This is a genomic window from Vibrio sp. Vb0888, from assembly GCF_033338835.1.
In the GTDB taxonomy this organism is placed as follows: Bacteria; Pseudomonadota; Gammaproteobacteria; order Enterobacterales; family Vibrionaceae; genus Vibrio; species Vibrio alginolyticus.
Genome location: NZ_JAWOTL010000003.1, coordinates 287,481 through 371,286 on the forward strand (window position 1 = coordinate 287,481; position 83,806 = coordinate 371,286).

53 protein-coding genes (1 of these 53 running past the window's edge) are annotated in these 83,806 nt (G+C 43.2%); 24 read left to right on the forward strand and 29 right to left on the reverse strand.

All coding sequences use genetic code 11. The features are described from left to right. On the forward strand, nucleotides 1-1,740 hold the 3' portion of the coding sequence (locus tag R7P72_RS07330; protein WP_318110398.1) for a hypothetical protein. 306 nt of this gene lie to the left of the window's left edge; the window shows 1,740 of its 2,046 coding nt (coding positions 307-2,046); its start codon lies beyond the left edge, outside the window; the stop codon is at nucleotides 1,738-1,740. Nucleotides 1,741-1,837: 97 nt separating this feature from the next. Continuing rightward, nucleotides 1,838-2,995, forward strand: a complete 1,158-nt coding sequence (locus R7P72_RS07335) for a PIN domain-containing protein (RefSeq protein ID WP_318110399.1) — start codon at nucleotides 1,838-1,840, stop codon at nucleotides 2,993-2,995. 538 nt (nucleotides 2,996-3,533) lie between these two features. On the opposite strand, the gene R7P72_RS07340 is transcribed toward R7P72_RS07335, so the two are convergent. Further along, nucleotides 3,534-4,730, reverse strand: coding sequence for a hypothetical protein (locus R7P72_RS07340; protein WP_318110400.1), 1,197 nt, complete (start codon nucleotides 4,728-4,730; stop codon nucleotides 3,534-3,536). Between the two features lie 150 nt (nucleotides 4,731-4,880). Between R7P72_RS07340 and R7P72_RS07345 the strand changes: the two genes are divergently transcribed. Then, complete coding sequence (locus R7P72_RS07345; protein ID WP_318110401.1) at nucleotides 4,881-6,113, forward strand: chromosome partitioning protein ParB; 1,233 nt, start codon at nucleotides 4,881-4,883, stop codon at nucleotides 6,111-6,113. 155 nt (nucleotides 6,114-6,268) lie between these two features. On the opposite strand, the gene R7P72_RS07350 is transcribed toward R7P72_RS07345, so the two are convergent. Genes R7P72_RS07350 through R7P72_RS07365 form a run of 4 tightly spaced genes read right to left on the reverse strand, consistent with a single transcriptional unit; the run spans nucleotide 6,269 to nucleotide 12,057 of the window. Continuing rightward, nucleotides 6,269-6,766 (reverse strand): hypothetical protein, encoded by a 498-nt coding sequence (locus R7P72_RS07350; protein ID WP_078607035.1) that lies wholly within the window; start codon nucleotides 6,764-6,766, stop codon nucleotides 6,269-6,271. Next, on the reverse strand, nucleotides 6,759-9,335 hold the full coding sequence (locus tag R7P72_RS07355; protein ID WP_318110402.1) for a hypothetical protein: 2,577 nt from the start codon (nucleotides 9,333-9,335) through the stop codon (nucleotides 6,759-6,761). Before R7P72_RS07355 ends, R7P72_RS07350 begins: the two co-directional genes overlap by 8 nt. Next, nucleotides 9,336-10,988 (reverse strand): site-specific integrase, encoded by a 1,653-nt coding sequence (locus R7P72_RS07360; protein WP_318110403.1) that lies wholly within the window; start codon nucleotides 10,986-10,988, stop codon nucleotides 9,336-9,338. It lies immediately after the preceding gene. Continuing rightward, on the reverse strand, nucleotides 10,972-12,057 hold the full coding sequence (locus tag R7P72_RS07365) for a site-specific integrase (RefSeq protein ID WP_318110404.1): 1,086 nt from the start codon (nucleotides 12,055-12,057) through the stop codon (nucleotides 10,972-10,974). Before R7P72_RS07365 ends, R7P72_RS07360 begins: the two co-directional genes overlap by 17 nt. A gap of 917 nt (nucleotides 12,058-12,974) precedes the next feature. Between R7P72_RS07365 and R7P72_RS07370 the strand changes: the two genes are divergently transcribed. After that, complete coding sequence (locus tag R7P72_RS07370; protein WP_140115240.1) at nucleotides 12,975-13,229, forward strand: hypothetical protein; 255 nt, start codon at nucleotides 12,975-12,977, stop codon at nucleotides 13,227-13,229. A gap of 581 nt (nucleotides 13,230-13,810) precedes the next feature. Here R7P72_RS07370 and R7P72_RS07375 read toward each other — a convergent pair. From R7P72_RS07375 to matP, 3 genes are all read right to left on the reverse strand, one after another. After that, nucleotides 13,811-14,134, reverse strand: a complete 324-nt coding sequence (locus R7P72_RS07375; RefSeq protein WP_031778962.1) for a hypothetical protein — start codon at nucleotides 14,132-14,134, stop codon at nucleotides 13,811-13,813. A 114-nt stretch (nucleotides 14,135-14,248) separates the two neighbouring features. Next, nucleotides 14,249-14,560, reverse strand: coding sequence for a DUF3634 family protein (locus R7P72_RS07380; protein WP_005377468.1), 312 nt, complete (start codon nucleotides 14,558-14,560; stop codon nucleotides 14,249-14,251). 15 nt (nucleotides 14,561-14,575) lie between these two features. Next, nucleotides 14,576-15,025: a macrodomain Ter protein MatP gene (gene matP / locus R7P72_RS07385; RefSeq protein WP_005396497.1), complete on the reverse strand. Its 450-nt coding sequence runs from the start codon at nucleotides 15,023-15,025 to the stop codon at nucleotides 14,576-14,578. A 210-nt stretch (nucleotides 15,026-15,235) separates the two neighbouring features. Between matP and R7P72_RS07390 the strand changes: the two genes are divergently transcribed. After that, complete coding sequence (locus R7P72_RS07390) at nucleotides 15,236-16,876, forward strand: Lon protease family protein (RefSeq protein ID WP_213907254.1); 1,641 nt, start codon at nucleotides 15,236-15,238, stop codon at nucleotides 16,874-16,876. A 70-nt stretch (nucleotides 16,877-16,946) separates the two neighbouring features. Next, the gene (fabA, locus tag R7P72_RS07395; RefSeq protein ID WP_005390081.1) at nucleotides 16,947-17,465 is read left to right on the forward strand and encodes a bifunctional 3-hydroxydecanoyl-ACP dehydratase/trans-2-decenoyl-ACP isomerase; all 519 of its coding nucleotides are present in this window, start codon (nucleotides 16,947-16,949) and stop codon (nucleotides 17,463-17,465) included. Between the two features lie 140 nt (nucleotides 17,466-17,605). Here the strand turns inward: fabA and rmf are convergent, their stop codons facing one another. The 14 genes from rmf to R7P72_RS07465 form a co-directional block, all read right to left on the reverse strand. Further along, complete coding sequence (gene rmf / locus R7P72_RS07400) at nucleotides 17,606-17,779, reverse strand: ribosome modulation factor (protein WP_005377453.1); 174 nt, start codon at nucleotides 17,777-17,779, stop codon at nucleotides 17,606-17,608. Nucleotides 17,780-17,960: 181 nt separating this feature from the next. Next, nucleotides 17,961-19,694: a DUF3466 family protein gene (locus tag R7P72_RS07405; RefSeq protein ID WP_005377451.1), complete on the reverse strand. Its 1,734-nt coding sequence runs from the start codon at nucleotides 19,692-19,694 to the stop codon at nucleotides 17,961-17,963. 7 nt (nucleotides 19,695-19,701) lie between these two features. Then, a complete protein-coding gene (locus tag R7P72_RS07410; RefSeq protein ID WP_005377449.1) occupies nucleotides 19,702-21,621 on the reverse strand; it encodes an ABC transporter ATP-binding protein in 1,920 nt (639 codons plus the stop codon). Continuing rightward, nucleotides 21,599-21,841: a glutaredoxin family protein gene (locus R7P72_RS07415; RefSeq protein WP_017821808.1), complete on the reverse strand. Its 243-nt coding sequence runs from the start codon at nucleotides 21,839-21,841 to the stop codon at nucleotides 21,599-21,601. Before R7P72_RS07415 ends, R7P72_RS07410 begins: the two co-directional genes overlap by 23 nt. Before the next feature lie 21 nt (nucleotides 21,842-21,862). Next, a complete protein-coding gene (rlmKL, locus tag R7P72_RS07420; RefSeq protein ID WP_005377445.1) occupies nucleotides 21,863-23,983 on the reverse strand; it encodes a bifunctional 23S rRNA (guanine(2069)-N(7))-methyltransferase RlmK/23S rRNA (guanine(2445)-N(2))-methyltransferase RlmL in 2,121 nt (706 codons plus the stop codon). 487 nt (nucleotides 23,984-24,470) lie between these two features. Further along, nucleotides 24,471-25,013, reverse strand: coding sequence for a cell division protein ZapC (locus R7P72_RS07425; protein WP_005377444.1), 543 nt, complete (start codon nucleotides 25,011-25,013; stop codon nucleotides 24,471-24,473). A gap of 168 nt (nucleotides 25,014-25,181) precedes the next feature. Continuing rightward, the gene (gene pyrD / locus R7P72_RS07430) at nucleotides 25,182-26,192 is read right to left on the reverse strand and encodes a quinone-dependent dihydroorotate dehydrogenase (protein WP_213907255.1); all 1,011 of its coding nucleotides are present in this window, start codon (nucleotides 26,190-26,192) and stop codon (nucleotides 25,182-25,184) included. 311 nt (nucleotides 26,193-26,503) lie between these two features. Next, nucleotides 26,504-31,345 (reverse strand): NAD-glutamate dehydrogenase, encoded by a 4,842-nt coding sequence (locus R7P72_RS07435; protein WP_005377441.1) that lies wholly within the window; start codon nucleotides 31,343-31,345, stop codon nucleotides 26,504-26,506. A 201-nt stretch (nucleotides 31,346-31,546) separates the two neighbouring features. Continuing rightward, nucleotides 31,547-31,765, reverse strand: coding sequence for a DUF2835 domain-containing protein (locus tag R7P72_RS07440; protein ID WP_005377440.1), 219 nt, complete (start codon nucleotides 31,763-31,765; stop codon nucleotides 31,547-31,549). Nucleotides 31,766-31,830: 65 nt separating this feature from the next. Further along, nucleotides 31,831-34,437: an aminopeptidase N gene (gene pepN, locus R7P72_RS07445; protein WP_005377439.1), complete on the reverse strand. Its 2,607-nt coding sequence runs from the start codon at nucleotides 34,435-34,437 to the stop codon at nucleotides 31,831-31,833. 226 nt (nucleotides 34,438-34,663) lie between these two features. Continuing rightward, entirely contained in the window at nucleotides 34,664-35,329 is a 666-nt protein-coding gene (locus R7P72_RS07450) for a hypothetical protein (protein ID WP_005377438.1), read from the reverse strand. A gap of 194 nt (nucleotides 35,330-35,523) precedes the next feature. After that, nucleotides 35,524-37,530 (reverse strand): carboxy terminal-processing peptidase, encoded by a 2,007-nt coding sequence (prc, locus tag R7P72_RS07455; RefSeq protein WP_005377437.1) that lies wholly within the window; start codon nucleotides 37,528-37,530, stop codon nucleotides 35,524-35,526. A gap of 17 nt (nucleotides 37,531-37,547) precedes the next feature. Further along, complete coding sequence (proQ, locus tag R7P72_RS07460) at nucleotides 37,548-38,174, reverse strand: RNA chaperone ProQ (RefSeq protein WP_005377435.1); 627 nt, start codon at nucleotides 38,172-38,174, stop codon at nucleotides 37,548-37,550. A 97-nt stretch (nucleotides 38,175-38,271) separates the two neighbouring features. Continuing rightward, nucleotides 38,272-38,745, reverse strand: a complete 474-nt coding sequence (locus tag R7P72_RS07465; RefSeq protein ID WP_005377433.1) for a GAF domain-containing protein — start codon at nucleotides 38,743-38,745, stop codon at nucleotides 38,272-38,274. A 92-nt stretch (nucleotides 38,746-38,837) separates the two neighbouring features. Here R7P72_RS07465 and R7P72_RS07470 point away from each other — a divergent pair, with 92 nt between their 5' ends. The 4 genes from R7P72_RS07470 (at nucleotide 38,838) to rsmF (ending at nucleotide 46,137) form a co-directional block, all read left to right on the forward strand. Continuing rightward, a complete protein-coding gene (locus tag R7P72_RS07470) occupies nucleotides 38,838-40,634 on the forward strand; it encodes an ABC transporter ATP-binding protein (RefSeq protein WP_021033889.1) in 1,797 nt (598 codons plus the stop codon). Nucleotides 40,635-40,658: 24 nt separating this feature from the next. Next, on the forward strand, nucleotides 40,659-41,909 hold the full coding sequence (locus R7P72_RS07475) for a paraquat-inducible protein A (protein WP_017821871.1): 1,251 nt from the start codon (nucleotides 40,659-40,661) through the stop codon (nucleotides 41,907-41,909). Beyond that, on the forward strand, nucleotides 41,902-44,550 hold the full coding sequence (locus tag R7P72_RS07480) for an MlaD family protein (protein WP_017821870.1): 2,649 nt from the start codon (nucleotides 41,902-41,904) through the stop codon (nucleotides 44,548-44,550). Before R7P72_RS07475 ends, R7P72_RS07480 begins: the two co-directional genes overlap by 8 nt. 150 nt (nucleotides 44,551-44,700) lie before the next feature. Next, nucleotides 44,701-46,137, forward strand: a complete 1,437-nt coding sequence (rsmF, locus tag R7P72_RS07485; protein WP_017821869.1) for a 16S rRNA (cytosine(1407)-C(5))-methyltransferase RsmF — start codon at nucleotides 44,701-44,703, stop codon at nucleotides 46,135-46,137. A gap of 283 nt (nucleotides 46,138-46,420) precedes the next feature. On the opposite strand, the gene R7P72_RS07490 is transcribed toward rsmF, so the two are convergent. Beyond that, complete coding sequence (locus R7P72_RS07490) at nucleotides 46,421-47,254, reverse strand: S1 RNA-binding domain-containing protein (protein ID WP_318110405.1); 834 nt, start codon at nucleotides 47,252-47,254, stop codon at nucleotides 46,421-46,423. Nucleotides 47,255-47,446: 192 nt separating this feature from the next. Between R7P72_RS07490 and R7P72_RS07495 the strand changes: the two genes are divergently transcribed. Further along, a complete protein-coding gene (locus tag R7P72_RS07495) occupies nucleotides 47,447-48,799 on the forward strand; it encodes a hypothetical protein (protein ID WP_005377421.1) in 1,353 nt (450 codons plus the stop codon). A gap of 33 nt (nucleotides 48,800-48,832) precedes the next feature. Here R7P72_RS07495 and R7P72_RS07500 read toward each other — a convergent pair whose 3' ends face one another. Further along, nucleotides 48,833-49,330: a DUF4442 domain-containing protein gene (locus R7P72_RS07500; protein WP_005377418.1), complete on the reverse strand. Its 498-nt coding sequence runs from the start codon at nucleotides 49,328-49,330 to the stop codon at nucleotides 48,833-48,835. 372 nt (nucleotides 49,331-49,702) lie between these two features. Between R7P72_RS07500 and R7P72_RS07505 the strand changes: the two genes are divergently transcribed. Further along, complete coding sequence (locus R7P72_RS07505) at nucleotides 49,703-50,761, forward strand: 3-deoxy-7-phosphoheptulonate synthase (protein ID WP_005390197.1); 1,059 nt, start codon at nucleotides 49,703-49,705, stop codon at nucleotides 50,759-50,761. A gap of 21 nt (nucleotides 50,762-50,782) precedes the next feature. Then, nucleotides 50,783-51,265 carry a YajQ family cyclic di-GMP-binding protein gene (locus tag R7P72_RS07510; protein WP_005377415.1) on the forward strand — a complete coding sequence of 161 codons (483 nt, stop codon included), beginning with the start codon at nucleotides 50,783-50,785 and terminating at the stop codon, nucleotides 51,263-51,265. 101 nt (nucleotides 51,266-51,366) lie between these two features. Here the strand turns inward: R7P72_RS07510 and R7P72_RS07515 are convergent, their stop codons facing one another. Next, nucleotides 51,367-52,287, reverse strand: a complete 921-nt coding sequence (locus R7P72_RS07515) for a bifunctional precorrin-2 dehydrogenase/sirohydrochlorin ferrochelatase (RefSeq protein WP_005377406.1) — start codon at nucleotides 52,285-52,287, stop codon at nucleotides 51,367-51,369. A 460-nt stretch (nucleotides 52,288-52,747) separates the two neighbouring features. On the opposite strand from R7P72_RS07515, the gene R7P72_RS07520 reads away from it, so the two are divergent. The 6 genes from R7P72_RS07520 (at nucleotide 52,748) to R7P72_RS07545 (ending at nucleotide 57,984) form a co-directional block, all read left to right on the forward strand. Beyond that, on the forward strand, nucleotides 52,748-53,776 hold the full coding sequence (locus tag R7P72_RS07520) for an amino acid ABC transporter substrate-binding protein (protein WP_005377403.1): 1,029 nt from the start codon (nucleotides 52,748-52,750) through the stop codon (nucleotides 53,774-53,776). A 73-nt stretch (nucleotides 53,777-53,849) separates the two neighbouring features. Then, nucleotides 53,850-53,975: a hypothetical protein gene (locus tag R7P72_RS07525; RefSeq protein WP_021033890.1), complete on the forward strand. Its 126-nt coding sequence runs from the start codon at nucleotides 53,850-53,852 to the stop codon at nucleotides 53,973-53,975. A 19-nt stretch (nucleotides 53,976-53,994) separates the two neighbouring features. Beyond that, nucleotides 53,995-55,200: an amino acid ABC transporter permease gene (locus R7P72_RS07530; protein WP_005377402.1), complete on the forward strand. Its 1,206-nt coding sequence runs from the start codon at nucleotides 53,995-53,997 to the stop codon at nucleotides 55,198-55,200. A gap of 1 nt (nucleotide 55,201) precedes the next feature. Further along, entirely contained in the window at nucleotides 55,202-56,299 is a 1,098-nt protein-coding gene (locus tag R7P72_RS07535) for an amino acid ABC transporter permease (RefSeq protein ID WP_005389988.1), read from the forward strand. A gap of 23 nt (nucleotides 56,300-56,322) precedes the next feature. Next, a complete protein-coding gene (locus R7P72_RS07540) occupies nucleotides 56,323-57,072 on the forward strand; it encodes an amino acid ABC transporter ATP-binding protein (RefSeq protein ID WP_005377400.1) in 750 nt (249 codons plus the stop codon). 249 nt (nucleotides 57,073-57,321) lie between these two features. Then, the gene (locus R7P72_RS07545) at nucleotides 57,322-57,984 is read left to right on the forward strand and encodes a Bax inhibitor-1/YccA family protein (protein ID WP_025766607.1); all 663 of its coding nucleotides are present in this window, start codon (nucleotides 57,322-57,324) and stop codon (nucleotides 57,982-57,984) included. A 76-nt stretch (nucleotides 57,985-58,060) separates the two neighbouring features. Here R7P72_RS07545 and R7P72_RS07550 read toward each other — a convergent pair whose 3' ends face one another. Next, a complete protein-coding gene (locus tag R7P72_RS07550; protein WP_025766606.1) occupies nucleotides 58,061-58,435 on the reverse strand; it encodes a chromosome partitioning protein ParB in 375 nt (124 codons plus the stop codon). A gap of 408 nt (nucleotides 58,436-58,843) precedes the next feature. On the opposite strand from R7P72_RS07550, the gene R7P72_RS07555 reads away from it, so the two are divergent. Continuing rightward, the gene (locus tag R7P72_RS07555) at nucleotides 58,844-59,173 is read left to right on the forward strand and encodes a TusE/DsrC/DsvC family sulfur relay protein (protein WP_005377396.1); all 330 of its coding nucleotides are present in this window, start codon (nucleotides 58,844-58,846) and stop codon (nucleotides 59,171-59,173) included. A 2-nt stretch (nucleotides 59,174-59,175) separates the two neighbouring features. Here R7P72_RS07555 and yccX read toward each other — a convergent pair whose 3' ends face one another. Further along, a complete protein-coding gene (gene yccX, locus R7P72_RS07560) occupies nucleotides 59,176-59,448 on the reverse strand; it encodes an acylphosphatase (protein ID WP_017634611.1) in 273 nt (90 codons plus the stop codon). Between the two features lie 90 nt (nucleotides 59,449-59,538). Between yccX and R7P72_RS07565 the strand changes: the two genes are divergently transcribed. Further along, on the forward strand, nucleotides 59,539-60,942 hold the full coding sequence (locus R7P72_RS07565; protein ID WP_054730265.1) for a methyl-accepting chemotaxis protein: 1,404 nt from the start codon (nucleotides 59,539-59,541) through the stop codon (nucleotides 60,940-60,942). Nucleotides 60,943-61,103: 161 nt separating this feature from the next. Next, on the forward strand, nucleotides 61,104-62,297 hold the full coding sequence (locus tag R7P72_RS07570; RefSeq protein ID WP_054574168.1) for a class I SAM-dependent methyltransferase: 1,194 nt from the start codon (nucleotides 61,104-61,106) through the stop codon (nucleotides 62,295-62,297). Between the two features lie 53 nt (nucleotides 62,298-62,350). Here the strand turns inward: R7P72_RS07570 and R7P72_RS07575 are convergent, their stop codons facing one another. Continuing rightward, nucleotides 62,351-67,948: a Calx-beta domain-containing protein gene (locus R7P72_RS07575; protein WP_318110406.1), complete on the reverse strand. Its 5,598-nt coding sequence runs from the start codon at nucleotides 67,946-67,948 to the stop codon at nucleotides 62,351-62,353. A 389-nt stretch (nucleotides 67,949-68,337) separates the two neighbouring features. Here R7P72_RS07575 and R7P72_RS07580 point away from each other — a divergent pair, with 389 nt between their 5' ends. Further along, on the forward strand, nucleotides 68,338-69,651 hold the full coding sequence (locus R7P72_RS07580) for a TolC family outer membrane protein (protein WP_021707835.1): 1,314 nt from the start codon (nucleotides 68,338-68,340) through the stop codon (nucleotides 69,649-69,651). A gap of 2 nt (nucleotides 69,652-69,653) precedes the next feature. Further along, the gene (locus tag R7P72_RS07585) at nucleotides 69,654-70,268 is read left to right on the forward strand and encodes an OmpA family protein (RefSeq protein ID WP_005377363.1); all 615 of its coding nucleotides are present in this window, start codon (nucleotides 69,654-69,656) and stop codon (nucleotides 70,266-70,268) included. Nucleotides 70,269-70,354: 86 nt separating this feature from the next. Here the strand turns inward: R7P72_RS07585 and R7P72_RS07590 are convergent. After that, a partial coding sequence (locus R7P72_RS07590) for a tandem-95 repeat protein (protein ID WP_411912897.1) occupies nucleotides 70,355-83,806 on the reverse strand: 13,452 nt, incomplete at its 5' end.

An 83,806-nucleotide genomic window follows, 5' to 3' on the forward strand; every position in this document is an offset into this window, starting at 1 on the left:
CGACGTAGAATTAGCCGAACTCCGGGGCAAAAGAATAATACATTGCTAGTCGATACTGGTGAAAGAAAATCCACTCTGTTTATCCACTCTACTGGAGATCATGAGAGTCATGATGGCTTCTATAACTGGTTAAAACAGTTTATGGATATTAATTTACCTTATCTCGAAGACGATGAGGGAAATACAGTTAAGTCTATCTACTTACAGAATGTTATGTCTACATGCCTTATAGAACAAACTAGAGGGTGGTCAGATTTCCTTGCACAATCACCATTTTTTGGCATTAGAGACGTAAAGACTAAAGTAGTTGAACATTCTTTGGGTCTGGAAAGTCTAACAAGTGATATACAAAAGAGCTTGCTTGAAGCACAACAATCAGAACTGAAACTTTCGTGGAAAAACGAATATAACCAATGTTCCAAACGACTATTTGAACATAACATATTAATTGATGGGTTAACTGACAAACATAAGCCTATACTCAGCAAAAATATTGCTGCTAAGTTATTCGTTAAGATTGAAGAGGGGATTCTACCTTTTCTTGATTACAAAACCCACTTAGAATCCGAGTATGAACTGGCTAGGAAGCTTGCATTAGAAACTAATGACATAAAGACAGACGAACAAAGTAAGTTTTTAACAGTTGTTAGAAATCTTAACAAGCAAATTAGAACAATTGAGCACAAAATTATCTCTGAGAAATATAATAGAGATAGCTATAAGAAAATCATAAATAAATTGGATAAGGATTTAGAAAATGTTTCGGGCATTAAAAAGGTTGGCCGTTTCAATGATTTTCAACGTATCAATAGTTGCCCAGTTTGTGACTCAAATCTAGATAATCCAGAAGATATATGTAAGGAAAGGGTAGATATAGATAAATCCCTCTCGTTTATGAAAACTGAGAAGAGCTTATATTCTACACAACTAAAAAATGTTGATGAATTAATCGAAAAGCTAGAAGCATCTCTTGGTTACTACCAGCAAAACTTAGAAGAGCAAAAAGAGCAACTACGGTTAATCACGGACGACATAAACACTACTAGCGAAATAAAGCGCTCACAAATTTATAAGGAAATTCATCTAAAACAGAAGGTTACTGAGTTTAAAAAGATTCAATCTGAATTTGATGCTTTCATTCGTAAGATGATGGATATCAATACTAATCTTTTAGCAAACAAAAAACTCTTAGATGATTTGAAGAGTGTTGAACATAGAGACGAAGTCAAGATTAGAGAGTTTGAATCTCGTTTCAAATCCCTTCTTAGTATATTTGAGTATAAAAGCAATAAAATAAATTACGTTAAAATAAGAGATAACTATCCAGCAAAGCTATTTCCATTTATAGCAATGTTTGACAATGAAACCACGACTTATAACACTCAGCCGATACGCTTAAGTTCTTCAGCGAGCGACTTTATAAGGTCAGAATGGGCCTACTACTTATCGTTATCTACTTGTTCTGTTAATCATCCCGGATTTGTATTATTTGACGAACCGGGTCAACATGCAATGAAAATGACTAGTATGAAGAAACTGTTGAATACGGCTGCTCATCATGGAAAACAAACAATCTTTGCTATTTCTAAAAATTTATCAAATGATAACGGTGAACTCGTTGATGAAGGTGTGGATGTACGTGTACTGGGTGATTTGTTCGGTCATATTGAATCTCAGAAGATAAAGATCATTGATATCGACGAGAAGAACGAAAGCAAATGTATTCGTAAGCTAGATTAATCTTAATTATACAATTTATCTATTTTGTTCATAGGCATCTTTACAATCATGACAGATGCCTAGTATTTGAAAATGACAATATTGAGAGGAACTCAAGATGCCAAAGGTCGTGTTAGATACCAATATTCTTCGCGAAAATAGTATCGACAAAAGTGATATGGTGATACTCGCTCGCTTATCCAGAGAAAGTGTTGTAGATGTATACATACCTAATATTGTAAAAAGAGAATACCTTAGCCAACAATTTATTGATCTCTCAGATCATTGTCAAAAGATCTCTAGCTCATTGCAGGCTATTCGGAAAAAGACGAATAGTTCGCATCCAAATCATCAATACGTCGAAGAAATGAATATTCAGTTACAACAATTTAAAGATGGGCTAGAGGCACCGATTAAATCCAATTTTGATGATTGGATGAAGGTAAACTGTATTAAAGAAGTGCCTTTTAACCCAGAAGATATAGTTTCGATTATCGATGATTACTTTTCAGGTGGTGGTGTTTTTAAGAAAGCGAAACACCGTGATGATTTTCCTGACGCTATGATATCAAAGGGGATTCTTTCACTAGCCGAAAATGAGCCCGTAACAGTTCTTTGTAAAGATGGAAACTTTCACGACAAACTCACTAAATACGACAATATCAGTGTGTTCAGAACATTACGCGAGTTTCTAGATAGTCCGCAAGTATCAGAGATTCTGAGTGAGCTGAATCAAAAATCAGAAAAAATTGAATTGGTTAAGGGAGTCCTCGCGTCAGCCGAGTCACAAAAAGTATTGATAAAGTATATTAGTTCTGAAGGGGTAGGTATTGAAGATGTCTATCTTACTGGCGATGACCTTTCCGGTACAGATAATCTCCTTCTAGAAAGCTCTTATAATTCAGATATACAACATATAGACGTTTCTTCAATCAATAATGTGAATCTTGGTGAGATTAGATATATTAACGATGATATGTATAGTATTGATATTCAATTTGGAGCCAATGCCCTTGTTAATTATGCAGCATATTACGGAGACTATGTCGCTCTAGATGAGATGAGTCAGGAACATGTTGATATAGATAGCATGAATGGTGATGGTTATTGTGAATGCTCGGAACTAAGAGCAGTCAACTTCTCTGGTGCTATTGAGATTTACTTAAACACTCATTTAACCCCAGATGATCTAGCTGTTCACATGCAATACTTTAGCGCTAACAACACTAATGTGTCTGGGGTCATTGAAGTGATCAGTGGAGCCATATTGGAATAAAGCACAGCGTGGATTTAATCTGACATGCGAATTCAAGATATATAACGTTTATAACTTTTTCTTCAATTTACTTTGTAACATATAAAATCGCCTAGAATCGATTAATCTAGACAAAGTGAATAGTAGATATCGCTTAAGCTAACTTCAGCACACGTACTTTTGATACTAGACCAAAAGTGGAAGTTAGGTGTTTATCAGAAAACGCTGCTGGCATCTCAGGCCCAATATCGCCGCAAACATACCAGTTTGCACCAGACTTATGTGAGTGCGCTATCATCCATCTAATGGGCCTTTATTTGTTAGACGTATATTCACGGGTAAGTCTTGAGCCAACAATCTTGAGAGTTATTGCGCCAATATTTCTAAGCAAGTGCAACCTTCGTATCGTTATTTATATACTGGTGCGAATAGAAGAGACAAAGGTGTCAAAGTACAAAATTTTCATCATTATTTTGTCGCACATAAAAGGACTTAATACTTTTGAGATCTAACTCGCATTCTAAATGAAAGTTTGAGGAACGAACAGAAGCAACATTAGCTAGGGTATTGCTGCCACAACTTCTGAAAAATACTCAGATAAGCCAATTCTAAACTGACGTGTTGAGTTGGCCGCATTTTTGTAAACTCGACCTTTTGAATCTAATTCCATCACACTGCAGTTAGCCCAGTGCCTAGAGCTTTTATTGAAGTTTAGTTGGCCTAATAAGTTTCCAGCAACTTTTAGGTCCTCTATGGAAGAACGATTAGACACTAGGTAGTGTATAGTTAACCCCAAAGCTTGCCAAACCTGCGGAGACAACTGATAACCAGAGCGATGATTAGTAAAAGCCTCCCTCTGTGGTTTGAGCCACTCCCTCATAAAGGCGATAATTAGTTCGATATAACCCTCAGAAAGTACGGAAGAAATACTTTTACCTGAAGGAAGAGTTACGTCCTTTGACATCTTTCCATATTCTTGTGTCCCAACACCAGCCACAGCACCGACTATCAACTTAAATAGAATATACGGTGTTGTGATGTAACGCTCTGATACTTTTACATGCTTTGCGTCAAATTTAACACCACCATACGACTCGAGTTCTGTTTCTACAATAAACTTCTCAATAAATGGTTTTAGTGGGTAATTTTTATCAGATATAAAGCCTTTGCCATCAACTAGGTGAGGCAGGCTAATCGAAGTATCGAAAGTATGGAGCTGTTTAAATAGTTCAATAATATCGTCACTGCTCAAGCCTCGCTGTTCATCGAAAATCACTCGAACTTCAACATTCTCAACAGCTAGGCGCTGTCTAAGCTCGCTCTTTGAGTTAGCCTCTTTGACACTAAGCCTTGAACTAAATAGAAACGTTTTTAGTCCCAGAGCCTTACATATAGCAACTAGCCCCAAGATGTTACCCACAATAAAAGTATCCGTAGGGTCGTATTTTAGTAGTGAGGTGCGGCTCAAAGATTCGGTAAAGCTAGGTTTGCCCAAAACTGCAAATGTTAGCGTCAACGGGGCGCTAATCGAATGATTGAATATTGAATTCTCTAAGCTTGTTTGGATTGCTTGAACCTTATCAACATTTTTTGCATTAACCGCAGCATCAGCAACCCAACTGAGTTCAGGCAGAAGCTTACCGATCGAGAAATAGGCACCAATTTCCACCATTGGCATTGATGTAATCAGAGTTTTTAAAGTTCGCTTTTCCGATGAAAGTAATACACCACTGATTTTGTTTTCTAAAAGTTTCAAGTCTTTTCATCCATTTACCTAACTCTAGCAGTCTAGAACAAATTTTAAAGTTGATCAGACGTGCATGTCGGATCAATAATGAGGGAAGGGTTGTAAAAAATTCAGTTTTAAAATGCCCGTTTTTTTAGCCGCACTATAGAGAATTGCCACATGACAAATAAAGATACTGACAGCTTAAGAGAAATTTCGGATGAAGATTTAGAAACATCCATTGTCGATAGCTTGGTTGAAAGATATGAAGACAAAGAAAGTAATAGTTATCTAGCAAGCTCTCAACAATTGGTAAAAACGGCAACCACAGTACTCTCACAAAAACAAGTTGATGATGTTTTTAAATCCAAGGCACGGTACTACTCGGGAGTTAGAGCAGTCCAAACAACTTTGAAGCACCTAGTTATATACGTTTCTCCTCAGCTCGCTCGCGATATGCTGAAGTTCTCTCAAAGAGGTGCGATAAATACGAAAAACAAAAACCGTAAGCTGAGTAAAGCTAAGGTTAAGAAGTACGCTGAGGATATGAAGAATGGTCAATGGTGCTTAACTGGGGAGCCCATCATCATTTCAAGTGACGGAGAAATACTAAATGGCCACCACCGCCTGGAAGCATCACACGAAGCTGGAGTAGGGTTTATTGCGCCTATAACCTATGGTGTAACAGACGAATTATCCTTTGCCCATATTGACGTTGGTAACATGCGCTCAAGATCGCAGGTTCTCGAAATGGCAGGGGTGAAGGTGAACGCCAACGTGTTGTCTCGTGTAGCTATGTTGTCGAAAGCATTCGAAATAACTAGTAACCCTTATGCATTCAGAGGGACTCAGGGAACCTCTTTTCAGCCAGCGGAAATATTGGCTTACGTTGAAGAAAATGAAGAACTTGCCTTGTCTGTGGACTTCGTAGCGAAAGTCGTTAAACGGCATAGACTAGAAAGCCAAGCATCGGAAGCAATATACGCGTTTGCTCATTGTTTGATAAAGCAAAAGCTTAAAGATGTATCTAATATAAATACGTTACCTCTGTCCCCGGAAGAATATCTAACCCGAATCATTTCATCGCTAGGTCTAGAATCAGAAGACGATATAGAATTCCAAGTCAGAAATTATCTTCAGTCTCTGGTCACCGAGTCCAGTTCATACTCATTACTCTGCAAGTTGTCTGCGATATTTAAAGGGTGGAACATGCATCTGGGAATTCCAGTGGTAGGAAATAAAATAAGTGTCCGCCGAGTAGCTCGCTTTAAAAAAGACGAAGATGGGAACAAAATTCCATTGCCATCCGCGGGTAATATTAATGAGGCATTTACAGTCCCTTGTTTAAAAAAAGGAGTGACTCCAAAGAGAATTTTACAGCAAGCTAATATGAAGAATTCGAGTAAATCATAGCGATAGACAATCGGTATGTGTTCTTTCTCAACCACTTTATCTTGCCGCAAGAACTTCACTGGAGGCACATCCTAACTATATATCTAAGTGCTTGGTAATAGTGCACAAGCGTTGATTGAAGGCGAATATGAGCATTACTAGCTTTGTCATTCGCCTCATCTGAAGTTCCTCTTCCTTTGAGCCAATTCGCGAATTAGCTCATCTGCAAGCAAGTCTTCAACTTTTATGGCAGTCGAATTGTCAACATATTGAATGATATCCATGACAGCCAAAATATTGCGTTCATACAGTTTTTGGTAGCTTTTTAGTTCGCTCGCAAGACGATCTGCTTTACTTCTATAAGCTGCGCCAGTTCTCCCCTTAACCAACATTGCTTTCTCTTCAACAGTCAATTCTCGCTTACCATCTTGATGGTTATTATGCTGGCGAAGTTTATACTCATTGATGATGTCCCTACGGGAAGTCAGTGTGCTGATTCCACCCTTGATGATGCCTTTAGCCTTAAGACGTGCGTGGAGTGTAGATGGCTGAATAGGTGACTTCTCCAGCCCCTCACTAACCATGGCTTGCAGTTCTGCCTTGATATAGGCAGTAAGCTCTACCCCTTGAATTACTTTGTCATCTGCATTGCGACTGCGTGGTGTCTTAGCCATCAGTAATTTCCTTTTGTTCAGAATCTCTCTCTATGCGTTTCTGTTCAATAAAAAAGAGATCAGCAAGGGTATGCGGAGTCTTACCAACTAACATTTGTTCGTTAATTCTCGTCATAATTGAGCCTATCGGGTTGTCAGGGTTGTCCGAAAGGAGATCTACCAGTTTCTTGGCTCTTTGGGCCATAATGGCATCAACTTCGAGCAGCTCTAGTACAAGAAGTGCTTCTTCTTGCTCATCTAGGGCCAAATTATAGTTAGAATCATATTCAACTAGTCTTCTAAGCATAATAATTTCATCTTGCTTGATCGCTAGGCGTCGTGACACTTCCTTAGCTTCGCCTAAGCGACCTGTAAGAGTGAAGTAGCCACATGGAAGGCCCGACTGACATTTCATTGCATGAGGGCAACCCCAGCGTGCTACATCACGTGTACAACCACCAAACGGAAGAGGGTGAAGCTTGGCATGTCGCTGCAACAATTCTTCTGCTTTTTCCATCAAGCCTTTCTGAACGAGTTTTTCGTACGCGACTTTAAGCTCAGGGAGGAACGCATCAGACATTGCACCTGCCATGTAATCAGCTACTTCAGCGCTTGTTTCACCAAAGGTTTGCATATTCTGCTTAAGGTTGTGCTCCAAGCTTAGCTTAGGGTTTAGTGCAATTGAAGTCGACGCTTTAACGTTGGCGACACCTGTGTTTTTGGTTGGTCGAACTGATTTGGCAAGAGCTGCCATTCGGCGACTAACCTCTGACTTCGGCGTTTCCTTGACTGCCGGAATAGTAAGCTTTGGTTGAAGTGGGGGGGGACCTTCAGGATCAATGAGGGATAGCTGATCATCACCTGAAAAAAACTTATTATTCTGATTGTAAGTCTTCTCAAGCATTGTTACTGCCAAAGAAGCTGTTTTATAGGACTGTGATTCAGCTTGATGCTGGTAATGCTTGTTCTGAGTAATGTCTACACGCCCCATCAAAACTGCTTGAATGTGGTCAGTCACTCCAGCGATCGCCAAAAACGTGTTTATATTATGCCTTGGTACGTGCTTTTTCAGCCTGATACGAGACCCGTCATCTTCGAATAGTTCGAAGTAATCGAAGATAGATTTACGCTTATTCGAGCCGCCTAACCAAGCATCAATGGAGCTCTCATCTAGAGGCACTATATTTTGTAATGACACAAAATCCGAGACAATGCTAAACGCTCCCTCCGGTATGATGAACATCAACTTTTCATACTCAAAATGCTCCCAGTCGCCACTGTCTTTTAATGACAATATACACTGATGTCCCTTATTGAAGTTTTTAGATTTGGCATAGCGTTGATAAACATAATCATTCAGCTGTTGTTTTGAAAAATAATATTTTTTTAACTGCTTATGGACAGGTACAACGATAGGTTTGTGACCTGAGAATTTAAGCATTGATGTACATATGGACCTATGTAGAACATTTCGGCTACCTCCAGTGCCTGTAAACATGATGCCATCAAGCTCCCGACATTCTACTAACTCATTAGGAAGTTCATAAATCTTACTAGGTAAGAAGTTGGTGAAATTAACATCTCTAAAGTTTGTGATCGTCTCACGGAATCCAGCTGTCAGTTCTTCCACCTGTTTGTATATCTTCTCAACAACAGAGTAGGAGGAGGGAGCTAGCCAATGAACTCGCCAACCAGCTTTTTTTGCACCAAGATACTCGATACCAAGCTTGTAAGTAGGCCAACCTTGGTCAATGGCGTGCTGGCGTTTTACATCATCTGTAATCTCTCTTTTTATCAACGAATCCATGTTCAGCGACATGATTTCTTGAAATCGAAAACCACAGACGATACAAAGAAGTAACATGTTATAAAAGATACGTTGATAGTCGTTCTCAGCCAAAACCATTAATTCAATAACAGCCATGAATGCACGAATAGAGATCAAACTACTATCGTTAGTCTCGTCCGGACTTAATTGATTGGCCTTCCTTTTCGCTTTTGTTTCAACAGATGTGTTGCGGTATTCGTACTTATTTTCAACTTCGATATTAACGGTGAACAAGTCGTATTGACGAAGTCGCTTAATGATATTAACGGCAACATCACAATAGTCACTTACATTGGAAGGACTGCTCGAATTCACTTTGTGACGGTCCATAGCAGCATGGATAATATCAGCGGTAAGATGCATGGGGTGGGTCAGGTGTGTTGTTGTAACCATTTCCCAATACCAACGTTTCATTACTTGCAATGGTTTATCAAGTGTTGAGCCTGATGGTAATCCGCTAGATGTACAGACCAAATGCATGTGATAAGCACGCATAAAGTCTTGAAAATCCTTTGAGATTTCCATTTTATTTAAACCTTTAACGCGACTTGATACTTCATCCCACTTAAATCCGTGATCTTTAGTTTCTTTTAGCCACGCAACTCCTTTCTCTCCGAAATGCCAAGACCCAGCGTTCCAATCCAATTGTCCAACTGCATTGTATACTGCAAGGCGCTCCTCGAATTTGGCCTTAAATTTCTCCACATATGCATCAAGGTTCATTGCTTGCTTACTTTTAAGGATAGTTACCTCAGAGTCCATTTATACAACCTCATCCTTTGCATTTATCAGTTGAATTCGAGTCAACACTTGAAGGACATGGTCTTTCCTACGAACTATTTCAGTCATTAACGGGTGGTGCACTAGACCCGCATCATCAGCAACGTCCCGAATTTCATCTATCTCATCAAAGAATGAATCGAGTACTTTCCGATGGAAACCATCGGTAAAAGGCATAAAGTACGGACACCCGTAACAACCACGACCTTGAGAGAAAGGGCAGATATTTTCTTCGTAATTGCAACCACCAATATGATGGTGTAGCTTTCCACCAATCGAGGCAGCAACGCGTCTACCTTTCCAATCTCTACTGTGGATTAAGTTTCCAGTAAACATCAAAGCCATCATGTTTTTAAAAATGGGATTGCGGCCTAGAGCCTGTTCTCGAATATCGGACGTTTCTGGAGTAGCCGCAATGTATTTGTCGGCAACGTTATAGTTTGAGTGACCTAAGATGTAAGCAATCTCTGGGGCACTCGCCCCATTCATTGCCAAAGAGTGACCTACGTTGTGGCGGAACAGACTCGCGGGGTATATCGGTAGGAGGTAACCGCCATTTTTTACTGCATCTTGAATATCCTTGGTAGAGAACTTGAGAAGCATGTTCTTAATCGATTTATCTACCATCCTGATTGATGATGCTTGAGGTTGGAACAAAGCATCATTATCTCCAACACCACATAGAAACTTATACAGAGTGACTAGTTTCCCAAGCTCTTCTGGAATGGCAACACGAACACGGTCAATAGTTAGTTTTGTTTTCTTGGCATAAGGTACTAGTAGCGAATAGCGCATCCCATGGGCATTTTCGGTATCCACAACATAATCACCGCCAGCCATTTTACCGATTTGTACAGGACGTGCCCCAGTGTAGTAGACTATGCCAGTAATAATGCAGTCCTTTAAAACATCTAGGTTGACGACTTTCTTTACCTTCTCTAAGTGCGTAGCCTTAGCTTCTTTACCATTTATCTTCGGGCATAGATTTGATGACCATAGCTGTAGCCCATTCTCAATCATTAGGCATACTTCATCAGGGATAACAAGGTCGAGATTCTGATAACGTCCCCAGTGATTATTGCGAGGGCGGGGCACTTCCAGCAGCAAATCTTCAAGGTCAACTTTGTCTCCAGTTCTTTTAAAGAAGTTACCTCGCTCCAGTTTGCGTAAGGCATAGAGCGTGTAATAGAACTGATGATTGTCAGTGTCCTTTCGGTCAATCTTCGCGACTAGTTGATGTAGTATCGCGATTAGACTCTCTCTACTGACGTTTTCAATTTGGGAGAAGGTCAAAGCAACAAACGATGCGAATCTATCTGCAACGCTTGCCGAGTTCTCTTTGATATACTCAATAGTTAGATACTTTATGAGCGTGATTGTTTCTGGCAACAAATTGCGAAAATGCCTTCCGCTACTGAAGAGAATAGCTTTATTCTGACCAGAGAATCGGTACCTCCAATCACTAGAAGTTAGACTCAGAAACTGGTCATCAAACTCAGTGGCATTCAAGAGGAGCAGCCTTAGCGGAAGCTTCTTGATATCGGCAATCCATTGAAGCTGCTGAGAAGTGAAGAGGGAGGATGTCTGTTTCGATGTAAGTCGCTCTTGCACGGATTCATTAGTTAAATAAGTCATAAAGAAATTCTTCATCATATTTATTGTTTTCTGAATGGTTGTTAATCGATTTCACTTCGTTTTTCACAACAGAGCTTTCTGGTATGACAGTCTGCCAATCAGAGCGCCTTATTCGCCTCTTATTACTCTCATTACTTACCAGCTCAATGAAGCGTGAGGCATATTTAAGAGGAACCTTACTCTTCACTGACCAACCACCCAAAGAACGAAGCTTTTCTACTGCAGCATCCAGCTCACCATTCATCCTAGCTCGAATACCATAATCACGAGCGCTCGTTAAACTCTCTTCAAGAACTTCGTTGTAGATAAACTTCAGAGTGATATATGCCCATGTGTGTCGACCGACGTGAGGAGTTAACTTCACCATGCAATCGATATTCTCTTTACCTCCCTTACGATAGTCGGGGTAAAGGGCAATAAAAGCAGGGTCTATAATGTCGCGGTAGATAGATCGTATTCCATCGTAAGATATAGGGTCTAAGTTGCCTCTATCTTTGATGAACATAATTCTATGATCATCAATATTTTTCTTTTCAAACAAAGGAGCACGGTATTGCTTCATATAAATCGTCAATATGATGAAGTCGTCATCAGTTAACTCAATCTGTCGATAAGAGTGTACTGTCTTGATAGAAGGCGGGATTCTCCTTGGATCTACAATATCATCTGGTAGGTTCTGTATAATTAGGATGAATCGAGTATTACCACGAGCATCTGGTAAGGTCTCTCCAACGGAGTCTAGTGAAATCAATAGTAATTCACCGACACGAATACCGTAGTTGTACATTAGTCTGTGCATAAGGTAATTCCGAAATTGAAGAAATGCCCGCGTAAACGGGTTCTGTGGGTTAAGCACTTTTTGGATATACTCTCCAGTTTCCTCATCAAAAAAAGCCGGGATGGATGGAATTAACATATTGTTCAGATCGATATTCTGTTGCTCCGTAACACTCTTGTATCTATTTGCAGGTTCGCTTTTTGATATCTCTATACTATTGAATCTCTTCACTATTTGAGCAAGATCTTCTCGATTTGCTGTATTGATCTCGTGTGCTTCTACTGGAGACATATTTTGGTATCTCAAGTTCATATATCGAAAGTTAAGATATCGAAAAAAATTGCCTACATGCCTTATGTGACTGCTGTAGGTGACCTTATTTGCTTTAGTAAGGTGTGGGACCTCAAACGTAATCGTGTCTTGATTATCATTAAGCTGTTGCTCAGCAAGTAAGTAATTGAAAAAACCATCAAAGTCATGGATAAAAGTCGAGATGTTGTAATTGCTCTGATAGAAGTCGTAATCGAAGGTGCGCTTGTATTTTTTGAAGTAATAAACGTAGAAAAACCGCAACGAAACAAGGGTATTTTTCTGAGTACCAAAACTTTTCTTGCTAAGCTCGTTTCTTGCGTAGATAGACACGAACATTGATGGCAGAGTCGTCACCTTATCGACCATTACATACGATAGCTGTCTGTTTCGTGAGATATGTAAATTTGAGTAGGTCATAAAAATTGCGGATACCCTAAAAATGTAGTTTTAGATATTGTTTATGTGAACACTAGCTCAACCTCGTTACTCATGAAAAATATAGAAAGATAACTTTAGCCAGAGATTCTATGGTTATATAAACCGCAAATAGCCAATTTGGCAAATATGACACTACGAAAGCGCCGATATCTAGATGTATATGTGGCATTATAGCAATGGTATGTGACAGCGTAATAAATTAATGTACTCAGTTACGTTGATTTTTTTAACTCAAATAACGTATATGTCTAAATAAAATATGATTAATAGTTTTTGATCGTTATTTTGGATATTTTTGCTGTTCAATCAGGCAAGCGTCAAAAAGTAGATCGTATGAATCATAGTGGTGGGATAGCTCTGCTAGATACAGCAAGTTTTAAACGCTACCAAATTCGTTCGCTGTATGTTGGCTTTTATCATCTTCCAATAAGCTACAGATAAGGCAATAGATATCTCGGATGGCTCAGTATTTACAGGTTATTTGTTTACAAAAAGTAACGCTAAAAAGCTGGGGTGATATGAACGCGCAGAAAAAGAGAGGTAACGGAGGAGCGCTTAGAGAGGATGTTTGCCGCATCATGATAATGCCAAAATATTGTTGTAAAAGAATGCTCAGCATTCGCAATACAACAATATTTATGGATATTAGCTATTTTATGGTAAATCAGAATACTGTTAAATTCTCGAACTATGAACTTAAGAAAAAGACATAACGATTACTTATGAAGTTATCGTAAACTCATCACTATAAATTGGCAGGCGCTTAATGTGGTAGGTAAGTCCTTGATTTTGCGTAACTCATGAACCTAATAAGAACCCCAACATATTTAACATAACACATATAATGCGCACTGAGGAGAGTGTAAACTCAAGGCAATAATGTCCGGTTTTAGACACTTTAAAATGTCATCCTAAGATTAACAACATTGTTGGCTTTTGAGGCTTTAACCGAGGTTCCTGTGGACTTGCAATCGCTAGTTTGGTTTGTGGTTATGCTTACGAAGCAAATCAAATCTCTTATTGAAAATTGATGCGCGCGTAGTCCTCGACTTACTGGCGTGTTCTTCCGTAAGTACCTGAATCAATCTATGTATGGTGATGATGGCCAACTCACTGAATTTGCCATTCAATGGCATCACGATTACTAACTTAAGCGCTACCAAACAAAAAAGCCTTTCATACTCGCCTCGTACAACAGCAAAAATCAGCTAAACGCTCTAATCGCTCCGCAACGAAATCTGCCAAAAATCACGAGCTCAGTTCACTCGCTCTTAATCAAGGCGTTCTGAAACATTTATAAGCCTGTGGTTATATGGAGGCGAATGTACTTTTCGGGGAATTTGTAACGATAGCGTTTTCCTTTCTTCAAGTTGGACTTAACGTACCTACACACTTTTTGGTCACCACTACTGGTTACTCTTTTTATTACTGCGTTTTTACTTTTGTGCTCCATTTCTATCATGACGTCACAATAACCTTGATAGCTATCAAACTTATTGTCTACTTTCTTTTGAAGCTTAGTCTTAATCTTTTTAGCCAACAGGTTCGTTTCTGAATCGTCAGCAAAAACTGAATTACTTGCAAAGATCAATATCATTAAAGTTACAACGTATCTCATCGTTTTGGTCCGTTTATGTTGTTGATTGTTCGATGATAAGTAATTTTTCTGTAGATACGAAAATGGGACGCCACATTGCGTCCCATTTAACATGATGAAGTAACTGATATGTAATTAAGCGCGCTTCTTGCCTTTGTTTGCTTTGAAGCCCTGGTGCGGAAAAACGTTACGAATCCTCTGTTGAACTTTTTTGGGAATGCCTTTGGAAAAGCTTAAGCGCATTCCTGTTCGTTGGCTATACACCTTCATTTCACCAGTAAACGGGTTATGCTCACTAATATCCTGTAAGTTGTGTTTGAAAGAAGGAGGTAGATGCCCTTTTACGTTACTAATATGGCCATTATCGAACTTTACTTTTAACACCGGCCTATCGACTGCGATCAACCAAAAGATCACGATGGCTGCAATTAAGATTACATATAACATTTGGCACTCCCTATCCTAGCTAGATAGCAATTTACTCAAATCCTCTTTAATTGAGGTAACTTTTTGACTCGCTTTTTCACTTCTCGACGCTTCGGAAAGCAAATATTCAATTGCGTCAGATAACGTACAACCAAGTTCATTCGCTCTACTAGAAAGCTTTTCCCAAACTCGGTAATCTAAATCAATGGATTTCTTCTTTGTATGGACTTGCTCTGCATTGAAGTGACGTTTCCGTTTCGCTCGGATAGCCTGCTTGAGTTTATTATCTAACTCTTCTGACATGTGGTTTTCTATCCAAGCCAAGACAAGTGTAGGCTCGTGTTCAAGGCGTTTTAGTTCTGCGACCGCTGCATCTGCTTCGCTTGTATCAATATGTCGGGTAATCGCTTCACCATCTTTCCATTTTTTGATGAGATACTTCCATTTCCACCCACATTCTAGATTCTCAAGCTGCTGATATTTCATTTGTTCCGACCCATAAACATAACCTAGTGACAGCGTAACCCAGATGGTTTACTTGGGCAAATAAAACTCTTAGAAGTATCGATGTTGATCACTCATTTGTCTAAGTATTGTTCATTGAGAGATGAATGCCGAGAGCAAACCAAATTGGTGCTAGGGTGTTATAGTCCGTTTCGTTATAATGTCGGCAAGATTGAATTACGATGAATTTTAATGAACCAACTTAATTGGCAAGACGTAACACCTTCACTTGAGCAGTACGAAGCACTTTTAAAGTCTGCACCTTCGTTACCAAAGAAGTCTTTTACTGATCTCCAACCGAGAATGTCGGCAACGATATCTCGTTTTTCAAAAATTTCCGGATTGACGCGAGCACTACTCATTAACTGCGTAGATAATTCTGTATATAGAGAGTTCATCAGTAAAGCTCTTCAGAGCCAGTCTAACGCTGCGATAGTTTTTTCGGAATCACTTGATGCCAAACGTTTATTTGACCGTTACAGTGTTGATGTAAGTGGTGATATTGCCTTCCAACCTGGTTTAATTTCACAGGCAGATAACGGTTACTTAATTGTACCGGCTAATCTAATTTTGGCTAACCCAGGGCTTTGGCCAAATATAAAGTCTGCAATTCAACAAAACCTTATCGAGCCACTGAACCTAAGCCCTACTCGTTTACCTACTTCAGTACCGCAAGCTAAAGCTTATGATGTAAAACTGATTGTAACAGGAGAAAGAAGTCAGTTAGCAGAGCTAGAATACATCGATGAAGACTTCTGTTCTGGCTTTGCCATGTATACGGAAGTTGAAGAAGATATTCATCTGTCAGAGCAGAATTTGACAGATTACTTTGGTTTAGTGAACTGGATATGTTCTCAATATCAGCTGCCTCACTTAACTGAATGTGGTTTTAGAAGATTGTTGCTGGCCGGTATGAGATTTACTGAAGATCAACATTATCTGCCTTTAGGAGTAATGTGGCACTCTCAACTTCTAACGCTTGCTAGCCAGTTCAGTGATGGCCACGCATTAGATTACAAGTCGTTAGATAAAGCGATTGACGATAAGTATTACCGAGAATCTTACCTTCCTCAGCGTGCCGTGTACGATATTTTAGATGGACAAGTCATCATTGAGACAACTGGGGAACAAGTTGGTCAAATCAATGGCCTAACCGTTATTGATATGGCTGGGCACCCTGTCAGCTATGGTGAGCCTGCGCGAATATCTTGTGTAATTCATTTTGGTGATGGCGATGTTTCCGATGTTGAGCGCAAAGCTGAGCTTGGAGGCAATCTACATGCAAAAGGCATGATGATTATGCAAGCTTTCTTGAGCTCTGCTCTGAAACTGGATGAACCACTGCCTTACTCAGCCTCCATCGTATTTGAACAGTCTTATAGTGAAGTTGATGGTGACAGCGCATCTCTTGCAGAACTTTGTTGCTTGGTAAGTGCTTTATCTGAATCTCCAATTAATCAACAAGTTGCGGTTACAGGGGCTGTTGATCAGTTTGGTCGAGTGCAAGCCGTTGGTGGCTTGAACGAAAAAATTGAAGGTTTTTATCAGGTTTGTAAACATCAAGGTTTTACAGGAAATCAAGGTGTTGTGATGCCAAAATCAAACCTTAAACACCTTGCATTACATAAAGATGTAATAGAAAGCATTAAAAATGGTGAGTTCCATATTTGGTCCGTTTCTACCGTAGATGAAGCTATTCCGATTGTAATGAATAAACCTTTTAGAGGTGAAGACGATAGCATTATTGGCAAAATAGCGGAACGTATTGAAAACTTTGAAAGACATGAGCATCCAGAAGGAATTGTGCAGCGCATCAAAAACTGGTTTGTCTAGTACTGATCGGAGTTGTTTAGCGTACACGTGTTCACTAAGATGCAGCTATCAAAAATTGGAGTAATTGATAATGCAAAACAAACGTGATTCTTATAACCGTGACGATCTACTTGCTTCTAGCCAAGGCGAACTGTTTGGGCCTGGTTACCCTCAGCTTCCTGCGCCAAACATGCTAATGATGGATCGTGTTACTAAAATGTCTGAGACTGAAGGCGATTTTGGTAAAGGTTTGATCTTGGCGGAATTGGATATTACTCCAGATTTGTGGTTCTTTGACTGCCACTTCCCTGGCGACCCTGTAATGCCGGGTTGTCTTGGCCTTGATGCGATGTGGCAACTTGTTGGTTTCTTCCTTGGCTGGGTTGGTGGCAAAGGAAAAGGTCGTGCTCTGGGTGTTGGCGAAGTGAAGTTTACAGGTCAGATCCTGCCAACAGCGAAAAAAGTGACGTACGAAATCCACATGAAACGCGTTGTAAACCGTAAGCTTGTGATGGGTTTGGCTGACGGTCGTGTATGTGTGGACGGCAAAGAAATCTACGTAGCAAAAGATTTGAAAGTTGGCTTGTTCCAAGACACTTCAAGCTTCTAATCACGATTTTAATCGATTTATTAAGGCTCCTATTTAGGAGCCTTTTTGTTATCGAGTGTTAACCTACTTCCCTATGTCCCTATAATGTAGAAAAGGCTCCGTAGAGCCCTTTCGAATCCTTCTTTTTGTATGTGGAGAGTTTATTTGTAGAGACCAGATTGTCTTTCATCTCTGGCATCACGCCAACCACCTAACCAATACGACCGAGCATCAACTTGTTGATATGGGCAAGCCTCTTGAGACCTTCCATTCAATCCAGCTTTGTAGCCTTGAGATTGAGCTCGTTCTAGGCGATCACGCTTTTGTCTCTTCATAGTTAATTCCTCATACAGGTCCATTTACTAACGTACAGCTGTTATTGTGAAACTTTGATGGAGTTTTTATGACTCCACTTATAAGAATCGATCAAAGTAGGCAATTTCTCAAGGCATAAAAAAAGCAGAGACTCAAATGTGTGAGCCTCTGCTTGATTTAAAAATTACTGACGATTTTTAACTATTTTCTACGGAACCCAAACAATCCAAGCATGGTCAAAGCTAACCAACCAAGGCCTGCACCTTGACGCTCTGTCGTCGTTGAGTCAATGCTTCGAGATACGATGTCGTCCTTAGTTGCGGCAGCAATAGGTACTAGTTTGACTGCTACAATTTGCTCTTCAGAGCTACATGTCGCATTGTTTGCTGTTGTGCTATAACCACCTGCACATTTCATAGCAGTACCAGAGATCACACCTGCATCATTGATATCAGTTGCGTCGATAATACGGAACTGATTGTTTTGTTCAGAGTAATCACCGCCATTAGTCAAACTGTCTAGGAACCAAGCTTTTCCATTAAACAATGTTGCAGCACGTTCACTAGTCTCGCCACCTAGGCTATATGGATAGATAAAACCGCGCTTACGACGTGGCTTGCCATCGTCTTCACGAGTCGTTTCCGCATCAAGTTGCCCGACGATTTCATTGTAAGAGTTGATACCGCCCATCTTACCGCCCGCACCGCTAAAGAAAATGCCAGTAGTTGGGTAAAAAGCGCTAATAGAATCCTTACGAACATCATCTACGATAAAGAGACGATTCGGAGCAGAGCCCGTTGGCATTAAGTATCCGCCCGAACGTTTCGCTTCACCAATAGCAACAAAATTAGAGTTAACGTCGGTTAAGCGTGAGTTTGTATGAACCGTATCATCACCTTCGCGCTGTCTAGCTCCTACAACAACTTTATTTTTCCAAGTTGCGTTTTCAACGCTACCTTCGGCTTCTAGAGTTCCGACAAAAACAGTCGCATTCAGGTAGTTATCATCACTGTAAGTGTTGTAACCTACGCCATAGACCGTTGTTCCATCAGTGACAAGGTCACGCATGCTCCCTTGAGCTAACCTTTCTCCATCTTTAGATGTGCCACTAGGCCAAGCCAATTCACTGACGGTTCCGCTTTGATCCCAAATCGCTGCTTTTGATGTATGGTGAGATCCATTGGTATTGCTTGCTGTTCGAGAAACACTGCCAACAGTAAAAATGCCGTCTGTGCTCCAAGCATGGCTTTGCACAACACTTGCGTCACTATCGCCAGTAAGAATATTTGGCTCTACTGGTGCAACTACGGTATTTCTTGTTTCTAATGTAGAAGCATTTTCTGTGCTAACTTTACTCTGATTACCGACAGCTGCACCATCCTCGGTAAGCTGGTTGATAACATTGTTATATTCATTTTTATAAGCAGCAGAATCTTCTTCTATGAACGCTAACGCATTAGAAGTAAAGTCTTTACTACGTTCTTTATTCCACGGCGTCCAGTTTACTGAGGCCCAAGAGTCACAGGTGGAATAGCGAAGCTGGTTGTAACAGTAACGCTCAAAGTCTTTGAGTTCTTGGATGTAATAAAAGCCAGCGTCTAATCCGAATGGGATTTCTTCACGATAGCTGTTCCCATCCACGGCTTGTGTCGCTGAAATCGGTGTAGTGCGAGTTTCCATTGCAAGTTTAAACTGCTCTGGCGTGCAGTTTGCTGCTGCATCAAAGCAGCCTAAAGCGAAAGGTGAACCTGTTGAAGGATCTGTACCTGCATCGCCCTGTTGAATTGCAACCCCGTAAGCCGTTTGGTAGTCACCGTTTGAACCATGATCCTGAGGTGAAACCTCAACAACTTGATACAATGCCGCCTGTGCGTTCATTGTGGTACCAACCATCATTGCAATGGCGGTCAATTTGAATTTATTACTACAATTCATTGAATTCTTAACTATCCTGTTGCATTGCTTCGAGTTCTTCCCATCTCTCGAATGCGATTTCCAACTCCTGCTCTAGTGCAGCAAGCTGTTCCAATACCGGCTGAGTTTGCTCTACAGGTTTAGCAAAGAACTCTGGATCGTTCACTTGCTCCTGAAGGCTCTCGATATCCGACTCTAATTGTTCAAGTTTAGCTGGTAGAGCCTCTAATTCTCTTTGCAGCTTATACGATAACTTCTTCGAATTGTTCTTAGGTTGCGTAGTTTTGGGAGTTTCCTCAACCACTTTCTCTTTCTTCGTTGGTTTTTCAACCTGACTGCGCGAAGCAAGAACTTGGTCACGCTGTTGTTTAGCATCATGATAACCACCAACGAACTCTTCGATTATACCGTTACCCTCAAAAATCCAGCTTGTTGTTACTGTGTTGTCTACGAACTCACGGTCGTGACTCACTAACAATAATGTACCCTGATAATTGGCAAGCATTTCTTCTAAAAGTTCCAACGTTTCGATATCCAAATCGTTAGTTGGTTCATCAAGAATAAGTAAGTTGTTTGGTTTCAACAAGATACGGGCTAGCAATAATCGGTTTTTCTCACCACCAGAAAGTGCCTTAACCGGGGTTCTGGCGCGCTTAGGTGCAAATAAGAAGTCTTGAAGATAACTCAGCGCATGACGCTGACGTCCCCCAACCATTACTTCTTGTTTCCCATCCGCTAAGTTATCGATCACTGTCTTTTCTGGATCCAAAATCTCTCGGTACTGATCAAAGTACGCGACTTCTAATTTTGTTCCGCAGTGTAAACGACCAGACTGCGCTTCCAATTGCCCCAATAGCAATTTAAGTACCGTACTCTTACCGCAGCCATTTGGTCCGATAAGTGCAATACGGTCACCACGCATGATGTTAAAGCTAAAGTCGTCGACAATTGTCTTGCCTTCGTAAGCAAAAGATACATTTTCTGCTTCAAATACAATCTTACCAGAACGAGAAGCATCATCGATGTTTAGGTTAACTTTACCTTGAACTTCACGACGGTCACGACGCTCTTCACGAAGTTTTTTAAGGGCTCGAACACGGCCTTCATTACGAGTACGACGTGCTTTAATGCCTTGACGAATCCACACTTCTTCCTGAGCTAGTTTCTTATCGAACTCAGCATTCTGCATTTCTTCGACGCGAAGCATTTCTTCTTTGTCATTCAAATACTGTTCGTAATTACCAGGGAAAGAAGCTAATTGACCGCGATCTAAGTCGACGATGCGTGTCGCCATCGACTTGATGAATGCACGGTCGTGAGAAATAAAGATGATCGAGCCTTTGAAGTCTTTTAAGAAGTTCTCTAACCATTCGATCGTTGTCACATCGAGATGGTTTGTTGGTTCATCAAGAAGCAATACATCAGGATCACAAACCAGCGCACGAGCTAAAGCAGCTTTACGTTGCCAGCCACCGGATAGATCGGTCAGTTTGGTTTCAGGGCTTAGTTTTAAAGCGCCAAGTACGTTCTTAACACGGTCATCAAAGCGCCAAGCATTAGAATGATCAAGCTGCTCTTGAACTTTCGCCAAACGGTTAATGTTCTTCTCACTTGGGTCTTGAGCAACAAGATCGAGAAGATCGTGATAAATCTTCAATTGTTCGCCGATTTCAGCCAAACCGCCAGATACGTATTCGTAAACCGTACCCTCTTGATTGCGCGGTGGATCTTGTTCAAGCCGAGAAACTACTACGTCTTGAGTTATTTGAATCTTGCCATCATCCAACAAAATGTCGCCGGCAAGCACTTTCATTAACGTGGACTTACCTGCTCCGTTACGACCAACTAAACAAACGCGTTCGTTTTCTTGAAGAGCGAACTCCGCTTTGTCTAGCAATGGGTGGTCACCAAATGCAAGTTGTGCGTTATGAATGGTAAGTAATGCCATTATTATCCAACCAATGTGTGAGTTGTTCTAAGTCAAACGGCCAGTTCAACTCAGAATCTTGATATTTTAATACGGGTATTGTGACGCCGTAACGAGAAAATAGTACATCATCAAACGCAATATCAATGATATCTGTTTGCTCGGCCAAACCGACTTGGTCTACTAGAGCAAATGCCATCTCACAAAGATGGCATCCCTCCGTGCTATACAATATCAGCACGTATTAATCCTTTTGTTTATACTACGCGTGCGTTACTAGCCAACAGTTATGAATCTGTTTATTACGCGCAAAATCTAATGGTAACGTTTGAGAAGAAATATTCTGAACCTTCAAACCCAATTCAGCGAGTGATTCTTCATCCATCTTGAAATGACGTTTGTTATTTGAAAATACGATTGTGCCTTCACTTCTCAGTAAGCGTTTGAGGTTCTTCATTAGCTTAATGTGGTCACGTTGTACATCGAATGATGTTTCCATACGCTTAGAGTTAGAGAACGTAGGTGGGTCAATAAAGATCAAGTCGTATTCACCTTTTGCGTTTTCTAGCCATTGCAAACAGTCCGCTTGTTCATATTTATGTTGGCGCCCTACACAGCCATTAAGCTGCATATTGTCTTTCGCCCAATTCAAGTAGGTGTTTGACATATCGACAGTTGTAGTGGACCGAGCACCACCAACTGCAGCGTGCACTGTTGCACTACCAGTGTAAGCAAACAAGTTAAGGAAATCTTTACCCTGTGCCATTTCGCCAAGACGACGACGAGTGATCTTATGATCCAAGAACAGGCCTGTGTCTAGGTAGTCATGAAGGTTCACGATCAGCTTCACACCGTACTCGTTTACTTCGAGCGTCTCTGATACCTGACCTAATTTTTGGTACTGGCTTCGACCTTTCTGCTTCTCACGAACTTTCAGTACAACTTTGTTCGCTTCAACACCGGTCACCTGAATCGTCGCACGGATAATGTCCGTTAGACGACGCTTGGCTTTTTCTTCAGGGATGTTCTTAGGTGCTGCGTACTCTTGAATCACAATTTGATCGCCGTACACGTCGATCGCTACGTTGTATTCTGGAAGGTCTGCATCGTAGATACGATAGCAGTCTAGTTTCTCTTTACGAGCCCACTTGCCAATCTTGCCAATGTTTTTCTTCAAACGGTTTGAGAAGTCTGGTGCGATTTGAACGTTAGTATCTGCACCTTTAACTTCATCAGCGCTGCGCTCGGCAATGCTGTAGTTCTTTTGGTGACACGGTAACGCACCGTTGTTCAATTTAAACTGTTTATCAGCGCGCATACGAAGGCAACTCAAGAGCTCGTCCGAGCTAGAGAAGATAGATGCTTTACATCCGCCAAACTCAGATTTTAGCTGTCCACCGAATGCGGTATAGAGCGCAATCAGCCCCGGCTCAGTTCCTAGACGCTCACCGTAAGGTGGGTTTGAAACGATAACACCGTGTTCAAATCCTGCGGGACGAGTAATAGTTGCAGCATCACCTTGCGCAAACTCAATCAACTCTTCAACACCTGCTCTGCGGGCGTTTTCTTGAGCGACTTTTAATACTTTGGGGTCGTTATCGAATCCAAAAAACTTAGCGTCAACTTTCTTGACACCCCGTCTAGCTTGAACATTAGCCTCTGATTTAATCTCAGCCCAGGTCTCCGGTTCAAAGTCTTCCAAAACTTCGAAGCCCCATTGTTTGCGCTTAACGCCAGGTGCCATGTTGGCTGCCATCATTGCCGCTTCAATAAGCAAAGTACCAGAACCACACATTGGATCGAGTAATGGTTGATGCCCATCCCAGCCACAACGCATGATAATCGCAGAAGCAAGCGTTTCACGTAATGGCGCACGACCCGATTCTGGTCGATAACCACGCTGATGAAGACCACTACCTACCATGTCTATCCCAAGCAACGCTTTATCTTTATGCAAACGAACGTGAATACGAATATCTGGGCGTTCTTTGCTGATATTAGGACGTGGCAAGCCTTTATTCTCAAAGCAATCTACGATGCCATCTTTGACCTTCATAGCTCCGTATTGGCTATTTCTAATCTCACGGTTTGTGCCGTTAAAGTCCACAACAAAGCGTTTAGAGCTATGAAATTGGTTAACCCAGTTAATAGTGGAAGTGGATAGATACAAGTCCATGTCGTTGTTACACGTGAACTCAGATAAAACACGTACAAATCGAGACGCTAAACGGCTCCACAAACAACAGCGATAAACCTGTTCGTTTGTCGCTTTAAATTTTACGCCTGCCTGTACTGGTTTCGCATTTTCAATGCCTAGTTTAGTCAGTTCTTCAACAAGCAAATTTTCCATGCCATTTGAAGTTACCGCGAGATATTGATTCATAGTGTTCTTTCGCTGATAAAAAATGGCTTCAATTATACCTGACTTTACGATCAATGCCTCGTTTTTAAAGGTATTTTCCCACCCGTTAGTTCAAATCATCACCACTCAAATGATCTAAAACTTTCAACATCTTTAGTTTGAATGTTTTTCATTCATGAACGTATTTTGTTTCCTTTAGAAGAAGTGAATACTTATTTACATGCATTTTGGTATATACCAGTCGTGATTGGTTGATGTAAATTACTTACAAATGCCCTTTATAGGGGAATAAATAGGGTTGTTTTAGGCGCTAGGTTGCCTAATTAAAGGAGTAATCAAATTGAAATAAGTAAAATAAAAGTGACCAGCTTCATGTTTGCATGCATAGAAAACAAACAGTTTCATGGTCTTTCGGATTGGAGTGTCAGAGGAAAGGACAAAAAAAAATCGACCCAACAAGGTCGATTAAGGCAAACAAAGGAACGAAATAAAGAAAAATTAAACAGCTTTAACCCACCATTGCCATAGGGGTCATTGCAAAGAGGTGATTTGCACAAGCCATGCGATCATGCATTACTTTAATCGGCTGCCCAAATTGAAGCGCCTTATTGCCATCAAGAACAAAGGCTTCTTGGTTAACATAAGCACATAAGCTCGATGTTTCGCCTGGTTCTAGAACGATGAACATACCATCAGAATATTGATTTGTGAGAAAGACCATGTCCCCTTCTTGAGGTTCATAATCAGAGGACTGTGCATCGAAGAACCAGCTCTTAGGCTGTACAGGTTTATGAAAACGCTTTGCAGCAACACAATACAGTGTTAATTCAGCTTGGCGATATTCACTGATATCGAGACAGCGAATGCGCTCATTAAACGTTTGAAATGCGCTGGCGTCATCAACGGTAAATTCACTGTTTGAGAAGGCACAGTTAACCAACAATTTTCGGGATAGATTGGTTTGGAAAATCATTTCCTCCCCCAGATCCAGCATTAAGCAAGCTTTTTGCTCGTCAAAATACCAATTCCATTTGTCGCTGGGTTTAAGCATTATTCCGTTCTCTCTTGACTAGTTAAATCAGTGGTAAAGAGGTAAGACGCTTAATTACCTACTCGTGATTTTTAAATTCTACAAACGAACGGATAAAAAAAAAGAGGAAACAAAGTCCTCTTTTTTATGTAACAGGTACTGATTTTTCAGTAGTTTTTGATGTATATGTTAAAGATTCTTAACAATATCACTTACGAGACCTGGGCCGTGGTAAATAAAGCCAGTGTAGACTTGAACAAGTTTAGCGCCTGCCATGATCTTTTCTTTGGCTGCAACATAGGAATCTACACCACCAACACCGATAATTGGAAGTTTGTCTCCAAGCTCTTCATGAAGCTTACGTACGACCTCCGTAGAGCGTGATTGCACAGGGCGACCACTCAAGCCACCTGCCTCATTGGCGTGTCTCATCCCTTCTACGATCGTGCGATCCAAAGTTGTGTTAGTCGCGATCACACCATCTATATTGTTTTTCAATAAAGAATCGCAGATTTGGCAGATTTCATCGTCACTTAAATCTGGCGCAATCTTTAATGCTAACGGGACATACTTGTTGTACTTCTCTGATAACTCCGCTTGTTTCGCTTTTAATTCGGAAAGCAGTTCATCAAGCGCTTCACCATATTGAAGTGAACGAAGACCTGGAGTGTTTGGCGATGAGATGTTTACTGCAATATAGCCAGCATACTCATACACTTTTTCCATACAAATCAGGTAGTCCTCTGCCCCTTTCTCAATTGGCGTATCTTTATTTTTACCGATATTAATTCCGAGAACACAATTGAATTTTGCTCGTTTAACATTCTCGATCAAATTATCAACGCCTAGGTTATTAAAGCCCATGCGGTTGATGATCCCTTCTGCTTCCACTAAACGGAATAAGCGTGGTTTATCATTACCTGGTTGTGGTCGTGGCGTTACAGTGCCGACTTCGACAAAGCCAAAGCCCATGGCATCAAATGCTTCAATACATTCGCCGTTTTTATCTAAACCAGCCGCAAGACCAACAGGGTTACGGAATGTTAGACCCATACACTCAACTGGACGAGTTGGTAACTGTTGGCGGTAAAAGAGATCAAGTGGTGTGCCGTTAAAGCGTTGGAAGTTCTTGATTGCAAGATCATGTGCCTTCTCGGCATCGAGTTGGAAAAAGCCAGTTCTGGCTAGACGGTAAAGCATTGTGCCTCCGAAAGAAAAAAGCCCCGTATAAACGGGACAATATTATTTACCGTTTTTCATCGTAATTCAATGAAAATGAACGTAATAAGTAAAAACCTATATCTTTATAAGATTTTTAAATATAAAACAAACAATTACAATCAAGTTTCTGCGATAAAAATCGTAACTAACCGCTTAAAAGCAATCGATTTCACTCTGTTTTAATTTCAATTCAATGTGACAATGTAACTATTTTCGTTCCAAATGTGAATAATAGATAATAAAAAGCCCCGTTAAATAACGAGGCTTTTACTTATGACTTGATTATTCCACTACTCTTTCGATGAGCAGTTGAGGTTTAAAAGTACTAGCTCTCGAAGTGCTACAGAGAACTTAGCAAATTCGTGTACTGAGCCAACTTTGAACTCGTTTAAGATACTCTCCCAGCGGTGCAACGATTGTTCGTTAGTTTCAATCCAATCTTCTAACGCAGCCATCACGTCAAGCTCTTCGGTTGAGCAGCCACAAGTCAGTACCTGAGCGGTAAGTTGACGTTGTTGCCAGTCCAGATCTTCACGGAATGCCGCTCTTGCAAGTGCTTGCCAGTTGTTATCAACGGCTTGGCTATTAATTTGCTTCAAGAACCAATGCAACGATAAACGGTCACCCAAGTTAAAGTAGAGTTTCGATGCTTGCTCAACCGTTTTACCTGTTTCACTTGCTACTGATGAAATATCCAGTGCAGATTGTAAGCTTGATAAGCGGGCAACTTGGTGAGCGAGTTTCTCTTCAACCCCTTTCTCTATCCAACCTTGAGCCAACTCATTGTGTTCTTCAACTTCAGACTCAACTAACATAGTGTCTAGGGTTTCAGTGATAACATTGACATCTTGCTTGTAGATAGCAATCAACTCACCGACCGTGCATTTGCCGCTACGGTTACGAAGCAACCAGCGTGCAATTCGACGCAGTGCTCGGCGCACGTAAAACATAATTTCGTATTGAGCTTGCGCTGTCGCAACGTTATCAAGTTTGCGAGTTTGCTTGAGGATTTCTTCTAAATCAAAGATTTCTCTAGCCGCACTGTAAGCGTTGGCAATATCGACAACACTTGCACCAGTTTCTTCTTGCAAACGAGTAACGAAGTTACAGCCCATTTCGTTAACCATCTGGTTAGCCAATGCTGTAGCGATAATTTCAGCTCGCAGTGGGTGATTAACCATTTGATCTTTATAGTTACGTCGTAACGCACTTGGGAAATATTCAACAAGTTGTTTTGCATGGAATTCATCATTTGCGATTTCATCCGTAACAAGTTGCTGTTTAAGTACCATTTTACCGTAGGCAACTAACACTGATAGCTCAGGGCGAGTCAGACCTAGTCCCTGTTTTTCACGCTCGATTAGCGTTTCATCATCAGGAATGTATTCGAGAGCACGGTCCAAGTACCCTGCTTTCTCCATAGTGTGGATGAATCGAATTTGCTCCTTAACAATGCCAACACCTTGCTGTTCAGTAACAGAGATCGACTCCGACTGACGGTAAGCATCATCCAAGACAATTTCACCCACTTCGTCTTCCATAGACTCTAGAATTTGGTTACGTTGCTTAACCGTAAGATCGCCATTTGAAACCAGTCCATTGAGGAAGATCTTGATGTTGACTTCATTATCCGAACAGTCAACGCCACCTACGTTATCAACGAAGTCCGTGTTCACTCGACCGCCAGTTAGTGCGTATTCGATACGACCAAGCTGAGTCATACCCAAGTTACCACCTTCGCCAACCACTTTGGCTCTTAAGTCACGGCCGTCAATGCGCAGCATGTCGTTAGCACGGTCGCCAACATCTGTATGAGTTTCTGTCGATGATTTAACGTAAGTGCCGATACCACCATTCCAAAGCAGATCGACTTTCATTTTCAAGATCATCTTTATCAGATCGTTAGGCGCTAAAGATGCTTTCTTAGTACCTAACATTTTCTGAATTTCTGGCGTCAACTGGATCGATTTTGATCGACGAGAGAAGATGCCACCACCTTGAGAGATCAAGTCTTTGTTGTAATCTTCCCAGCTTGATCTTGGCAAATTAAACAAGCGGTTACGCTCTTCCCAGCTGCTGGCTGAATCTGGATTTGGATCAATAAAGATGTGCATGTGGTTAAACGCAGCTTGCAATCGAATATGCTTCGATAACAGCATACCGTTACCGAACACGTCACCTGCCATATCACCTACACCGATTGCAGTAAAATCAGTGGTCTGACAGTTGATGCCCATTTCACGGAAGTGACGTTTAACAGATTCCCAACCACCTTTTGCGGTGATTCCCATTGCTTTGTGATCGTAACCGTTTGAACCACCTGAAGCGAATGCGTCACCTAGCCAGAAGTTGTATTCTGCAGAAACAGAGTTTGCCAAATCTGAGAAGGTTGCTGTGCCTTTATCGGCAGCCACTACTAGATATGGGTCATCTTCATCGTGACGAACAACGTTTTGTGGTGGTACCACCTCTCCTTCAATGATGTTATCTGACACATCTAGCAGTGCACGGATAAAGCGTTTGTAACAACGCTGACCTTCCGCAAAAATTTCATCACGAGTGGTGAGAGATGGCTGGCGTTTACAAACGAAGCCGCCTTTTGCACCCACTGGTACAATTACAGTGTTCTTAACCTGTTGCGCTTTTACTAAGCCAAGAATCTCCGTACGGAAGTCTTCTTGACGATCTGACCAACGCAAACCACCACGAGCCACTTTTCCACCACGAAGGTGAACACCTTCAATATCTGGTGCGTAAACAAAGATCTCGAATGCAGGTACAGGCTGCGGAATCTCAGGAATATCGCTTGGCTTCATTTTCAAAGATAACCAAGGCTTAGGCTGCTTATTCTCGTCTACTTGGTAGTAGTTGGTACGAAGCGTCGCCATGATCATTTCAATATAACGACGAATAATACGATCATCATCCAAGCTCTCTACACGATCCAACTGCTCTGTTAGCTTTTTAATTAGATCGTTTTGGCCTTTCTCGCTGCCTTTGTGTTTCGGATCAAATCGCTTGGTGAACAGCTTGACTAGACCTGTCGCTAAGTCTGGGTAGTGGCTTAGCGTGTCTTCGATGTACTGCTGACTGAATGGGAAGCCGACTTGGCGCATGTATCGTGCGTAAGCACGAAGAATGGAAATCTCACGGCCAGATAACGACGCACCTAATAACAATCGGTTGAAACCATCACTTTCAAGATTACCCGCCCAAATGGCAGCAAATGCTTGTTGGAAACGATCACGAGCTTCACGAAGGTCAACGGTTTTCTCGCTCTTATGCAGCATAGAGAAGTCAAGGATCCAGAAAGTCTGCCCGTTGTTTTTCTCGATCTCATATGGCGATTCGCCAATCACACGCAAACCAAGGTTTTCCAACATCGGCATTACGTCAGAAAGGTGAATTGGTTCATCGCGATGGTATAACTTTAAGCGGACAGCTTTGGAATCTGCACCCTCTTCTTGAGGTCGGTAGAACAACATGCCAAGTTTATTATCATCACTTAACGCTTCTAAGCGCTCGATATCTGCAACCGCAGAACCTGGCATCATGTCCTCTTTGTATGAGCGAGGGAACGCACTCATATATTCTTTTGAAAGAGGAAGGCCTTTGCTTTCACCAAAGTTAGCAATGATGGATTCTTTTAGTCTGTCATCCCAAGAGGTAGAAACTTCCATTAGATTTTGCTCGATCTTTTTCACGTCTACGTCAATGTTGTTATTGTCTACACGAACAATGTAATGTGTTCTCGCTAGTGGGCTTTCTGAGAAGTACGTTGTAAATTCAACCTCTTGCTCGCAACCAAAGTACTGCTTAAGAATGCGTTGAGTTTGACGACGCAATTCTGTGTTGTAACGATCTTTAGTGACATAAACCATGCAACTGAAGAAACGACCAAATGGGTCTTTACGAACAAACAAACGCAGCAAGTCACGATCTTGCATTTGTACAACACCCATTCCCACCTCAAGCAGCTCTTCTTCATTAGCTTGAAGCAACTCGTCGCGTGGGTAGTTTTCTAAGATATTGTGCAATGCTTTGTATGAGTATGATCCGTGACGGTATCCACTTGCTTCAAGGATACGGTCAACTTTTTCACGGATCAGAGGAATACTTTGTACCGCTTGGTTGTAAACGGCGGAGGTATATAAACCAGTAAAGCGATGCTCACCTATTACTTTACCGTTTTCATCAAACTTCTTAATACCGATGTAATCAGTATAAGCTGGACGGTGGATACGAGATGCTTTGTTACCTTTGGTGATGATCAGAGCGTATGGTTTTTTCGCTTCTAATCGCGCTGAATCTGATAATTCAGAGAGCTTGACGCTACGCACGCGCTTGTCATCAGCAAACAGACCTAGTCCTTTTTCTTTAGCAGGAACAAGTTCGGTATCACCATTGACCTCTTTTAAGTCATAATCTTTATAACCCATAAAGGTAAAGTTATGATCTTCTAGCCAACGAAGAAATGCGATCGTTTCATCCATACGATCAGTTTGGATAGAAACACGATCTTTATTTTTCTCAAGTTCATCAGTAACAAACTTAAGCTTATCAACCATCTGCTTCCAGTCATCAACGACTAAGCGAGTATCAGATAGAATTCTTAACAGCTCTTCTTTAAGCGCTTGCATCTCGTCTTTACTAGTAAGGCGGTCTACCTCTATGTGGAAAAGTGATTGAAGAACACCACCCTCACCGTTTACGTCTGTAACTTGGCCTTTTTTATCACGCTGAATCTGTGTTGGGTTATTCAACATTAGGTGACAAACAAGATCCAAACGTGCTAAAGCCATTTTGACTGAGTCCACTAAGAATGGACTATCTGGAACAACAATTTCTACGATTGTGTGTGTGGATTGCCAGCCTTGACGACTTACGGTCGGGTTAAATACTCGAACCGAAATCTCTTCTGGTTTTTTTTCATTGATATGGTGCCAAAGGCTAACGACAGCACCATAAAGGTCGGATTCGTTTCGCTGAATTAGATCATCATCAGCAATGTTACTGAATAAGTGTTGAGCAAGTTTAGTTACAAGCGTTTGGTGAGAAAGCTCGAGTTTGTCTTGAATCAGTTGGTAAACCTTTTCAAGCAGAACCGGCACTACATTTTCACGCGCGGTCATATTCACACTCCACATTAGAATTGTTGTTTTGTAGGGGGACTTAGTAGCTAGGTTGTTACCTTAGAAACTAAGCATAGGTAATGCATGTGCCCATTGTAAAAGCATAATTACAAATGTTTAACAACTAATCGTAGTGGTAAGAGGTGAAATGTCCGATTCTGTGACTAAGATTCCTATTTAACTCTCTGCAAATACAATACATCACAGAGTTTCTAACTTAAGAAACTTATTATTTTGGTCAGTTGTTAGTCTAAACTGGCCTCTAACGCCCAATTGACTAAGAAATGGTCTAAATCTCGCGGCGGGTAACTGCAAACGCAAACCGTTGTGTGTGACAACTTGAACAACACTTGCCGCACCAGAGTAATGAGATAAAAACGTTTGATATGAAATGTTGAGATTGAAGTAGTAATAGTTCATGAAGTGAAAACTAAGTGACATAAACAAATAAGGTGGTCTTAATGACCACCCTATTGTGTTGTTTACTATTCGTCTAGTGCTTTAGTCACTTTTTCGAATAGATCTTTAGCAAGATTATCCATTGCTTTGAGCTTTTCAAGTTCTGCACGAATCATTGCTTGGCGAGCTTCATCGTATTTACGGAACTTAAGCAAAGGATCAATCATTCGAGAAGCTACTTGTGGGTTCGAATCATTTAGTTGGCGAAGAATTTCACCGGCAAATTGGTAACCTACGCCGGATGTATCATGGAAACGTACAGGGTTCGCACTTAAGAACGAGCCAATTAAGCTGCGCGTACGGTTCGGATTTTTCAAACTAAATGCTTCGTGGTTCATGGTTGCTTTTACTTTTTCAAGAGCATCCTCTGCAGGATTGCTACCTTGAAGTGCAAACCACTTATCCATAACCAAACCATCGTGCTTCCATTTATCGCTATAATCAGCCATAAGTGCTTCACGACACTCAAGCTGAGCGTTATTTGCAGCACTCATCGCAGCAATCGTATCTGTCATGTTATTTGCAGATGCGTACTGCGCATTGACTAAATCATTACCTTTTGCCGTATGTGCTAGGTACTGTAGGCAACGGTTACGTAAAGCACGCTTGCCAATAGCAGCATGGTCGATCGTATACTCTGCTTGCTTAAGCGTGTGATAAGTCGCACTTAGCTCATCTTCTAATTCCTTAGAAAGTGACACTGTAATGCTGTTTAGCACTTTGTCTACGGCATCGATATCAATTTGCTGGTACCAACCAGTAATCTCATTGATTGAAGGCATAGAGAAAACTTGAGCAATGAAAGCTGGCTCAAGCGTTTCATCCAACAGCACACCGCGGAAAGCATCTATCACACCTTCAGAAAGCGATACTTCTTGTCCCGCTTGAACGTTTTTCACATTCTGACGAATGTATTTAGCCAATAGCATTTGGCTAGCGTCCCATCGAGCAAAATCGTTCGTTGCGTGCTTCATCAAGAAGACTAACTCGTCATCGCTGTAATCGTATTCTAATTTGACTGGTGCCGAGAATTCACGCAACAAAGATGGCACTGGCTGTTCTTCGACATTTTCAAATACGAACGTTTGCTTATCTTGTTTAATATCCAGCACGTTATGAACAGATTCACCGTTACTCATCAATGGGATAACTCGACCTTTCGAATCATACAACTCGATATCGAACGGAATATGCAGCGCTTGTTTTTCTGCTTGGTCTTGCGTCGGCTCCGTAAATTGCTCTACCGTTAGTGCGTAAGTTTTTGCATCAGCGTTGTATTCGCTATTTACGCGCAGCGTTGGTGTACCCGATTGGCCGTACCACAGACGGAACTGTTTTAAATCAACACCGCTGGCATCTTCCATTGCAGAAACAAAGTCTTCACACGTCGCGGCGGTACCATCGTGACGTTCAAAATAAAGTTTCATTCCTTTTTGGAAGCCCTCTTCGCCAAGGAGTGTATGGTACATACGAATAACTTCGCTGCCCTTTTCATAGACCGTTAGCGTGTAGAAGTTATTCATCTCAATGACTTTGTCAGGACGAATCGGGTGAGACATTGGGCTTGCATCTTCCGCAAATTGAGGACCACGAATAATACGTACGTTATCAATACGGTTATCAGCACGAGAGCCTAAGTCAGAGGAGAATTCTTGGTCACGGAATACGGTTAAGCCTTCTTTTAGACTTAGTTGGAACCAGTCACGACAAGTGACACGGTTGCCAGTCCAGTTGTGGAAGTACTCATGACCGATCACAGCTTCGATACCTAAATAGTCACGATCTGTCGCAGTTTGATCGTTCGCCAGAACATATTTTGAGTTAAAAATGTTCAAGCCTTTGTTTTCCATTGCACCCATGTTGAAGAAATCAACAGCAACGATCATATAAATATCCAGATCGTATTCCAGGCCAAAGCGTTCCTCATCCCACTTCATCGAGTTGATCAAAGATGTCATCGCATGACCTGCACGATCTAAGTTACCTTTATCAACAAAGATTTCTAAATCAACACTGCGACCTGACATCGTTGTATATTTGTCACGCAATACATCAAAGTCGCCTGCAACAAGGGCGAACAAGTAAGCTGGTTTTGGATGCGGATCCTGCCATTGAACCCAATGACGACCGTTCTCTGCATCACCTTCTGCAATTCGGTTACCATTGCTCAGCAAATATGGGTAAGCCGCTTTATCTGCGATCACTTTTGTTGTGTATTTTGCTAGAACATCCGGACGGTCTAGATAGTACGTGATACGGCGGAAGCCCTCAGCCTCACACTGAGTACAAAATGCGCCGCCTGATTTGTACAAACCTTCGAGTGCTGTATTCGCTTCAGGATCAATTTTGGTGACGATTTCAAGTTCAAACTCGGATGGAAGATCGGTCAGTACCAGCGATGACTCCTTCACCTCGTGATGAGCCCAATCCTCACCATTTACTTTTACAGCGTGTAGCTCAAGTCCTTCGCCATCGAGTTCTAGCGTTGTTGTATCGCCTTTTTGAGCAACTTTTGATACCGCCGTAACGATTGTGTCATTGTCATATAGATCAAAAGTAAGATCGATATCAGTAATCGCATGAGATGGCTCTTTATAATCTTTACGATATTTGGCCTGGGGAGCTTGAGACATGAGCATAAATCCTTGTATGTCGAACAACAAAAATACCAGACTGCATGATCAAAAATGCAGTTCTGGTATCACTATATAAGCTATTTGTAGGGGTTGTGGTATCAGAATACAAGTCTTTCCATCAAAAAACGGAGCTTTTAGTGCTCTAGCTCCGTTTTTTGATTAACATTTAAACAACATTAATGACTTACCGTACGCACGCGTAATTTGGCGCATGTTAAAGGCATCATGGCGTAACTCTATTGAGTACGGCGTACATATCACCATTGGAATCTTCGATCGTTAGCTCATTCTTGTTGAGCTTATACGTGGTTCCATGCTCGCCATTTTCATACAACAGAACCAAAAACTCATCTTCTGTGTAAAACACACCTTGTTTGATGGACTCATCCCCTTCTTCGTTCGAAACCCTAAACATGAACACGAAATCAGGTTGAAGTATCAAATCCATCTGATTAATGTTGTTTGCCACAAGACCGTCGCCAGATACGTGAGAGCTAGACCAAATACCTGCAAGTGAATTGGATAATCCCTTAGTGAATGTTACACCATTAAGATCAAGCGTGTTATGGTTGTTGCGATAGGCATAAATTTGAGGCTCGTCGGTGTTTAAACCAAGAACGATGGTGTCTTCATTTGCGTTATACAGCCCTTCCCAATGGTCAACGGAATAGTCTTTCTTTTGAATATCAATAGAAAAGCTGTAGTCAGAACCTAATGAGAGTTTGATCGCACGAAAGTTTTCAGCCGACTCTTCGGGGTTTGGGTTCATCAAATACCAGTCTCCGATGAGAAACGGCGTGTCAAAGTGACTTAATTCATCTTCTCTGGTGTTTTCTCCACCAAACACACTAAAGCAGCAAAAGCTAAGTAAAATAAAGAACCACTTCATATCGGCATCCTTATCGTTTTCTTTTAGCTTAGCCAGTAGTCCTCACTTTCGCGAAATTTTAGATGTAGATCACGTAAATTATTGGGGGAAAATAAGCGAATATCTTGCTCGATATCGAGACAGCGGGAGACAAAAAGGCATAAAAAAAGAGTGAATCTGAAAGACTCACTCTTTTTATTCTAAATTGCCAGTTATTATGACTGATTTTCCTGCTTAAGTAGATCGACCATAATCGCGACAGACTCATCTAAATAAACATCAGGAGCCTCGTAATCTTTTGGTATGTCATCCAATGTTTTGAATGCTTTTTTACCCAAAGCAACTTGACGTTCATTTATGCGTTGTAATCGAAGGGCTTCCGCTTTATCCGATTCAGCTTTACGAACTTTTTCGTTCAAAGACAAAGTATTATCGTCTTTTTCTTTACGATATTTCTCGATGTCTTCATTGATAAAGCGGAACTCCATTTCATCAGAAATACGCTTGTTATGAAGAGCAGTAAGTTTTTCAACTAAGGCGTCGTTACTTGGAAACGTTTGATATTGTGCTTTATCAATCTGATCCCAAGGTAAAGCATTGTCTTCAACACTTTCACCTGTTTCAGAAGCCTCAATTGGCGTTGGGTACGAAATATCTGGTGCAACACCACGATTTTGCGTACTTCCACCGTCAATACGATAAAACTTCTGAATCGTGTACTGAACATAACCTAGCTCTTTATCGAAAAGATCGTAAATATGATTCAGTGAACGATGTTGCTGAACTGTACCTTTACCGAAAGAGTTTTCACCTAAGATGATTGCACGATTATAATCTTGCATTGCCGCTGCAAAAATTTCAGATGCTGAAGCACTGTAGCGGTTAATCAATACCGTCAATGGGCCATCATAACTCACTTTTCCATCGGTATCGGCATTCACCTTGATGCGGCCATAGCTGTCACGAACTTGAACTACAGGACCTTCTTTAATGAATAAACCTGTCAATGCCGTCGCTTCTGTTAGCGCACCACCACCATTGTTACGTAGATCAACGATTACGCCGTCAACGTTTTTGGTTTTCAACTCAGCTAGTAATTTATCGGTGTCTTTCGATAAGCCGACGTAGAAACTTGGTACTTCTAAAATACCAATCTTCTTACCGTCTTTTTTGATGATTTCTGACTTAACCGCACGATCTTCTAAGCGAACTTTGTCACGAACAATTGTGACAATGTAACTCTTCGCATCGTTACCTTCTGGCAAGATCTGTAGATTAACCTTTGTGCCTTTAGGGCCTTTGATTAACTGAACAACATCATCCAGACGCCAACCGATCACGTCGACAATTTCTTCACCGTCTTGTCCAACACCAGTGATTCGGTCCCCTTCACCAAGTTGCTTACTCTTCGACGCCGGACCGCCAACAACAAGTGAACGAATTACTGTGTAATCGTCTGTCATTTGCAAAACGGCGCCGATGCCTTCTAGAGAAAGGTTCATTTCCGATTGGAATTGCTCGGCATTACGTGGAGAAAGGTAGCTTGTATGAGGGTCAACCTGTCGCGCGAAGGCATTCATATACAACTGAAATGCGTCTTCATTGTTGGTCTGTGTGATGCGCTTCATCGCGTTGTTATAACGCTTCTCTAAAACTTCTTTAATCTCTGGCCACTCTTTGCCAGTCAGTTTCAGATTTAACGCGTCATATTTCACACGCTTGCGCCACAACTCGTTGAGCTCTGCTTCGTCTTTTGGCCATGCGGCGTCAGAGCGGTCTAACTCTATCTCGTCATCGGTATCAAACTTGATCTCTTCATCGAGTAGAGTTAACGCATAAGCAAAACGATCGAAACGCTTCTGCATTGAGAGGTTGTAAACATCAAAAGCAATTTGGTTGTTGCCCGATTTAAGCTGATCATCAAGCTCGACTGACCAATTTTTAAATGAGTCGATGTCTGCTTGAGTGAAAATATTTCTATTGTAATCAAGCAACTCTACATAGCGTTCAAAGATCGCTTTAGAGAAATCATCATTGAGGCTGAAGTGCTTATAATGAGAGCGGGTAAATCGCGAGGTGACTCGTTTGCTAGCTGTTTCATGCTGAACTTCAGGAGAAAGAACCGGCAGGTCATCTTTATGTAGTTTGGCTTCAAGAGCCTGAGCTGATGCTGCTAGCCATAAGCTAGCAGCAATCAGGGTCACTTTTGAACGGCAATTCATGCGTAGGAGTATCTCCTTTATGCGCGCAAGTGCTCCGCTTTCACAACCATTTGTAGGCCGTTAGCAAGTTGAACACGTACATCATCCTTATTGATTTCAACAATGGTCGCTGCCATGTTTCCTTTGCCCATGTTCACGTTAACTGCGTTACCTACTGTGATTTCATCAGCATTTAGAGCGCGCGTTTCTACAGGCTTAGTTGGTTTTTGTACTTTTGGTTTATTAGTACGACGAGGCTGTTGAGGCTTTTTAGCCGCAGGTTTCGCTTTCGCCTTACCCTCTTCACGAGCTTTTTGTGCTTGTTCTTTACGACGAGCCTGAACTTTCGCCTTGCTTTCTGCAAGTGTCGCTTTCGCGTGTTCAACGTGCTCTTCTTCTAGCTCACCACAAGGGTTGCCATCTAGGTCTACACGTACTGCACCTGGTTTTACACCATGTAGGTAACGCCATGATGAAGTGTACTGTCTTAACGCTGCACGAAGCTGTGTTTTGCTTACTTTTTCGTCTTCATTTAGACGTTCCGCAAGATCTTGAAAAATACCAATTTTCAGAGGTTTTGCTTCACCTTCTAAAGTAAAGCACTTAGGGAAACATTCAGCAATATATGCAATAACTTCTTTGCTGTTTTTTAACTTTTCAGTCATGAGGGGTCCTGATTTGAGCGGATTTCCGCGAGCATTAAGAAAAAATATTCTCGTATTATAGTGACATGCCAAGGAAAAACCACACTCGAAGGCTAATTTATGCGTCGTTCGCGTGTGAATTAAGCAGCTTTTCTACTTCAACCATGAAATGAGTGAGACCTTCTTCGTCTGTTTCATTAAATCGGCCAATACTTGGACTATCAATATCAAGTACACCAACCACCTTTCCATTAATAGAAAATGGAATCACAATTTCTGAATTGCTCGCTGCATCGCACGCAATATGCCCCTCAAATTCGTGAACGTCGTATACTCTTTGTATAGTATTAGTTTGTGCAGCAGTACCGCAGACGCCTCGACCCATTGGGATACGAACACAAGCTGGTTTTCCTTGGAACGGACCAAGAACAAGCTCTTCACCTTTTGTTAGGTAAAAGCCTGCCCAGTTAAGATCGTCAAGTTCCATGAAAAGCAATGAGCTCAAGTTTGCTAGGTTCGCAATAAAGTCTGGTTCAGACTCAATTAGAGCAACAGCTTGTTTGGTTAGTCTTTGGTATTGTTCTAAGTTCATATTAACTTCCTACTTACTATAAAAGCTTCCATTCTCAATGTATGGCGCTAAAATGCAGCCCTACTTTATAATAGGACTTATTCTCAATTACAATGCTTCTGAAAAATGACACTATTAGCCGTTCTTGGTTGATAACACAAGTAAAAAAGCACAAGTCCAAGCTGATCATAGCGAACTTGATAGCGGTGCTTGCAACCTTGATTAGTGTTCCAATTCCCCTCCTCATGCCTTTGATGGTTGATGAGGTCTTATTGGACCAACCTGCAAAAGGCTTAGACGCCATGAATGCCATTCTCCCTGAAGCGTGGCACACTCCGACAGGCTATATTTTCTTCACCCTGTTCTTGGTTGTTCTTATGCGAGCTGCGAGCCAAGGATTAAATATCCTTCAAAGCCGACAATTTACGCTTGTTTCAAAAACCATCACGTTTGAGATGCGCAGTAAAATGATCGACAAACTCGGCCGTATCAGCATCCGACAATACGAAACCAAAGGTAGCGGAGGAATCAACGCACACCTTATCACTGACATTGAGACCATTGATAAATTTATTGGTTCTACGTTAGCAAAATTCGTTATCAGTTTTCTGACTGTTATTGGTACTGCTATCGTTCTACTTTGGCTCGATTGGCGACTTGGTCTGTTTATCCTGTTAGTTAACCCTATTGTCATTTACTTCTCACGTAAACTAGGCAGTATGGTTAAACATCTGAAACGGAAGGAAAATCATTCTTTTGAAATTTTCCAAAACCGTTTGGTTGAAACATTAGATGGAATCTACCAACTACGCGCAGCCAATAAAGAGCGAGAATTCCTCCAACAACTCAAAGACAGTGCGAACCAAGTTCGCGTTGATGCAGACAAGTATGCTTGGCAATCTGAAGCGGCTGGTCGCGTTTCTTTTCTTCTCTTTTTGATCGGCTTTGAATTATTCAGAGCTGTCGCAATGTTAATGGTCATGTTCAGTGACCTTACTATTGGCCAAATATTTGCCGTTTTTGGTTACCTATGGTTCATGCTTTCTCCTGTTCAAGAGTTGCTTGGGATTCAGTTTTCTTGGTACAGCGCTAAAGCCGCATTAAAACGCATCAACGACTTATTAGAGTTAGAAGAAGAGCAGAGACCGGTTCCTAAGGTAAATCCTTTCAAAGAAGGTAGAGAAGTTGACGTTAAAGTAGAAAACATTAATTTCTCTTACAATAATGAAAACAAAGTCCTAGATAATCTTTCTTTACATATGCCGGCAGGAAAGAAAGTGGCGTTAGTTGGCGCAAGCGGCGGTGGTAAGTCAACCTTGATACAATTACTCATTGGGGTTTACCGTCAAAACTCCGGTAGCATTCGCTTTAATGATGAATTAACAGAAGATATTGGTTTTGAAGTAATTCGCGACAAAATTGCCGTGGTATTACAGCAACCTATACTATTTAACGACACCTTGAGGCATAATCTAACGCTTGGTGGGGATTTTGACGAAATGTCACTTTGGCGTGCGCTTGAAGTGGCTCAGCTGCAAGATGTTATTTCTCAACTGAACCACGGCTTGGATACTCAAGTTGGTCGTAATGGCATTCGTTTGTCAGGAGGTCAACGACAACGGCTTGCCATTGCTAGAATGGTGCTGAGTAATCCTCAATTTGTTATTTTAGACGAAGCCACGTCTGCGCTAGATACCGCTACTGAAGCGGCTTTACACAAAGCACTGACCGAGTTCTTACGTGGTAGAACAACATTAATCGTTGCGCACCGACTATCCGCTGTTAAACAAGCCGATTTGATCTACGTGCTTGAAGATGGGAAAGTGACGCAAACAGGTACTCATGGTGAGTTAGTTGAGCAAGAAGGCTTATATCAAACCTTATATGGGGGCATACAGTCCCACGCTTAAATCGTTCAAGCTAGAGAGGTCGTTATGACCTCTCTGTCTAAGCACGCCATGCAACCCAATAACGTACGTCTGTGCCAAGGTTGTGAATTGCCTGTCGACATCGTCGACTTACCCCATGGCAAAAATGCACACTGCCCTCGTTGTGGTACACAATTATATCGCGGAGGTAGCCCTAGCCTCTCTGGTAATCTAGCCGTCGCGATAACCTGTATCCTACTATTTATTCCATCGCACTTTTTTAACTTTATTAGCATCCGACTCTTTGGTGTGATGATTCCGGCAACCCTGCCTTCAGGGATGATCACATTGATGGAAGAAGGATTTGTTCTTCTTTCATTGCTCATTCTATTTTGTAGCTCTCTAGCGCCACTGACGGTTTGTGTTTCAGTGGTAACGGCGCATATTTCTTTACATCAACGATGGTTCCGTGGGCTTCGTATCTCACTGTGGCTAATTCAACATTTGAAGCATTGGGTTATGTTGGATGTGTTCTTAGTTAGCATCGCCATTTCCTGTTTTAAACTCCAAGATTATTCCGACATTTTCGTCGGTCCAGGGTTAATTGGTCTGGTTCTTTTGCAGATATTTACCGTTTTGTTAGTTTCAAGAATCAGCGTGCGTCGTTATTGGGAAGCTTGGAAACCAGAAAGTTTATATGCTTTTGAGCATAAAGATGTGCATTGCCATGAATGCCACTTGTCCCAGCCTGAAGGTGACCATTGCCAGCGTTGTCATCACGAGTTATATCATCGCAAGCCAAACTCCATTCAGAAAACATGGGCTTACCTCATCGCAGCAACGGTCGCCATCTTCCCTGCTAACCTGATCCCTATTTCCATCTTGCTTACCAATGGTAAGCGTTTGGAGGACACTATTTTTTCAGGCGTGGCTGGTTTGGTAAAAAGCGGCATGTATGGAATCGCTGCGATCATTTTTGTTGCGAGTATCGTTGTCCCGGTGATTAAAATACTTGGGCTCGCCTACATCATGCTTTGCATCCAATTCAAACGTTCGGTGTTTAAGAGACAACGAATGATGGTTTACTTTGTTGTTAAATGGATCGGTAAATGGTCTGTGATGGATTTGTTTGTTATTTCTATCATGATGACGTTAGTCGATCGTGGTCAGATACTGGATTTCACACCAGGATATGGCGCCGTAGCATTTGGTGTTGTCGTAGTGTTGACCATGCTTGCAGCAGAAAGTATTGATCCAAGGCTAATCTGGGACCAAACAAACCCAAAACAATCAGAAAAAGAGTCAATGAATGAGTGATCAGAACAGTTCTCAAACGTCATACGTACCAGATGTAAAGCGGAGTAAAGGCATATCTCCTCTTTGGCTGTTGCCAATTTTGACCATGGTCTTAGCTGGCTGGCTTGTTGTGAAGTCGATACACGATGCAGGACAACGAGTGCAAATCTATTTTTCTGATGCCGCTGGTCTTGTCGCCGGCCGAACCACTATCCGTTACCAAGGATTAGAAGTCGGCATGGTAAGAGACATTAACCTCACCGAAGATCTCGGCAGTATTTATGTCGATGCTGATATCTATCCTGAAGCTGCAAAGTTACTGAACGATAAAACACGCTTTTGGTTAGTAAAACCAACAGCTAGCCTAACGGGAGTTTCCGGACTGGATGCGCTCGTCTCAGGTAACTACATCTCGATTCAACCCGGAGATGGTCAAGAGTTTGAGACAACATTCCATGCGTTAGACTCTGCTCCAACAGATTTACGCGTTTCTCAAGGTTTGAATATTAAGCTCAAAAGCCGTGATTTAGGTGGTGTATCGGTTGGCTCTCAAATTGTTTATAAGAAAATCCCAATCGGTGAAGTGTACAGTTACCAGCTAGATGAAGATGCAAAATCTATCACTATTCAGGCCAACATTCAGGATCAATACCGACATATCATTAACAACCGCAGTCGATTCTGGAACGTCAGTGGAATTGGTGCCAGCATCGGTTTTGAAGGTGTCGATGTAAGACTAGAAAGCATGAGTGCCTTACTAGGTGGCGCCATCGCCGTCGACTCTCCGGATGATGGTGAGCCTGTAGAAGAGAACACCGAGTTCCGTTTGTATAAAGATTTGAAAACTGCTGGTCGAGGCATCGCGGTTAAAATCGTCCTACCTGATGACAGCAAGATCAGCGGAGAAGGCGCTCCAATTATGTATCGCGGAATCGAAATTGGCCAAGTTACGGACTTGAGCCTTTCCGAAGGCCGAGAAGTGATATTGGCGTCAGCGGCAATTCAACCCGCTTTTAGTGACATGCTGACGACAGGTACTCGATTTGTCTTAGAAGAAGCAAAAGTGTCCCTCTCTGGTGTAGAAAACATTGCTAATTTAGTGCGAGGGAACTTCTTAACGATCGTGCCGGGCGCGGGTGAACGCTCTCGCCGCTTTACTGCCATTCGTAAAAACGTGTTTAACCAACAGCAAGAAAAGTCCATCGCGATTCGGTTGGTGTCCGACAATTCGTTTGGCCTAGATAGCGGTGCCAATGTACTTTATAAAGGCATCGTTGTTGGTTCAATCATCAAAGTGGGCCTAGTTAAGGAAGATAAAAAATCACAACACGAAGTATTTATGGATGTATTGATTGACCATGAATACAAACATCTGATCAAATCAAACAATCGTTTTTATGTAACCGGCAGTGCATCAGCAGAGTTAACTGAATCCGGGCTCAGCGTTACCGTTCCTCCAGCAAAGCAGTTGTTAACCGGGTCAATTAGTTTTGTGAGCGAAGGCAAGCAGGATATTCAAAAAGAGTATCAACTGTTCCAAAATGAATCATTGGCTGAATTGGCGCAGTACAATCAAAGTGGCTCTAGGGCTCTAACACTATTTGCTTCTGAATTGCCGCCGATTTCCAAAGGCAGCCCTCTACTCTATCGTAATCTTCCAGTTGGTAACGTCTCCGATTTCCAGCTAGTTGATGGCGGAGTACTAATTAAGGCTACTATCGAAAACCGCTTCGCTTATCTTGTAACGCCACAAACCGTTTTTTGGAATCGTTCAGGGATTGAGATAGATGCATCATTAGCCGGAGTCAGTGTGAAAGCGCACCCTTTAAAATCGTTAATCGAAGGTGGCATCGCTTTTGACTCCGTACCAGGCGTTGAAAACAAAATCGGAGAAAACTGGAAGCTGTATTCTGATCAAAAAACCGCTCGCAAGTTTGGGCGCGTCATTGCTTTAGAAACCGACGGTTCGCAAGAGATTGCTAAAGGAATGCCGATTGAATATCAAGGTGTTAAAGTTGGTGAAATCACTCTGGTTGTACCGAATTTTCGTCGTAACATGGTTGAAGTCACTGCAAGGATCCTACCTGAATACGTAGAAAACATTGCAGTTGAAGGCTCACATTTTTGGCTAACTGAACCAGAAATTGGTTTAGGTGGCGTTAAAAACCTCGGGGCGTTGGTTTCGAAATCCATCAGTGTTGAGCCAGGTAAAGGTAAAGCTAAATTTGATTTTCAATTAGAAAATAGTTCAGAACGCGTGCATGGAATCATGTTTACGTTACAAAGTGAACAGAGAGGCTCAGTACAAGTCGGTACCCCTATTCTTTACCGCCAGATGGAAGTTGGCCAAGTGACCGACGTAAGCCTAGGAGAATTTGCTGATCGCATCCTCACGACTATCAAAATACAGCCTGAATATGCTTACCTCGTTCGTCAAAACAGTGTGTTCTGGAATGTTTCAGGAGTAGATGTTTCCATCGGGCTTACCGGCGCTAACATCAAAGCGGGAACCTTTGATAGTTTAGTTCGCGGAGGAATTGCGTTTTCAACGCCAGAGCAATCGACTATTCCACCAGCGGCAAAGAGTGGGCAATCTTTCTTTTTGTATCCACAAGCTGAAGAAGGTTGGACTCAATGGCGTACAGCAATTCCGAAGCCGTAGAATAAAGCTCAATTCACGTAAAATTGAAGTTTGATCACTTTAAAAGAGCAGCAATCGCTGCTCTTTTTTATCGCTCGGCCCTTGTCACTATTCGTTTCTGCTTCGCTTTCGTATATTATTTGCCACAAATTCTGCAAACGAGATCCCACATTGCATCCTAATGTTTACATCCCAGACGCGTTTCTGGAAAAAATCCAAACTATCCTTCCTGCTCACCTCAACATGGAAGACTTTATCGCGTCGTGCCAAAAGCCACTGCGCAAAAGTATTCGAGTTAATACGTTGAAGATCAGTGTTGAAGCGTTTCTAGAACGAGCAGAAGCAAAAGGCTGGAAGCTTTCTCCTGTGCCTTGGTGTGACACGGGGTTTTGGATTGAAGCGGATGAGTCAGTTGTACCATTAGGCAACACAGCAGAACACATGTCTGGCTTATTCTACATTCAAGAAGCCAGTTCGATGATGCCGGTATCTGCTCTGTTTATGAATGATGAATCTTACGATGCCGTGTTAGATACCGCAGCCGCTCCAGGCTCAAAAACCACTCAAATTGCAGCTTTAATGAACAACGAAGGTGTACTTGTGGCCAATGAATACGCCGCAAGTCGTGTAAAAGTACTGCACGCTAATGTGGAACGTTGTGGGGTACGTAACGCCGCACTAAGTAACTTCGATGGACGCGTTTTTGGCGGTTGGCTACCAGAACAATTTGATGCGGTTTTGCTCGACGCGCCTTGCTCTGGAGAAGGCACCGTTCGCAAAGACGAAGATGCGATGAAAAACTGGACGCAAGCTTCCGTACTCGACATCGCTGACACACAGAAAGATCTTATTGAAAGCGCCTTCCATGCATTAAAGCCCGGTGGTGTGATGGTTTACTCAACATGTACGCTCAGTACAGAAGAAAACCAACAAGTTTGTCAACACTTGAAAGAAACCTTTGGGGATGCTGTAGAGTTTGAAAGCCTTGAGAACTTGTTTGAAAACGCAGAGGCAGCTCTAACTGAAGAAGGCTTTTTGCATATTTTCCCACAGGTCTACGACTGTGAAGGGTTCTTTGTTGCAAGAATTCGCAAACTGGCTGCTGTTGAGGCGCCAGAAGTCAAAAAGCGCATGGGGAAATTCCCCTTTGCTAAAACTTCAAAAAAAGAATCGACAGAAATTGCTCAACAACTCCAAAGCGCGTTAGGTATTAAACTTCCAAATGACAGTTCTGTATGGCTTCGCGATAAAGATGTCTGGTTATTCCCTAATGCTTTAGAAGCGATGATCGGCGAATTACGCTTCTCCCGTATGGGTATAAAGATCGCGGAAGCCCATAAAAATGGCTACCGTTGGCAACACCAAGTCGCGACTGCCCTGGCGACAGGTTCTGAAAGCAACGCCATTGAACTCAGTATTGAAGAAGCGCGCGAATGGTACATGGGGCGTGATGTTCGCCCACAAACCATTCCTGAGGGAATGAAAACAGGTAAAGGCGAAGTGCTTGTCACCTATCAAGGCGCAGTTATTGGCCTTGGCAAGTGGGTAAGCAACCGAATAAAGAATGGTCTCCCTCGCGAATTAGTACGAGATAAGAACTTATTTTAAAAGACGTAACGAACCATAAATAAATGAAAAGCCATCGTATTTGCGATGGCTTTTTAATTCGTAAGTATGAAAGCAAGTGGGCTCGCTAGCGATCCGGACACGCTGTACTAAACTAGTTGTATCAAAGTAATGCTTTGATGTGGCATTTCTCTCTATGTTCACCAACAAAATTATTGTTGGACAAGTTTAGCGCAGGCTCTGCGGAGCCGTTTCCCCTAGGCCCAAAAAAAGGAAAAGTTTGGGCCGTTTTTTTGGCTGTAGTTCCACTATACGTGAGTTTGGACTACGCTAGACGAATACCGTCTTTCTCAATGACAATTTTACCCTGCTTGTATAAGCCACCGATGGTCTTTTTATAAGTCCCTTTACTTGTGCGGAAAGCATCAAAAATCGCTTCAGGAGAAGACTTGTCATTCAAAGGCAAAAATCCGCCTTTCTTCTCTAGCAAGTCAAGGATCTTACTAGAAAGATCGTCCATTTTCGCCACACCGACTTTTTGTAGAGCAAGGTCGATTTTGCCATCTTCACGAATGTGCTTAATAAAGCCTTTCAGCTTTTTACCGATGTAAAGCTTACCAAAAACATCCGATGGGAAAATCATGCCCCAATGCTTACCATTAACGATAGCTTTATAACCAAGTTGACTACGCTCTGCGATGATCAAATCAACTTGCTCGTTAACTTCATAATTCGCTGGAGTTTTATCTAACCATTTATTGAACTTAGTCGTACCAACAATGCGACCTGACGCTTTGTCGGTATAAACATACACTAAAATGGTTTGTCCGGCAGAGAAGCGAGTGCGTTGCTCACTAAAAGGAATCAGTAAGTCCTTTTCTTTGATGCCCCAATTTACAAAAGCACCTGTCGCATTCACACCCTCAATCTTCATTAAACCCCATTCACCCACTTGGGCAATTGGTCTTTCAATGGTCGCAGCAAGTTGGCTTTCTGAATCGAAGTACAGAAATACGTCTACATGCTCACCAATGACAGTACCCTCTGGTACATACTTACTAGGTAGTAGAACAGAACCGTAATCATCGCCATCCAGAAATACGCCAAAATCAGCCTTTTTAATGACTTCTAAGCTGTTAATTTGACCAATTTTAATCATTGATTTTGTCTCTTTTTAAATTTACGTGGAATTATACCTAAACTAACAAGAAAATCAGAGAGAAAAGCATAGTGCTCTGTTATGCTGTTGTCGTTCAGCTATATGCCCCAGTCACTCTTTTAGCACTCTTATACTTACCTGCTCAACGGAACGCATAAGTTAAGAATGCTTTAGCAAAGTCAGGAGCTTTCTTTGGTCACCGTCGATAAACAAGACTCAATAACATTAAAAATCAGTCATGCACTCGCAAAGAGCAAAAGTGTCGACCTAGATATTTACTTTTTTATACCTGGTGAGCTTGGTTTAAACGCCGATATCATCAGTGAATCCGAATTTTATTACACCTCAATCACACAGCAACGATCTTATTACAGTACTGAAATCCTTCTTCCGCTAGTACACAGTCGACTTGCCAAACGTGGACGCCTGTCGAATCAGCAATACCGAGTAAGTTTGAGTTTGTTCGCTTACCAATACGTTATCGCGCTAGACAAAGCGGTAGCAAGTTTAAACAAGCATGAGAACAACTCCGTAACGGAAGATGAAGTGGACGAAGTTATCGAGCTCACGCTTGAGATCTTAAAGCGCTTGCGGCGTTCTATTCCTTATGAAGAGAACTTAAAACGCTACTACGTTAACATCGATAACTATCTGTCTTGGTATACCGAGCAAAAGTTCCTGTCACTGGTGGCCCATCTACCACGTGAAGGCGACTATGGCACGATCAAAAAGCGTCTGATCACGCTATGTGAGAAAGAGCAAGCCCATCGTAAACTCAACAAATACAACTCATCAAGAGTCGTTGAAGACGTTACTCGCCTATCTAACAAAATGCGCTTGCTAAGGCGATTGATTGAACACCCTATCGTGCTTCGTGAAGAAACCATATCGATGGGTAACAACATTAAGCGCGCTATCAAAGGTATTGCAACCGGTTTAGTGATGGTTGTCGTGACCTCGACCGTGATTCTCGCTCGCGATTATCTGGGGGAAATTTCTGCCTCATTCATTATCGCGATGTCTTTTATTTACGCTTTACGAGAAATCTTTAAAGATGATTTACGCGATGCCATGTGGCGATGGATCCGTAAAGGCAAACCAAAATGGCGTAAGAAGTACGTTGATCCAACGACGAAAAAAGTGGTTGGCAAAAAATTGGAGTGGCTCGATTATCGTACCTTAAGTAGCTTGCCGGATAAGATTCAAAGAATACGTAAAAAACGCGTCGTTCAACGTGAAGAGCAGATTCTTCATTATCACGAGAAAACCGAAATGGCGACCTCTCTTTTCTTGAGTGGTTACGAACAAACGAGAGAAACATTGAACATCAGTTTGCGCCCTATCATCCGCTTGATGGATAAAAGCTCAAACCGAGTTTACCGTTTAAATGAAGGTCAAGTAACCAAAGAGTCAGTAGAGAAACGTCATTTGCTCAATGTGATTGTCAAAGAGGACAACCACACCGATGAGCCTGTTTATTACCGCTGGAAAGTGGTCTTAAATCGCTCCAAAATCGTCTCTATCGAGAAGATTGAACTCAATTAAGCCAACGCCTTTAAACAAACGAGCCACAAACCACTAGGCAGCCTCTTTTCTTTGTTGGGCTGCTTTTTTTATCGAAAGAGTAAGCGAAAATTCAGCCATTGGCTCGTCACCATGTAAGTTAGGACACAGCGCGACAATTTTTACGTCACGATTTACTCGTTCACCCGTTGCCAAGGTGTGCTCGAGCATCTCATCAATGACATGACCATCGTTACAAACAAAGTGCACATCGGCTTCCGGGCGCTTTAAAAACTCGGCTTTCACACCTTTAAATGCTAGCGAGATCGCTTCTCCCTTTTCTTGCGCTTTACTCATAGCAAGAAAACCACCAGCAACATCAGCGCCAACGGCTAAAGCGCCGAAATACATGCTATTCAGGTGGTTCTTCGTTCTTCTGCGCAATGGGATACGAACCTCAACATGCTTGCTATCTATCGCAATGATTTTAGGGTGGCAAAGCCAAATCAGCGGCACTTTCGAAAAGCCAAACAGATTTAGATACAAATTCGCACGACGTAGAGCTGATAACATTTTGGTCTCCTTACCAATCTAGTCAGACCAGTTAATCAACGAAAGAAATAGATGTCAAAGAAATGTTAACAAAAGCTCGATCTCACGAGTTATTTAACCCTCATGAAGTGACGGCGTCACCCGTGAGGTATGAAGTTTATCGCAGTTACTTAGATTACCTTACAGCGAGATAGATAAAATGGTTATAAATTCAAATGTATATATATTGATTTAATGATCAAGTTTTGTCATTTATACATAAGTCATTTAAATGAATACCTACACCTTTGTATACAATTCGGTATTTCCTGGCGAAGATTCCCGTGAAACGGTTTATTCCTGCCTGTAATTCCGTTATCTTTACCCCTTCGCAATAGAGAATAAAGCTATAACATGCCTATAAAAACAGATGAATTGAGAACCCAGCCTTTGGGTCCAATGCCTACCCCAGCAGAGCTAGGTAGTGTACATCCTATTACGGATGACGTTGCAGACCGTATCGCTCAATCTCGTCGTCAGATTGAAAACATTTTATCGGGTGAAGACGATCGCCTTCTTGCGATTGTAGGTCCGTGTTCTGTTCACGACACTGAAGCTGCCATTGATTACGCCACTCGCCTGAGTGAAATCCAAGACAAGTACAAAGACGAACTGTTTATCGTGATGCGTACTTACTTTGAAAAGCCTCGTACAGTAGTTGGTTGGAAAGGTTTGATTACGGACCCTAACCTAGATGGTTCTTACGCACTTGAAGCTGGTCTTCATAAAGCTCGTAAACTACTACTGGATATCAACAAGCTTGGTCTTGCGACTGCTACTGAGTTTCTTGATATGATCACTGGCCAATACATCGCGGATTTGATCACTTGGGGCGCGATTGGTGCTCGCACAACGGAATCACAAATTCACCGTGAAATGGCGTCGGCACTATCTTGCCCAGTTGGTTTCAAAAATGGCACAAATGGCAACGTAAAAATTGCAATTGATGCAATTCGCGCATCGAAAGCATCGCATTACTTCTACTCGCCAGATAAGAACGGTCGAATGACGGTTTACCGCACAAGTGGCAACCCTTACGGTCATATTATTCTGCGCGGTGGAGAAAAAGGCCCTAACTTTGATGAAGCATCAGTCAAACAAGCATGTGATGCTTTAGCTGAGTTTGGATTGCCACAACGTTTGGTTGTGGATTTCAGCCATGCAAACTGTCAGAAGCAACACAGAAAACAAATCGACGTAGCTCAAGACATTTGTAACCAAATTAAGTCAGGCAGCACTCGTATTGCGGGTATCATGGCAGAAAGCTTTATTCTTGAAGGCAATCAGCCAATGACTGACATCAATAACCTAACGTATGGTCAGTCTATTACAGATCCATGCCTAGGTTGGGAAGACACTGCTACAATGCTAGATATGCTGGCAAGCGCTGTTAAGTCCCGAAAGTCCCTATAACAAAATAATCAAGGAATCTTCATGCCATCGTTTGATATTGTTTCTGAAATCGATACGGTTGAACTACGTAACGCCGTTGATAATGCTAACCGTGAATTGTCTACTCGTTTCGATTTCCGCAACGTAAATGCGAGCTTTGAGCTAGTAGAAGAAAACGTAAAAATGTCTGCGGAAGGTGACTTCCAACTTAAGCAAATGCGCGACATTTTACGCGGCCACTTAGCGAAGCGTAACATTGACGCGAACGCAATGGATGCACAAGACCCAGACGTTACTGGTAAAAACTGGCACCAAACTCTGCTTTTCCGCCAAGGTATTGATACTCCAACGGCGAAAAAAGTAGTGAAACTTATCAAAGACGCAAAGTTAAAAGTACAAGCTTCTATTCAAGGCGACAAAGTACGTGTTACCGGTAAAAAACGCGACGACCTGCAAGCGACAATGGCAGCGATTCGTGAAGCAGAGATGGGTATCCCATTCCAGTTTAACAACTTCCGTGATTAATCAATCTGAGAAGTAAATAAAAACGCCAGCGCATAATCCGCTGGCGTTTTTTATTGGCTTTAGTGTAACGAACTACGTATCCACTTTAGCATTTGGCATTGCTAGATAACTAAGTCCTGTCCTTGCAGCAATACGAATTCGCTCGTTCCTTGTGGTATGAACACGCAAATTCGAAGCTTTTCAGCTTTAGCCTTGGCCAGCATATCCGAAAGCTCAGCAGCGCTCGAGAAAGCTTCTCTTTCTGCATCTCTTCGTATTAGTTCTAACACATTCGCTTCACATCGAGTTGAGTACAGAGCCAGCTCTGCTTGTTGCATATAGCGTACGGCTTTTATTGGCAACATCTCAACATCTTTCCCAACATGAACCCAAGTACAACTTCCCTTTTCATCTAAAGGCGTTGCCATGGTCGCTTGGTAAATTGCTTCTAACTCACGATTATCTCGCGCGTTTTCCACCTCGGGGTTCGAGAAGAATTGCTCCCAAAACTTGCGGCGTAAATCGACACTAGGCAGCGCCTCTTTAATTGAGTTTCGCTTTGAGTTAGCAAAGTCCGCCATCAACCCCATGTTTTGTGGCAGTATCGATTCAAGTTTTTCACGGATGTTTCGAATTAAAACTGGCGAAGCTCCACCACTAGAGATTGCGATTTGGATGCGGCCACGATTAATCATAGACGGCGTGATGAAATCACAATAAGGCTTATCATCCACAACGTTAACCAAGATGCCTAGCTCTTTGGCATCTTTGTACACTTGGTGATTTAGCTCAGGATTGTCTGTCGTCGCCCACACTTGAACAAAGTTTTTAGTGACAATGTCACTCGAATAGAAACGTTGTACCCAGCGCAGTTGATGCTCAGAAGCAAGCTTAGACAGAAAATCAACCAACGTCGGAGAAACGATAGTCACATCCGCCCCAGCCTTTAGCAACGCTTCCACCTTTCGGCTTGCCACCTCACCGCCACCCACGACGAGAACGGGTTTATTAATTAAATCTAAGAACAGAGGAAAATATCGCATTTCAATCCATGATTACTCTAATTAGCTGTTGTAGACCATGCTACCAAAAATGGGGCAAGCTCATCACCCTGTTTCGGTATCACAAATAATTTTTGTTTGAATTTTTACTGAACTTCACCTTGCTCAGCTAATGACAGTTTTAATAACAACTTTTTATTCTTTTGTATTGTTCACTCTTCTATTGATTGTTCTGATGCACCAAATTGTCCATGAATTGCACTATTTACAAACAATTAACATTTCGTCATTCTAAATCTCAAGGCACTTTGTAAGTTCTCTCAAAACTTCATTTAAATTATATATTTGAGAATTAACAGATCCTTTCCTACGCTTATAACTGGTTGATCTATCGAATGCCGTTTCTTCGAAAATCAATCACGTAGGACGATAACTCTAACGAATTGGACACGTTATTTCAGGTCACTCCTGATTAAACATGGATCATACAGGAAGGATACAAATGGCAAATAAACTCACAGTTCTTGCTTCCGTCGTAGCGGCTTCTACTGCGATGATGGCAACATCAGCTCAAGCAGCAGACACTACTCTGGACAAAGTCACAAAACAAGGCTTTCTTACTTGTGGCGTAAGTACCGGTCTACCTGGTTTCTCTAACCCTAACTCAAAAGGCGAATGGGAAGGTATCGACGTAGAATATTGCCAAGCACTGGCTGCAGCCGTTCTTGGGGATAAAACGAAAGTTAAATATGTACCCCTAACCGCAAAAGAACGTTTCACTGCGCTTCAATCTGGTGAGATTGATGTGCTTTCCCGTAACACGACCTGGACTCTCCACCGTGACACTGCACTGGGCCTAAACTTCGTAGGTGTGAACTACTACGATGGTCAAGGTTTTATGGTGAAGAAGGAACTTGGTATCTCAAGTGCTAAAGAGCTTGATGGTGCGTCGGTATGTGTTCAATCAGGTACAACAACCGAGCTAAACCTTGCAGATTATTTCCGCAACCAAGGCATGGCGTACAAACCAGTGGTATTCGACACAGCGGCGCAAACTTCGAAAGGTTTTGATGCGGGACGCTGTGACGTATTAACAACTGACCAATCTGGCCTTTATGCACTACGTTTGAATTTGAAAGATCCGTCCTCTGCGGCCGTTCTTCCAGAAATCATCTCTAAAGAGCCACTAGGTCCAGTCGTTCGTCAAGGCGATGATCAATGGTTTAACATCGCTAAGTGGACATTGTCTGCGATGATTAACGCTGAAGAATACGGTATTAGTTCGAAGAATGCGGATGAAATGCTGAAGTCAACAGATCCAAACATCAAACGTATCCTCGGTGTTGATGGCCCTAAAGGCAAAGGTTTGGGTATTCGTGATGATTGGGGCTACCAAGTTATCAAACAAGTTGGTAATTATGGTGAAAGCTTCGAGCGTACAGTCGGTACTGGTTCGCCGTTAGAAATCTCTCGTGGCGTTAATGCGCTATGGAATGCGGGCGGCTTTATGTACGCGCCACCAATCCGATAGAAAGAGTTAATCAGGGCGGTTCATGCCGCCCTTTTTCTTGATTATATCTCACTGTATGAGTAAGGATCGCTCATTGGATGGCGAAAAGCGCTCGCTTGGTGGAACGGCTTTAAAGGTTCGTAAGTCACCAGACATGAGAGCGTTATTCTTTAGCCAGCAAGGACGAAACTTCTTTATACAGGCCGATATCTATAACTAAGGTTTGAGGTTATCGCTGTATGAAACCGACACAAGATGCATCGCCAAGTACGATGTCCAAACCAAGCGGAAGCAAGAGCCTGATTTATAATCCTGCCTTTCGTTCTGCTATTTTCCAGATCATTGCCATTGCTGCACTGGTATTTTTCTTTTACACGATTGTAAACAACGCTCTCAATAACTTAGATGCTCGTGGTATTGCAACGGGCTTCGGTTTTCTGAATCAAGAAGCCGGGTTTGGTATTGGGTTAACACTAATTGAATACGATGAAACGTACTCTTACGGTAGAACATTTATCATCGGCCTTCTTAATACGGCGTTAGTCTCCGTATTAGGTATTATTCTGGCTACTGTGATTGGCTTTACCATGGGGGTTGCCCGCCTTTCTTCTAACTGGTTAGTTAGTCGTTTAGCGGCAGTTTATATCGAAACTTTCCGAAATATCCCCCTTCTTCTGCAAATATTCTTCTGGTATTTCGCTGTTCTTCAAGCATTACCCTCACCACGCCAAAGCTTAAGTCTTGGTGAAGCTATTTTCCTGAACGTTCGTGGCTTATATTTCCCTGCACCGACTATGGAACCCGGCAGTAGCTACGTTATTGCCGCGTTAATCTTCGGGGTAATCGCAAGCTTATTAATTAATGTATGGGCGAATAATAAGCAACGTCTCACTGGGCAACAAACCCCAATGGGAAGAATAGTTTTGGGTTTAGTTGTTGGCCTTCCATTGGTTGTGTACTTCCTTGCTGGTATGCCAATTTCACTGAATTATCCTGAACTAAAAGGGTTTAACTTCCGAGGTGGTATTAGCATTATTCCTGAATTGGCTGCGCTACTTTTGGCATTGAGTGTTTATACAGCTTCTTTCATTGCTGAGATTGTTCGCTCTGGTATTAATGCGGTTAGTCATGGTCAAACCGAAGCAGCGATGTCGCTAGGCTTACCACGCTCGAAAACTTTAAAGCTTGTTGTCATTCCTCAAGCGTTACGAATTATTATTCCACCTTTAACCAGTCAATATCTCAACCTCACCAAAAACTCATCGTTAGCGATGGCGATTGGTTACCCAGATCTTGTCTCTGTGTTTGCTGGTACTACCCTGAACCAAACGGGACAAGCGATTGAGATCATTGCGATGACGATGGGCGTGTACTTGACATTAAGTCTGATTACGTCTGCATTAATGAACTTGTATAACCGTAAAGTCGCGCTGGTGGAGAGATAATATGAGTACTCATCAATTTCAACCGGATCTCCCACCACCCGCCAATACTGTAGGCTTCGTTGGTTGGATGCGGAAAAATCTATTTAATGGCCCTATCAATTCCATTGTTACTGTCATTCTTGCGTATATTGTCGTAACTGCAATATGGTATATCGTGGATTGGGCGTTTATTAACGCAGACTGGATTGGCTCAACGCGTGACGACTGTAGCCGAGATGGTGCTTGCTGGGTATTTATCAGCGTGCGCTGGGAGCAGTTCATGTATGGTTTTTATCCAGAGTCCGAACTATGGCGCCCTCGCCTTTTCTATATCACATTAGCCATATTTACCGTTTTACTCGCGTATGAGAAGACACCGAAACGGATGTGGATTTGGCTTTTCTTCGTAAACATCTATCCATTCATCATCGCTGGGCTGTTATACGGGGGTGTCTTTGGACTAGAAGTGGTCGATACACACAAATGGGGTGGATTACTCGTTACGCTCATTATTGCGTTAGTTGGTATCGTAGTTTCACTGCCAATTGGTGTGGTGCTTGCGCTTGGTAGACGTTCAGAGATGCCGATCATTCGCAGCATTTGTACCGTCTACATTGAAGTTTGGCGTGGCGTTCCGCTTATTACGGTTTTGTTCATGGCTTCGGTTATGCTTCCATTGTTTATGTCTGAAGGTTCAGAGACAGATAAACTGATTCGCGCCCTTATCGGTGTGGTTATGTTTGCCTCCGCTTACATGGCAGAAGTGGTACGCGGTGGTCTACAAGCCATTCCGAAAGGTCAATATGAAGCCGCTGATGCGCTTGGGTTAAGTTACTGGAAAAAGACTGGGCTTATTATCTTGCCACAGGCGCTAAAGATTACTATTCCTTCTATCGTGAACACCTTTATCGGTTTGTTTAAAGACACCAGTTTAGTACTCATCATTGGCATGTTTGACGTACTCGGTATAGGACAAGCAGCAAATACCGACCCTGAATGGTTAGGTTTTGCTACTGAAAGTTATGTATTTGTCGCGTTAGTGTTTTGGGTATTTTGTTTTGGCATGTCACGCTATTCGATATGGCTTGAAAACAAACTTCATACCGGTCACAAACGATAACTCATCAAGATCAAGGACGTATTATGACGCAACAACAAGATTACATGATCCAATTGAAGGACATGAATAAATGGTATGGTGAGTTTCACGTACTAAAAAATATTAACCTCGACGTTAAGCGCGGCGAGAAAATCGTTATCTGTGGCCCATCTGGGTCGGGAAAATCAACGATGATTCGCTGTATTAACCGCCTTGAAGAACACCAAGCAGGCAGCATTTACGTCTCTGGTACGGAATTAACTGAAGACTTAAAGAACATTGAAGCAGTACGCCGAGAAGTGGGCATGTGCTTTCAACACTTTAATCTCTTCCCTCATTTAACCGTACTGGAAAACTGTACGCTCGCGCCTATCTGGGTGAAGAAGATGCCAAAAGATGAGGCAGAAGCAGTTGCGATGAAATATCTGGAACGTGTAAAAATTCCAGACCAAGCGGAGAAGTATCCCGGTCAGCTGTCTGGTGGCCAGCAACAACGTGTGGCGATTGCTCGCTCTTTGTGTATGAACCCTAAAGTCATGCTTTTTGATGAGCCAACATCTGCACTCGACCCGGAAATGGTTCGCGAAGTACTGGATGTAATGGTCGAACTCGCCGAGGAAGGCATGACTATGCTATGTGTGACACATGAAATGGGCTTTGCTAAAGAAGTTGCCGATCGCGTGATATTCATGGACGCAGGAGAGATCATCGAAGAAAACAACCCGGTCGACTTCTTTGAGAATCCTCAATCGGATAGGACCCAAAACTTCCTAGCGCAAATCTTACACCACTAAGATTTAGCCGAATCGACATAAAAAAGCACTGGTTTCTATGAAGCCAGTGCTTTTTGTTACTAAATTCAAAAATCTGTGTAAGAATCAACATAGCTATGCTAGGCAGTAATATTGTGTTACAAGTTGCCAAATACATAACATCTTATTTCTATTATTATTTTATCTAAGTTACGTATGGTTAGGGCTTGATTTTTTGAACTTTCAATCCCATAAATGTACTTAAAAGAAAGTCTCTTATCGAGGAAGATTATGAACAGTCCAATGTTTACCCGCACTTCAACTCAAGAAAGTGCTCTACAAACGAACAAAGTATTGCGTAATACTTACGCTCTACTTTCAATGACACTTTTATGGTCGGCAGTCGTTGCTGGCGTTGCAATGGCATTTAACCTTCCACATCCAGGTATCATCCTAATGCTGGTTGGTTTCTACGGCCTATTATTCTTAACAGAGAAAAACCGTAACAACAGTCTTGGCCTTGTGTTTACGTTCCTATTTACTGGCTTCTTAGGTTACACCGTTGGCCCTATTCTAAACATGTACATAGGTGCAGGCATGGGCGATATCGTATTAACCGCACTCGGTGGTACGGCACTATCTTTCATGGCAGCATCGGCATACGCACTAACAACGAAACGTGACCTATCGATGATGGGTGGCTTAATGCTATCACTATTTGTTGTGCTGGTTGTGGGCATGATTGCAAGCTTCTTTATTCAATCAACCCTCTTACACTTGGCGTTGAGCAGCTTGTTTATCATTTTCTCTACTATGGCGATCCTGATGACAACACAAAGCATTATTCGTGGCGGTGAAACAAACTACATCTCTGCGACAGTAACTTTGTATGTATCAATCTACAACATCTTCATCAGCCTACTAAGCATTCTAGGTATTATGAACGACGATTAATCGTTTCTCGTTAAGTAGAATAAAAAAGCCCGAAGGTAATTCCTTCGGGCTTTTTCTTTGTGTGCAATTCAGTGTATTACGCCTGCTCTACTGACAACTCGATAACTTCGTCAGCTTCTGGATTTTCTCTAAAGCGTCTCACTTTGATCGTTTCCTCTCCTAACATGATTTGCTTGGCGATTCGGTGCATACCGTCAAAAACACGATAGTCACTGGTTAAGATTACCGGATACGACAAATCAGCATTGTTGATTCGTCGGCAATGTTTTGCAATTTCACGGCAGGTTGGCTGTGGCCCTTCATGACTAAACCAAGTCACTTCATTTGGGCCTTTTATATCATCAATCGCAATTTCTTCTACAGGTAAGGATTCTGCAAGTTGCCAAATTCGCTCGATGGACCAAGTGGATTTTACATTGTCATTAATCTCAATGTAACGTTGTTTCGACATGACTAACTCCTTGTCATCATTGTTGTTTCTAACCTGAATACAGGCTTTTCATCAATCAAAGAGAATATCGGTCTATGAAAACAAACACAACGTTGTCAGCTATTCATTCACCCATAAAATCCCATAATCAGACAAGTAGCCAAGAAAAAACCAAAACAAAAATGAATAAGCCTGGATATCCATGCAATTTCGTTGGTACTCACACCGTAAAATTTCTAACAAACTGAATAGTTTCTTATTTATTTGAATAAAAGAGCATTTATATCAAAGTGCCTAGCTCAGTCAAAAACACTCACCATTTTGTACGCTTTTGCTTCGCTCGATACGACTTCGAGATTCTTTTGTTGAGAACATTCTCGGCTGTCGCTAATCTATAAACATCCATGTTTACTTAACGGATAAAACGTTATGTTCGTTTACAACGGCAAAGAAATTGAAACGGATGCTCAAGGCTACTTATTGGATCATACTCAATGGGAAGAAGGTATGATTGAGCTTTTAGCAAAAGAAGAAGACATCGAGCTTACGGATGCTCATTTGGAAGTTGTGCATTTTGTGCGAGACTTTTATGAAGAGTTTAATACCTCCCCTGCAGTGCGTATGCTTGTGAAAGCGATGGAAAAAGCGCACGGCCCAGAAAAAGGTAACAGTAAGTATCTATTCAAGCTGTTTAAAAAGGGGCCAGCCAAACAAGCAACCAAATTAGCCGGCCTACCAAAGCCAGCTAAATGCTTGTAGATTCATAAAATTTTAAAACCGCGTAACGGCTTATACGACGCAGGTTCCTGCATCACATGCTCTACTGTTGCCGTTCGCGGTCCTTCTTGTAACCATTCCGAAAACGCAACTATTTGCGCGTCTGTTCCACACGCCATCACTTCAACATCGCCATTGTTTAGGTTCTTCGCATAACCTGTTAACCCTAGCTTCAATCCTTGATGGGAAGTATGGTAACGAAAGCCGACGCCTTGAACGTGACCTTTTACTATAAATCTCTCACACTTTACGTTCATCTTTGTACCGCTTCTTTTTACTGAGTGATATATTCTTTTCGTCTATTCACCCCACTAAGGATAGTGGGTTTTTGCACGGTTATTATAATTATGAAAGAAATTCCATTCCGCTGGATTGATAAGTATCTCATTCACTTAAAGATTCAAGAAAAGTTCTATTTGCTCTTCGTTCTCCCTCTTCTTGCTTTAGTCATTCTCACTCTCGTCCTTAATAGCGCGGCTAATACACTGATCTCAAGTATGTACCAAGAAGAGCTCATGCTTATGAAAGGTCTGATAGAGGCAGGCAACCTTTCTCAATCTCAAGTAGCAAGCCTCATCGCTGGTTCAGAAACCGTTTCTATTGGCTCTGGTTCGCAATCCGTGTCTGTTTTAAATGGTACGTACAGTTTGGTTGCGAACCATGAACTTTCTTTATGGGCTGCCCTATCAACGACTCAAGTAAGCATTATCTGTGTGAGCTTGTTTATTCTCGCTCTTGGCGTTTACTACATCATGACGTTTATTGGCGGCGCGATGTTCACGATGAACAAAGCATTAAACACTCTTGCGGGTGGCGACTTAACTGCGAGAATGAACTTCTTCCCTGTTCGCGACGAGTTTAGTGAAATTGCTATTACGATAGACAAAGTTGCAGAACGAGAGCAACAAATGGTGCTGTCGATTCAAGAGTCTGTGGCGTTAATGCAACAAATTAGCTCAGACCTGAATCAATCGATTCATCACAGTTCAGATATTTCAGCGACTCAGCAGGAACACCTCAACTCTCTTGCGAGTGCAACTGAACAGATGGCATCAACGATTCGAGAAGTCGCGACACTAGCTCACGATTCAAGCACGCAAACCGATGATGCGCGAAACGTGGCTCAGTCTGGACAAGTGAAAGTTGAGAATACGCTTCACTCGATTTCGAACCTTTCTAATGAGATTCAATCTGCGTCTCAAGCCGTTGCCGAGTTAGATGCCAATGCAGCACAAATTGATGAAGTCGTGACAACCATCAATGGGATCTCCGAGCAAACCAACCTACTTGCTCTGAACGCGGCTATTGAAGCTGCACGTGCTGGAGAACAAGGTCGTGGATTTGCGGTCGTTGCGGATGAGGTTCGCGCTCTTGCGGGACGCACTCAGCAAGCGACAGTTGAAATCCAAACGATGATTGAATCATTACAGCGTAACAGCCAGTCGCTTACTAAGCTGATGGAAGTGACAGTTAATAATGCAAATGAGGGACAAAACCTCATGACGGAAGTGAATCACGAAATCGGCTCTTTGGCAGATAAAAATCAAACTATCTCCGACAGTAGCATTCAAATTGCAACAGCAGCTGAAGAGCAAGGTGTAGTCGCGGACAATATCGCCTCAAGCGTTGAAGAGATTCGAGTTCAAGCAGATAACGTGTGCAATATGATAAGCACGACTTCACAAAACGTTGATCAACTGCGTAAGCAAAGCGACACCATGGAAACACTACTTACTGGACTTAAAGCATAGCAACGGAATCTGTTACAGCAAATTCAAATAAAAGGGTCACTTTAGTGACCTTTTTTGTATTTAAAAGTCACTACAATGTACTGGATTGCCGAGGGATATTGCTTTTACCATTCACATCCCGGACAATACGCCCCTTTCAAAATTCAACAAGAGCTAATGAAATGACAGCTGCTATCTATTTGGTTAAAGGTCGTGAGAAATCGGTCAAGCGCAAGCACCCTTGGATCTTCTCTCGAGGCATCAACAAAGTTGAGGGCGAACCTGCTCTTGGCGAAACGGTTGATGTATTCACTCACGACGGTAAATGGCTAGCTAAGGCGGCATATTCGCCAGCTTCACAAATTCGTGCTCGTATTTGGAGTTTTGATAAAGAAGAAATCGACACCGCGTTTTTCGTTAAACGACTTAAAGACGCACAACTTCTTCGTGAAGACATTATCGAACGTGATGGCCTTACGGGTTATCGCCTTATCGCAGCAGAGTCTGACGGCTTACCAGGCGTTACGATCGACCGTTACCAAAATTTCTTTGTGTGCCAACTTCTCAGTGCTGGCGCAGAACACAATAAGCAGGCTATTGTTGACGCTCTGGTTGAGTGCTTCCCTGATTGTAATGTGTACGAGCGCTCTGACGTGGCCGTTCGTAAAAAAGAAGGTTTAAAAGAGATCACGGGCGTCTTGCACGGCGAAGAGCCACCTAAATCGGTCGTCATCGAAGAAAATGGCGTAAAGATTAGTGTAGATATCGTTGGCGGACACAAAACAGGTTTCTACCTAGATCAACGTGATAGTCGCCAGCAAGCGATGAAATATATGAAAGGCAAAGAAGTTCTTAACTGCTTCTCTTACACTGGTGGCTTCGGACTTTACGCTCTAAAAGGTGATGCAAAGCGTGTGATTAACGCTGACGTGTCACAACCTGCTTTAGATACCGCAAAATTCAACGCAGAACTAAACGAGTTTGATATTTCGAAGAAGCGTGCCGTCTTCCTAAATGCAGACGTGTTTAAGCTGCTTCGTGAGTATCGTGATCAAGGAACTCAGTTCGATGTTGTGATCATGGACCCACCGAAGTTCGCAGAGAGCAAAGCACAACTAAACGGCGCATGTCGTGGTTACAAAGACATCAACATGCTAGCAATGCAAATTCTAAAACCGGGCGGCACGCTACTGACCTACTCGTGCTCTGGCTTGATGGATCAAGTTCTGTTCCAGAAAATCATCGCTGATGCAGCCGTAGACGCTAACCGCCAAGTAAAGTTTGTGGAGCGTTTTGAGCAAGCCGCTGACCACCCAACCGATACAGCATATCCAGAAGGCTTCTACTTAAAAGGTTTTGCATGTAAAGTGCTTTAGGCTACGAATAAGTAAGACAAAGCAGAAGAAAAGGGCCTACTGGCCCTTTTTCATTATGGCTCTAAGTTAACCTTAGTTAGTGCGGATAACACATCTCTCTCAAAGTCCGCATTTCCCACGATTAAATCACTAAACTCTGTCGCCCCGTTTTCTATTACGATAGTTTGAATTGAGTTTCCATCGTTATGGGTTATTTCTAGAGATAAGTCATCGCCATCAATGTTCAAGTCAATACTATTAAGAAGTTCTTCTATCGTATTGTGCCCTGCATCTTCAACTACTTCACTCAGATCTAAGGTGTCCAAATCTCTCTCAAAACCTCTAATTAGATCTGTTCCTGTATCCAAGGAGTCGTTGACCCATTTAAAGACATCTGCCTCGTTATCATTACCGATCAAGATGTCATGACTTACATCTACTTCAGCTTCAATAATATTTGCAGAGCCATTACTTGAAGCATTTACTCCTCCGTTTTCATCAATAATGAATTGCAGGGTATTCTCACTTTGATCGCCATCGTTATCCGTCAATACATAATCGAAGTCTAACGTTTCAACTGTATCACCCACCGCACCATAAAATGCATACGCACCATCGTTTAGGTCGATTTCCAGAGTATGTTTGCTGTCGATATAGATAGTAAGCTGCATCGTTGTGTCGTCAAATGCATGCGAAATACCATCGTTATTGTCAGTTACTATTAGGTCTGAACCATCAAACGAATAAGTGACACCGTCATGTTCTATTTCGCTAATATAACCACCATCTGCACCAATACCTGTATCTGGAGAAGTGGTATACATCAAGTTCCCCCCAACAGGTTGAATCACTGACTGCAACATAACCGGAGGTAATTGAGTTACGTCAGGAACCACAACACCATCAAGGTCTTGATTCAAAAAGCCATCATATGCTACGCGATCTAATTGCTCCGGCATAAGATTAACGCCCATACCATACGCTAGGGCTGTTATCTGATTATCAGGATCGGTTAGGTGATCAATCCAACTCTGCTCGCGAGCGTCGTTTATAAATGATGACGCAGGGTTTGGCTGACCATCTGACAAGAAGTAACTAACATTCGACGCACTGGTTAACTTACCTACATCATCCCATGACTGTTTTGCTTCATTTAGCGCGTTGTTATAGTTAGTCGCGCCACCCGCAGTTAGCGTCTCAATATACGCTTTGGCATCCTCGACCGTCAGCCACGTCGCAGCACCTATAGCGTAAGTGGATGCTGTACTGCTATAAGTAATAATTTGAACTCGCGTTTGACCGATAGACTCATATTGATTCAATAACTGAGTTGCCGAATCTTTCATTATCTGCAAGCGATTATCCGTTCGCATAGAACCCGAGACATCCATTATGAGCTGAACGTTGGCACTTTCTTTAGTTTCTGCAACTACATCGTGAATAATAGATGCAGAATCTGGTGAGTCATCTTCCACAATAACGTTGACCGTTGTGGAGTTAGTAAGACCACGAGCATTCGAGACAAGCACAGGCACCTCAATATTTAAGGTGTCTTCTCCAGATGGGTTGGAGTGATCAATCGGACCAAGAAGCTCCGTAGATACCACTCCAGTATCATTGACTGATATTTTGATAACCTCTTCACCGTTCGCTGAACCGATAAGCATTTGGTCGTTATTTGATAACGTCCACGTTACAGAGATACCGTTACTAGTAAGAGCTGTAGATGGTTCACTGAGCGTAACAGAATCAACGGTTTGACCCAGCGTCAATTGTTCTACATCAGTACTCGAGTCAGTTGTGTCATCAAAGCCGTTTAGAGCAGAGTCATCAGCAATGGCGTTGCTTAAGCCTTCCTCAGAAACGTTTAGTGTTACACCTTCTACAATTGGTGGGGCGTAAGGGTTGACAGAAAAGTACCCCGTTTTACTGTCGCCATCATTATCAGTAATAGTGTAGTTAAAATCGATATCCCCATCGCCATAAGGTGAGGTCAAAGGCAAGTATTGGAAGAACTCCCACTTTCCAGTGCTAGGTGTAAGTTGAACTTCGAATGCAAGCTCTCCATCAGCCTCTGCAATCAGTCTATTAGAGTTTTGTGGATCGACGTATATCAACACGTCTTTACCATCTAGAGTCTCTAAACCAGCCTCACCTCCATTTAAAACTATAGAACCAGGGCCATCAGCTCCATATACAGCACCGAGGTTCCCATCCGCACTAGCAATTGGCACGCCAGAGTACGCACCTGTAAAGGTTATTGATTTAACGGTAAAGTCACTGTTGTCTTCAGTATCCGGGCCATTGCCATTACTGGTCGCCTCGAGGATGATTTTATCAAAGCCTCCCTGTTGAACATTGAAATTTGCCGCGTAATCACCACTGCTTGCGTCAGAGCTGAACGATTGCTGAGCAATTAATACACCATCTCTATAAAAAGATGCGATTCCTTTCTCAAGTTCACCACCAAACATTTTCTCAAATTCTATTTCTGCTCCGTAAGCAACTTTATTGCCTAAGTCTATGATTAACTGCTCTGATACACCCTCATTACCCGCGAATCGATAATCGACTTCGTTTTCTAATTGGAAGCCGTTGTTACCAGAACTTTTAACGCCAATCCCTTCTGATGATTGATTGATTTCAGCTGTTCCCAGCATCACAGATTCGTCAGACACAAAACCGTTTGCAGTAACAACAACATCCCCAAATGTTCGACTGGTTGCGTCTGCCTCACTTCCTGCAAAATCTATGCGCCCTGTCAGAACGTTAGGTGCACCAGTAAGCGACACATCGACGGGTTGAACAACCACAGGCACGTATGGGCAATCATCTTCAACGGCCACATTTAAGCTTTGAGATGTTGTTGTTTGTCCATCACTTACAGAAATCTGTAAATCAAAGTTGATGATGTCTTCCACATCATTAACAGGATGATCAAGTGGCTCAAACAGAGTAATAGTATAGTCCCAAGAGCCTTGACCTGAAGCTGAAGGCTCGCTCAGCACAACAGTAGCAACAACGCTCAGGTGAGCAGTTTTCGCAGTCAGCGTTTGAGTACTGTTGTCCCACGTCCACGATATAGGCTCCCCTCCTGATGTTAGGTTGTTAGGACCTGCCAATACCACTGAAACATTCGCCGTGTCTGGATCGGCAACTGTGAATGTTCCTGAGAAACTTGCGGAGTTAGTAGTGTCTGAAGGTGATCCTGTATTATCAGGGATACCATTAGCTAAACCTTCTTCCGAAACAACTGCATTCACAACATTTGAAATAGAAGGAGGAGCATCATTATCAATAATCGTTGCCGTACCCGTATCACTGCCTTGTACTGCGGCAATGCCGGTTACTGTCACACTGAAATCTTCAGGGCCTTCATAAACAGCATCATCAATGGCAGCGATACGCACATCAAACTCAGTTTGCCCTGCCGGCACGGTCACCACACCATCGTTTGGCACTGTCACCCAACCGCTTCCGGTGTTGTATTCCAAGGTACCTAAGTCACCGGCTTCGGTATCGCCTAAGTTGAGGCCAAGCTCGACTTGAACTGTAGACTCGGAGGCGTTCGACAACGTCACTTTGAAATTCGCTGTCTCACCCTCATTGATGGTGCCAGCGTCTGAAATAGTCACGCTTGGACGGTCATCATCCGGATCAGGGCCCGGACCCGTGCCATCGTCCACTATCGTTGCCGTACCCGTATCGCTGCCTTGTACTGCGGCAATGCCGGTTACTGTCACACTGAAATCTTCAGGACCTTCATAAACGGCGTCATCAATGGAAGCAATACGCACATCAAACTCAGTTTGCCCCGCTGGCACCGTTACCACGCCATCGTTTGGCACTGCCACCCAACCGCTCCCGGTGTTGTATTCTAGGGTGCCTAAGTCACCGGTTTCGGTGTCACCTAAGTTGAGGCCTAGCTCGACTTGTACTGTAGACTCGGAGGCGTTCGATAGCGTCACTTTGAAGTTCGCCGTATCCCCCTCATTGATGGTGCCAGCGTCTGAGATAGTCACGCTTGGACGGTCATCATCCGGATCAGGGCCCGGACCCGTGCCATCGTCCACGATCGTTGCCGTACCGGTATCGCTGCCTTGCACTGCGCCAATGCCAGTCACCGTCACACTGAAATCTTCAGGGCCTTCATAAACGGCGTCATCAATGGAAGCAATACGCACATCAAATTCGGTTTGCCCAGCTGGCACCGTTACCACGCCATCGTTTGGCACTGCAACCCAACCGGAGCCTGTGTTGTATTCTAAGGTGCCTAAGTCACCGACTTCGGTATCGCCGAGATTAAGACCCAACTCTACTTGCGTTTCCGCTTCAGACGCGTTCGATAGCGTCACTTTGAAGTTCGCCGTATCACCCTCATTAATGGTGCCAGCATCGGTAATAGTCACGCTTGGACGGTCATCATCCGGATCAGGTCCTGGACCCGTGCCGTCATCCACTATCGTTGCCGTACCGGTATCGCTACCTTGCACCGCCCCAATGCCAGTCACCGTCACGCTGAAATCTTCTGGGCCTTCGTACACCGCGTCATCAATGGAAGCAATACGCACATCAAACTCAGTTTGCCCCGCTGGCACCGTTACTACGCCATCGTTTGGCACTGCAACCCAACCGGAGCCTGTGTTGTATTCTAAGGTGCCTAAGTCTCCAACTTCGGTGTCACCTAAGTTCAGGCCTAGCTCGACTTGAACAGTGGACTCGGAGGCATTCGACAGCGTCACTTTGAAGTTCGCTGTCTCACCCTCATTAACCGTACCTGCATCACTCATCGTTACCGCTGGGCGATCATCATCAGGATTTGAGCCAGGTCCACTACCATCATCTAAAATAGTGGCAGTCCCAGTAACAGGTGTGCTTTGTTCTTCTGTCGTGCCAGAGAGCGTAAACGTTTCTGGGCCTTCAAATACAGAGTCGTCAATAGAGTCTATAGAGACCGTAAAGTCACTTTCACCCGGTGGGATCGAAATGGTAAAGGTTCCGCTTTCACCGACTGAAACTTCTTCTGTTGTACCATCAGAAAATGTTATGAGGACACGCTCATTGACGTAGTCACTCCCGTTCTCGTCAGCTGAGCCGCCTGTTGCGGTTCCATCAAGGAGAGAAAGAATGACATCAGTGTTGTCTTCAGTTGTTTGACTTAGAGTAATATCGAATACAACTTGGTCACCTTCGTTGATAGTCGGACTAGATATTTCTTGAACTAAGATAGTCGGTGGTACAGGGCCATTAATTACTCTGAAAAGATCCAACAAAGATAGTGCTTGAGTTGTAGATAGTCCGATTCCATCAATACCGACGGTCTCAAAATTCGTACTAGCCAACAATTCAGCGCCAGTACGATCTATTGCACCAGTATTTTGGGGGCTAGAACCACTTTCCTCACCTGCAGCTGGCTCAAAATCCTCACCAAGAGCAGTAGGGTCTTCTCCACTAGCGATAGCCTCGATTAGCGCAGTGACATCATCAGTAACGTTAATTGAACTACCTTGCGGTGTTACCTGTTGTACAATTAATTCTGATGTATCAGAAACTTCCTCAATAATTAATTCACCAGGCTGAGGTAGCTGACCACTTTCAAGACTTCTCAGGTTCCCATCAAGCCCTATAACCACGACATTGCTCATCAATGAACTTAACGCTACTCGATCCATGCTCTTCATCCTTGTATTAGTTTAATTAAAGGCTTGTTACTGCACTAAACACGTCTATAGTTTAGACAAAATATGAATTTTTCGTTTTATTCCAAGAGGATTTAGTTTTTTGAGAGTAATAAGGAAAATAACCGAAGAATTTGCCTTCATTTAAACCAGTTTCCGCTATGCTCTTAAGATAAAAAGGTTTTCTACGAAAAAATCGACCACTTACCAAGCAAGCTTTGCCTCGTATGCTAGAGTTTAGAGAGTAAGATTGTTGTTTTTTATTGAATTAAACATTTAAACATCAACAAGTTGATAATACGCACTAAGAAAATTCATTGTTTGTAACTTCTCGTCTCAAATATGAAACAGAATAAGAGCGACATGATTTTAGGAGAACTAACGTGAGATGGAATCGAGTACATATAGCCTGCTGTTGCTTAATAGTGTCTTCACCAGTTTTCGGTCAAACTCTAGAGCAAGCGGTTGCACAGACGCTACAAAATAACCCCGATATTAAGAGTGCATTTAACGAGTTTATGAGCCAGAAGTACATAAATGAAGCTTCATCAGGTGCTTACCTCCCCTCTGTTGATCTAGATGCTGGAATTGGATATGAAGGATTAGACCCGTCAGATGAAGTTGGTCGAGGAGACACGGATTACACTCGAAAGGAAGCTTCAGTGACACTGACCCAACTAATATGGGATGGTAGCGCTACATTAAATGATATTGATCGAACCGCAGCTGATGCTGAATCTGTTAGATTTCAACTCTTAGCAGATGCTTCAGATAAGGCACTTGAAGTGACTAAAGTGTACTTGGACGCTGTTAAAGCGTATGAAGTCCTAAAGCTTTCAGAAAACAACCTTGCTGTTCATAAAGATATTTACGATGACATTAAAAAACGAGTCAACTCGGGTATCGGCTCTACTGCTGACTTGACGCAGGTAGAAGCACGTTTGGCAAAAGCACACGGAAACTTAGCTGCTGCTCAAAATAACCTGTATGACTCTCACACGATGTTCACTCGTTTAGTCGGTCAAACACCACAAGGGTTAATCTTTCCGAGAGCGGACCAAAACTTTATCCCGTACACGGTTGATGAAGCGGTAGGCTTGGCATTTGAACTTCATCCCGTTATTCAAGTGGCGCTCGCAGACGTAGACTCGGCTAAGTTTCAATACAAACAGTCTAAAGGTGTTAATTACCCAACCATTTCAATTGAAGCTTCGCAAACATGGCGTGACGACGCTGATGGTTTAAAAGGTCGAAGTGATGAGACACTTGCCATGCTGCGTCTACGCTACAACCTATTCAATGGTGGCAGTGATGCAGCGAACTCAGAAAACTTTGCCTACCAGCTAAATAAAGCAAAAGACTTGCGTGAAGGTGCCTATCGCAATGTTGAAGAAGGGTTAAGGCTTTCTTGGAGTGCGCTTGATTTAACATTACAACAAAAAGAGTTTCTATCAGATCATGTAGACTCTGCGTCTGAAACCGTAATTGCTTACGAGAAGCAATATCGCATCGGTAAACGAACACTGCTTGATCTATTGAACACTGAAAACGAGCTCTTTGAGGCGCGTAAAGACTACTTAGATTCTAAATACGCAGAGCAGTACGCCAAATATCGAGTGATGAACGCAACTGGGCAACTGTTGAGTGCATTAAGGGTTGAAATGCCTAAAGAATGGCTAGAAGAAGTGGAGTATTAATTATGAAACACATAGCTTTTATTACACTCTCATTAATGCTCTCCGCATGCAGTTCATCAGATCGTGGTGATGAATATGATTACATAGATACCCCAATTGCCGATCAGTGGGCTGATCATATAGATGATGACTCTGACGGAGTCATTAACGAGCGAGATTTGTGCCCGGGTACACCTTTGGGTGCCGAAATAGACAACGACGGTTGCGGTTCGTACGTTGACTCCTCACAAGAAATGCAAATTCGAGTACTATTTGCGAACGATTCCGATGTGATCAACCCTATCTTTACGCAACAAATTCTTGAACTATCCGACTTTTTGAAAGAGTACCCGAACACGTCTATAGAGATTCAAGGTTATGCTAGTCGCACTGGTACTGCAGAACATAATCTTGACTTATCTAAGCGCCGCGCTGAAAACGTTAGAAAAGAGCTCATGAAGAACGGCATTAGTGGAGATAGAGTTACCATTGTCGGCTATGGAGACACAGTACTTGCGACACAAGGTACAGACCAAGTTAGTCACGCATTGAACCGTCGAGTAACCGCAACAGTGATTGGCCACAAGGGTGAAGTGAAGAAAGAATGGACCGTTTTCACAACACTTCCAAAAAGCTAGCACAACAATAAACAGACCGTAAAAATAAAAGGTCTAGCAAATTGCTAGACCTTTTTGATTTTAAATTTGACTACAGTTTAGCGCTACTACATGTCTTTGTACTGAGCTTCTAAACTCGCAATTAAGCTTTGAGTCACATCATCAACACTTGCACCGTCAAAATGGATGTCCAATGTCGAGCTCCCTTTTGTAATACTCAGGTTTGCCTCAGATCCCCCGTCTGGTGCCACTTCTACATGATACTCTCCGACATCACCAGTATGATCACCTGATTGAAGATCATTAAGAAGCTCTCCAATTTCATCTTTAGATAAGTCGTCAAACAGATCTGAGAAGTCTAGAGCGTCTTCATTTTTATTGAAGTCAGTGACAGTATCAACATCGTTAGTGACTTCACTCCACTTAAAGATGTCGGCCCCTTCTGACCCTGTTAAAGTATCACTACCTAAACCACCAATCAGAATATCATCCCCTTCACCGCCAACGAGTATGTCGTTGCCACCATGACCAAATAGTAAGTCATCACCAGCGCCGCCATATAAATTATCCGATTTATCTCCTTGGTGAGTTTGGTTGAATTCTTCCAAGTTATTTCTAACGTACTCATGTATATCTTCGCCGTCAACGGTAGACACATCCTGACCCGTTTGCTGCGCCACATGTGATTGAATCGCACTTAAGCCTTGTTCATTACCACCAAACTCAATTAAGTCACCTAACAAGATATCGTTACCTTCACCTCCTTGAATAGTGTCTGAACCTTGTTTGAGAGGTACATCTTGACCCAATATCGTTTCAGCAAGCTTAGTAACATCAATATCTGACTCTACCACACCATCAGTGTCATACTGCTTGAGTGTATGTTCATCAACGCCACTCCCAAGACCTATCGCTTCTATAGAGGACAATGCCGCTAGTACTTGATACATGTGTTGAGCTTGTGTCGAGCTATTCCCTTCATCGTAATAACGGATAGAGCCATAATATCTGTCGATATCGCCAAGGATTCTTCCTGTTAGCGGTGAATAAACCTTACCGTAACTATCTATAACGACATCACCTTTGTAGGTAACTGTTTGTCCGTATGAGTAATTGTTTTTACTCGCAATATCTTGCAGGGTAACAAGCTTGCCAGAATTATCGACGTCCAAAATCACTTTCGAGAATTCACTCGGTGCTACACCATAGAGGTATGTTGCTCTATTTGGTTGACCATCCGTAACAAAGTACGTGATATTTTGGCCATTAGGGTTAGGTTGACTGCTGAACCATTCAACGGCCGACTGTAAGCCCGCCTCATAGTTTGTGCCGCCAGAACCCTCATCATCAATTACACGATTCAACTCTTCTACAAACTCTTTTCTTGCTGTAAGAGAACTCAAGTCAACAGAAATCACCGCTGATGCACTTGAAGCAAATTCACTAAGGTGAATATTCACTGTCCCTGGCTTCTCTCCTTGATTTACCGCACTTAACAGCTCATCAAACACATCTAGCACTTCTTGCTTCGCAGTTCCTACCCAGTTACCCATGCTCCCTGAAGTGTCCAGAACAAATGCGATGTTGTAGTCCTGACCTGCAATGATCTCCAATCCTTGAACATCACCAACAATAATATCGTGATCGTCACTACCCGTTATCTGATCATTCCCATGCGATCCCGACTCCAACACATAGTCACGAGCTGTAAGCTCAACGGATTCAGTTGTTGAAGCTGCGTCATTATTTGATCCTTCAACAGACGTAGCAGTAACGCTTAGCGGGAACTCTAAGCTGCCTTCATAATCGAATGGCACTCTGATATCCAGGGAAAGCTTACCATCTGTACCAAGAGTGACAGGGTAATCTCCATTTGAATCTTGCTTAATTGCGACCCCATCAACATACACGTCAACACCGTCTGGTAGATCTTGTACAAGAGCAGTCTGCGCTAAATCCTCACTTCCATCGACATCAACTAGATCAACATCCACATCGACCGAAATCCAGCGATCTTGAAGCACTTCATAAGTGCCATCAGGTTTCAAATCAACAATTTTGTCTGCAAAAACAACGCGTTCAATTTCATATAAATGATCACCTCGGTCATCACTACCTGTATGATCGTTTACCGAATCGATAGAACGACTATCTAATAAAATCCAATATGGAACTTTACCTCCATGATCGTCTTTGAAGGTCATTTTGTAGTCATCAAAGTTCCCTGTTAAGTAGACTGTATCTTTACCATCATGCAGAGTAAGACTGGTCGCGTCATCACCATAAAACGTATCATTGTTACCACCGCCAACAAATACGTCATCGCCACCGCCACCATAGAATACATCGTTGAAATCTGTCCCAACAAACAAGCTGTCGGTGTCACTTAAGTCAGTATTGACTCCCAACACAACACCAGCGTGTGTATTAATTTTAGGTACTGCATTATCCAACCCAAGGTTGGCTGCGACAGCCTCATTTTCGGTATTGGTATTATTTATTGCCGATGTAGCTAAGTGATGGTTTGGATCAATAGCATCTCGTTTAACTAAGTCGCCAACATTGATCGTGATCGTAGGTGCATCTGCGATAGCAACAACATTGATATCAAGTGTATTTGTTACGCCAGTATTTGTGGTATAGCTAATTAATGGAACGTCACCTGACCAATGCTCAGCAGGTTCAAATATGTAACTACCATCTCGGTTTACTAGTAACGTACCACTAGTCAAAGAAACACTTTCGCCTACCTCGTAATCAGCACCATCGATAGTAAGATGATCTACCATCAGAATATTGTCGCCGTCAGAGTCATTAAGCAATACATTCCCTTGTAGAGTATTGTCTTCTATGGTTTCGCCCAAATCACTTTCCGTTTCCGTCGGTAAGTTCTCATGTACTACAACATTGATCGCCAAGTTAGATTCTGCTGAATCACCATTCGAGCTTTCTGTACTCGTTGCAGTCAAATTGATAGTGAAGTCATCATGGGAGCCCGCAGGTGGAGTCACAGTAAGTGCATCTAATGCCCAACTTGTCACGTCCAGTTCTTCATCAATAGTTGCGACAGTAATAGAACTATTTCCATCTGAAAGGATCGCACCTACAGGTAAGCCAGTTAGCGTGACTTTAAGTGATTCAGAGCCATCTGTATCATTTAAGCTTGCTTTAATTTCAGAGAGCGGTATCGCTGTATCTTGTAACCCTTCGTTCAGCTGGTATGTTTCGTAAAACGCAACACCATTAACTTCTTGTAGTTCAGACGTTCTGATATCAGTTGCTTCTAGTGCACTTTCATCACTAACTACGTAAAGACTACTATTGCTCAGGTTGACAGGCGCTTGTCCATTAATGGATACATCCACATTAAAGTTACCCGGACCACTTTGGTTATGGTGATAAATTTCAATTGGATAAAAGCCAGATACCGAAGGGGTAAAGCTAGCTCCCTTAATATCACCACTGTCGCTCCCCCAACGAGCTTGATCAAGTAACGTACCACCCAACTTGATTGCAAGGCTATCATCGGCTTGACCGACAAAGTCGTAACTCGAGCCAGCTTCGAGATAAACAAGAGATGTGACTAGAACGGCCTCATTTGCCAAGGTTGCATGAGTCCCTAAATCTTCCACATTTGCCCAACTCAATCGAGTACCATCGGCTTCATTAAGAGCGTTGATCGCTGAGATTAGAGTCTCTCCATTGACCCCCATACCATCACTAGAACCAACTTGAACATTACTCCATGTCGTAACGTTAAACTCTTGTTGAGGCAATGAGTTTAATGGCGTCACTGCAATTAAGTTCGGTTTGTCAGCTACAGGGTTCACGTCTATTGTCAGTGTCGACTCTTGACCAGAGCTCTGCCCATCTGTCGGTTTAAAACCAATTTGAGCGTAACTAGATTCCTGATCTCCGACTTGATTTCCGCCGAAGCTGTCACTGCCTGATTCATTTAATTCAGGTACAAAACGAACACCGTTTTCCTCAAAAAGCGATTTATCGAGGACTTGATCGATTTGTACAGACTGCCAATCGCCTTGCGAATCTCTGTACTCTAATGAGCCATCGCTAGGAAGCGTTGTAATTTGGACGGATAGATCTGATACATCAGAGTCCACATCGCTAATACCGAATGATGACCAATCAAGCATCACTTGAGTATCTTCATTCATCTCAACCACTGAAGGCGAAGATTCAGGAGCATCATTCACATTTACCAGAGAAACATTTACCTCGGCAGTATCAATCCCGCCAGTTCCATCGATAACCTCAACCTGAAGCGTATAATCGCCCAAGTCAACATCATCGATTGTCTTGTTCAATGAAATCTCTCCACTTGTCGGGTCGATATCAAAAATACCATTAGTGCTCGAGCCATCTGCAAAGCGGTATACAAGCACGTCATTATCGTGATCTTCAGCAACGACCGTGCCGATAACGGCCCCACTCACCGTGTTTTCGTTAACTGACCCGAAGTCGTAAACATCATCATTTGGTTTGTCACCAGCACTATCGCCGCCAGAAATAAACTCTGGAGCGTGCTGAGCATCTATAATAGAGACTGTTGCTTCATTCGAGTCACTTGCAAGCGTCGAATCTGCACCAACCGTATCAATTAGAGTCACGGTTAGGTTTTCAAGATCTTCGTAAATACCATCATCGAGAGTTTTTATATCAATCGGCGCCGACGTTTTACCCGCTGGAATCGTGACTGTGTACGTACTTGGAGCAATATAATCTTTGTCATCAACATTCCCTCCGATTGTGAATGTTACCAGTACATCTTCATCTGCTTTTTGGTCAATGTTGACGATAAATTTTGCATCACTACCTTCATCAACTGAGGATTGATCTGAGCTAATAGTCACTTTCGGTGCACTTTGGGCATCAACGATCACAACACTTGCGCTGTTATTTGAAGCAATGCTCGCATCAGCGCCATCAACCTCTTTAATGGTTACTGTGAAAGATTCTGCGCCCTCATAAATACCATCGGTGACCGTCAGTAAGTCAAGAGCAGCTGAAGATTGACCCGCAGGAACTTCAACACTCAGAACGCCAACAAAATCTTTTCCATCTTGGGCCACGCCACTATATTCGACATGAACCGTAACACTCTCATCTGCAACTTTATCAAGTGTCAGCGTAAAGCCTGCCGTTTCACCTTCATTTACGCTATTTTGATCGGCACTAATACTAACTAAAGGTGCAGGATCAGAATCCACAATATTTGCGTTACCAGTTGCAATACCATTACTGGTGACACTACCGATTTCCGTAACCGTAAGACCAAAGCTCTCATCACCTTCATGGACATTATCTAGTTTGGTCGGGACTGCGACTTTAATTTCAGCGACACCTGGAGGTATAGTAACGTCTCCATTAGGCGCTATATCTAATGTTTGAGTTTGACCATGAGTATCCACATAGGTCACTACCATAGTGCCTAGATCAACATCTTCCGCAGTATAGCTATCATTTGTTGTTGACTTCAGATTGACGACAACGGCCTCTTGAACAGGGTTAGAGAGTAAAACGGTAAATATTGCGTCAGTTCCTTCAATGACATCGCCGGCATCTACTACGCTAAGTTTTGTACTGTCATTATCAAGAACTGTTGCCGTCCCCGTTTCACCGCCGATCTCAAGAACGATCGTTTCGCTGCTTTCCACAACCAAGTCATCAATAGTCGGAATCGATATTTCGAAGCTACTTATACCTGCAGGAACAATCAAGTAACCACCTAAGAAAACAACACCATTTGTATAGGTTGCATTTGATAGATTTACGTCATTCTTATCAACTGAAGAACCTTGAGCAAGCATATCAACTTGGTACTTAACGGCAGTGCTAGTGGTTTCATTTAGAACAACCGAGAACGTGACATTGTCACCCTCAGTCACGCTATCACCGACCACAGACAGGCTTGGCCCATTTTCAGCAATATTACCATCTAGCATTTCATTAACGATATTGACTGTAGATGGATCGCTAACGCCATTTTCAGAGTCGACTGCCACATATCCAAAGCTGTCTTCGGCAGGTACACCTTCTACATAACGTAACTCCCAGTTCCCTTCATTTTTCGTAGAAAAATCTAACTGAGTAATGACCGAACCTTCAGGAAGAGCTAGATCTTTCCCATAACCAACGCTTGTTTCTTGGAATAGCATGAAGTTGCCTTCAGGCTTCAAAAACTCGAACGTTTGAGTCTGTTGGACATTATTTGAATCTAAGTATGTAACCGTAATAAGTGCTGCGTTGTCATCACCGTAATCAAACAATCCACCTAATCCATCTAAGCCAAGGTTTACGCTGCCCACAGGATTATTAGACAAATCGATCGTAATCGTTTCACCTTTCTCAATACCCTGCCCATCATTGTCAGCGATACCATTGCCGATGTGTGACACCTGGCGGTTGTACTGCGCAAGCTCACCGCTATCAGAAGAAATGGTGATAGAAGCTCCATTTGCTAAATGCTCAGTACGGGAGTGTGATGGACCTCCGTCCTCACTTAGCCCCCAATTATTGAAATCTGTTGTAGACTCGGAACTATTTGGTGTATCTGGGCGATCCTTGATACCTAATAAGAAACCCACATTATCAGCTTCATAGTAAAGGCTGTCTTTGTCATAAAGCGTATCGCTTACTTCTTTAATTTCGTGCAACTCACCATCACTATCTTTAAAGAACAACGTACCTGAGGTTGGCAGTTCAGTAATTCGGACATGTAGATCGTTGCCTTTTAAGTCGTCTTCAACATCCGCGATATGATCTTGAGAGTCACCGTGACCCAGAGGCTTCGTATCGGTATCAAACACAACGTGCGTAAGCTGATCATCGGCCACATGCGTAAAGTCTTCACTGTCAGGTTTGTCGTTTACTGGCGTGACATCGACGTTAACAATGGTGGATTCACTGACACCACCGGAGGTGACGATGTAGGTGAAGCTGTCTGCCCCGTGGAAGTTGTCGTTTGGCGTGTAAGTGACGCTGCCGTCCGGGTTGACCGAGACCGTGCCGTTGGCTGGACCGTTATTGCTATCGAGCGACACCACTTTGTCGTCGCCTTCGAACGTGTCGTTACCTAAAACCTTGATGATGGTTGGTGTGTCTTCCACAACCGTCGCGCGGTCAGATTCAATATCTGCCACAGGCGCCACTGTGAAGTTCACCGTTTGGCTAACGCTTTCACCGCTTGGATCGGTGGCAGTAAAGGTCAACGCTTCAGAGCCGTTCCAGTCCGCAGTTGGGCTAATGGTCGCGATGCCATTTTCAATCGACACCAACACGTTGCTGTTGCCGGACACTGAGAAGTTCAATGCGGAGTCGCTGTCTTTAAATGCGTCGTTTAAATCAATCGTGTAGATCGTAAAATCTTCTGCTAACACTTGATCTGAAATCACATTGTCGACTGTTGGTGCATCGTTAACGCGATTCACAATCAAACTATCACTGTCGCTAACCGTTGGATTAACACCATCCGATACTGATGCGCTGATCGTTAGGTCTTTAAGGTTGAGTTCGTCGTTGTTAACCGCGTCAACACCCGCTTGAGTCAGTTTGACTTCATCGCCAACTAGCGCAAAGTAGCCGTTTGAGTTGTTTTCTAAAGAAACGGTTAATTGCTCTTCTGGCGTGTCGATATCAGCGACTTCCAACGTTGCCACTACCGTATCGGTATTCACTGCATCTTCAGTGATACTTTCTACAGCATCGACCTTGATCGTTGGCGCATCGTTTACTGGGTTAACGGTAACAGCTACTTTCGCTTGGTCAGTCAGCGAACCATCAGTGATGGTGTAAGTGATTTCGGCGTCACCATGGAAGTTCTCAGCCGGTGTGAAGACCAGTTTGCCATCAACGATCTCAACTGTGCCTTGTGTTTCAGGTACGGAAGCCGATTCAATCGACAGCTTATCACCATCAATATCGGTGTCGTTTGGCAGGACATCAATCGTCACTGGCGTGTCTTCGTCAGTGACAGCGGTATCATCTTTTGCCACTGGCGCGTCATTCACTGGCGTGACATCGATGTTCACCGTGGTGAATTCCGATACCCCACCGGAGGTAACGATGTACGTGAAGCTGTCTGTACCGTGGAAGTTGTCGTTTGGCGTGTAAGTGACGCTGCCGTCCGGGTTGACCGAGACCGTGCCGTTCGCTGGACCGTTATTGCTATCCAGCGACACCACTTTGTCGTCGCCTTCGAACGTGTCGTTACCTAAAACCTTAATGATGGTCGGCGTGTCTTCCACAACCGTCGCGTTGTCTGCCACGATGTCCGCCACAGGCGCTACCGTGAAGTTCACCGTTTGGCTAACGCTTTCGCCGCTTGGATCGGTGGCAGTAAACGTCAACGCTTCTGAGCCGTTCCAGTCTGCCGTTGGGCTAATAGTCGCAATGCCATTTTCTATTGAGACATTGACATTACTGTTGCCAGAAACGCTGAAGCTCAGATCGCCATCCACGTTATCCACGTCGCTGAACGCGGTATTTAGATCGATGCTGTATGGCGTAAAGTCTTCTGCCAAGGCTTGGTCTGCGATGCTACTTTCAACCACAGGCGTGTCATTCACCGCATTCACGGTGACGTTGACCGTCGCTTGGTCGGTCAGCGAACCATCGGTGATGGTGTAAGTGATTTCAGCATCACCATGGAAGTTCTCGGCCGGTGTAAACACCAGTTTGCCGTCAACAATCTCGACTGTGCCTTGGTCACTCGGCACAGACGCCGATTGGATAGACAGCTTATCGCCATCAATGTCGGTGTCGTTTGGCAGAACATCAATTGTCACTGGCGTGTCTTCGTCAGTAACAGCTGTATCATCTTTTGCCACTGGCGCGTCATTCACTGGTGTGACATCGACGTTCACCGTGGTGGACTCCGATACCCCACCGGAGGTGACGATGTACGTGAAGCTGTCTGTACCGTGGAAGTTGTCGTTTGGCGTGTAAGTGACGCTGCCGTCCGGGTTGACCGAGACCGTTCCGTTCGCTGGTCCATTGTTGGTATCCAGCGACACCACTTTATCGTCGCCTTCGAACGTGTCGTTACCTAAGACCTTGATGATGGTTGCCGTGTCTTCCACAACCGTCGCGTTGTCTGCCACGATGTCCGCCACAGGCGCTACCGTGAAGTTCACCGTTTGGCTGACGCTTTCACCGCTTGGATCGGTAGCAGTAAAGGTTAACGCTTCTGAGCCGTTCCAGTCTGCGGTTGGAGTGAACGTAGCAATACCATTGACGATCGCCACTTGAATGTTGCTGTTGCCAGAGACACTAAACGTTAACTCACCATCGGCGTTATCCACATCACTGAAAGCGGTATTTAGATCGATGCTGTATGGCGTGAAATCTTCCGCCAAGGTTTGGTCTACAATGTTGCTCTCAACCACAGGTGTGTCGTTCACCGCATTCACGGTGACGTTAACCGTCGCTTGGTCGGTCAGTGAACCATCGGTGACGGTGTAAGTGATTTCGGCATCACCATTGAAGTTCTCAGCTGGTGTGAAGACCAATTTGCCGTCAACAATCTCGACTGTCCCTTGCTCACTCGGCACAGACGCCGAATCAATGCTTAACGTATCACCATCGATGTCAGTATCGTTTGGCAAGACATCAATCGTCACTGGCGTGTCTTCATCAGTAACAGCGGTATCATCTTTTGCCACTGGCGCATCATTCACTGGTGTGACATCGACGTTCACCGTGGTGGACTCCGATACCCCACCGGAGGTGACGATGTAGGTGAAGCTGTCTGCCCCGTGGTAGTTGTCGTTTGGCGTGTAAGTGACGCTGCCATCCGGGTTGACCGAGACCGTGCCGTTGGCTGGACCGTGATTGGTATCCAGCGACACCACTTTGTCGTCGCCTTCAAACGTGTCGTTACCTAAGACCTTAATGATGGTCGGCGTGTCTTCCACAACCGTCGCTTTATCTGCCACGATGTCCGCCACTGGCGCTACCGTGAAGCTCACCGTTTGGCTAACGCTCTCGCCGCTTGGATCGGTAGCCGTAAAGGTTAACGCTTCTGAGCCGTTCCAGTCTGCGGTTGGAGTGAACGTAGCAATACCGTTGACGATCGCCACTTGAATGTTGCTATTGCCAGAGACACTGAAGCTCAACTCGCCATCCACGTTATCCACATCACTGAAAGCGGTATTCAGATCGATGGTGTATGGCGTAAAGTCTTCCGCCAAGGTTTGGTCTGCAATGTTGCTTTCAACCACAGGCGTGTCGTTCACCGCATTCACGGTGACGTTGACCGTCGCTTGGTCAGTCAGTGCACCATCGCTAACGGTGTAAGTGATTTCAGCGTCACCATGGAAGTTCTCAGCCGGTGTGAAGACCAGTTTGCCATCAACGATCTCAACTGTGCCTTGTGTTTCAGGTACGGAAGCCGATTCAATCGACAGCTTATCACCATCAATATCGGTGTCGTTTGGCAGGACATCAATCGTCACTGGCGTGTCTTCGTCAGTAACGGCGTTGTCATTGGTCGCCACTGGCGCGTCATTCACTGGCGTGACATCGATGTTCACCGTGGTGGACTCCGATACCCCACCGGAGGTAACGATGTAGGTAAAGCTGTCTGCACCGTGGTAGTTGTCGTTTGGCGTGTAAGTGACGCTGCCATCCGGGTTGACCGAGACCGTGCCGTTCGCTGGACCGTGATTGGTATCCAGCGACACCACTTTGTCATTGCCTTCGAACGTGTCGTTATCTAAGACCTTAATGATGGTTGGCGTATCTTCCACAACCGTCGCTTTATCTGCCACGATGTCCGCCACTGGCGCAACTGTGAAGTTCACCGTTTGGCTAACGCTCTCGCCGCTTGGATCGGTAGCCGTAAACGTTAGGTTTTCTGAGCCGTTCCAGTCTGCCGTTGGGCTAATAGTCGCAATGCCATTTTCTATTGAGACATTGACATTACTGTTGCCTGAGACGCTAAACGTTAACTCACTATCAACGTTATCCACATCACTGAAGGCAGTATTTAGATCGATGCTGTATGGCGTAAAATCTTCCGCCAAGGTTTGGTCTGCAATGTTGCTTTCAACCACAGGCGTGTCGTTCACCGCATTCACGGTGACGTTGACCGTCGCTTGGTCAGTCAGTGCACCATCGCTAACGGTGTAAGTGATTTCAGCGTCACCATGGAAGTTCTCAGCCGGTGTGAAGACCAGTTTGCCATCAACGATCTCAACTGTGCCTTGTGTTTCAGGTACGGAAGCCGATTCAATCGACAGCTTATCGCCATCAATATCGGTGTCGTTTGGCAGAACATCAATTGTCACTGGCGTGTCTTCGTCAGTAACAGCTGTATCATCTTTTGCCACTGGCGCGTCATTCACTGGTGTGACATCGACGTTCACCGTGGTGGACTCCGATACCCCACCGGAGGTGACGATGTACGTGAAGCTGTCTGTACCGTGGAAGTTGTCGTTTGGCGTGTAAGTGACGCTGCCGTCCGGGTTGACCGAGACCGTTCCGTTCGCTGGTCCATTGTTGGTATCCAGCGACACCACTTTGTCGTCGCCTTCGAACGTGTCGTTACCTAAGACCTTGATGATGGTTGGCGTGTCTTCCACGACCGTTGCTTTATCTGCCACGATGTCCGCCACAGGCGCAACTGTGAAGTTCACCGTTTGGCTAACGCTTTCACCGCTTGGATCGGTAGCAGTAAAGGTCAATGCTTCTGAGCCGTTCCAGTCCGCGGTTGGAGTGAACGTAGCAATGCCATTGACGACCGCCACTTGAATGTTGCTGTTGCCGGAGACGCTGAAGGTCAGATCGCCATCCACGTTATCTACATCGCTGAAAGCGGTATTCAGATCGATGCTGTATGGCGTGAAATCTTCCGCCAAGGTTTGGTCTGCAATGTTGCTTTCAACCACAGGCGTGTCGTTCACCGCATTCACGGTGACGTTGACCGTGGCTTGGTCAGTCAGCGAACCATCGGTGATGGTATAAGTGATTTCGGCATCACCATGGAAGTTCTCGGCCGGTGTGAACACCAGTTTGCCGTCAACAATCTCGACTGTCCCTTGCTCACTCGGCACAGATGCCGAGTCAATCGACAGCTTATCGCCATCAATATCGGTGTCGTTTGGCAGAACATCAATTGTCACTGACGTGTCTTCGTCAGTAACAGCGGTATCATCTTTTGCCACTGGCGCATCGTTGACTGGTGTGACATCGACGTTCACCGTGGTGGACTCCGATACCCCACCGGAGGTGACGATGTAGGTGAAGCTGTCTGTACCGTGGTAGTTGTCATTCGGCGTGTAGGTCACGCTGCCATCCGGGTTGACCGAGACCGTGCCGTTAGCTGGTCCATTGTTGGTATCCAGCGACACCACTTTGTCGTCGCCTTCGAACGTGTCGTTACCTAAAACCTTAATGATGGTTGGCATGTCTTCCACGACCGTCGCTTTGTCTGCCACGATGTCCGCCACTGGCGCAACCGTAAAGTTCACCGTTTGGCTAACGCTTTCGCCGCTTGGATCGGTGGCCGTAAAGGTCAGCGCTTCTGAGCCGTTCCAGTCCGCGGTTGGAGTGAACGTAGCAATGCCATTGACGACCGCCACTTGAATGTTGCTGTTGCCGGAGACGCTGAAGGTCAGATCGCCATCCACGTTATCTACATCGCTGAAAGCGGTATTCAGATCGATGCTGTATGGCGTGAAATCTTCCGCCAAGGTTTGGTCTGCAATGTTGCTTTCAACCACAGGCGTGTCGTTCACCGCATTCACGGTGACGTTAACCGTCGCTTGGTCGGTCAGTGCACCATCGGTCACGGTGTAAGTGATTTCAGCATCACCATGGAAGTTCTCGGCCGGTGTGAACACCAGTTTGCCGTCAACAATCTCGACTTTACCTTGGTCACTCGGCACAGACGCCGAATCAATGCTTAACGTATCGCCATCAATATCGGTGTCGTTTGGCAGGACATCAATCGTCACTGGCGTGTCTTCGTCAGTAACAGCGGTATCATCTTTTGCCACTGGCGCGTCATTCACTGGCGTGACATCGACGTTCACCGTGGTGGACTCCGATACCCCGCCCGATGTAACGATGTACGTGAAGCTGTCTGTACCGTGGAAGTTGTCGTTTGGCGTGTAAGTGACGCTGCCGTCCGGGTTGACCGAGACCGTTCCGTTCGCTGGTCCATTGTTGGTATCCAGCGACACCACTTTATCGTCGCCTTCGAACGTGTCGTTACCTAAGACCTTGATGATGGTTGGCGTGTCTTCCACAACCGTCGCTTTGTCTGCCACGATGTCCGCCACAGGCGCTACTGTGAAGTTCACCGTTTGGCTGACGCTTTCACCGCTTGGATCGGTAGCAGTAAAGGTTAATGCTTCTGAGCCGTTCCAGTCTGCGGTTGGAGTGAACGTAGCAATACCATTGACAATCGCCACTTGAATGTTGCTATTACCAGAGACGCTAAACGTTAACTCACCATCCACATTATCCACATCGCTGAAAGCGGTATTTAGATCGATGCTGTATGGCGTAAAGTCTTCCGCCAAGGCTTGGTCTGCAAT

What these genes read in the sequence shown, in the direction of transcription:
- R7P72_RS07365 (WP_318110404.1), bottom strand. Translation starts at nt 12,057, where the DNA reads ATGTCTCCAGTAGAAGCACACGAGATCAATACAGCAAATCGAGAAGAT.
- R7P72_RS07500 (WP_005377418.1), bottom strand. Translation starts at nt 49,330, where the DNA reads ATGTTATCAGCTCTACGTCGTGCGAATTTGTATCTAAATCTGTTTGGC.
- pepN (WP_005377439.1), bottom strand. Translation starts at nt 34,437, where the DNA reads ATGTCTCAAGCTCCCCAGGCCAAATATCGTAAAGATTATAAAGAGCCA.
- R7P72_RS07575 (WP_318110406.1), bottom strand. Translation starts at nt 67,948, where the DNA reads ATGGATCGAGTAGCGTTAAGTTCATTGATGAGCAATGTCGTGGTTATA.
- R7P72_RS07480 (WP_017821870.1), top strand. Translation starts at nt 41,902, where the DNA reads ATGAGTGATCAGAACAGTTCTCAAACGTCATACGTACCAGATGTAAAG.
- R7P72_RS07440 (WP_005377440.1), bottom strand. Translation starts at nt 31,765, where the DNA reads ATGAACTATTACTACTTCAATCTCAACATTTCATATCAAACGTTTTTA.
- R7P72_RS07565 (WP_054730265.1), top strand. Translation starts at nt 59,539, where the DNA reads ATGAAAGAAATTCCATTCCGCTGGATTGATAAGTATCTCATTCACTTA.
- rlmKL (WP_005377445.1), bottom strand. Translation starts at nt 23,983, where the DNA reads ATGAATCAATATCTCGCGGTAACTTCAAATGGCATGGAAAATTTGCTT.
- R7P72_RS07570 (WP_054574168.1), top strand. Translation starts at nt 61,104, where the DNA reads ATGACAGCTGCTATCTATTTGGTTAAAGGTCGTGAGAAATCGGTCAAG.
- R7P72_RS07490 (WP_318110405.1), bottom strand. Translation starts at nt 47,254, where the DNA reads ATGATTAAAATTGGTCAAATTAACAGCTTAGAAGTCATTAAAAAGGCT.
- R7P72_RS07345 (WP_318110401.1), top strand. Translation starts at nt 4,881, where the DNA reads ATGACAAATAAAGATACTGACAGCTTAAGAGAAATTTCGGATGAAGAT.
- R7P72_RS07545 (WP_025766607.1), top strand. Translation starts at nt 57,322, where the DNA reads ATGAACAGTCCAATGTTTACCCGCACTTCAACTCAAGAAAGTGCTCTA.
- R7P72_RS07450 (WP_005377438.1), bottom strand. Translation starts at nt 35,329, where the DNA reads ATGAAGTGGTTCTTTATTTTACTTAGCTTTTGCTGCTTTAGTGTGTTT.
- prc (WP_005377437.1), bottom strand. Translation starts at nt 37,530, where the DNA reads ATGAATTGCCGTTCAAAAGTGACCCTGATTGCTGCTAGCTTATGGCTA.
- R7P72_RS07585 (WP_005377363.1), top strand. Translation starts at nt 69,654, where the DNA reads ATGAAACACATAGCTTTTATTACACTCTCATTAATGCTCTCCGCATGC.
- proQ (WP_005377435.1), bottom strand. Translation starts at nt 38,174, where the DNA reads ATGACTGAAAAGTTAAAAAACAGCAAAGAAGTTATTGCATATATTGCT.
- R7P72_RS07435 (WP_005377441.1), bottom strand. Translation starts at nt 31,345, where the DNA reads ATGACCGCGCGTGAAAATGTAGTGCCGGTTCTGCTTGAAAAGGTTTAC.
- R7P72_RS07510 (WP_005377415.1), top strand. Translation starts at nt 50,783, where the DNA reads ATGCCATCGTTTGATATTGTTTCTGAAATCGATACGGTTGAACTACGT.
- R7P72_RS07405 (WP_005377451.1), bottom strand. Translation starts at nt 19,694, where the DNA reads ATGAATTGTAGTAATAAATTCAAATTGACCGCCATTGCAATGATGGTT.
- R7P72_RS07355 (WP_318110402.1), bottom strand. Translation starts at nt 9,335, where the DNA reads ATGGACTCTGAGGTAACTATCCTTAAAAGTAAGCAAGCAATGAACCTT.
- R7P72_RS07555 (WP_005377396.1), top strand. Translation starts at nt 58,844, where the DNA reads ATGTTCGTTTACAACGGCAAAGAAATTGAAACGGATGCTCAAGGCTAC.
- R7P72_RS07390 (WP_213907254.1), top strand. Translation starts at nt 15,236, where the DNA reads ATGAACCAACTTAATTGGCAAGACGTAACACCTTCACTTGAGCAGTAC.
- R7P72_RS07515 (WP_005377406.1), bottom strand. Translation starts at nt 52,287, where the DNA reads ATGCGATATTTTCCTCTGTTCTTAGATTTAATTAATAAACCCGTTCTC.
- R7P72_RS07375 (WP_031778962.1), bottom strand. Translation starts at nt 14,134, where the DNA reads ATGAGATACGTTGTAACTTTAATGATATTGATCTTTGCAAGTAATTCA.
- R7P72_RS07410 (WP_005377449.1), bottom strand. Translation starts at nt 21,621, where the DNA reads ATGGCATTACTTACCATTCATAACGCACAACTTGCATTTGGTGACCAC.
- R7P72_RS07350 (WP_078607035.1), bottom strand. Translation starts at nt 6,766, where the DNA reads ATGGCTAAGACACCACGCAGTCGCAATGCAGATGACAAAGTAATTCAA.
- R7P72_RS07550 (WP_025766606.1), bottom strand. Translation starts at nt 58,435, where the DNA reads ATGTCGAAACAACGTTACATTGAGATTAATGACAATGTAAAATCCACT.
- R7P72_RS07530 (WP_005377402.1), top strand. Translation starts at nt 53,995, where the DNA reads ATGAAACCGACACAAGATGCATCGCCAAGTACGATGTCCAAACCAAGC.
- fabA (WP_005390081.1), top strand. Translation starts at nt 16,947, where the DNA reads ATGCAAAACAAACGTGATTCTTATAACCGTGACGATCTACTTGCTTCT.
- rmf (WP_005377453.1), bottom strand. Translation starts at nt 17,779, where the DNA reads ATGAAGAGACAAAAGCGTGATCGCCTAGAACGAGCTCAATCTCAAGGC.
- R7P72_RS07360 (WP_318110403.1), bottom strand. Translation starts at nt 10,988, where the DNA reads ATGACTTATTTAACTAATGAATCCGTGCAAGAGCGACTTACATCGAAA.
- R7P72_RS07475 (WP_017821871.1), top strand. Translation starts at nt 40,659, where the DNA reads ATGACCTCTCTGTCTAAGCACGCCATGCAACCCAATAACGTACGTCTG.
- R7P72_RS07520 (WP_005377403.1), top strand. Translation starts at nt 52,748, where the DNA reads ATGGCAAATAAACTCACAGTTCTTGCTTCCGTCGTAGCGGCTTCTACT.
- R7P72_RS07370 (WP_140115240.1), top strand. Translation starts at nt 12,975, where the DNA reads ATGGCTCAGTATTTACAGGTTATTTGTTTACAAAAAGTAACGCTAAAA.
- R7P72_RS07505 (WP_005390197.1), top strand. Translation starts at nt 49,703, where the DNA reads ATGCCTATAAAAACAGATGAATTGAGAACCCAGCCTTTGGGTCCAATG.
- R7P72_RS07470 (WP_021033889.1), top strand. Translation starts at nt 38,838, where the DNA reads ATGCTTCTGAAAAATGACACTATTAGCCGTTCTTGGTTGATAACACAA.
- matP (WP_005396497.1), bottom strand. Translation starts at nt 15,025, where the DNA reads ATGAAATATCAGCAGCTTGAGAATCTAGAATGTGGGTGGAAATGGAAG.
- R7P72_RS07425 (WP_005377444.1), bottom strand. Translation starts at nt 25,013, where the DNA reads ATGCTTAAACCCAGCGACAAATGGAATTGGTATTTTGACGAGCAAAAA.
- R7P72_RS07335 (WP_318110399.1), top strand. Translation starts at nt 1,838, where the DNA reads ATGCCAAAGGTCGTGTTAGATACCAATATTCTTCGCGAAAATAGTATC.
- pyrD (WP_213907255.1), bottom strand. Translation starts at nt 26,192, where the DNA reads ATGCTTTACCGTCTAGCCAGAACTGGCTTTTTCCAACTCGATGCCGAG.
- R7P72_RS07380 (WP_005377468.1), bottom strand. Translation starts at nt 14,560, where the DNA reads ATGTTATATGTAATCTTAATTGCAGCCATCGTGATCTTTTGGTTGATC.
- R7P72_RS07535 (WP_005389988.1), top strand. Translation starts at nt 55,202, where the DNA reads ATGAGTACTCATCAATTTCAACCGGATCTCCCACCACCCGCCAATACT.
- R7P72_RS07540 (WP_005377400.1), top strand. Translation starts at nt 56,323, where the DNA reads ATGACGCAACAACAAGATTACATGATCCAATTGAAGGACATGAATAAA.
- yccX (WP_017634611.1), bottom strand. Translation starts at nt 59,448, where the DNA reads ATGAACGTAAAGTGTGAGAGATTTATAGTAAAAGGTCACGTTCAAGGC.
- R7P72_RS07465 (WP_005377433.1), bottom strand. Translation starts at nt 38,745, where the DNA reads ATGAACTTAGAACAATACCAAAGACTAACCAAACAAGCTGTTGCTCTA.